At 63.1% G+C, this 115,343-nt stretch carries 97 protein-coding genes, 1 tRNA gene and 2 pseudogenes (2 of these 100 cut by a window edge); 49 read left to right on the plus strand and 51 right to left on the minus strand.

Going from position 1 to position 115,343, the window contains the following annotated elements; all coding sequences use genetic code 11:
- The 3 genes from DFR67_RS16390 to DFR67_RS16400 all read right to left on the minus strand — a co-directional run.
- A protein-coding gene (locus tag DFR67_RS16390; RefSeq protein ID WP_110470568.1) for a globin domain-containing protein crosses the window boundary here: on the minus strand, window positions 1–424 show its 5' portion. Its footprint begins 38 nt before the window's first position; the window shows 424 of its 462 coding nt (coding positions 1–424); the start codon lies at window positions 422–424; the stop codon falls past the left edge of the window.
- A 6-nt stretch (window positions 425–430) separates the two neighbouring features.
- Window positions 431–1,657, minus strand: a complete 1,227-nt coding sequence (locus DFR67_RS16395) for an oxygenase MpaB family protein (protein ID WP_110470569.1) — start codon at window positions 1,655–1,657, stop codon at window positions 431–433.
- Window positions 1,658–2,368: 711 nt separating this feature from the next.
- Window positions 2,369–3,319 carry a cutinase family protein gene (locus tag DFR67_RS16400; RefSeq protein WP_245938002.1) on the minus strand — a complete coding sequence of 317 codons (951 nt, stop codon included), beginning with the start codon at window positions 3,317–3,319 and terminating at the stop codon, window positions 2,369–2,371.
- Window positions 3,320–4,234: 915 nt separating this feature from the next.
- Here DFR67_RS16400 and DFR67_RS16405 point away from each other — a divergent pair.
- Window positions 4,235–4,930, plus strand: coding sequence for a GAF and ANTAR domain-containing protein (locus DFR67_RS16405; protein ID WP_146240462.1), 696 nt, complete (start codon window positions 4,235–4,237; stop codon window positions 4,928–4,930).
- A gap of 220 nt (window positions 4,931–5,150) precedes the next feature.
- On the opposite strand, the gene DFR67_RS16410 is transcribed toward DFR67_RS16405, so the two are convergent.
- Window positions 5,151–5,858, minus strand: a complete 708-nt coding sequence (locus DFR67_RS16410; RefSeq protein ID WP_110470687.1) for a GAF and ANTAR domain-containing protein — start codon at window positions 5,856–5,858, stop codon at window positions 5,151–5,153.
- A 188-nt stretch (window positions 5,859–6,046) separates the two neighbouring features.
- A complete protein-coding gene (locus DFR67_RS16415; protein WP_110470572.1) occupies window positions 6,047–6,439 on the minus strand; it encodes a VOC family protein in 393 nt (130 codons plus the stop codon).
- A gap of 61 nt (window positions 6,440–6,500) precedes the next feature.
- Here DFR67_RS16415 and DFR67_RS16420 point away from each other — a divergent pair, with 61 nt between their 5' ends.
- From DFR67_RS16420 to DFR67_RS16435, 4 genes are all read left to right on the plus strand, one after another.
- Window positions 6,501–7,142, plus strand: a complete 642-nt coding sequence (locus DFR67_RS16420) for a TetR/AcrR family transcriptional regulator (protein WP_158539976.1) — start codon at window positions 6,501–6,503, stop codon at window positions 7,140–7,142.
- 334 nt (window positions 7,143–7,476) lie between these two features.
- Window positions 7,477–8,640 carry a phosphotransferase gene (locus DFR67_RS16425; RefSeq protein ID WP_342766737.1) on the plus strand — a complete coding sequence of 388 codons (1,164 nt, stop codon included), beginning with the start codon at window positions 7,477–7,479 and terminating at the stop codon, window positions 8,638–8,640.
- Between the two features lie 103 nt (window positions 8,641–8,743).
- Window positions 8,744–9,409, plus strand: coding sequence for a TetR/AcrR family transcriptional regulator (locus DFR67_RS16430; RefSeq protein ID WP_245937991.1), 666 nt, complete (start codon window positions 8,744–8,746; stop codon window positions 9,407–9,409).
- Window positions 9,410–9,696: 287 nt separating this feature from the next.
- The gene (locus DFR67_RS16435; RefSeq protein ID WP_110470575.1) at window positions 9,697–11,418 is read left to right on the plus strand and encodes an FAD-dependent oxidoreductase; all 1,722 of its coding nucleotides are present in this window, start codon (window positions 9,697–9,699) and stop codon (window positions 11,416–11,418) included.
- Between the two features lie 59 nt (window positions 11,419–11,477).
- On the opposite strand, the gene DFR67_RS16440 is transcribed toward DFR67_RS16435, so the two are convergent.
- The 3 genes from DFR67_RS16440 to DFR67_RS16450 are packed head-to-tail and all read right to left on the minus strand — an operon-like array spanning window position 11,478 to window position 15,212.
- Complete coding sequence (locus DFR67_RS16440; protein ID WP_110470576.1) at window positions 11,478–12,398, minus strand: SDR family NAD(P)-dependent oxidoreductase; 921 nt, start codon at window positions 12,396–12,398, stop codon at window positions 11,478–11,480.
- A 34-nt stretch (window positions 12,399–12,432) separates the two neighbouring features.
- On the minus strand, window positions 12,433–13,851 hold the full coding sequence (locus DFR67_RS16445) for an acyl-CoA reductase (RefSeq protein ID WP_110470577.1): 1,419 nt from the start codon (window positions 13,849–13,851) through the stop codon (window positions 12,433–12,435).
- Window positions 13,848–15,212 (minus strand): long-chain-fatty-acid--protein ligase, encoded by a 1,365-nt coding sequence (locus DFR67_RS16450; protein ID WP_170135232.1) that lies wholly within the window; start codon window positions 15,210–15,212, stop codon window positions 13,848–13,850. The genes DFR67_RS16445 and DFR67_RS16450 overlap by 4 nt, the downstream gene beginning before the upstream one ends.
- Window positions 15,213–15,422: 210 nt before the next feature.
- Between DFR67_RS16450 and DFR67_RS16455 the strand changes: the two genes are divergently transcribed.
- The 8 genes from DFR67_RS16455 to DFR67_RS16490 all read left to right on the plus strand — a co-directional run bounded on the left by DFR67_RS16455 (window position 15,423) and on the right by DFR67_RS16490 (window position 23,969).
- Window positions 15,423–16,193 (plus strand): carboxymuconolactone decarboxylase family protein, encoded by a 771-nt coding sequence (locus DFR67_RS16455; protein ID WP_245937992.1) that lies wholly within the window; start codon window positions 15,423–15,425, stop codon window positions 16,191–16,193.
- A gap of 98 nt (window positions 16,194–16,291) precedes the next feature.
- A complete protein-coding gene (locus tag DFR67_RS16460; RefSeq protein WP_110470690.1) occupies window positions 16,292–17,122 on the plus strand; it encodes a mycofactocin-coupled SDR family oxidoreductase in 831 nt (276 codons plus the stop codon).
- Between the two features lie 36 nt (window positions 17,123–17,158).
- On the plus strand, window positions 17,159–18,634 hold the full coding sequence (locus DFR67_RS16465) for an aldehyde dehydrogenase family protein (RefSeq protein ID WP_110470579.1): 1,476 nt from the start codon (window positions 17,159–17,161) through the stop codon (window positions 18,632–18,634).
- A gap of 178 nt (window positions 18,635–18,812) precedes the next feature.
- Window positions 18,813–21,146, plus strand: a complete 2,334-nt coding sequence (locus DFR67_RS16470) for a xanthine dehydrogenase family protein molybdopterin-binding subunit (RefSeq protein WP_110470580.1) — start codon at window positions 18,813–18,815, stop codon at window positions 21,144–21,146.
- Window positions 21,143–22,018: an FAD binding domain-containing protein gene (locus DFR67_RS16475; RefSeq protein WP_110470581.1), complete on the plus strand. Its 876-nt coding sequence runs from the start codon at window positions 21,143–21,145 to the stop codon at window positions 22,016–22,018. The genes DFR67_RS16470 and DFR67_RS16475 overlap by 4 nt, the downstream gene beginning before the upstream one ends.
- Window positions 22,011–22,493, plus strand: a complete 483-nt coding sequence (locus DFR67_RS16480) for a (2Fe-2S)-binding protein (protein ID WP_110470582.1) — start codon at window positions 22,011–22,013, stop codon at window positions 22,491–22,493. Before DFR67_RS16475 ends, DFR67_RS16480 begins: the two co-directional genes overlap by 8 nt.
- Before the next feature lie 15 nt (window positions 22,494–22,508).
- Window positions 22,509–23,204: an SRPBCC family protein gene (locus DFR67_RS16485; RefSeq protein ID WP_110470583.1), complete on the plus strand. Its 696-nt coding sequence runs from the start codon at window positions 22,509–22,511 to the stop codon at window positions 23,202–23,204.
- An 18-nt stretch (window positions 23,205–23,222) separates the two neighbouring features.
- Complete coding sequence (locus DFR67_RS16490; protein ID WP_110470584.1) at window positions 23,223–23,969, plus strand: SDR family NAD(P)-dependent oxidoreductase; 747 nt, start codon at window positions 23,223–23,225, stop codon at window positions 23,967–23,969.
- 116 nt (window positions 23,970–24,085) lie between these two features.
- Here DFR67_RS16490 and DFR67_RS16495 read toward each other — a convergent pair whose 3' ends face one another.
- The 3 genes from DFR67_RS16495 to DFR67_RS16505 form a co-directional block, all read right to left on the minus strand.
- Entirely contained in the window at window positions 24,086–24,925 is an 840-nt protein-coding gene (locus DFR67_RS16495; RefSeq protein WP_110470585.1) for a mycofactocin-coupled SDR family oxidoreductase, read from the minus strand.
- 116 nt (window positions 24,926–25,041) lie between these two features.
- Entirely contained in the window at window positions 25,042–26,316 is a 1,275-nt protein-coding gene (locus DFR67_RS16500; protein WP_110470586.1) for a cytochrome P450, read from the minus strand.
- Window positions 26,317–26,416: 100 nt separating this feature from the next.
- Complete coding sequence (locus DFR67_RS16505; RefSeq protein ID WP_110470691.1) at window positions 26,417–26,629, minus strand: ferredoxin; 213 nt, start codon at window positions 26,627–26,629, stop codon at window positions 26,417–26,419.
- Window positions 26,630–26,975: 346 nt separating this feature from the next.
- Between DFR67_RS16505 and DFR67_RS16510 the strand changes: the two genes are divergently transcribed.
- The 3 genes from DFR67_RS16510 (at window position 26,976) to DFR67_RS31500 (ending at window position 29,400) form a co-directional block, all read left to right on the plus strand.
- Window positions 26,976–27,578 carry a TetR/AcrR family transcriptional regulator gene (locus DFR67_RS16510; RefSeq protein WP_110470692.1) on the plus strand — a complete coding sequence of 201 codons (603 nt, stop codon included), beginning with the start codon at window positions 26,976–26,978 and terminating at the stop codon, window positions 27,576–27,578.
- Between the two features lie 515 nt (window positions 27,579–28,093).
- Entirely contained in the window at window positions 28,094–28,960 is an 867-nt protein-coding gene (locus DFR67_RS31495; protein WP_342766738.1) for an ABC transporter substrate-binding protein, read from the plus strand.
- 107 nt (window positions 28,961–29,067) lie between these two features.
- The gene (locus DFR67_RS31500) at window positions 29,068–29,400 is read left to right on the plus strand and encodes a hypothetical protein (protein ID WP_342766739.1); all 333 of its coding nucleotides are present in this window, start codon (window positions 29,068–29,070) and stop codon (window positions 29,398–29,400) included.
- Window positions 29,401–29,519: 119 nt separating this feature from the next.
- Here DFR67_RS31500 and DFR67_RS16520 read toward each other — a convergent pair whose 3' ends face one another.
- Window positions 29,520–29,825, minus strand: coding sequence for a DUF4286 family protein (locus DFR67_RS16520; protein ID WP_110470693.1), 306 nt, complete (start codon window positions 29,823–29,825; stop codon window positions 29,520–29,522).
- A 353-nt stretch (window positions 29,826–30,178) separates the two neighbouring features.
- On the opposite strand from DFR67_RS16520, the gene DFR67_RS16525 reads away from it, so the two are divergent.
- Window positions 30,179–30,841 (plus strand): TetR/AcrR family transcriptional regulator, encoded by a 663-nt coding sequence (locus DFR67_RS16525; RefSeq protein WP_110470587.1) that lies wholly within the window; start codon window positions 30,179–30,181, stop codon window positions 30,839–30,841.
- 41 nt (window positions 30,842–30,882) lie between these two features.
- On the opposite strand, the pseudogene DFR67_RS16530 reads toward DFR67_RS16525, so the two are convergent.
- The 4 genes and pseudogenes from DFR67_RS16530 to DFR67_RS16545 all read right to left on the minus strand — a co-directional run bounded on the left by DFR67_RS16530 (window position 30,883) and on the right by DFR67_RS16545 (window position 34,935).
- Window positions 30,883–32,004, minus strand: a pseudogene (locus DFR67_RS16530) (XdhC family protein).
- A 10-nt stretch (window positions 32,005–32,014) separates the two neighbouring features.
- On the minus strand, window positions 32,015–32,905 hold the full coding sequence (locus DFR67_RS16535; protein WP_110470588.1) for a cyclase family protein: 891 nt from the start codon (window positions 32,903–32,905) through the stop codon (window positions 32,015–32,017).
- A 141-nt stretch (window positions 32,906–33,046) separates the two neighbouring features.
- Complete coding sequence (locus tag DFR67_RS16540) at window positions 33,047–34,129, minus strand: NAD(P)H-dependent amine dehydrogenase family protein (RefSeq protein WP_110470589.1); 1,083 nt, start codon at window positions 34,127–34,129, stop codon at window positions 33,047–33,049.
- A gap of 113 nt (window positions 34,130–34,242) precedes the next feature.
- Window positions 34,243–34,935 (minus strand): TetR/AcrR family transcriptional regulator C-terminal domain-containing protein, encoded by a 693-nt coding sequence (locus DFR67_RS16545; protein WP_110470590.1) that lies wholly within the window; start codon window positions 34,933–34,935, stop codon window positions 34,243–34,245.
- 105 nt (window positions 34,936–35,040) lie between these two features.
- Here DFR67_RS16545 and DFR67_RS31150 point away from each other — a divergent pair, with 105 nt between their 5' ends.
- Together DFR67_RS31150 and zapE are read left to right on the plus strand one after the other, a co-directional pair.
- The gene (locus tag DFR67_RS31150) at window positions 35,041–35,478 is read left to right on the plus strand and encodes an ABC transporter permease (RefSeq protein WP_245937993.1); all 438 of its coding nucleotides are present in this window, start codon (window positions 35,041–35,043) and stop codon (window positions 35,476–35,478) included.
- A gap of 83 nt (window positions 35,479–35,561) precedes the next feature.
- Window positions 35,562–36,566, plus strand: coding sequence for a cell division protein ZapE (gene zapE, locus DFR67_RS16550; RefSeq protein ID WP_245937994.1), 1,005 nt, complete (start codon window positions 35,562–35,564; stop codon window positions 36,564–36,566).
- A 216-nt stretch (window positions 36,567–36,782) separates the two neighbouring features.
- Here the strand turns inward: zapE and DFR67_RS16555 are convergent, their stop codons facing one another.
- The 5 genes from DFR67_RS16555 to DFR67_RS16575 form a co-directional block, all read right to left on the minus strand.
- Window positions 36,783–37,355 (minus strand): hypothetical protein, encoded by a 573-nt coding sequence (locus DFR67_RS16555; RefSeq protein WP_146240464.1) that lies wholly within the window; start codon window positions 37,353–37,355, stop codon window positions 36,783–36,785.
- Between the two features lie 363 nt (window positions 37,356–37,718).
- A complete protein-coding gene (locus DFR67_RS16560) occupies window positions 37,719–39,809 on the minus strand; it encodes a heavy metal translocating P-type ATPase (RefSeq protein WP_110470593.1) in 2,091 nt (696 codons plus the stop codon).
- 70 nt (window positions 39,810–39,879) lie between these two features.
- Entirely contained in the window at window positions 39,880–40,119 is a 240-nt protein-coding gene (locus DFR67_RS16565; RefSeq protein WP_110470594.1) for a MoaD/ThiS family protein, read from the minus strand.
- A gap of 21 nt (window positions 40,120–40,140) precedes the next feature.
- Window positions 40,141–41,172 (minus strand): GTP 3',8-cyclase MoaA, encoded by a 1,032-nt coding sequence (gene moaA, locus DFR67_RS16570; RefSeq protein WP_110470694.1) that lies wholly within the window; start codon window positions 41,170–41,172, stop codon window positions 40,141–40,143.
- Complete coding sequence (locus DFR67_RS16575; RefSeq protein WP_110470595.1) at window positions 41,169–41,693, minus strand: molybdenum cofactor biosynthesis protein MoaE; 525 nt, start codon at window positions 41,691–41,693, stop codon at window positions 41,169–41,171. Before DFR67_RS16575 ends, moaA begins: the two co-directional genes overlap by 4 nt.
- A gap of 286 nt (window positions 41,694–41,979) precedes the next feature.
- Here DFR67_RS16575 and DFR67_RS16580 point away from each other — a divergent pair, with 286 nt between their 5' ends.
- Window positions 41,980–42,930: a helix-turn-helix domain-containing protein gene (locus DFR67_RS16580; protein WP_245937995.1), complete on the plus strand. Its 951-nt coding sequence runs from the start codon at window positions 41,980–41,982 to the stop codon at window positions 42,928–42,930.
- A gap of 2 nt (window positions 42,931–42,932) precedes the next feature.
- Here the strand turns inward: DFR67_RS16580 and DFR67_RS16585 are convergent, their stop codons facing one another.
- The 5 genes from DFR67_RS16585 to DFR67_RS16605 form a co-directional block, all read right to left on the minus strand.
- Window positions 42,933–43,922: an NAD(P)/FAD-dependent oxidoreductase gene (locus DFR67_RS16585; protein ID WP_110470597.1), complete on the minus strand. Its 990-nt coding sequence runs from the start codon at window positions 43,920–43,922 to the stop codon at window positions 42,933–42,935.
- The gene (gene fdxA, locus DFR67_RS16590) at window positions 43,912–44,232 is read right to left on the minus strand and encodes a ferredoxin (RefSeq protein WP_110470598.1); all 321 of its coding nucleotides are present in this window, start codon (window positions 44,230–44,232) and stop codon (window positions 43,912–43,914) included. Before fdxA ends, DFR67_RS16585 begins: the two co-directional genes overlap by 11 nt.
- Window positions 44,229–46,394, minus strand: coding sequence for a molybdopterin-containing oxidoreductase family protein (locus tag DFR67_RS16595; RefSeq protein WP_110470599.1), 2,166 nt, complete (start codon window positions 46,392–46,394; stop codon window positions 44,229–44,231). Before DFR67_RS16595 ends, fdxA begins: the two co-directional genes overlap by 4 nt.
- Before the next feature lie 192 nt (window positions 46,395–46,586).
- Entirely contained in the window at window positions 46,587–47,600 is a 1,014-nt protein-coding gene (locus tag DFR67_RS16600) for a magnesium and cobalt transport protein CorA (protein ID WP_110470600.1), read from the minus strand.
- 125 nt (window positions 47,601–47,725) lie between these two features.
- Entirely contained in the window at window positions 47,726–48,655 is a 930-nt protein-coding gene (locus DFR67_RS16605) for an NADP-dependent oxidoreductase (protein WP_110470601.1), read from the minus strand.
- Window positions 48,656–48,747: 92 nt separating this feature from the next.
- On the opposite strand from DFR67_RS16605, the gene DFR67_RS16610 reads away from it, so the two are divergent.
- Window positions 48,748–49,263, plus strand: coding sequence for a MarR family winged helix-turn-helix transcriptional regulator (locus DFR67_RS16610; RefSeq protein WP_110470602.1), 516 nt, complete (start codon window positions 48,748–48,750; stop codon window positions 49,261–49,263).
- Window positions 49,264–49,426: 163 nt separating this feature from the next.
- On the opposite strand, the pseudogene DFR67_RS31155 reads toward DFR67_RS16610, so the two are convergent.
- The 7 genes and pseudogenes from DFR67_RS31155 to DFR67_RS16645 form a co-directional block, all read right to left on the minus strand.
- Window positions 49,427–49,516 (minus strand): annotated as a pseudogene (locus tag DFR67_RS31155) (RidA family protein); the annotation flags it as partial.
- Between the two features lie 512 nt (window positions 49,517–50,028).
- Window positions 50,029–50,439 carry a nuclear transport factor 2 family protein gene (locus DFR67_RS16620; protein ID WP_110470603.1) on the minus strand — a complete coding sequence of 137 codons (411 nt, stop codon included), beginning with the start codon at window positions 50,437–50,439 and terminating at the stop codon, window positions 50,029–50,031.
- Window positions 50,440–50,964: 525 nt separating this feature from the next.
- Entirely contained in the window at window positions 50,965–51,636 is a 672-nt protein-coding gene (locus DFR67_RS16625; protein ID WP_158539977.1) for a TetR/AcrR family transcriptional regulator, read from the minus strand.
- Window positions 51,637–51,688: 52 nt separating this feature from the next.
- Window positions 51,689–53,281 carry a class I adenylate-forming enzyme family protein gene (locus DFR67_RS16630; protein ID WP_110470605.1) on the minus strand — a complete coding sequence of 531 codons (1,593 nt, stop codon included), beginning with the start codon at window positions 53,279–53,281 and terminating at the stop codon, window positions 51,689–51,691.
- Window positions 53,282–53,384: 103 nt separating this feature from the next.
- Window positions 53,385–53,669, minus strand: coding sequence for a YciI family protein (locus tag DFR67_RS16635; RefSeq protein ID WP_110470606.1), 285 nt, complete (start codon window positions 53,667–53,669; stop codon window positions 53,385–53,387).
- A 28-nt stretch (window positions 53,670–53,697) separates the two neighbouring features.
- Complete coding sequence (locus DFR67_RS16640) at window positions 53,698–55,344, minus strand: flavin-containing monooxygenase (RefSeq protein WP_110470607.1); 1,647 nt, start codon at window positions 55,342–55,344, stop codon at window positions 53,698–53,700.
- A gap of 58 nt (window positions 55,345–55,402) precedes the next feature.
- Window positions 55,403–56,314 (minus strand): alpha/beta hydrolase, encoded by a 912-nt coding sequence (locus DFR67_RS16645; protein WP_110470608.1) that lies wholly within the window; start codon window positions 56,312–56,314, stop codon window positions 55,403–55,405.
- A 427-nt stretch (window positions 56,315–56,741) separates the two neighbouring features.
- Here DFR67_RS16645 and DFR67_RS16650 point away from each other — a divergent pair, with 427 nt between their 5' ends.
- From DFR67_RS16650 to DFR67_RS16665, 4 genes are read left to right on the plus strand one after another with little or no spacing between them, the layout of a single operon-like run.
- Entirely contained in the window at window positions 56,742–58,340 is a 1,599-nt protein-coding gene (locus DFR67_RS16650) for an acyl-CoA carboxylase subunit beta (protein WP_110470609.1), read from the plus strand.
- Window position 58,341: 1 nt separating this feature from the next.
- Window positions 58,342–60,366: an acetyl/propionyl/methylcrotonyl-CoA carboxylase subunit alpha gene (locus tag DFR67_RS16655; RefSeq protein WP_110470610.1), complete on the plus strand. Its 2,025-nt coding sequence runs from the start codon at window positions 58,342–58,344 to the stop codon at window positions 60,364–60,366.
- Complete coding sequence (locus DFR67_RS16660; protein ID WP_110470611.1) at window positions 60,363–62,177, plus strand: acyclic terpene utilization AtuA family protein; 1,815 nt, start codon at window positions 60,363–60,365, stop codon at window positions 62,175–62,177. The genes DFR67_RS16655 and DFR67_RS16660 overlap by 4 nt, the downstream gene beginning before the upstream one ends.
- A complete protein-coding gene (locus tag DFR67_RS16665) occupies window positions 62,174–62,959 on the plus strand; it encodes an enoyl-CoA hydratase-related protein (RefSeq protein WP_110470612.1) in 786 nt (261 codons plus the stop codon). The genes DFR67_RS16660 and DFR67_RS16665 overlap by 4 nt, the downstream gene beginning before the upstream one ends.
- Window positions 62,960–63,926: 967 nt before the next feature.
- On the opposite strand, the gene DFR67_RS16670 is transcribed toward DFR67_RS16665, so the two are convergent.
- Entirely contained in the window at window positions 63,927–65,039 is a 1,113-nt protein-coding gene (locus DFR67_RS16670) for a hypothetical protein (RefSeq protein WP_146240465.1), read from the minus strand.
- A 96-nt stretch (window positions 65,040–65,135) separates the two neighbouring features.
- A tRNA-Leu gene (locus DFR67_RS16675) sits at window positions 65,136–65,212 on the minus strand.
- A gap of 145 nt (window positions 65,213–65,357) precedes the next feature.
- Between DFR67_RS16675 and DFR67_RS16680 the strand changes: the two genes are divergently transcribed.
- A complete protein-coding gene (locus DFR67_RS16680; RefSeq protein WP_110470614.1) occupies window positions 65,358–65,987 on the plus strand; it encodes an ANTAR domain-containing response regulator in 630 nt (209 codons plus the stop codon).
- 242 nt (window positions 65,988–66,229) lie between these two features.
- Window positions 66,230–67,549: an ABC transporter substrate-binding protein gene (locus DFR67_RS16685; protein WP_110470615.1), complete on the plus strand. Its 1,320-nt coding sequence runs from the start codon at window positions 66,230–66,232 to the stop codon at window positions 67,547–67,549.
- 153 nt (window positions 67,550–67,702) lie between these two features.
- Here the strand turns inward: DFR67_RS16685 and DFR67_RS16690 are convergent, their stop codons facing one another.
- From DFR67_RS16690 to DFR67_RS16705, 4 genes are read right to left on the minus strand one after another with little or no spacing between them, the layout of a single operon-like run.
- The gene (locus DFR67_RS16690) at window positions 67,703–68,539 is read right to left on the minus strand and encodes an ABC transporter ATP-binding protein (protein WP_110470616.1); all 837 of its coding nucleotides are present in this window, start codon (window positions 68,537–68,539) and stop codon (window positions 67,703–67,705) included.
- A complete protein-coding gene (locus DFR67_RS16695) occupies window positions 68,536–69,660 on the minus strand; it encodes an ABC transporter ATP-binding protein (protein WP_110470617.1) in 1,125 nt (374 codons plus the stop codon). The genes DFR67_RS16690 and DFR67_RS16695 overlap by 4 nt, the downstream gene beginning before the upstream one ends.
- Entirely contained in the window at window positions 69,653–70,642 is a 990-nt protein-coding gene (locus tag DFR67_RS16700) for a branched-chain amino acid ABC transporter permease (RefSeq protein WP_110470618.1), read from the minus strand. Before DFR67_RS16700 ends, DFR67_RS16695 begins: the two co-directional genes overlap by 8 nt.
- 3 nt (window positions 70,643–70,645) lie before the next feature.
- Entirely contained in the window at window positions 70,646–71,968 is a 1,323-nt protein-coding gene (locus tag DFR67_RS16705) for a branched-chain amino acid ABC transporter permease (RefSeq protein WP_211325085.1), read from the minus strand.
- A 224-nt stretch (window positions 71,969–72,192) separates the two neighbouring features.
- Between DFR67_RS16705 and polA the strand changes: the two genes are divergently transcribed.
- The 9 genes from polA to DFR67_RS16750 all read left to right on the plus strand — a co-directional run bounded on the left by polA (window position 72,193) and on the right by DFR67_RS16750 (window position 83,987).
- Window positions 72,193–74,937, plus strand: a complete 2,745-nt coding sequence (gene polA / locus DFR67_RS16710) for a DNA polymerase I (RefSeq protein WP_110470619.1) — start codon at window positions 72,193–72,195, stop codon at window positions 74,935–74,937.
- Window positions 74,938–75,050: 113 nt separating this feature from the next.
- Complete coding sequence (locus DFR67_RS16715) at window positions 75,051–75,476, plus strand: YciI family protein (protein WP_110470620.1); 426 nt, start codon at window positions 75,051–75,053, stop codon at window positions 75,474–75,476.
- 7 nt (window positions 75,477–75,483) lie between these two features.
- The gene (locus DFR67_RS16720) at window positions 75,484–76,755 is read left to right on the plus strand and encodes an RNA polymerase sigma factor (protein ID WP_110470696.1); all 1,272 of its coding nucleotides are present in this window, start codon (window positions 75,484–75,486) and stop codon (window positions 76,753–76,755) included.
- A 57-nt stretch (window positions 76,756–76,812) separates the two neighbouring features.
- Window positions 76,813–77,106: a hypothetical protein gene (locus DFR67_RS16725; protein WP_084835862.1), complete on the plus strand. Its 294-nt coding sequence runs from the start codon at window positions 76,813–76,815 to the stop codon at window positions 77,104–77,106.
- On the plus strand, window positions 77,103–77,927 hold the full coding sequence (locus tag DFR67_RS16730) for a hypothetical protein (protein WP_110470621.1): 825 nt from the start codon (window positions 77,103–77,105) through the stop codon (window positions 77,925–77,927). The genes DFR67_RS16725 and DFR67_RS16730 overlap by 4 nt, the downstream gene beginning before the upstream one ends.
- 67 nt (window positions 77,928–77,994) lie before the next feature.
- Window positions 77,995–79,923 (plus strand): fumarate reductase/succinate dehydrogenase flavoprotein subunit, encoded by a 1,929-nt coding sequence (locus DFR67_RS16735; RefSeq protein WP_110470622.1) that lies wholly within the window; start codon window positions 77,995–77,997, stop codon window positions 79,921–79,923.
- Window positions 79,923–80,669: a succinate dehydrogenase/fumarate reductase iron-sulfur subunit gene (locus tag DFR67_RS16740; RefSeq protein WP_110470623.1), complete on the plus strand. Its 747-nt coding sequence runs from the start codon at window positions 79,923–79,925 to the stop codon at window positions 80,667–80,669. Before DFR67_RS16735 ends, DFR67_RS16740 begins: the two co-directional genes overlap by 1 nt.
- Before the next feature lie 115 nt (window positions 80,670–80,784).
- A complete protein-coding gene (treS, locus tag DFR67_RS16745) occupies window positions 80,785–82,611 on the plus strand; it encodes a maltose alpha-D-glucosyltransferase (protein WP_110470697.1) in 1,827 nt (608 codons plus the stop codon).
- Window positions 82,608–83,987 carry a maltokinase N-terminal cap-like domain-containing protein gene (locus DFR67_RS16750; protein ID WP_110470624.1) on the plus strand — a complete coding sequence of 460 codons (1,380 nt, stop codon included), beginning with the start codon at window positions 82,608–82,610 and terminating at the stop codon, window positions 83,985–83,987. The genes treS and DFR67_RS16750 overlap by 4 nt, the downstream gene beginning before the upstream one ends.
- On the opposite strand, the gene DFR67_RS16755 is transcribed toward DFR67_RS16750, so the two are convergent.
- Window positions 83,979–84,503 (minus strand): 2'-5' RNA ligase family protein, encoded by a 525-nt coding sequence (locus DFR67_RS16755; protein ID WP_110470625.1) that lies wholly within the window; start codon window positions 84,501–84,503, stop codon window positions 83,979–83,981. The genes DFR67_RS16750 and DFR67_RS16755 overlap by 9 nt on opposite strands.
- Before the next feature lie 51 nt (window positions 84,504–84,554).
- On the minus strand, window positions 84,555–86,852 hold the full coding sequence (locus DFR67_RS16760; RefSeq protein WP_110470626.1) for a molybdopterin-dependent oxidoreductase: 2,298 nt from the start codon (window positions 86,850–86,852) through the stop codon (window positions 84,555–84,557).
- An 86-nt stretch (window positions 86,853–86,938) separates the two neighbouring features.
- Between DFR67_RS16760 and DFR67_RS16765 the strand changes: the two genes are divergently transcribed.
- Together DFR67_RS16765 and DFR67_RS16770 are read left to right on the plus strand one after the other, a co-directional pair.
- A complete protein-coding gene (locus tag DFR67_RS16765) occupies window positions 86,939–88,018 on the plus strand; it encodes an isocitrate/isopropylmalate dehydrogenase family protein (RefSeq protein WP_110470627.1) in 1,080 nt (359 codons plus the stop codon).
- A gap of 40 nt (window positions 88,019–88,058) precedes the next feature.
- On the plus strand, window positions 88,059–88,964 hold the full coding sequence (locus DFR67_RS16770; RefSeq protein WP_110470628.1) for an alpha/beta hydrolase: 906 nt from the start codon (window positions 88,059–88,061) through the stop codon (window positions 88,962–88,964).
- 81 nt (window positions 88,965–89,045) lie between these two features.
- Here the strand turns inward: DFR67_RS16770 and DFR67_RS16775 are convergent, their stop codons facing one another.
- Window positions 89,046–89,855, minus strand: a complete 810-nt coding sequence (locus DFR67_RS16775; protein WP_245938003.1) for a class I SAM-dependent methyltransferase — start codon at window positions 89,853–89,855, stop codon at window positions 89,046–89,048.
- A 153-nt stretch (window positions 89,856–90,008) separates the two neighbouring features.
- On the opposite strand from DFR67_RS16775, the gene rpsA reads away from it, so the two are divergent.
- From rpsA to coaE, 3 genes are all read left to right on the plus strand, one after another.
- Window positions 90,009–91,499 carry a 30S ribosomal protein S1 gene (rpsA, locus tag DFR67_RS16780; RefSeq protein WP_084835853.1) on the plus strand — a complete coding sequence of 497 codons (1,491 nt, stop codon included), beginning with the start codon at window positions 90,009–90,011 and terminating at the stop codon, window positions 91,497–91,499.
- A gap of 136 nt (window positions 91,500–91,635) precedes the next feature.
- The gene (gene aztD / locus DFR67_RS16785; RefSeq protein WP_110470629.1) at window positions 91,636–92,874 is read left to right on the plus strand and encodes a zinc metallochaperone AztD; all 1,239 of its coding nucleotides are present in this window, start codon (window positions 91,636–91,638) and stop codon (window positions 92,872–92,874) included.
- Between the two features lie 70 nt (window positions 92,875–92,944).
- Window positions 92,945–93,865, plus strand: a complete 921-nt coding sequence (coaE, locus tag DFR67_RS16790) for a dephospho-CoA kinase (RefSeq protein ID WP_110470630.1) — start codon at window positions 92,945–92,947, stop codon at window positions 93,863–93,865.
- 59 nt (window positions 93,866–93,924) lie between these two features.
- On the opposite strand, the gene DFR67_RS16795 is transcribed toward coaE, so the two are convergent.
- Window positions 93,925–94,443 (minus strand): ribonuclease FAU-1 family protein, encoded by a 519-nt coding sequence (locus DFR67_RS16795; RefSeq protein ID WP_110470631.1) that lies wholly within the window; start codon window positions 94,441–94,443, stop codon window positions 93,925–93,927.
- 76 nt (window positions 94,444–94,519) lie between these two features.
- Here DFR67_RS16795 and uvrB point away from each other — a divergent pair, with 76 nt between their 5' ends.
- Together uvrB and DFR67_RS16805 are read left to right on the plus strand one after the other, a co-directional pair.
- A complete protein-coding gene (uvrB, locus tag DFR67_RS16800) occupies window positions 94,520–96,679 on the plus strand; it encodes an excinuclease ABC subunit UvrB (protein WP_110470632.1) in 2,160 nt (719 codons plus the stop codon).
- 209 nt (window positions 96,680–96,888) lie between these two features.
- Window positions 96,889–97,335 carry a universal stress protein gene (locus DFR67_RS16805; protein WP_084835914.1) on the plus strand — a complete coding sequence of 149 codons (447 nt, stop codon included), beginning with the start codon at window positions 96,889–96,891 and terminating at the stop codon, window positions 97,333–97,335.
- Here the strand turns inward: DFR67_RS16805 and DFR67_RS16810 are convergent.
- The 5 genes from DFR67_RS16810 to DFR67_RS16830 form a co-directional block, all read right to left on the minus strand.
- Window positions 97,323–99,521, minus strand: coding sequence for a HelD family protein (locus DFR67_RS16810; RefSeq protein ID WP_110470699.1), 2,199 nt, complete (start codon window positions 99,519–99,521; stop codon window positions 97,323–97,325). The two genes, DFR67_RS16805 and DFR67_RS16810, sit on opposite strands and share 13 nt — an antisense overlap.
- Window positions 99,522–99,754: 233 nt before the next feature.
- Window positions 99,755–100,012 (minus strand): HPr family phosphocarrier protein, encoded by a 258-nt coding sequence (locus DFR67_RS16815; RefSeq protein ID WP_110470633.1) that lies wholly within the window; start codon window positions 100,010–100,012, stop codon window positions 99,755–99,757.
- A gap of 48 nt (window positions 100,013–100,060) precedes the next feature.
- Entirely contained in the window at window positions 100,061–102,109 is a 2,049-nt protein-coding gene (locus tag DFR67_RS16820; RefSeq protein ID WP_110470634.1) for a PTS fructose transporter subunit IIABC, read from the minus strand.
- Between the two features lie 79 nt (window positions 102,110–102,188).
- A complete protein-coding gene (locus DFR67_RS16825; RefSeq protein ID WP_110470635.1) occupies window positions 102,189–103,169 on the minus strand; it encodes a 1-phosphofructokinase family hexose kinase in 981 nt (326 codons plus the stop codon).
- Complete coding sequence (locus DFR67_RS16830; protein WP_110470636.1) at window positions 103,166–103,933, minus strand: DeoR/GlpR family DNA-binding transcription regulator; 768 nt, start codon at window positions 103,931–103,933, stop codon at window positions 103,166–103,168. The genes DFR67_RS16825 and DFR67_RS16830 overlap by 4 nt, the downstream gene beginning before the upstream one ends.
- A gap of 161 nt (window positions 103,934–104,094) precedes the next feature.
- On the opposite strand from DFR67_RS16830, the gene DFR67_RS16835 reads away from it, so the two are divergent.
- Entirely contained in the window at window positions 104,095–105,780 is a 1,686-nt protein-coding gene (locus DFR67_RS16835; RefSeq protein WP_110470637.1) for a phosphoenolpyruvate--protein phosphotransferase, read from the plus strand.
- A gap of 54 nt (window positions 105,781–105,834) precedes the next feature.
- Here the strand turns inward: DFR67_RS16835 and DFR67_RS16840 are convergent, their stop codons facing one another.
- Window positions 105,835–107,106: a DoxX family protein gene (locus DFR67_RS16840; protein WP_110470638.1), complete on the minus strand. Its 1,272-nt coding sequence runs from the start codon at window positions 107,104–107,106 to the stop codon at window positions 105,835–105,837.
- A gap of 135 nt (window positions 107,107–107,241) precedes the next feature.
- Here DFR67_RS16840 and DFR67_RS16845 point away from each other — a divergent pair, with 135 nt between their 5' ends.
- On the plus strand, window positions 107,242–107,778 hold the full coding sequence (locus tag DFR67_RS16845; protein WP_146240466.1) for a hypothetical protein: 537 nt from the start codon (window positions 107,242–107,244) through the stop codon (window positions 107,776–107,778).
- A 3-nt stretch (window positions 107,779–107,781) separates the two neighbouring features.
- Here the strand turns inward: DFR67_RS16845 and DFR67_RS16850 are convergent, their stop codons facing one another.
- Both DFR67_RS16850 and DFR67_RS16855 read right to left on the minus strand, forming a co-directional pair.
- Entirely contained in the window at window positions 107,782–108,456 is a 675-nt protein-coding gene (locus DFR67_RS16850) for an MBL fold metallo-hydrolase (RefSeq protein ID WP_110470640.1), read from the minus strand.
- A 37-nt stretch (window positions 108,457–108,493) separates the two neighbouring features.
- Window positions 108,494–109,459: a GlxA family transcriptional regulator gene (locus DFR67_RS16855; protein ID WP_110470641.1), complete on the minus strand. Its 966-nt coding sequence runs from the start codon at window positions 109,457–109,459 to the stop codon at window positions 108,494–108,496.
- Window positions 109,460–109,522: 63 nt separating this feature from the next.
- On the opposite strand from DFR67_RS16855, the gene DFR67_RS16860 reads away from it, so the two are divergent.
- From DFR67_RS16860 to ilvD, 4 genes are all read left to right on the plus strand, one after another.
- A complete protein-coding gene (locus DFR67_RS16860) occupies window positions 109,523–110,833 on the plus strand; it encodes an MFS transporter (protein WP_211325087.1) in 1,311 nt (436 codons plus the stop codon).
- Between the two features lie 54 nt (window positions 110,834–110,887).
- Window positions 110,888–111,523, plus strand: a complete 636-nt coding sequence (locus DFR67_RS16865; RefSeq protein ID WP_425451293.1) for a YoaK family protein — start codon at window positions 110,888–110,890, stop codon at window positions 111,521–111,523.
- Between the two features lie 168 nt (window positions 111,524–111,691).
- The gene (uvrA, locus tag DFR67_RS16870) at window positions 111,692–114,646 is read left to right on the plus strand and encodes an excinuclease ABC subunit UvrA (RefSeq protein ID WP_110470643.1); all 2,955 of its coding nucleotides are present in this window, start codon (window positions 111,692–111,694) and stop codon (window positions 114,644–114,646) included.
- A 41-nt stretch (window positions 114,647–114,687) separates the two neighbouring features.
- Window positions 114,688–115,343 carry the start of a dihydroxy-acid dehydratase gene (gene ilvD, locus DFR67_RS16875; protein ID WP_110470644.1) on the plus strand. The gene runs 1,033 nt beyond the window's last position, so the window shows 656 of its 1,689 coding nt (coding positions 1–656); its start codon is at window positions 114,688–114,690; its stop codon lies beyond the right edge, outside the window.

Below are 115,343 nucleotides of genomic sequence, written 5' to 3' on the forward strand. Positions count from 1 at the left end.
TGGTGACGTGAGTTCTTCCGGTCGGTTCGTCCGGATAGGCATCGAGCATCATCGTGGCGACGGCGGTCAGTGCTTCGTCCCACGCTTCGGACATGGAATGGGACCACCGGGGGCCGGCCGTGTCGGCCATGGTTGCCACCAATGTCGTTGCAACCCAGCCATACATTTGGGGGGTGACTCCGAGTGAAGCATGCATTCTGCCGAGTGACTGAAGCGATCCGGTCAGCCAGGCGGCGTCGTCGAGATGCTCCAGGACGGCGACGATGGCCTTTTGCAGCATCACGGCCTGCGACCTGATGTTGGTTCCGAAAAGGGCTCGGACCTCCGGGTGGGCTGTGAACAGTCGCTCGTAGAAACGGACGGTGAAGTCCGGGTCCTCGGCGGTGACCAAAGCCAGGCTGCGTCCCAGTAGCTCACTGTCCACGGGTGGTCAGCGGCCGAGGTTGGGGTTGTTGATCACCGGAATGCTGATGTTGATCGGCATACGGATCTCGGACATGTAGAAGAGAACGAACTGTCGCAAGAACTCGTCGAACAGCCAGTACGCCTCCTCGGGTACTCCGAGATCGAGTCCGCCCTCGCGAACGATGAGATATGGGCCCCATGCTGTTTCGAGAAGCGGGGTCCAGACGGGCTCGGTGGGGATGCGTAGCCAATCGGCGACTTCATTGCCAAGCATGAACCTGGTGAGGGCGCCGAGGATGGGCCGTGTCAGCAAGGTGAGGTCGAGGTTCATCCCGAGGCTGAGCAGGATGTCGGCCAGTTTGATGCCCTCCGGAGTGGGGGCGAGGATGGGGTCGAGCACCTGTTTGGCTTGCGAATCGGCCTCATTCCAGGACGCAGGTATGTACTGGTCCTCGACGCCGAGCAGGTGCGCCGCGAGTTGCCACGAATGCAGAAATCCTTCGGACTCGTCGGGCGCGATCCGGACGTTCCACTTTTTCAGATTGCGCATGACGGTCGTGGGCAGCGAATGCCAGGTGACCATGATGTCGGCCTGGCTGATCGGGATATCTTCGGGTGCCGAGTTCACCCAATGCGGTGACTGCGGAAGCAGATGACGGACAGCCGCGTGCGCGAGCCGGGTTTTGACGCAGGTCACAACCATTTCTCCGTCGGGCTGGTAGGCGTTGAGCGAACCGATGTCATATCCGAGTTTGGCAGTCTTGGTGATGCGGTCTTTCATATCCGCGCCACCTTTTGAGTAATAGACCGCGCGGGCTTCTTTCGGGATGACGGTGCTCATCATGCCGCTGGCAAAGCCGTACAACACCCCGAGATAGGTTCCGCGCTTCTGATTGAAGTTGACTGCGCTGGCAAGCTTGCCCTGGTCGGCCCAGGACGGTAGTTGCCGAGCATGCTCCATGAAGTCGCGCAGTTCGGCCGGCAGTCCTGCGGGTAGCGGCTGGCTGTTCTTGGTCCAGTGCTTGAGCAGTTCGTTGACCCTCGGAACCTCGCCTCGGTCCAGTAGGCCGGCAACAACCGGGTCGGCCTCGTAGTCCCACGCGCCTCGCGGGTCGGCCCCACTTCCTGTTCCCGGCACAGAGCCGGCCGGTGACCATGTCCACGGAGTCGATGGGGCGATCAGGGCGATCGCACCCGCTGCTCCCGCCACTCCGCCGGCTTTGAGCATGTTGCGCCTGTTGAAGTTGTCCATTGTTCTCCCCGTCCGCGAGCAATCTGATGCAGTGAAACAGTAGTTGATTCTCTGTTTCATTGCTACCATAAATGTGGTTCGGGTCACAAGGCTGCTTTCGGGCGACGGACCTGCGCCCGGAGTTCTTGACGCGGTGTACGAGTGCGCTCGCCAATGGGCTTGCGGCCAAAATGTTGGATGCGAACACGAGGCCAGTGCGCCGAGGCGTCTGCTGGGCGACCGGCTGCACGCCCGTGCGGATAACCGCAATGGGCGTGCAACCGACAAGTCGAGTTTCCCGTCGGGATCATTTGTAGCTCCGGCGAATGTTTCCGAAGACTTCGACGGACGAAACTATGCGTCACTACCTGTGATGATCGCCTCGGCGATATCCCACAGCGCGTTGTCGATGGATTCGATGAAGTAGAAAATTGCTGAGATCATAGTATTTCTTCCTGTCGCTGTGTGAGTTCCGATATTTCGTCGGAGTTCGTTTGGTGCAATGAAACTCAATATGTTGCGCAGTTTCATTTTTATCACAGCATGTGTTCTCACAATCGTGAAAACGCCAAATAACGCGGAGGGCGGAATGAAAGGGCCGTGCGCGCCGTCGAATCCCCGTTTCAAGCGTGCTGATTCCGGTGATAAGCAAGGCTGACTCGCCTTGTAGGGGCGCGATGCGGCTGCAGTGACCCCGGCATGCGTAGTGAGGTTCACTCGATGGTTGCGGCTCTAACGCCGAAGCCCGTCGCCACCGGTTAACGTCTCCAGTGCCGAGGCGACACCGACTGCGGCCTCCACCAACGCCGGCACCATGACGGGAAGGGACTGGCTGGACTCGTCCCGAGCTGGTTGGTCCGTGAACGGCCTTGAGATGTCGGCCAGCGCCATGGACAACGGGGAGTGGACGGCCTCGAGTACAGCGGTGACCGGTGCGAAGGTTGCCAACGCGCGATCGGTGGGCCCGGCGTTGTCGATCCACGGCTGTTGGTCGTACAGGTAGTCGCCGGCGAGGGTGGGTACGGGTTCGGTGTAACCGTGGTCGCCTTCGTGGTAGCCGACCAGGCCGTTGGCGAACTCGAGTGGGTTGTCGATCGGGCTCGGCGCATTGCAGATGATGTCGTTGGTGTTGCAGACGTTGGTGACGGGAATCGGCCCGCCGGAGCGATCGCCTGCAATCGGCAATTGGGGTACCAGCTGGGTGAGAAGTTGGGTGACGATTCCCGACGCCCCGTCTCGCTGCGGTCGGGTTGGATTGCCGACGGTGATACATCCGGTATTTCGGTTCATGACGCGGTCGTTTTGCCAGTCGTTGCAGACGTGGGAGACCACGATTGCGCCGAGACTGTAGCCCTGGGCGTTGATATGGGTGTACGGGCAGTTGGCGCGGTAGGCGCGGGCCCGCGCATCGAGCTGGTCTGAGCCGACAGCTATGGATTCGATGGCGGTCGCGCCGCCGCCGAATGGCGCCAGAGATGCGGGGTATTCGATGTTCTCTCGCGGCCCCGCAGGAACTACGGGTACGAACTGCGAGTGCGCATCCCCGGTGCCGCCGACAGCGAACGTCACCTGATCGGGGCACGAGCCGTCCTGAGCGGGTGCAGCGCTTGTCAAGGACGTTGCCCCCATACTGGCGGCGGCCGCCACGCACAGACATGCGGCAGCGATGGCAGATCTGTACATCACAGCGGGCCTCCCGGCGATATGGATCATTGTGGCGCTGGTGACAGGCCAGTTGGGACATCGCTTGTGGCTCAGCGAGTTCGCATCCAGGCTAGGGATCGCCGGTGTCGGTTCGGTGGTGGTGCGGTGGGACCTTGATGAACAGCGTCGTAACGCTGGCGACTGACAAACCCAGCCACTTCGGGAAGAACCAGGTGCCGCAGCACCTGGTTCTTCCCGAAGTGGCTGGGTTTGTTGTCTTCCCCAGATGTGACCCCTCGACAGACCATGCCCCGCCGCCTGTCGGCGTGCGGGGCATGGGGGCTGGGTCGGTGCTGGTTCAGCCCGAGACGAGAAGGCGGCCGCCGGTGTTGCCCGGTGGCCGGAGATCCAGAGCGGCTATCAGCCGGCCAGACCGCTCAAGGAGCCTGCGTTGTCGATCAGGAACTGGAAGATGTCGAGCAAGGCGAGTTCAAATGTCGAGGTCATGTGCGTGCCTTTCGTGTTTCTACGTTTCCCCCGCAGTCGGTTGACTGCAGACCGGGCCCTTCACCGCCTGTTCGGAGGTGCGCTCCCTACGACAGTGTGCCAGCCGCCAACGTGGTTCCATCGGTCGATTCTCACGCCGGTTCAAGGCAATGGGGGAGGGTGCCTTGAATGTAATAGATTGTGCTCCAATCGATTTCGATGCCAATGCCGGTGTTCGTTCACGTCACCGACCTCATGTCTGTAATCATATGTGTTGAGGCTCTTCATCTGTATGTCCCTGCATGTTCGCCATGTGTTCGGCGGGGGCGGATGCGAACGCAGTGTCTCCGCCGACATCACGTTTACGCTGCCGCCCACTGATTCGGGACCGACGACGCGTCGTGGTTGCCGGGCGCCGGGCCGGGGTATGTCTTGGCTATCTGAAGTGACTGAGGAAGGGCGGCTTGGGTGGTGGACGGTCAGGGTGGACGCGAGGATGTGCTGCTGCCGCGGACAAATCAGCTGATGGCTTCGAGTGTGCAGGTCACCGATACCGACGGGGCCGCGGTTGCGTTGTTGACCAGCCGAGCACGGGCGCGGGATCTGCTGTGTGCCAGCGACGCGGTCGCCGGCCGGATAGACGAGTTACAGTTCACCATCGGTCATGGCCCGTGCCTGGAGGCGTTCATCGAACAGGCCCCGGTGACCGTCCCTGATCTCGACGATTCCGTTGTGACAGACAGGTGGCCTGCGTTCGCTTCCGAGGTCGTCGGCGAACTGGGGGTATATGCGGTGTTCGCATTTCCTATTGTCGCCGGCGGTGCGCCTCTGGGGGTGCTGGAGCTGTACCGGTACGAGCGCGGTGCGTTGACTACAAACCACTTTCAGGCCGCACAGACACTGGCGGACGAATTGGGCACGGTAGTGGTCGACGAACTGCAGGCCTACGAGGGTTCACCGGAGGTTGACGAGTACCCGGTGCCGCGCGGGCCGCATGTGTGGGCTCGTGCCGACATCAACGCCGCGATCGGAATAATGGCTGTGCGACTGGGTGTCCCTGCCGCCGAGGCGGCGGACCTCCTGCGGGCCAATGCGTACGCTCAATCTCGACCCTTGTCTACGCTGGCCGGCGACATCGTCGAACGACGAACGTTTCCTGGCTAGCATCGGCCGCAGTGGCCTGCTCTGCAGTGGTGTAAGACCTGCGTCCCACTCCGGCTGCGTTGGCTATGGAGCAGTGCTCGCAGCTGGAGATCAACCGAGATTGTGGTCAACGAGATGCCGAGCGCGGTGTTCTCGGGATTGTGCGCCGGCCTCAACACCGCTGTCACCATCAGGCACTCCAATCCGGCCGGGCGTCAGCTGTCGGTGGTGGTGGTGCCGTTCAGGTCTGCTGAGGTCTACCGGCTGCGAGTTTGCGGGAGATCTCGGCAACCGAGACGTTGGAGTCCTGGGATAGCTTCACCAGCAGGTTGAACGCAGCGGTGGAGTCGATGGTGAAGCGCTCCATGATCATTCCCTTGGCCTGGCCGATGATGTCGCGCGAGGACAGGGCGCTTTGGAATTGATCGTGTTTGCGTGCGGAATCGAAGACCAGCGCCGCGTGGGCGGCAAGGGCGTAGCCCTTTTCCACCCCGGCGTCGGTGATGGCGTCGGGGTGATTGGCGTACACATTGAGCGCACCCATCCCTTCGGCGTGGGTGAACAGTTCGTAGGACACCGTGGAGCGGATCGGTGAGTGCTCCCGCACCGCATCGGTCAATTGAGGCCACCGGTGATCGGTGAGAAGGTCTCGGACACGGATGGTGCGATGTTTCCAGGCGGCATCGAGGCAGGGGCCTTGCTTGCATTGCTTTTGCAGCATGTCGAAGTTGCGGGCATCGTCATCGGTGGGGGCCATGGTGTCGATGACGGTGTGCCTTTTGGTGGTGACGGTGATCCCGGCCGAGACCGCGCCGTCGACCAGCTGCGCTGCTGACTCGGTGATGTCAGCCAGTACGGCGTCGGGCCCGAGGCGGGCTGTGGCATGCATGCTGCGCGCCAGATCGGCGAGGACAACATAGAGGTGGGTATCGCTGTGGTCTGTGGTCATCAGTGTCACCATCTCTCAGCCCGCCACGCAGCGGTCAGACCGGCCACAAGGAATTCTTCACCTTCGTGTGACGGGCGCACAGAGGTGGCAGTGGGGCTCGGCGCGGCGTCCCCTGTGCGACCTCAGCCCTGCGCCCGATCCTTCGCAGCAGTTCGCTGCGGGGTTCCGGCCTTCTCACTGTACGTCATTCACTGCGTCGCCCCGGCGCGCTGCGGTTGAATTGTCGCCCGTTGCACGAGGCAGAACTCATTGTCTTGTGGGTCGGCGAAAACTATGGTCCGGTACCCACCCTCATCATTGTGTTCTTTCAGTGCTCGGGCGCCCAGGTCGGCCATTCGCAGGGCCTCTGAGTCGAGATCATCGACGAAAAGATCCAAATGGACCCGATTTTTTCCAGCTTTCGGTTCGGTCACTTTCTGAAATGTGACGTGATGCAACCCTCCATGTGGGGACACAAGCGCATGGAATTGTGCATCGTCAGCGAACGGCACCGGTTCGTCGTAACCGAGAGCAGCTTTCCAGAAGTGTGCCGCAGCCTTCACGTCGACGCAGTCGATCGTCACTCCCACTGTCTGATGCATTGAAACCAACTCTCTTAACACTGATCGAATATCTTACGGCGTTAAGTGTATCGTAGATCGGGTGGCCAAGGAGAGCAGACGGGACCGGCAACGTCGGGACAATGGGCGGGACATCGTCGCGCAGGCGCGTCGACAACTCGAGGAGGGTGGGCCAAGTGCGGTCACCCTTCGTGGGATCGCACGAGAGATCGGTATGAGTGCTCCCGCGCTGTATACCTACTTTCCCAGCCTTGGCGATCTGTTCACCGAGTTGATCGTCCAGAGTTACAAGTCGCTCGAAGGCAAGGTCACCGACGCGTGCGCAGATGCGGAGGAGTCGGACCTCGAACAGCGCCTCGCGGCGGGTCCTGTGGCGTACCGCGCCTGGGCGGTCGGTCATCGGCGCCAATTCAATCTCATCTTCTTCGACCAGATCAGCGGGTACACGGCGCCGGCTGACGGGCCGACGGTATCCGCGCAAACCGGTGTCTTGCAACCGATTGCTGCCCAGTACGCCGAGGCTCGTGGGTGCTCCCTGCCTGAGCTGCTGGCCGACGCTGGTCTCCTCGATGACTTTCTCGGATGGTGGGGCGCCTTCCACGGAATTGTTGCCCTCGAGGTCAATCATCATCTCGACTGGCGCGAACCGGAGGCGATCTTCCGCCGTCATCTCGACACCAGCATTCGAGGTCTCCTTTCAACAGATACGGCGACCCGACATTGAGTGCGGCTTGGATGCGTGTCAGCGGTTCTGAATGATGCAGGCTCTTGCACAACGAGTTTGGTGCATTGGGTGCTTTGCCTCGGACATCGTCGGTTGCGGCGGCCCACATTCACCGCGCGGCGGATGCTGAGGGGCGATGCTCGAGGAGGCGGACGCCCTGGGGCTGTGTGTCTCGTCACTTGTAGAGTATAGTTCTGCCAACGACGAGAGCGTAGTTCTTGTCACTGATCAGCCGCACTTTCCTGGGTGACTTGGCGTCTGGAGCCATTGCCGCTGCGCTTCGTTCACGTCTGCCCGCGGTAGAAGGCAGCTCGGTGATCAGCCGACTCAATCAATGACGATCGCAATGCAGAACAGAGGTAACGATGAACGAGCGAGCTACCGGGACCGCCAAGCAGGCCGGGATGCTGTCATGAACGCGCCGGTGGCGGTGCCCGTACCCGAAACCCTCGAAGAGGCGCTGTCGCCGCAATGGCTGAGCGCAGCGCTGCAGGATCGGTACCCGGGGATCACGGTCAATCAGGTCGAGTCTGGTCCCGTCGTGTCACGGGTCTCGACGAATGCCCGGTTCACCATCAAATATTCGGGTATCAACGGTCAAGGACCGTCGTCGTCGCTCTGTGTGAAGGGTTACTTCAACGAGATCGGTCAGGCCGCGCGCTACATCGGCGAAGCCGAGACCTACTTCTACCGTGACCTCGTCGAGCCCGCAGGGATCCGGACCCTGGCCTGCATTTACGCAGATGTTGATCCCGCAACTCGGCATGGGGTGGTGATCACCGAGGACATCGTCGCTGCAGGCGGTGAGTTCATCGATGCAGCAACCGATTACACTCCTGAACAGGCTGCCTCGAGTTTGCGCGAGATGGCGAAACTGCACGCTCTGACCTGGGGCAACGCGCAGTACGCGGAGACTGCCTGGCTCAGACCGCGTATGGGCACCACGCTCACCCTGTGGGGAGAAGAAGCCGTCACTGCACGGATCGAGGCGAATGTACTCGGCCCCAACGGGCACCGGGTTCCGCAAAAATCACGGGCTCCGAAAAAGCTCTTCGACGCGTACACCACCCTCGTGGCGGAGACCAAGGAATTGATCGCCGACCCGGGTACGGCGTGGTGCGTGATCCACGGCGACGGGCATCCGGGCAACTTGATCATCGACGCGGACGGGAAGCCGTCGCTTGTCGATTGGCAGCTCGTGCAACGCGGCCTCTGGTATTTCGATGTCGGCTATCACATCGCGTCGACGCTGACGGTCGACGACAGGCGCCGAACCGAACGGGAACTGCTCGAGGGATACCTGGCTGCCCTCACCGAATTCGGGGTCGTCGACGCTCCGGCTTTCGGTGAGGCCTGGGACCTGCTCGGTCGCGGTGTGGTCCACGGCTATTACCTCTGGGGGATCACTGCAGAGGTCAATCCGAAACTGACCGAAATCCTTTGCCACCGGCTCGGTACCGCGGTAGCTGATCACGACGGTCTGTCCAAGCTGCTGTGACAAGCGTCCGGAAAGAACAGCTCAGGTAAGCGGACCGTGCGGGAGCTGTGACCGGGAAGGGCATGCGCCAGGATTCTAAGTCGCTGGACTTAGCCAGTGGTGGGTGGTTCCATATGATGTGCCCAGAACCGATCCGAACACCTTGGCCATGTCGGCCAAACAGCAGTTGGTGCTCACCGCGGAACGTCTATACGCACAGAATGGCCTCGAGGGGGTGCCCTTGCGCCAGATCGGAACGGCCGCGGGCATGGCCAACAAGTCTGCGGTGCAGTACCACTTCGGGGGTAGGGACGGGCTCATCCGTGCGATTCTCGCGTATCGCGTGGAAGACCTGACTCGTCGACGAGTCCTGCTGGGCGCGCGAGCGTCCGATTCTGACCTGAGGTCCGTCGTGGAGGCCCACCAGTTGCCCCTGATAGAGCTGGCGGAGGACGAGAACTGTTTTTACCTCGAATTCCTCGAGCAATTGGTGCGGGTGGTCCACCCTCTCGGCGATTTGCCCCAAAGTCACCAAGACGCCGAACGAGCATACTACGACAGAGTCGGCCTGCTGCTCCCTGACATTCCGCATCCGCTGCGGGCCATCAGAATTCACCAAGCTTCCGCCTTCTGCTTACACGCGAGCGCTGGTCGACACAGGCAATTGATGCTCGGTAGCCCGGTCGCGCCCTACGCCGTGCATGTGAGTCAATTGCTCGACACGTTGCTGGCTACGCTCGAGTCGTTGCCCTCGCCGGAAACGCTGTCTGCCCTGAGTCAACATCCCTGACGTGAGGCGGGTGCGCGGCGAGGTGGTCATGGCGACGACGCCAGAAGGCTCGCGCGCGTATGCACGCCTTACTTGCAGACTGCTGTGTCGTCCGGCACTATGGTGCCCAAAAGTAGTAGCGCGTTCTCGCACCTGAGAACGCAATTTCCGCGGTGGCGCCGAGCGTGCCGGATCCGGGAGATGCGAGGTCGGGAAGCACCAACCGTCGACATGACCCGAGTTCGGCGAGAGCCGCAGAAATAACCGCCCACCCGTAGCTGTACTCGTTCTAGCTGAGGTTGAAGACCATGGTGTACGTAATCACCCAACCGTGTTGCAACGACGCGAGCTGCGTCACCGTATGTCCGGTGAATTGCATCCATCCGACACCGGACGAACCCGAGTTCGCGACCGCGGAGATGTTGTACATCGACCCGGACGGGTGCATCGACTGTGCGGCATGCGTCGACGAATGCCCGGTGGACGCGATATTCCTCGATGAGGAGCTCAGCGGAAACCAAGAGCGTTACATCCAGATCAATGCTGACTACTTCACTGATCACGACGCGTCCGGCGGGCTGGTGGCACCTGCGAAGAAGCGCGCTCTTCCCGGAGACAAAGAGCTGCACGTGGCGATCGTGGGCGCAGGACCGGCCGCGTTCTATGCGGCAGAGGAGTTGTTGAAGCACAGTGTGATCCACGTCGACATGTTCGACCGGTTGCCTACCCCCTATGGGTTGGTCAGAGCAGGAGTCGCGCCGGATCACCCGGCGACCAAAGGAGTGGAGAAGACGTTCGCCAAGGTCGCGGCCAAGAAGTCCTTCGAGTACTTTCTCAATGTCGAGGTCGGCAAACATGTCGACCACGACCAGCTCAAGTCCAGGTACGGGGCGGTGATCTATGCCCACGGCGCCTCGACCGACAAGCACCTCGGTATCGACGGCGAAGATCTGCCAGGCAGTGTGCCCGCCACCGATTTTGTCGCCTGGTACAACGGCCACCCCGACCACGCAGACGATGACTTCGACCTTTCGGCGGATCGCGCAGTCGTCGTAGGCAACGGCAACGTGGCCCTCGACGTCGCACGAATCCTCCTCGACGCGCCGGATCGATTGGGCCGGACCGATATCGCGGACCATGCCCTTGAGAAGTTGCGTACCAGCAACATCGCGGAAGTGGTGTTGCTCGGCAGGCGTGGTGTGGCACAGGCCGCCTATACGAACGCCGAATTCTTGGCGATGGGGGACATACCGGGAGTGGACGTGATCGTCGATCCCGAGGAATTGACCCTGGATCAGGCGACTCGAGATGCATTGGAAGACGGGACGCTCGACTCGACGATCGCGGCGAAGATCCGGATCGCCCGCGAGTTCTCCCAGCGTGAGCCCACCGCAGGGAACAAGCGAGTGGTTTTTCGCTACCTCCTGTCGCCGGTGGCAATCGAGGGTTCGGCCGATGGCGGGGTCGAATCGGTGCGTTGCGTGCGTAACGACTTCGTCAACGCACCCGACGACTCGGCCGACCACGCGGGCAACTCGCCGCGCCCACCGTCGTCGCGGATCGCGATCACACCCACAACCGAGGAGTTCGGCGTACCGGCCGGCCTGGTGATGCGGGCGATCGGTTACACCGGGCAGCCACTGGACGGTCTCCCGTTCGACGGAGGCCAAGGTGTGGTTCCGAACAGTGTTGGGCGGGTGCTTGCTTCGACCGGTGGAGAGCCGCTGCCGGGGGTGTACGTGACGGGCTGGATCAAACGGGGCGCCACCGGCGGTATCGGGATGAACCGGTTGTGTGGACAAGAGACCGCGAAGTCGGTGATCACCGACTTCGCGGAGGGCAGACTGCCTGAGCCTGCCGAGTCCCGAGACGGGGTTGCAGACCTCGTCGCAGGGCGCGGTGCGGGCCGGATCAATGGAGCCGGCTGGAAGAACATCGATCGGGTCGAGCGATCGGCGGGTGTCGAAGTCGGTCGTCGTCGGGTCAAATTGGTGACCATCAAAGAACTGGAAGCAGCAGCGCTGGACTGACCGGCAGTCGCTGGACAAACGTGGCCGAAGTCTGAGACTGGCAGGGGTTCTGGGTCTGGTCAGACCGGATAGTGAACGCCGGTGAGTTTCTCGGAAACCGCCCATAGTCGCTGGGCGACCTCTTCGTTGTGAGACTTGGCGTTCGAGGTGACCAGCACCGGGTGTCCTCGCTGCTCCATGAACCCGTCGGGTCCGTAATACTGACTGCCGGTCACTGCGGGATCAGTCGCAGCACGCAGGGGAGGTAGTGCCCCCATTTCCGCGCTCTGGAACAGAAATCTGGCGGCCAGGGCCTGCAACCAGCGAAGTTTCGCGGGGGTGTGGCGGGTCAGATCGGTGTTGGCACCTCCGGGATGGGCGGCCACCGCGATCGTCGTTGCGTGGGCCCTGGCGGCGAGGCGCTGGTCGAGCTCGTAGGTGAAGAGCAGATTGGCGAGCTTCGATTGCGCGTAGGCCCCGCCCGCGGAGTACTTCTTCTCGGAATTGAGGTCATCGAAGTCGATGGCTCCGCGGGCCTTGTGGCCAAGGCTGCTCACGGTGATCACGCGTGACCCGGTGACCGGCAGCATGTTGCCGATCAGTAGTCCTGTCAGAGCGAAATGGCCGAGATGGTTGGTCGCGAACTGTAGCTCGAAACCGTCTACGGTGACCGTCCTGGGCGGGAACATCACACCCGCGTTGTTGATCAGGAGGTCGATGCGGGGATACCTCGAACTCAGCTCGGTACCGGCATCTTCAACCGATCGCTGCGAGGCCAGGTCCAAGATTTGCACCGAAACCTCGGCCTGCGGGTGAATCGCGAGTATCCGTTCGGCGGCCGCTTTGCCTTTCGTCACGTCGCGCACCGCGAGCACCGCATGTGCGCCCCGGCCGGCGAGAACGAGAGCAATCTGATAGCCGAGTCCGGTGCCGCCGCCGGTGATCACCGCAACCCGATCCTTCTGGTCGGGTACGTCAGCAGCGTTCCAAAGGTCTTTCATAGGACTTCCTTCGGGGGGTCAAAGTGGTGGACTCTCACACGTCTTCGTCAGACATCCAGTGCACGAAGCGTTGCAGGGAGTACATGGCATCGTGTGGGCCGCCGAGAACGTGTTTGGCCGCCGAACCCAAACGAACCACGCGCTGCGCTCCCGCGGAGGCGAGCCGATCCCGCAGCTCTGTCTTGCGTTCATAGGGATACATGCCGATTGTCTGGGTGGCGACATTGACGAACGGGACGGCGTCGTCGAGCGACTTCACATGTACGACGTTGACGGTTTTTCCGCTGGGGTGAAATGAGACCCGATCATCAGAAAGGATGACCATTCCGGCACCATCGAACTTGCCCCAGACCTTGTATTCGCCGCCCATCATCTGCAGCATCTCGATCTCTTCGCGCATCTCCGAGGGCACTGGTGGCGCAATGGCCGACGCGGTCTCGCGATCTGTGCTCAGGCGCTCAGCAAGCTTCGCGCAATACTGTTCGACACCTGCCCGATCACCTTCGGCATAGACGAATCGACTCGCCAGGCAGGCCTCCTGATTGAACAGGGTGGCGTCCTCCGCGGTCTGCTCAGCCACCGAATCGATGGTTGCGGTGTCGGCGAAAGACTCTTTGCCGAGCATCGATATCGATGTCTTGGGATCAAACGACACCAGCTGAAGGCCCGGGCCGAGATAACGGATGACGTTGTCTATCGCGGGACCGCCACCCCACGCCGCAATCTTGTCGATGTACTGCGGCCGGTAGAGGGTGCGTTCGATCGATTCGTCGCCTCCTCGCCAGTAGACCGCCGACATCGAACGAACAACCGGATGGTCCGGATCGATGTCGGCCATGGTCCGTAGTACTGCCACCGTCGTGAACGGGTCACTTGACGGCATCTTGAAGATGTTGACCCCCTTGACCAACGCGCCCTGGGCAATCGAAGAGACGCAGCCGGCAGGCGAGTTGCCGGCGAGCATGTGCACCATGCGAGGCGGAAACGCGCGAATCGCGCCTGTGTTGCCGTGGACGTCGGTTCGTGACACCCAGCCGTCGAGAGCCGCCGGGTTTGCGAAGTTCGACTCGATCATGGCGGTGAGCATGTTCTTCTGGAGGAGATAGGGCGCACCTCGATAAAGGTTTTCGACCACCCGCCGCGGCAGTGGATTGGTCTCCACGACGCGTTCGAGTGCTTCCTGCATGTACGGATTGCTGTCCAGGTCGAGGCGCTCACCGGTCTCGACGAGGAAATCGATGATCGTGTCGACCTTCACGTCGAGCAGCGGTGGCAACTCTCTGCGCGGTGAAATGAGCTGATCCAAATCCATTGCCGGCGTGATGAAGTCGACACCGAGATCGCGAGAGCGGTGCCGCACCGCCGCATCGGTGACAAGCGTTCCCCTGACGAAGAAATGCGCGGCCACGGCCGGATCCTGGGTAACAGGCTGGGTGGGAAGGTCGACACTCATGAGATCCCCCGAACATAGGCATCGGTTGTTCCCGAACAGCTGATCTTGTCGCCACCGGGTTGATCGGCGTAGCGCCCGATGTTGTCGCGGATGGACGGGCTGCGACTGCCGCAGGCGCAGGGATTGTAGTCGGCAACGATCTTGTCGCCGGAGATGACGCCGTTCCAGCGACCGTTGACAGAGAGGTCGAAAAACGCGGCACGGCCCTCGACCTCACCGTCGGAAGCCGGCAAGAGGTTCTCGCCGCTTTCGTCGAGCAACAGCAGCATCAGCCAGGCTGGGACGTGGTAACGCTGGGCCCGACAACGCGGCATCGCAGCATTCATCTCCTGCATCCCGTACATCTGGAAGGTGCGTTCGGGCGAGAGATTGAAGGTCTCTGCGATGTACTCCCGGTAATCGTCCGGAAGGGTCGCGCCCTTCAGGCCACCGCCGATGTAGATCGTGTTCTCGGGGTGGAAGTCCTTGCCGCTGAAACCGAGTTCGCGGACGAGCTGAGCGAGGGGGTAGAGGTTCGCGTACATACCCGAGAGCAGCAATTTCCGCTTGCGGGCCTTCAAGAGGGCTTCGGCGGAGATTGTTCGCGCGTCGTCCATCAGCTTCTGCCGCGTGGCGGATGTTGCCTCGAACTCGGCGATCTCGGCGGGGCGAGCTGTTCCGTCGGCGATCGCTTTGCGCAACACCACCATGCCGGTGATCTGGCCGATGGAGATGGGCGGCACCGGATACATGAAAGGCTCGGTGTCTGGGTCGGTGAAGCCTTCGATGAGTGCGTCCCGTATCGCATTGTTGCGGGCCACCGTGGTCCCTGGGCCGAGGCCGAACATCATGCGGTTGTCGCCGATGACCGAACCCGAACCCCAGGCAAACGAACTCATCGCTTCTTTGCGGTTCCATTCGAGATCCGCTTTGGTGGAGTTCATCATCGCCGACTTGCCGGTTGTGCCACTCGAACAACACAGGTAGTGCCCCGATTGCTCCAACGCGCCCAGCCAGCCGTCGATGTTCGTGACGCCGTCGAGATCGACATCTTTGACCTCGTGGGTGGAGATGGTCGCGAGCCATCGCCCGAGACGATCCCACTTCTTTTCAGCCAGCCAGCCCTCGGGATAGCTCTTGTACGCGGTGTGGGCGAACAGCAGCGGTAAGAGTTCTTCTCGAGATCTGACGGAGGTGATGCCGCCTTCTGCGGCACGGTTCTCGAGGAGCGGAATCTTCGCGAGCCGATCTCGGAAGAGGTCGTTGGCGGCCTCCAGCTGAGTGGCCAGCAGGTCGCCGGGTGGCACGTCGTACCGGTCCTTGTCGTCGATCATGGCGGTGAGCCGTGAGACGGCCGACCCGGTTCGAGTGGGTGTTGACATGCAGATCTCCTCAGCCGTTGTGTCGCTTGTCGACTCCAGTAGACCGTTAATGACACGGAAACGTTTCATTTTAGAGAAAATGATCGATGTGGCATCGCGGCACCAAGTGGGCGTGGGGTGCGCGAAACGGGTTGGCGCCCATACCCGAGGAGAGCACATGCTGGACAAATTAGGACGTTGGCCTTAATCTTCAGTCCTATATCCACGAAAGTGAGTAACAAGATGGAAAGCCTCGAGACTTCCGCTTACCGCGAGGTCATGATGTCGGATCCGCCGCCGGCTACGACGCCGTTTCTCGACGCGCAGCGGGACTTCGTTTTCGACCAGATCTGGTCGCGCCCGGGGTTGAGTCGGCGGAACCGCCGGTGGGTGACTTTGACGTGTGTTGGCGCGGCTGATTCACTTCAGCCGATCGACGACCATGTTTGGGCCGCATTGAGTAGCGGAGACATCACCGTCGACGAAATGCTCGAGTTCGTACTGCATTTCGCCGTCTACAACGGATGGCCCAAGGCCTCCCATCTCGAAGGTGTTGTCCGGCGCGCATGGGCAAAGATGGAAATTGCGGCGGGGCGAAAAGGAACCATCACACCTCCGGCCAACTCGACTCTCGGCCTCGACGACTGGGACGAGCGGATTGCGCGGGGGACTCAGGAGTTCGTGGACGTGAACCTCATCAACGCACCTGAGCCCGAGACTCCCTATATTCACGCGGGCATTCTGAACTTCGTGTTCGGCCACGTCTGGCAACGTCCGGGACTGTCGCGCCGCGACCGTAGGTTCATAACGGTTGCCTCTGTGGCCGTCTGCGATTCCGAGACTCCTCTGAACGCACACACCGGATCTGCGCTCGAATCCGGCGACATCACGAAAGCGGAGATGGATGAGGTCGTCCTACAGTTGGCGGCGTACTCCGGCTTCGCCAAGGCGCAGGCGCTTCACGCCGTCGCGGAAGCCGCTTGGTCCCGGATCAACAACTGAGCTGCCCGCTTCATCCGACCTACTCATCGTCGTCGACAAATCCAAGCTTCATCGAGAGCTGAATCACCGGCCGAGTGCCAGAACAGGAAGTCGCAATCATGTCAGGACTTGAAGGTCACGTCGCATTCATCACCGGTGCCGCTCGCGGACAGGGTCGCGCACACGCGGTGCGACTCGCACGTGAGGGAGTCGACATCATCGCAGTCGACATCTGCGAAGACATCGCGTCGATGACCTATCCGAACGCGAGCGAGGATGACCTGGCCGAGACTGTTCGCCTGGTGGAGAAGGAAGACCGCCGGATCATCGCAAGGAAAGCCGACGTCAGGGACTTCGCAGCACTTTCCGCCGCATTCGAGGAGGGCTTTGCTGAGTTCGGTCGCGTCGACATCGTTCTCGCGAATGCCGGTATCATCCGGATGGGTTCCGAGTCCGAGGACTTCCTCAATGACTGGAATGACGTCATCGACACCAACCTGACCGGTGTTTTCCACACCGTCCGGGCCGCACTTCCGGCACTGCGCGAAGGCGGCCGCGGTGGCTCGATCGTCATCACCAGTTCCACCGCCGGCCTGAAGGCGTCCGCCTCGCTGCACGCCAGCGGTATGGCCTACGCATCGGCCAAGCGCGGTTTGGTCGCGTTGATGCAGGGGCTCGCGAGCTACCTTGCTCCCGAATGGATTCGAGTGAACACGATCCATCCGACAGGCGTTGCCAGCGGCATGACGATGAACGAAGCCATGGCAAAGCTGTTCGAAGAGGCTTCCGCCGGTGGTGCGAACTCGATCTCGGGGATGCAGAACGCGCTGCCCATCGAGATGCTTCAACCCGAAGACGTGGCCAATGCCGTCGCCTTTCTGGTATCCGAAGAGGCAAAGTTCATCACCGGCACCGAGTGGGCGCTGGACGCCGGGTTCATGGTTCGCTGACGCCCGCATACGACGATCTCTGATAGCGAGGATGTCATGACCCATAGTGCAAAATCCGAAGCGCTCGCCGACACGTTGCCGACCGCGTTGCTCATCGGCGGTGACCAGGTCACCGGTTCGTCCGGCGGCAGATACGAGCACATCTACCCGGTCACGGGGCAGCCCAATGCGACCATCGAACTCGCAGGCGACGTCGAGGTCGACCGGGCTGTCAAGGCGGCCAAAGAGGCTCAGCGCGAGTGGATTGCGATGACCCCGGCCCGTCGGCGCGACCTCATGATCGACCTTGCCGACGCCGTGAAGGCGGACGTCGACCGGCTGGCGCGGTACAACGTTCACGACTTCGCTGTGACATACATGACGAGTCCCGGACACGTTATGCTCGCCGAGTCGTTCATCCGCTACTACGCCGGGTGGGTGGACAAGTCGACCGGCTCCAGCACCCCGGTGTCCGACAAGTTCGATGTCAATCTGATCGAGCGCGAGCCGTACGGCGTGGTGGGAATCATCGCTCCGTGGAACGGTTCGATGGTGGTGATCGGTCTGAATGTGGCTCCGGCGCTGGCTGCCGGCAACGCAGTGATCCTCAAACCTTCAGAGTTGTCGCCTTTTTCGCCGTTGCGGTTCGGCGAAATCTGCCTCGAAGTCGGCTTGCCCGCGGGTCTGGTCAACGTTCTGCCCTCAGGGCCGGAGGGTGGCGAGGCACTTGTCCGTCACCCCGGCATCGATAAGATCCACTTCACCGGTGGAGGTGACACCGCCCGGAAGATCATCGCGACGGCGTCGCCGAACCTCACGCCGGTGGCAACGGAGTTGGGCGGCAAGTCCGCCAATCTGGTTTTCGATGACGCCGATCTCGACCAGGCCGCCATTCTCGCTGCGTGGCAAGGACCTCTCGGCCAATCCGGGCAGAGTTGTGCATGCGGCAGCCGAATCCTTGTCCAGAACAGTGTCTATGACGCCTTCATGGAGCGCTTCTTGGGCGTGTTGGGTGCCGCGACGATCGGCGATCCGTTTGATCCGTCGACCATGATGGGTCCAGTCGTCAGTCAGGCCGCGACTGATCGGATCCTGTCGATCGTCGACCGCGCGGTCGACGAGAAGATGGGCACCCTCATCACCGGCGGACGCCGTATGGGAGGTGACCTCAGCGAGGGCTTCTTCATCGAGCCCACCGTGTTCGCTGATGTCGACAACCGTTCATCGCTGGCGACCGTGGAGACCTTTGGCCCGGTCGTGTCGGTCATGCGGTTCACCGAGGAGTCCGAGGCGGTGGCTCTGGCCAATGACACCACCTTTGGCCTCAATGCGTTCCTTCAGACGACTGATCTTCGTCGTGCACACCGAGTCGCTCGAGCGCTCCAGTCGGGCTCGGTGTGGGTGAACCAGAACAGTGATATCCAGCCACAGAGTCCATACGGTGGCTACAAGCAGAGTGGCTCGGGTCGTGCGGGGGGCCTCGAGGGGCTCCACGAGTTCCAGCAGGTGAAGAACATCCGAATAGGTATGTGAGTTGTCGTTTGTGCAACAGCATCAACGACCTCGAGTCGGTGCCGGTGGGTATGGCGGCCGTGACGACATGAACGCTGAACGTCTGTGGATGGAGAGCTGAAATGATGAGCGAGCATCTGGGGATTCGTGCCAGGCACGGAACATTGCCGATCGGATCACGGACCGGGCGGTCACTTCGATGACCAGTACCGCCGTCCGGCCGTATGTCGGCACACGTGTGTCGAGGGTCGAAGACCCGCGGCTGCTGACCGGCGCAGGAACCTATGTCGACGACGTCACGCGGCCCGGAATGATGCACGTGTGTTTCGTTCGGAGTCCGATCGCCCGTGGGCGGATCGTCGACATCGACCTGACCGACGCCCTGGCGCTCGACGGGGTGACCGCCATCTTCACCGGCCATGACCTCAGCCCCCTCGTGCACGAGGTGCGTTATTCGCTCGACGGGATATTCGCCGCGACACATCAGTGGCCGCCGCTCGCCCTGGACGAGGTGCGATTCGTCGGAGACCCTGTGGCCTTGGTCGTGGCACGAGACCGGTACGTGGCGGAAGATGCCGCGGAACTGGTTGTGGTGGAGTACGACCCCCTTACTCCTGTGGTCGACTACACCACTGCGCCGACGTCGGAGCACCTGGTTCATGCCCAGCATCCAGGAAACAACGCAGGGGAGCTCGCGGGACGACCCGCCGCAGATCTCGCGCCGATCTTCGATGGCGCCGCACACGTCGTCAGCCAGACGATCTATCAACAGGCGTACATGCCGATGCCGATGGAAACCCGCGGTCTGATCGCCGAGTGGTCGGCATCCTCCGGCGAGATGCAGATCTGGACATCAACACAATCGCCGCACGAAACCAGGCTTGCCTGCGCGCGGCTACTGGGTATCGACGAGCACCGTGTACGTGTGGTGGTTCGCGACACCGGCGGCGGGTTCGGCCAGAAAGTGGCACCTCAGCGCGAGGACATGGCCGTGATGCTGGCCGCGACAAAGCTCACCGCTTCGGTGAAATGGATCGAGGACAGACAAGAACATCTCATGTCTGCAGGTATGGCGCGCCAAGAGCACGGCGAAGCGCGGATGGCATTCGATGAAGACGGACGCATACTCGCGGCCGAACTGATGCACGTTCAGAACGTCGGTGCGTACCCCATCACCTCGCCGATGACGGCCGCTTCTGTCGTGGGGATGCTGTTCCCCGGACCGTACAACGTCGCCGCCGCCACGTTCGGCCTGAAGTTGTACTACTCGAATACCGTCGGGCGGGTGGCGTACCGCGGTCCCTGGCAGTTCGAGTCGATGGCCCGCGAAGTGCTCCTTGACACCGCTGCCCGTCAGCTCGGCATAGATCCGGTGGAACTGCGTCGCCGAAATATACTGAGCGGCAGTGACATGCCGGTGACAAGCCCCAACGGGATGCCCTATAGCGATGCCACGCCGGCCGAGACCTTCGAGCAGGCGCTATCGATACTCGACTATGCGGCTTTTCGCAGCGAACAGGAAGCGGCTCGGGCCGAGGGCCGGTACATCGGCGTCGGAACGTGCACCTACCTCGAGCCCACCGCGGGTGCAGCTCCGTTCCATGTGACCGAGGGTGCCACGATCCGGATCGAGCCCACCGGGAAAGTCAACGTCTACGTTGCAGGTGGTTCTGCGGGTAACAGCTTGGAGACCACCGTCGTCCAGTTGACCGCGGACGCTCTGGGGGTCGACATCGACGATGTGCACACGATTCAGGGAGACACAGCGGTCACCCCGTTCGGCGGCGGTACCGGCGGCAGTCGGTCGGGATCCATGACGGCGGGCGCAATCAATGAGACGGCAGTCGTTCTGCGCGAGCGGATTCTGGCAATCGCAGCGCATCGCCTCGGTGCGCCTGTCGACGACATCGAGTTCATCCGGAGCCGGGCGACAGTGCGCGGCATCCCGGAGGTGGAACTGTCCCTGGCGGAGATCGCCGACATCGCGTACTTCAAGGTCGATGGTCTTCCTGCAGGAGTGCCTGCAGGTCTGGAGGCAAGTGGCCGCTATCGATCACCACTTCCGATGATCTGGGCCAACGCGACTCACCTGTGTACCTGTGAGGTCGACACCGGTACCGGTGCAGTCAAGTTGCTGCGCTACATCGTCAGCGACGACTGTGGCCCGATGATCAATCCGAGTGTGGTCGAGGGCCAGATATGGGGCGGCACAGTCCAGGGAATCGGCGGTGCGTTGTACGAGGAGTCGGCCTACGACGAGAGCGGGAACCCGGTGACGACAACATTCATGGACTATCTGCTACCGACAGCAACCGAGGTGCCGGTCATCGAACTGGGGCATGTGGAGACCCCGAGCAAGGGCCCGGGTGGTCACAAGGGAGTCGGTGAGGGCGGCGCGATCGGATCGTCTCCAGCGGTCGTGAATGCCGTCGCTGACGCATTGGCGCCATTGGGAGTGAAGGTCAGCCGGCTGCCACTGTCGCCGTCAAGGATCATCGATCTCATCGAAGCTGCGGGCGGAGGGGACAAGTGAAGCCCGCGGCCTTCGACTATCACTCCCCGGCAACCGTCGACGAGGCCGTGAAGCTCCTGGTCGAGCTGGGTGACGATGCCAAGATCATTGCCGGCGGGCAGAGCCTGATGCCGATGCTCAATTTGCGACTTGCTGCATTCGACCATCTGGTGGATCTGCGACGTATCGACGCCCTTCGGGGCATCGAGGTCCGGGAAGACACGGTATGGATCGGCGCGGGCACCACACACAGCGAGATCGGCCGATCAACTGACATCCGGACGCACGTTCGTTTGCTCAACGAAGCCACTCCGCTGATCGGTCACTTCCCGATCCGCAACCGCGGCACGATCGGGGGATCCATCGCACACGCCGACGCCGCGGCTGAATACCCAGCAGTGACGCTGGCCCTGGACGCCGAGTTCGAGACGGTGTCGCCTCGCGGCGTGCGAAGAATCAAGGCCGCTGATTTTTTCAAGGGGTTGTGGAGTACTGAACTCGCCGAAGATGAACTGCTGACCGGGATCATCGTTCCGATCACGCGTGGTCGTTGCGGATATGCGATCGAGGAGTTCGCGCGACGTAGTGGGGACTTCGCGATCGCCGGAGCGGTCGTCTTTGTCCGTCTCGATGCCGACTCGAAGATCGAGCACTGTGGAATGGCCCTGTTCGGACTTGGGTCGTCGGTGATACGTGTTGCCTCGGTGGAACAATCAGTCATCGGGATGATCGTCGACGAGGTGAATCCTGAGACGATCGGCACAGACGCGTTGTCGTCGCTCAGTTCCGTACCCGCCGATCTCCACGGATCAGCTGACTATCGCAAGCGTGTGGGTTCGTTGATGGTGGCGCGAGCCTGGTGTCGCGCCGTAGAGGAGGCCCGCAATGACTGAAATCAATATCGAGGTTCGCGTGAACGGTGTGCCGCAGCGGCACTCGGTTGCGCCGCGATTGACCCTCGCGGATTATCTGCGGGTCGACTGCGGTTTGACCGGCACACATCTGGGTTGCGAACACGGCGTGTGTGGGGCGTGCACGGTGATGCTCGATGGTGAAGCTGTCCGCGCCTGCCTGGTGTTCGCTGTTCAGGCGGACGGTGCGGAGGTGACCACGATCGAGGGTATTGCCTCGGAAGACGGCACATTGTCGACTGTTCAAGCTGCGTTCCGCGATAATCACGGATTGCAATGTGGTTTCTGCACGCCGGGGTTCGTCATGACGGCGACTGCGTTGCTGAAGGAAACTCCCCGGCCGTCGGATTCTGAGATTCGAGAAGGCATCTCAGGGAACATCTGCCGATGTACGGGCTACCAGGGAATCATCGCAGCCGTGCGTGCCGCCGCAGAGGCCAACGACCAACCGCACTGAAGGACAGAGGGGTATATGAAGCTCGAGAACAACTTCAACATTCCGGTACCGACCGCCGACGCATGGAAGGTGCTGCTCGATCTCGAGCGGATCGCACCATGCGTCCCCGGTGCCGAGATCACCTCGCGCGACGGTGACGAGTTCAACGGGAAGATGAAGGTCAAGCTCGGCCCGATCGGCCTCACGTACAAGGGCGTCATCAAGATCGTGTCCCGGGATGAGGCGGAACACGTGGCGGTCTTGGAGGGCGGGGCAAGGGAAGCCCGCGGAAACGGTACAGCGAAAGCCTCGATCACCTGCCGACTTGTCGAATCGGGCACCACCACCGATGTATTCGTCGAAACGGATCTGGATATCACAGGCAAGCCAGCGCAGTTCGGACGCGGCACCCTCAACGAGGTCGCCGAGATGCTCATCGGGCAGTTCGCCGACAACCTGGCCTCGGAGCTGGCCGCGGGAAGCCCGGCAGCCGGGCCCGGCGTCCGCGAGCACGATGATGCGGGGACCGCCGCGCCGATTTCGTCGCCGAGTGGACAGGACACCGCTGCCGCCACCACGGTTGGGCAGCTGACCGCCGCCAGGGTGTCGCAGCCCCTGGACTTGTTGCAGGCAACCGGTGTCGATGCCGGCTTCAAGAAAGCGCTGCCCGCGGTTGTTCTGGGGCTGGTCGGCCTTGTCGCCGGGTTTGCGTTGGGCCGCAAGGTCCGTTAGTTCGACACCGTTGGTCGGATGGCGCTGCGATGTGAGGATGGGGATCTGTTGTACGTGCTGGTCACCGGAGGGTCCACCGGAATCGGTAAGGCCATTGCCAGGGAGTTCGCTGACATCAGCGGCGCCCGAGTCTTCATCACGGGTCGAACCGAGAGCGCTCTGAGAGCGACAGCCGAGGAACTCGGCGTCGAATACCTGGTATGCGACCACTCGAGCCCCGCACAGGTCGCCGCGATTGCTCGGAGGCTGCCTGCAGGTCTCGACGTCATCGTCAACAACGCCGGTGGCAATACGGGCTTCGGCAAGCCGACCCCGGACGGACTCGACGCCATCAAACACGCCTGGATCGACAACTACACCGCGAACGTTCTGACCGCGGTGTTGACGGTCAGCGCTTTGGCGGCGCGCATCAACGACAACGGACGCGTGATCAACATCGGCTCCATTGCCGCGGAGAACGGTTCTGGTTCCTACGGCTGCGCCAAGGCCGCCGTCAGTTCCTGGACTGTCGGGCTCGCGAAGGAACTCGGACATCGGGGTATCACCGCCAATGCCATCTCGCCGGGATTCATCGCCGACACAGAGTTCTTCAGAGGTCATCTGAGTGCGGAGAGGGAGCTCGCTGTCGTATCCCTCTCGCACAACAACCGGCGCGGAACGCCCGAAGACATTGCTGCACTGGCAGTTTTCCTGGCATCGTCAGGTGCCGCCCACATCACGGGCCAGACACTCAATGTGAACGGTGGCTCGTTCACCACGCGATGAAATCTTGGTGGGCGCACATGCCTGTCACAGTCAACGAGAAATGGGACGACACGTTGTCTACGAGTCGTCCCACTCCAGGTCTGAAGTCCACATCTGTAGCGTTCTGTCCAGTGTTGCTACTTGAGCATGCTTCCCGCGTCGACGGTGAGCGGAAGTCCGGTCACATAACGGGATTCGTCCGAGGCGAGGAAGAGTACCGCGTTGCTGATGTCAATGGTCTCCACCCAACCGACCGGCAGCACGTGCATGAACTGCGCGGCAACGGCCATGTCCTCTTTGGTGGGGTTTTCGAGATCAGGCCGGAACATCTTGATCGTGGCGTCGTGCATGAACATCGGCGAGTTGACGTTAGTCGGGTGCACCGAATTGGCGCGAATGGAGTACTGACCCAGTTCGATCGCGAAAGAACGCGCGAGCCCGACAACGCCGTGTTTGGCCGCTACGTAGGGCCCGATGTTCGGGTGTGCCTTCAAGCCGCCCACCGAGCTCGTCAAGATGATCGATCCACCGTTGCCACCTGCCATGAGATGGGGAACACCCGCCTTGACCGACTTCCAGACGCCGGTCAAGTTGATGTCGATCATCTCCTGCCATTCGCTCTCGTCGACTTCATCGAGGCGCTTGCCACCAGTACCGATTCCGGCGTTGGCGACGATGATGTCCAGGCGACCCAGCTGCTCGACTCCGTTCTTCACCGCGGTCTTGACCGCATCGAAGTCACGAACGTCGACTTGTGCGGTGACAATTCTGCGGTCCAGTGCCTCGACCAACCGCGCTGTCTCGGCCAGATCTTCTGGCGTGGAGGGGGCGATGGACGAATCCGGCTGGATCGGACCACAGATGTCGATTGCGATGATGTCGGCGCCTTCTTCGGCCAGCCGCACAGCATGACTACGTCCCTGACCTCTGGCCGCGCCCGTGATGAACGCGACCTTGCCCTCGACTCTACCTGGCATTGAGCACCTCTCTTGTTGTCCATCGCGTCTTCTGCGCGACGCCCTGTCTCTGAAAACCTGGTCCTGGAGTGGAACCGGGGGTTTGGTCTGGTGGAGAACCTGTCGATGATCCGAGATCAGTCGGCGGGCGTGAACTCGACGTGCAGTTCTTTGAGTCCGCGCAAGAGGAACGTCGGCTCGTACTCATACCGTCGGTTCTCGACGGGCCCGTGTGCTGCTTCGCTGATCTTGAGATCTTGCATCCTGTCCAGGATGCGGTTGAGGGTCACCCGGCCTTCGACACGGGCCAGAGGTGCGCCGGCGCACGTGTGCAATCCGCGCCCGAATGCGACGTGATCGTGAAGGTATTCTCGATCCAATCGGAACTCATTGGGGTTCTCGAACTTTCGGGGATCCCGATTGGCGCCTGCAAGCGACAACATCACGATGGTGCCTGCCTTGATCTCGACGCCACCGATGGTTGTGGTCTTGCTCGCCAGGCGGTGATCGACCTTGGTCGGACTGTCGAAGCGCAGCGACTCTTCCATGAACGGTCGGATGAGGCTTCGGTCGTCACGAAGCATCTTTTCGTACTCCGGCCGATCGCCGAGCATGCGGAGAGCCGAGCTGAGCAACTTGGTGACCGTCTCTTGCCCGGCGCCGAACAGGAAGGTTGCGGGCCGAACGACCTCGATCAGGTCGGGTGTCGATCCATCAGGGTAAGTGGCTGTGGCCAAACCGCTCAGGATGTCGTTGCGGGGGTCGCGGCGGCGTTCACCGAGATAGGCCATGAACTTGTCTTCGAGGTACTCGAGTGGGTTGACCCCGACCGGCGTCTTGTCGAGGGCCCCGACGGTGTGTGTGCCCTCTGCAGCCAGGATTGCGCGGAACTCCGCGCGCTCGGTTTCGGGCACGCCGAGCAAGTCGGTGATCGCGAGTGTGGCAAAAGGCTTCGCGTACTCACTCAGGAACTCGCAGCTACCGTTCGCGATGAACTCGTCGATCTGGGTGTCGGCGAGCTTCCAGATGTAATCCTCGTTCTCCTTCAACCTCTTCGGAGTCAAGAGGCGACCCAGAAGGGACCTTGCGAGGGTGTGATCCGGCGGATCCATGACCACCATGTGCTCCGCGATCGGGAACAGGTGGCGATGCGCTTTGATCTGATCGGTGATGTCATCACCCTCGGGCTCAAAAGGCATCGGTGGGAACGGCCCGCCGATGGCGTTGACAGCAGAGAGCGAGTCGGAATTCCTGAACGCCTCGATCACTTCTTCGTGCCCGGTGACCACCACAACGCCATAGTGCGGCTCGCGAAACACGGGGTTCTGTTCCCTGAGACTGTCGAAGTAGGCAAATGGGTCCTGCGCCACCGTCTGATCGGTGTAATAGTCGGCTGTAACCAGGTCGGTCATGAGGTTTGTGTCCCTTCGTAGGGTGGGGGTCGTCTGGAGGTGGTCGGAAATCGGAATGGCCCGAATCGGTAGTGACTCGGCGGTAGACAGGTCCTGGCGCTCAGGGGATGTCGGCCAGGCTGATCGCCTGCCGGGGGCAACCGCTGATCGCCGCTTTGACCTGCGGCATCAAGTCCTCGCGAGGATTCTCGTCGCAGGTGGCGACGTCGTCGTCATCGGGCAGGTCGAAGACCTCGGGTGCGATCTCTACGCACAGTGCATGCGCTTCACACATGTCGCGAGCAACTCGCAGTCGCCTCTGCGATGACGTCATCGGGTGTCCTTTCGGGCGGATGGTGATCAGGTACTCGTCAACTGCCGTGTTGAGTCGGCGGCCGAAAGCGGTCGTCCCGCAATGGAGTCCACAGGGTCGGGCGGCGGGCTGAGCCACCTGCGGGCGTCGAGGACCGCCCATCCCAGGTCCGGAGCCTTCTTTCCATGAAGCTGCGGAAGCCTATGGAGTATTGCCGCTTTGAGTATTACATTCTCAGTATGAGAATACAACGTTCTACCGCACGCTCGGAGAATGATGTTCAGAACTCGGCATGACTCACAGGGTGCATGCCCATGCGACGGGTGGGGGTTGCGGAATGTCCCGCGCTGACGACAGGTCCCCGGCGATCCAGCGATCGCGTAATCGTGCGACCGAACAGGTTGATTCCATCCTGGCGGCGGCTCAACGCCTGATCGAGACCAGAGGGGATGAGTTCACGACTCAGGAGCTGATCAAAGAAGCAGGAGTTGCGCTGCAGACCTTCTACCGATGCTTCTCGAGCAAAGACGAGCTGCTACTTGCAGTCCTGGGGGATCAGATGACCACTGCGTGCGAACTGTGGGCCACTGAGGCATCGAACATGAACGACCCGTTACAAAGACTGCATTTCTATGTGGGCAACATCCTCGGCACCCTGGGTCGAGACCCCCGGCGCGATGCGCTCGCGCGTTTCGTGATCATCACCCACGCACGCCTGCACCGGTTGTTTCCTGCGGAGCTGGCACGCGCGGACAAGCCGTTCGTTGACCTGTTGCACAAGGAGATCAAGTCTGCGGTCGACGCTGGGCTGCTCAAAACGAAAGATCCCCAGGGCGATGCCTGGTTCATTGCCGAGCTCGTCCGGTCCGTCTACCACTACTGGGCCTACGCCCCGGGTGACCACGAAGGCGTACAAGAAAGATTGTGGCAGTTCTGCATTCGCGCGCTAGGTGCAGGAGAGAATTCGTAGATAGTGTGGCACAACGAAATCTGAGACATTCTGATGAAAACTTGAGGTTGTGCTTGTCATTGGCGTCCGTTCTGGCTTATGGTGGCCTGGATCACTTCTGGACCTACATGGTCTTGAAAAACCCTGTGTATCTGAATGTTCGAATTCTGCGCGCGTTCTGGGCCGCTTCTCTGGCCAAGCCGAGGCAAGTCACGGCTTCGTAGGTCGCCGGCCACATCGTCGAAAGGTTGCCCATGCTCTACCGAAGACGCTCTCCGAGAGTGACAGTTGCCGTATTGTCCGCAGCAGTAGTGATGTTCGTAGCAGCCTGTGGGGGATCGGGCGGCGGCGACGTGTCAACAACCGGCGGTGCCCCTGCTGAACAAGGTGACCCGGTTCCAGGGGGTACCGCTCAGATCATCCAGCACGCCGAACCCCAGTCACTGGATCCTGCCGCGCTATCCAATACCTGGGCCCACATGGCCACGCTCGGTAACGCGCTGTACGGGACGCTCATCATCAACGATCAGGCGACGTTGGACACCCAATACAAGATGGCGACAGGCTTCGCCACGGCTGACGGAGGCAAGACCTTCGAATTGACCCTGAGGCCAGGACTGATGTTCACCGACGGCACTCCTCTTGACTCATCGGCGGTGAAGTTCAATTGGGACAGGCTGAAAGATCGCGCACTCGGTTCGAACAACACCCGGTATGCAGTGCTGGTGGAGAATACCGAAGTCGTCTCACCCACTGTGATGAGGGCGACCTTGGTCTCGCCGAATCCTCAATTCGCCGAAACACTTGTCGCCTCGAGCATGAACTGGATTGCATCGCCGACCGCGTTGCAGAAGGGCGCGGAGTCCTATGGTGACAACCCGGTGGGAGCCGGGCCGTTCAAGCTGACCAAGTGGACACGGCAAGCCGAGATCGAACTCGAGAAGAACCCGGGCTACTGGGACGCGCCTAAGCCCTACCTCGATGGTTTGACGATTCGTACCGTGCATGATGCCGCGCAGCGTTTGAACGCAATCTCGACCGGTGGAGCCGACCTCGCCTCAGAATCAAGTATGGGCACGATCACCGAGGCCAACAGTCGGGGTCTGCACTATGAGATCGTTCCGACGGGCGGCGGCCAGATCGTCGCGATGAACCACAAACGTCCTCCATTTGATGACGTGCGGGCTCGGCGCGCGGTCCAGATGGCACTCGATACTGAGGAGTTGAACACCATCGTATTCGGGGAAAGAACGAGGTGCCGCAGACCCTCTTCAACAAGGAGTCGGCGTATTACCTGGACATACCGCTGCAGAACGAGAACCGTGAGGAAGCTCAGCGCCTGTTCAATGAGCTTGCAGCCGAGGGCAAACCGATTTCTGCCACCTTCATGTCGTACCCCGTGAGCGATTCACGGACGCTCGCGGAGGCGGTTCAGGCTCAGCTGAGCACCTTCGATAACGTTGAGGTGAAGGTAGACGTCCGAGACATCGGCGGTGCCACAAGGGCAACCTTGACAGGCGATTTTGATCTGACAATCTCGGCTGCAATCGTTCAAGGTCCCGACTTCGCGCTCTGGACCGCATTCCATTCGACGTCGACCGGTAACCAGATGGGCGTCAGTGACCCGGAGCTGGACGCAGCCTTGGACAAGGGTCGGGTCGCGACGACCGATGCTGAACGGATGGAGGCGTACACCGAGGTTCAGAACCGCATCAAAGAGGTGGTTCCGGGCGTGTGGTACACGCGGGCCGTCCCGGCCGTGATCTACGGGAACAACGTGCGTGGCGTCACGATGTACACACTGGGATCGCCACTGCCGGAGGAGCTGTGGTTGACCAGCTGACTTACTGAACTGTCACAAGGACTCGGCCCCGATGGGAACATCGGGGCCGAGTGCTTGGGTGGCAAATCGCAACGGTCGGTAAGCGAAAGCCGCGCGGACGTCGGGAGTCACAGGCCTTCCTATCCGCCAAGGATTCGGAAGTAGCGCTGAACTGGCGGCGGATCCTGCTGTACAACAGTGGGTCTGGCGATGGAGCCGGCGAAGAAGGCAGCCCTCAGCCTGGCTCTGGCGGTCGCGATGTCTGTGTCGATTTCGTAGATGGCAACGAATGTGGAGCCGTCCTCGGATTCGAGACGGCGCGCCGAAACGAATCCGTCGACAGCGAGAATTGCCGGGATGTGGACCTCGTCGTACCACTGGTGAAACTCGGCTGTGTTTTCGGGCGTCAGCGGCTTACTTTCGACAAACATGATTCCGGTGGCCATGGGCATCCTTTGATAGTTGGACGACACTTATCTCGTCCGAAGAAGTCGGGGGTGCAGGTTCGTTGCGGACCCCAGGTCATGCAGGGTTTCTCGGGCCGCGATCGTCAGCGGCATCAATGTCCGCCGGGCTGAACCCACGCGGCAGGAACATGTCTATTGAATCACTGCCGACCTGCACCAGGCAACGGCGATCGCGCGGCGATAGAAGAGTTCGGATGTTGCTCGGCCCACCGATAGGTAGTCCCGGCTCGACGTTTGAACTATCGTTGTGCCGATTGGAGCCCGACAATTTGCTGAACGATATCTTGGAGATCTGATGTTGATCATGCCGACCGCGCGGCCGAGATGACCCAATGCTGAGTGGGCCGGCTCAGGCCAAGGGTCCTGGCAGACCTACCAAGGCGGAAGCCGAGGCGAGGCACGAGCTCTTGCTGGAGCAGGCCTTTGAGATTTTCCTCGAAAAGGGCTACGACCAGGCGACCATCGATGGAATCGCGGCGTCTGTACACATGACCAAGCGCACCGTGTATGCCCGCTACGGGGACAAAGCGGCGCTGTTCCGTGCCGCGGTCCAGCGCTCGATCGATCGATGGATAGTTCCGGTCGAGACCATGCGGGCAGTCGAAACCGATGACCTCGAAGAGACGTTGACGGCGATCGCTCGTATCCGTGTGGCATCGGCACTGAGTCCGGCCGGCATTCAGATGCAGCGCATCCTTGACGCCGAAGCCTACCGGTTTCCTGACATCTACCGGCTGTTTTACGATCGAGGTACGCTGCCTGCCATTTCCTACATCGCCGAAGTGCTCGAGCGGCACGCCGAGTCGGGGGCGATCATCCTCGCGGAGCCGCGACGACTCGGTAACGCGTTCTTGAGTTTGGTCGTGAGTGGTTTTGTGCGCGGCGCGATCTGGGGCGCGATTCTCGACGACGAGACCATCGAGGAGGGGATCGCGTTCAACGTGAGACTCTTCCTCGATGGAGTGCGGACGCGGGACACACCAGCCGCTTCCTGATGCCGACGAGTGTTCGCCAATCGCCGACATCAGGCGCGATGTCAGTCGTCGTGGTGGATACGGCCGCTGGTTTCGGTCAATGGTCGCCCGCCGCCGCCCCAGCGACGGGCGATGATCTCGGCGGCGATGGACACCGCAGTCTCCTCTGGAGTCCGAGCCCCCAGGTCGAGTCCGATCGGGCTCGCGAGGCGTGCGAAATGCGTATCGGTGAGTCCGACGTCGCGGAGGCGGTGGAGCCGGTCCTCGTGTGTTCGTCGTGACCCCATGGCTCCGACGTAGATGATGTCAGGCACTCGTAGCGCAACTTCGAGCAGTGGTATGTCGAATTTCGGGTCGTGGGTGAGCACGCAGATGACGCTTCTGGAGTCGAGCGCACCTGCCTCGACTTGCCTTGTCAGATAGCGGTGGGGCCACTCGACGACGACGTCGTCGGCTGTCGGGAACCGCGCAGAGGTGGCGAAGGTGGGGCGAGCATCGCACACCGTGACCCGATAGCCCAGAAACTAACCCTGTTCGGCGACAGCCGCGGCGAAGTCAATGGCTCCGAACACCAGCATTCGCGGACGCGGCGCGTGACTGGCCACGAACACCGCCATTCCTTCTCCACGGCGTTGGCCGTTCGGTCCATACGACAACACCTCGCTGCGTCCCGATGCAAGTAGCCCGCGGGCGTCATCGACGACCGCACCGTCCATCCGCGACGAACCCAGAGTTCCTGAGACATCGTCGGGCGTTATCACCAGACGCCTGCCTACTTCATCGGCGACGGTATGGGCGATGACGGTTGCCACGGCGACCGGCCGATGGTCAGCTATGGCTTCTGCGACGAGGCCGAGGTCGGAAAATGTCTTCTCCGAAATCGCCTCTGTGAAGATGTCTATGGTGCCACCGCACGTCAATCCGACGGCGAAGGCGTCGTCATCGGAGACGCCGTACCTCGTAAGTGTGGGTTTCCCGGTCTGAATGGTCTCGGTGGCGAGTTCGTATACTGCACTCTCGACGCAGCCTCCCGACACCGAGCCGCTGACCGAACCGTCGGGAGCAACCACCATGTAGGCGCCCGGTGATCTCGGTGCAGAACTGAACGTGCGTACCACTGTTCCGACCCCGGCGGTGCCGCCCGACCGCCAAATCTTCACGAGGTCTGCGAGAACGTCCTGCATCTGGCAATCACTATCCGATGGCGATGGGCGTGACAGGGCTGCCGGTGGCGCCGGTGACCTTCAAAGCCCCGACCGTCAGCAGGAACTCGTGGCAATTGTCTTGTGCCAATTCGTCCAACGCCATGTTCTCGATGAGATGAATGCCGTTGTCCACCAAAAGCATGATGTGGCAACCCAGGTAGACCCCACTCTCGAAGGGGAGCGCCTCCACTGCGGAATTGTCGGCTCCGACAATTGCGACGTCCTGTTCGACGAGGTAAGCGGCAGCGTCGAGGCCGATGCCGGGCTGAGGGTGTATGGCCACTCGTTCATCCATGAACGCCCCGACCCAGCCAGTCCGTATGAGCACCAGGTCTCCGGGCTCAAGCGCGGTGCCCTGGTGTCGCAACGTATCGGTCAACTCCGTTCGGGAGATTATGTGACCCGGTTCGAGGACGTCGACGCCCAGTGCGGAGGCGACGTCAATGAGTACTCCGCGGCCGGCGATTGCTCCGACCTTGTCGATGCCGCATCGCTGGGCCCCGGAATACGGTGCTACCTGGTCGTGCGGAAAACCGTTGTACAGCTTGTTATCTGCGTACACATGGCATAGAGCATCCATGTGTGTGGAAGTGTGCGAAGCCATCACGAGCATGTCTTCGCTGGAGCCGACTCCTGGCACCCCACCGTTTGAGATCGACATCTGTTCGTCGTCGTGGTTCGTCAAGGTCAGCCGCTGCGGAACACCCCGGAACGGGAGATTGGGAACCCCCGTTCGTTGAATCGGGATGCTGAGCGCGTATGCCTTCCCTGTGGTCGGCACTCCCAACGCCGCGGTGACCACTTCGGGCGTCAATAGATTGAGTGCGCCTCGTTCATCGTCGGTACCCCATCGACCCCAGCTGGTCTTCTTCTCACTCACGGATCCTCCGTTGGCCTGGCGCCTGTTCTGATGAGAATGACGTTACCTCAATGGAGAATGCAGCCAACGCGTATTGCTGTGGTCGGTTGCTCGAATCGCTGCCCGGCAAAGTGATTCACCTTGGCGCCGGCTACTAGCCGTCTACGAGGTGGTGCCGGCGCGCGGGACGACACCGCGTGCTGCTGTCAAGGGCAAGTCGTTGTAGGTGGCGATGCCGGGAGCCGCGGTGACCACCGCGGAGATCGCATGGACAGGAGGCATCGCGGTCATGATGGTTCCGAGTTTCATGAAATCGGCCATCGTTTTCCCCTCGAAATACGGTGGCGGAAGAAACCCGACTGTCATGTTCACTGTCGGACGTCCGTCAATGGTGATCTGCCAACCCTCAGCGTCGATCTGCCAGTCCGGTTCCAGGGTTTGACCTTTGCGCCACCGCACGTTGATGTCGATCAGCGTGGTACCTGCCACTCGCCCTTGCCAACTCGCGTACACCCCGGCAACGCACCCTGCAGCTATCGTCCACGAACCGAGGTCAACATCGGCTGTGGTCTGCGCATACTCTGCCTCGCAGACGATTTCATCGAGTTCGACGCCGAGGGAATCAGCTACCAGTTGGACTGCTTCGGCGAAGATCGCTGTCCCGTCTGCCGCCATCGATGCCAGGTCGGGATCGTCGGCGGGCGTTCCGAAACCGACCGGGATTTCGGTTGAAGGGGAGTCGTAGAACGTGGTGTCTGAGGTTTCGGCGATCGTGACCTTGTCGACCCGGTCGCATGCGGTGGTTGCCACTATCGCCAGTAGCTCTGCAAAGCCGGGGCTGACTCCCGACCCGAATATCGTCGATTCTCCCTTCTCGCAGGCCTCGAGGATTCGATCACGTCCCTCACCGAGATTGTGTCCGGTGATGAACGAGGCAGAGGTCACCACATTGGCGCCGGAGGACAGGATCATCACCAATTCATCGACATCGATCCACATGGGGTTGTAGACCACAACGTCCGGCCGAAGGGCAAGCAGTGCGTCGACATCGTTTGTTGCGTGCACACCGACCGGCGCGATGCCGCAGATGTCGCCGACGTCGCGACCCACCTTGTCTGCTGACCATGCGAAGCAGCCGACGAGTTCCAACATAGGGTTTGTCACCACTGACTTGGCGGCTTCTACGCCCACATTGCCTGTGGTCCACTGAACCACACGGTGGGGAGTAGTTGTCTTCTCTGGCATTGGTACCTCGATTCGGGTCCGTACGTGTCCTCTATGACTACACCTCCGCGTGACGGTTGTGGGCGGCTTCCGCGGAATTTTCTCCGGCCGGTAAAAAAGTGCCCCGAGAGACGTCAGCGACCGGAGTCGTCAGGCAGTCGACGCTCGAGGCCTGTGAGAATCACGGTGAGATCGAATTCGAGTTGGCCATCAGCGGACCGTTCGTTCTGACGCGCTTCCACCAGTCGTCGCAGCATCGGGAAGTCGGACGGTGAGGCGGCGGCCAATGTGCGGGCCACGTCGGGCACGTCTGGGTGGACACTGCTCGAGTGGTTGGCACGCAATGTGTCTCGCCCGGTCGAGTACGCCACTTCGGTCAACAACGTGAGAATGCGTCCGGCCTCGTTTACGTCGAATCCGGCGTCCACCATGCTGCGCAGCAAAACCTCGACAGTCACGAGGTTGCGTGTGCCTTCGGCACTGGGAAGGCGGATGTAGGTGGCGAGTGGGCCTACCTTGACGACGGCGTCACGCGTTGCCCGGGCGTATTGACGGGCCACTTCACGCCAATCGCCCCCCGCCGGGAATTCAACCCGACTCAGTTCTGTCTCGAAGATGTCGAGGGCCACCAACTCACGCAACCCCGTCACGTCACTTACGTGGTAGCTGAGCGCTTTACGGTCCACGTGCAGGACATCGGCCACCGCCTGCATCGTCATGGTCTCCAGCGGCAGGGTCCGCGCGGCCTGGAGAATGCTGTCGCGGCTTATTTTGGAGGGCCTCCCGCGACGAGAGGTGCCGGCGCGTTCATTGACCGGATCAGACATGCCGCACCTCCTTGAGCTCACCTTAGTTCAGCGATCACGAGGACCCTGGACGAGTGCAAGCGACGCGTGCGGTTTCGGCGCGACGGGCGTCGTAGTCTTCTGAGTGTGTCGGCACTGAGAGTGGTCTGGTTGGGTTTGGCCGTGGTAGCGGTGCTGTTCACGGTCTGGACCGCCCTGTCGCCTGCAGGAGGAGTGTCACTGTCGTGTTCGAAATCCGGGCAGTTGGGTCTCGAAGGTAGCCGAGCCGCGCTTAATTGTGATGATTCGATCGTGCGCGTCTTCGGTGTGTGGCCGCTCGTTCAGCTCGGGCAGCTGCTTGCGATTCCACCTGCAGTGGCGGCGCTGGTCATGAAGCGATGGGTGTCGTGGCTGGTTGTTCTCACATTCCTTGTGCTCGCCTTCGTAGCTGTCGCGAACTGGACGTCGTTCTGGGTTTCGCTGAGCTTCGCGGTTCCGATGGCCGCGGTCGGTTTGGTGGCCGCCTCCGTTCAGCACATTGTACCGCCCGCGGGACCGAGAGTGGTTACGGCCCCGAGGAACTGACACAGTCGAGGTCGAACAGCCTTCGCGAGCGATGTCGGTCACATGCGCCGGATCTGGTCGGACCGACGTGGCACTATCGCGTGGTGTCCTCTCAGCGACAAAGCATCATCTCCGCGATCGACGCGTCTGCGGCGGCGGAGGGGATCGTGCTGGATGCGCAGCAGCGGCAGCTCGCTGCACGGCTCGCTGACCTGGGCCCCCCGCCCCGAAGCTTGCGTGGATCGTCCCGTGGCTTGTACATCTACGGGCCAGCAGGACGCGGCAAATCGTGGCTGGCTGATGCTTTCTTCGACGCGGTACCCACCAGGCGTAAGGCGCGGGTGCATTTCCACAGCTTCTTCGATGACCTGCACCGTCACATCCACGACCACCGTGATGATCATCGGGCCCTACGGCGCGCCATGGACGACGTCACGGGCCACAGTAGTTTGCTCCTCTTCGACGAGCTCCATGTACATGATTCCGGCGACGCCAGGCTCTTGACCCGACTACTCGAGCACGTCTTCGACCGAAAGATCGCCGTGGTGGCCACCTCCAACTATGCTCCCGATTCGTTGCTGCCCAACCCCATCTGGCACCACATCTTCGAACCCGGTATCACGCTGATCAAAATGCACCTGGATACTTTCAATCTTACTGGGGCTACTGACTATCGGGCGGTCGCCCAGACGAACGCCACGGGATTTGCTGCCGGGGAATGGACGACAGGGACCAGTCATCCGCACGGAAGTTACGAGCCAACCTTCCTTGCCGTCCGAGGCCGCCATTTCCCGGTGCTCTCGGTACGTCCTGGGCGACTGTCGGCCACCTTTGCTCAGCTCTGCGCAGCGCCGGTGTCAGCGATCGAATACCTGGAATGGGCGCGGACCTACGAACGCTGGGTCATCTCTGAGATCCCGCGGTTCGACGACATGGACCCAGAGGCACAGCAGCGCTTCATCAACCTCGTTGACATCCTCGTCGAGATCGACGTCAGAGTCTCTTTCGTCTCCCCTCACAGCTTGCCCGAATTCCTCACCGCAGCGACCGACCACCGGCCCGACGCCTTTCGCATGAGTAGCCGTATGCAGCTTGTACGACACTGTTAGGAGTGTCCGCGAGCCACCTCTCCACCACATTCGTCCCGCTGCAGTACCGCCGAGGGCATCGTTCCCTCGGCGACCCCAGAAGGGGCCGAATGTGGTGGTCAAAGCGTCAACACAACTTTCCTGTGGCACTGACGCAGTCCCGCAAGTCATGGGCGTCCGCTTGCGCGAAGGTTGCCACCGGTGTTGCCTCCACGGAGTCATACGTGGACACGGTCTTCACTGCTGCTTCGAATCGGTCCTGTCAGGGAGGCGATGTCGCGCGCAGATCGCCGATGGCGAGGTGCCAGATCGGTCCACGCAGTTCGCGCCGCAGGCAATGATGCCTGCCCACGCGCCGTCGAGCGAACGGACCACGGCCGCTGGAGTATCAGACGCCACCAGCGGTGCACAGTAAGACACCGTCAGCAGAATATGGTCCTGCTCGGCGAGTGCGGAGACCCATGCGGCGGGATGCTCGTCGGCGAAGAACTCCTGTGCCAGCGGTGTTTCGGCGTCGTCGCTGTGCTCCCGGTAGGTGATGGACAGCGCATGCGGGTTGGTGATGTCCACCGCCAATCGGCTCACCACCGGCAGTGGCCGCGCGGGGGTACGCCACCGGTCCAGGCGAGTCAGTCCAAGTCCTGCCAGGCTGAAGGGGCTCAGCACCGAGGGGTCGACGACTAGTCCTGCTGAGGGCAGTAGCCCGAACTCGCGGACCCACAGGTTCTGTGCACCTGTGTTGACGGGCGCTCTCGGCACCACAGCGCGACCCGGCCACGCGGTGCGAGTGCCGCAATCGATATTCGTCATTGATTTGTTCTCTCTGAGAACCGTTTTCGTTATGCGCCGACGTGTGCCGGTGACAACACAACTATGGGCCCGTACGCCTCAACGCCGCGTCCACCATGAGGTTGATCTGCCGGAGGACACCGGGTGTCCACCGATTGCAGGACACCCACGCTCCCCGGAAACGCTGCCGGATGGTGCCGTGAGCGCAATCCCGACTGTCTACTCAGCGCGGTTGAGATGGCGAAGATGGTGGCGGTTTCTCTTCACCTGGGGAAGGTGAAGGTGGGGGAGTCCGGTGCCGGAGCCGATGGTCTCTGCCGTTGAGTGCCTCGATCAGCTTCGCCGAAGTCTCCTCGAAACCGCGTTTGGACGGTCAGTGCGGTCCTATCTCCTGAGTGTGGCGGTCGCGCTCACTTCTGGTCGTAAGTCCAGCCGCCGCAGCATCTGTGCGTTGAGTGCGACAACGACAGTCGACACCGACATCAGGATTGCACCGACCGACATGGGCAGGATGAATCCGATACCCGCGAGGACTCCGGCAGCCAAGGGCACGGAGATCAGGTTGTAGCCGGCGGCCCACCACAAGTTCTGCTTCATCTTGCGGTAGCTGGCCTTGGACAGCTCGATCACCGACAGCACCGACCGGGGATCGTCGCTGGCGAGGATGACGCCGGCCGAGGCGATCGCGACGTCGGTGCCGGCGCCGATGGCGATTCCGACGTCGGCTTGGGCTAGCGCGGGGGCGTCGTTGACACCGTCGCCGATCATGGCCGTCTTCTTGCCCTCGCGTTGAAGCTCCTGAACTTTGGACGCTTTGTCCTCGGGGCGGACGCCGGCGAACACGCGATCGATGCCGAGTTCAGTGGCGACAGACCGGGCCACTGCTTCTGCGTCGCCGGTGATCATGACGACCTGGATACCGAGCTTGTGTAGCGCGGTGACGGCCTGACGCGATTCGCTACGTACCTCATCGGCCAGTTTGAGGGCGCCGATCACATGGCGGTCGGCCAGCACGTGCAGGATGATTGCGCCGTCGGACCGCCAGCTGTCGGCGATGGCGAGCTCGCCGCGCTGGTATTCGTCGAGCAATCGGGGCCCGCCGACCTGGATATGGCGGCCGTCGACGGTGGCCGAGACACCTACCGCGGGGGATGAGGTGAAGCCGACGGCGGTTGTGTGGGTGAGGTTGCGGGTCATTGCCGCATGCACGATGGCTTTGCCCAGGGGGTGTTCGCTGTCGGCTTCGGCCGCTGCGGCCCACGCCAGCACTTCGTCGTCGGTGTGGCCGGCGACAGCGTGAACGGCGGTGACGGTGGGTTCGCCTTTGGTCAGGGTGCCGGTCTTGTCAAAGAGCACCGTGTCCACGGTGCGCATGCTTTCCAGCGCGAGCCGATCTTTGATCAACACACCTCCGCGCGCAGCGCGTTCGGTGGCGATGGCCACCACGAGCGGGATGGCCAAGCCCAGGGCGTGCGGGCAGGCGATGACCAGGACAGTGATGGTGCGCACCACCGCGTCGTCGGGGTAACCGAGCACGGTCCAGGCGATGGCGGTCAGTACCGCAGATCCCAGAGCGAACCAGAACAGCCACGCGGCGGCGGTGTCGGCGAGCCGCTGGGCCCGGGACGTCGAGTTCTGGGCGTCGGCGACGAGTCGTTGAATACCGGCCAACGCAGTGTTGTCGCCGGTGGCGGTGACCTGCACACGCACGCCTGAGTCAGTGGCCACCGTGCCGGCGACCACGGGATCGCTCACCGTGCGGCGCACTGTCCTCGATTCCCCGGTCACCATGGATTCGTCCATCTCGGCAGCACCGTCGACAATTGTCCCGTCAGCCGGCACTCCACCCCCGGGGCGCACGATGACCACGTCACCGACCTGAAGCTGCGATGGTGACACAGTGACTGTGGTGTCGCCGTCGACGAGCTCGGCCTCATCGGGCAACAGCGCGGCCAAAGAGTCCAGCGCGGAGGTGGTTTGGGCCAGGGATCGCATCTCGATCCAGTGCCCCAGCAACATGATCACGATCAACAGGGCCAGTTCCCACCAGAAATCGAGCTGGTGGTCGAGTAACTCCAAGGTCGAACCCCATGATGCGACGAACGCCACCGTGATCGCCAGGGCGATGAGCAGCATCATCCCGGGCGCCCGCGATCGCACTTCACCGACTGCACCGGCCAGAAATGGCCGGCCGCCCCACGCGAACATCACTGTGCCCAGGATCGGCGAAATCCATGACAACGCTTCGATGTCGGGCAATTCATAGCCGACGAGCGTGGCGAACATGCTCGAGAATCCGACCACCGGAATGGCCAGCACAAGCATGATCCAGAACAGGCGCCGGAACTGTCCGACATGGTCGCCGTGGCCCGCGTGGCCGGCGTGACCCTGGGGGTCGCCGTGGTCGCCGTGGTGGCCGGTGTGTGCCGCCGGTGCGGCGGTGTCGTGCGGGTTGCCGTGGGATGAAGCGCTCATAGCGACGAGGGTATACCCCCTAGGGGTACCTGTCGAGGAGGTCAGCGCACGCGAATCGATTCCGGCGCGCTCAACCGCCCGCGACCGGCGGAAGGATCGCCAGCTCGTCGCCGGGGGCGCAGGTGGCATTCATGTCGTCCACGGCCTCGCCGTTCAGCCACACGCGTGAATGATCGAGAATCGACGAGAACTGCGGACCGTACTGCTCCCGCGCCACGAGGAGAACGTCTCCGACGCTATTCCCCGCGAACTCGCCAGTGCTTGCGCCGGCGGCGACCCGCGCCGTCGCGAACATCACTACCGTGACCATCTTTCGTATTCCTTCCAGGCGTCAGCCGCCGATATATGACATCTCGATTTTGTTCGTCGTCACCGAATCGGTGGCTGCCGAACGTAATTCGGAGTATCTATCCTTGCGTCCGAGCCAGAGGCGTCGAAGTATTGCTTCCAGTTCGAGGTCGCTGGCCCCGGATCGTAAGTGCGACCGGAGATCGAACCCGCCGGAGGAGAACAGGCACGTGTGCACCTGTCCATCGGCCGACAGGCGCGCTCGAGTGCAACTGCGGCAGAAAGGATTGGTGACCGAACTGATCACACCGATCTCGCCCATTCCGTCGCGGTAGCGGTAGCGGGCGGCGACCTCTCCCGGGTACCGCGGGGGCACAAGAGCGAGCGGGAAGACCGCGGAAATCGTGTCTACTATGATTCGAGCCGGCACGACTTCACCGAGATTCCAGCCGTTCGTGGTCCCGACGTCCATGTACTCGATGAACCGGACTGTCGTATCGGTGCCGCGGAAGTGGTCGGCCAGGGCGAGTAGATGATCGTGACCGCCGTTGATCTCGCGGCGGACGACGGCATTCAGTTTCACCGGTCCGAGGCCGGCTTCGGCCGCCGCAGCAATGCCGGCCAAGACTCGGGACAGTGGGATGCGGGTGTCGCTCATCTGCTCGAACACAACCGGATTGATCGAATCGAGACTGACCGTCACACGATCGAGTCCCGCAGCCTTCAGCGACACGGCGTGGGCGCCCAGCAGAGCACCGTTGGTCGTCATCGCGATGTCGAGGTCGGGATTGATGCGCAGCTCGGCGATGAGATCGGCGATTCCAGCCCGAAGCAGCGGTTCCCCGCCGGTGAGCCGGATCTTTCGGATACCTAGCCGGCCACCTACCCGGGCGACTCTCGCTATCTCGTCGAACGTCAGCAGGTCGCTGCGGGGGAGATAGGAATGGTCAGCACCGAACTTTTCCCGCGGCATGCAGTAGACACACCGGAAATTGCAGCGGTCGGTGACAGAGATTCGAAGATCGTGGAGTGGGCGCTCGAGTGTGTCTCGGACCACGCCGCTCGGGGCGCTCACGAGTACGGCTCCCACTCATGGGCGGCGACGGCGACATCGGTGATCAGATTGCCCGTTTCGACCCAGGACGTCCCCTGTCCCTGGCGATGTTCCAGTTTCCAGACCGGTACGGCCGCTTTGAGGACGTCGATACAGAACTGTGCTGCGAGAAAGGCCTGCGTCCGATGTCCGGCTGACACGGCGACGAGTACGGCGGCTTCGCCGGTGGCCACCAGGCCGGCTCTGTGGACGAGGGCGATGCGCCGGGTCTGCGGCCAGCGATCGAGCGCTGCTTCGGCGACCTCTTGCATGCGGGAGACCGCACTGGTGGCGAACGTCTCGTACTCGATAGCGGTGACGTTGCCGGCGCTCGGGCCGCCGAGTGGGACCGAGTACTCGCGGACGGTGCCGGTGAACGTGACCACCGCGCCACACTCGGGGACAGTGGCCCAGTCGATCATCTCGGCGACCGGCAACGGACTGTCCGTGACGTCGATGTGCAGGGCCGTGCGAGGGCTGGTGCGCAGTGGTACGGGGGTCATGGGACTCAGTGTGATGCTCGATGAGCCCGTGTAATCGTCGTAGCGCGCCAAGAAGTTGACGCTCAGTGACGTCGCCGGCGACTTCCTCTGACCAGCGTAGAAGCCGTCTACACACTGTTACCGAACCCCAACACGCACGTAACAACGCGGCTTACAGTTGAAGGTGAACTGCCGAGGGCCTGCGGTCAGCCCCGCTCGGGCGCTCGGTGAGGAATCGAGGACGACTATGCAAACTTCCGGGTTTTCGCTGCCGCAACGCACGAGCAGCACTGCGGACTGGGCGGATATGCTTCATCAGCACTTTGTCGCGCTCGATGTCAGGGACACCGAGTCGGAACAGTTCACGGGTGCGGTCCGTAGTCATTCGCTGGCGCATCTTCAGGTGTCGAGCGTGCAATCACGTACCCAGAGAATCGAACGCAGTGGGTCATTGATCCGGGGCGACACCAGGGCCTACCTTCAGCTCGGCATGATGCGCAGAGGAAATGCGGTGGTCCGGCAAGACGGGCGGGAAGCGCTCGTCGGACGGGGCGACTACGTCTTGTACGAGACCAGCCGGCCCTTCGATTGGATGGTCAACGGCGACGCCGCCGACGATCAATGGGTACTGGAGGTCTTCACGTGGCCGCGTTCGATGATTTCGCTGGGTGTCGACGAGTCGCGGGGGCTGACCGCGCGGACCTTTGACGGCGCCAGCGGGATGACGGGCGTCCTCGGACGGTTCCTGCACGATATCGTCACCGCCCGACCCGAGGTCGATCTGTCGATGGGCGGGTCAGTGGCCGACGAGGTCGCAGACCTGGTCAGCGTGATTGCGCACACCATCGTCACCGGCGATGACCTGCGCCAGAACGTGGGGCTCAGCCGCAAGATCGATCAATACATCGACCAGCACCTGGGTGACCCGGATCTGTCGCCGACGGTGATCGCGCAGGCAACCTCGATCTCCAACCGGCAGCTCCACCGCATCTTCGCCGACAGGGACCTCACCGTGTCGCGGACCATCCGGATGAAGCGCCTGGAGAGTTGCCGGCGAGAGATCATCGCGTCGATCGCGAAGGACCGGTCGCTGACAGAGATCAGCCGGAAATGGGGTTTCACCGATCTGGCGGTCTTCGGTCGAGCGTTCAAGGATGTGTACGGGGTCAGTCCGCGGCAGTATCGCGCTGCGGCGTCTGCGGCTTCGAACGATCCCCGCGCGGTGACTCGGCCGCGCCGAACACACGACATCGAGTAGGTCTACCCCACGGCGTCGCTCGAGTGGCCCGGCATGACGGGTGCGGACGCGTCCAGGAGCGCTGCGATGTGATTGACCGCTATGGCGGCCTCGGCGAATCCGACCGAGATCAGCTTGACCTTGTCATCGTGCCCTGCGACGTCGCCGGCTGCGAAGACTCTGGGGCGACTGGTCCGCATCGCCCGATCGACCGCGATGTCGCGGCCCGCCTTGTCCAATCCCCATGAATTGATCGGGCCCAGTGCGGCTTTGAAGCCGAGTGCGGCGACCACTGCCGACACGGCGAACTGGTGGCGGGCATCGGTGGTGCAGTGCGCGAGTGTCACGCCGTCGATGATCCCGGCGCCGCTGATGCTGTCGACCTCGAACGGCGTCATCACCTGAACCGTGGACGCCGCCAGGAGACCGACGCTGTGCTCATGCGCCCTGAACTGTTCGCGTCGGTGAACGAGCACAACGGATTTGGCGATCGACTCCAGGCTGAGGGCCCAATCGACTGCAGAATCACCCCCGCCGACCACGACGACGTCTTCGCCGGTCAGCTCATCGAGCCGGGGCACGAAATAGCGCAGCCCACGACCTGCATAGTCGTTGCCGACCGGCAGGGGGCGAGGAGTGAACTTCCCGATCCCTGCGGTCACGAGAACGGCTCCGCCGGTCACGGTCTCACCGAGGTCGGTGGTGACGGCAATCCCGTCTGGGATATCCACCAGTTCCGTTGCCACATGGCCGAAGAGATAGCGCGGTTTGGATTGATCGGCCTGCTCGGTGAGAGCGTCGACGAGGCTCTGCGCGCGGATCGCCGGGTATCCGGCCACGTCGAAGATCTTCTTCTCCGGGTACAGGGTGGTCATCTGGCCGCCGGCTTGCGGGAGCGAGTCGATCACGGTCACCCGCATCCCGCGGAACCCGGCGTAGTAGGCGCCGTAAAGGCCTGCCGGGCCGGCGCCGACGATGATCAGATCGCAGTCGAGACTGTGGTCACTGTTCACGAGTCGCGAATCCTTCCACGATGGGGTGATCGTGCCCGATCGGTCCGAAATCCTCTGCGCCGCCCTCGGCTTCGGTTTCCTCGATGAACTCGGCCGCAGCTTCCCGGAACGGTTCCTTGTCCTCCGGCAGTTTGTGCTCGGAGAAGATCGCGTCGTTGGGACAGACCGGCATGCACTTGCCGCAGTCGACGCACTCGTCCGGGTTGATGTACATCATCCTGGCGCCCTCGTAGATGCAATCCACGGGGCATTCCTCCATGCACGCCTTGTCGAGGATGTCGAGGCAGGGATCGGTGATCACGTAGGTCATGACGCCAGCTCCACCTGGACGAGGGTGTCGGAGAAGGTGGGCGCGTTTCCGAGGTCGGCGAACCTGGTGGGGTTCAACGATGCGGGGGTCGACAGCGACTTTGCGTTCTTGCGCCAGTAGCCCATGTTGCAGACGGTCACACCGGTCAGGACGCTCTTGTCGAGTTTGGCGAGCACAGAGAACTCACCGCGGTCATTGAAGATCCTCACGGTGTCGCCATTGCCGATACCACGCGCTTCTGCGTCGGCGGGGTTGATGAGAAGCATGGGCTCTTTCTGTACTTTGCGATGGAAGTCGAGGTTGCCGAAGCTGGAGTTGAGGTAGGCATGGGACTTGGGAGTGATCAGGTTGAGTGGGTATCGGGCGGCGAGTTCCGGATTGGTCCGCAGGGACTCGTTCGGCGCGATGTAGTGGGGAAGTGGGTCGATGGGCTGGCCGGGCTGATGGTCGTTGGAGCCTTGCCGGAAGAGTGGAAGGACGAAGTTGCCGCCGGCAGCCATCGACGACAGGAACTCTGTTTTGCCGGATGGGGTGCGGAAGTTACCTTCGGCATGGGGTGCGTACTCGTCGGGGGACGGCAGATTCAATCGCTGCCAACCCTTTTGCTTGAGTGACTCGATGGTGATGCCCTCCATTGCGGGTGCGTCCCAGTCGAACGATTCTGCGATGAGCTCCTCATCTGACCGCAGGAACGCCGCGTCGGTGAAGCCCATAGCCGCGGCCAGGCGCCGGAACATTTCACTGTTCGGGACCGCTTCGCCCCGGGGTTGGATGGAGCGGTTGTTGTAGGTGACGAACAGGTGGCCCCAGGAGAAGTTGATGTCGTCCTGTTCGAGCTGGGTGGTGGCGGGCAAGATGATGTCGGCGTAATCGGCCGTATCGGTGATGAAGTGCTCACTGACCACCGTGAACAGATCCTCGCGGCTCAGACCGGCGATCATTCGTTCCTGGTCTGGGCACACCACCACCGGGTTGGAGTTGTAGACCATGAGTGCCTTGAGCGGCGTGTCGAGGTTCAGGCCCCCGGTGAGCGCCTCGCCGAGCTGATAGAGATTGATGACTCGTGTACCCGGGGTTTGTAATTCGGGGTGTAGGAAGGCAGGCCAGTTCACGGGGAATGCCCACAGCGGCAGTTGCAGCAGGCCGCCGCCGGGCTTGCGCCAGGCACCGATCAGCGCGGGCAGGCAGGAGATTGCGCGCACGGTCTGGCCGCCGCCGGCGGAGCGCTCGATGGCGACACCGATCCGGATGACGGCAGGTGCGTTCTGAGCGTATTCGCGGGCCAGGGTGTAGATGTCGTCGACCGGGATCCCGGTCTCTTCGGACGCCCACTCGGGGGTGTACTGCGCCACCCGCTCGGTCAGTTCGTCGTAGCCGACCGTGTACTTGTCGATGTAGTCGGCGTCGGTCAGTCCCTCGGCGATGATGACGTTCATCATCGCGAGCGCCAATGCGCCGTCGGTCCCGGGCCGGATGGGGATGTACCAGCTCGCGGCTTTCGCCGTCCGCGTCTTGACTGGGTCGATCACGACCACCTTGGCGCCGCGTTTCTTCGCTTCTGCGATGTACGGCCATAGGTGCAGGTTGGTGCTCATGACGTTCGCGGCCCAGATGACGATGTATTTCGAGTGCACAAAACTCTCGGGGTCGACACCTGCGCTGTCACCGATGGTCATCGCATAGGCGGTACACGAGCCCGCGTCGCAGTAGGTCCGTTCGGCCACCGTCGCGCCGAGCTTGTTGAAAAATGCGTCGCCGACGTTCAGTCCCTGGGTGATGCCCTGGGTGCCGAGATAGTTGCACGGCATGATCGCTTCGGGGCCGAACTCTTCGCTGATCGACCTGAACTTCGAGGCGATCGTGGCGATGGCCTCATCCCATGAAATACGCTCGAACTCGCCCGCCCCTTTCGGCCCGACGCGTTTGAGCGGATAGAGGACTCGATCCGGGCTGTAGACCTTGTCGAGGTAGTTGTCGACCTTGACGCAGAGCCCGCCGTTGGTGAACGGCATCGCCTTGCTGCCACGGATGTCGGTGGCGACGCCGTCCTCGACGGTGACGACCATCGAGCACGAATCGGGGCAGTCCTGCGCACAGGCACCGAGAATGGTGATTGGGTCGGTGGGGGCTGACGTCTGCAACGGAATGTCTTGAACTGACATGCGGATCTCCTCTGGGCCGGCGGCGAGATGGGAATCAGCCTGCCAATTCCGTGGCCCTAAAAGTTGATTCAGCGTGCCAACCTGTATGCGGTCAGCGCCCGATGAGAGTTCCGCAGTCGAACGGACGGGGGCTTTGCGGCCACTTCCTGGCTGGCTTACCCGATCAGACCTTGGGAACCGCGTATGCGCTTGTCACAGCCATTGCTGGCGGCGGAACACGATGTAGAGGGCGATGGAGGAGGTCACCATCGCCAGCACGGCCATCGGGTATCCGCCCAACCATCGTAATTCGGGCATGTGCTCGAAGTTCATTCCGTAGATGCCGGCGATCAGGGTTGGGGCGAACAGTATTGCGCCCCAAGCAGATATCTTCTTGACTTGTTCGTTTTGCTCGATACTGACCTGGGTCATCGCCCGGATCTCTTCGTTCTGTTGCTGGGTCACCAGCGTGGCGTGGACGGTCAGTGCGTTCTGCAGGGTCATCCGGAAGGCATCCGCGCGTTCGGTGACGCGCAGGATGTGATCGAGGACGTCGCGGAAGCTGCGGCGCAACTCGAGGTTACCGTCGTTCTTGGCGTCTTCGCGCATCGCTTCGACCATGACGACCAGGGGTGCGGTGGCCCGCTGAAACTCCATCACTTCCCGGGACAAGTCGTAGATGCGGCGTGCGACTTCCGGTTGGCCGGTAAACAGCTGGTCTTCGATTTCATCGATATCGGTCTGCAGTCCTTCGATGACCGGCTCGTATTCGTCGACGACCTGATCGATGATGGCGTAGAGCACCGCGTCGGTACCAAGTCCCAGTAAGTCGGGGGTGTCTTCGAGGCGATGGCGCACCCGCCCGAGGTCGGGGGCCTCTGCATGGCGAATGGTGACCACAAAGTCTGGGCCCACGAAGATGTGGACTTCGCCGAACTCGACCTTCTCGGTGTCTTCGATATACCGGGCCGGTCGCAGCACAACAAACAGTTGATCGCCGTACCCTTCGAGCTTGGGTCGCTGATGCGCCGCGATCGCATCCTCGACCGCAAGATGATGCAGATTGAATTCGGAGGCGACGGAATCGATCTCGGTCCGTCCGGGACGGTACAGCCCGATCCACGCCATGCCGCCACGTTCGCGCATCACTTCGTACGTCAGGTCGAGGCTTTCAGGGTTTTTTGTTCGTTTACCGTCGACATACACGGCGTTGTCGATGATCGCCACCGCTCACCCCCAATCGCTGCCTCTGATGACATCTGCTCGCTCGTATCGTAAACCCAGGTCCGGGACAGGCCTCCGCTTTGCGGTCAGGTCGGACCTACCGCGGTCGGCCCCGGCTCGGGCTGCGTTCAAGGCAGCACGATCACCTTGCCTGCGATTGGCCCGGCAGCTGCCTGCATGTGGAGGTCGGGCAGTTCGGCGAGTGGTATCCGTTGTGTTACCTCAACGGTCAGCGCGCCGGCGTCGACCAGGGACACGATCTCGGCAAGACGTGTGCGGTTCGGCTGAACGAACACGGTGGCAGCCCGCACATTCCGGGTCTTGTCGTCGGGGGTCGCCATGAACGCGGTGGTGCTGACCACGACGCCGCCGTCGCGAACGGCTGTGACATACGTGGCGAATTGTTCGGGTTCGATGGGAGCGAGGTTGAGCAGTACGTCGACCTGCCCGTCGAGGACATCGAGTAACGCGGTGTTGGTGTGGTCGATGACGTGGTCGGCGCCAGCGGCGCGGACAGCGTCAATGCTGCGTGGGCTTCCTGTCGCAATGACCTGGACGCCTGCGCGCTTGGCCAGTTGAATCGCGTATTTGCCGACAACACCGCCCGCGCCGACGATCAGCACGCTCTGGCCGGCGATCAGTTGTCCGTCGTCGAACAGCGCCTGCCAGGCCGTGAGGGCCACAGAGGGTAGTGCCGCGGCGTCGGCCAACTGAATGCTGTTGGGGGCGTGCACCAGCGCCTCGGCCGGGGCGATCACGTACTCGGCTGCGCCGCCGTCAAGTTCCATCGGCAGGAACCCGATGACGGCGTCCCCGAGCGCAAGGCCTCTCACCCCTTCGCCGAGCGCATCAACCGTGCCCGAGACGTCATATCCGGGGATGTGTGGCAAGACGATCGGGATCGGCAGAAATCCGGCTCGCATTCCGTTGTCGGCAGCGTTGAACGCTGACGCTGCCACACGCACGCGAACCTGCCCGGCGGCCGGTGTCGGTAGCTCCACATCTCCGTACTGGAGGACCTCGGGACCGCCGACTTCGTGGAACTGAACTGCTTTCATGGTGAACTCCTCCGACAAAGTGCTTCGAATGTGAAGCAACTTTGACCAAGGTAACAGTGCTTTGGAATCGAAGCAACCGGTAGGCTGCTGTCATGAGTGGAATCAGTGGGGAACAGGGGCTGACCCCTGTGGAGCTGGGCGCGTACCTAGCGTTGATAGAGGTGAGCAGCTTGGTGCGTCACGCAGTGGAACAGCAGCTACAGGAGGCGGGGAATCTCAGTTACGTGCAGTTCCAGTTGCTCGCCACACTCGGCGACGCACCGACCGGCAACCGGCGAATGACCGAACTGGCCGACGGCGTGGTCTACAGCAGAAGCGGACTCACGTACCAGGTGGGTCTCCTTGAACGAGCGGGATTGGTGACGCGCAGCCCGTCCGAAGAAGACGAACGCGGAATCACCGTCACAGTGACCGAAGCTGGACGCCGAGTGCTCGCGGCCGTGTTCCCCGGGCACATCGCCATAGTCCGGCAGCTACTCTTCGACGCATTGGACCAAAACGATGTCGACGACCTTGCCCGCGTACTCGCCAAAGCCCGAGACCACATGCGGACGATCCCGCCACGCTCGGCCAAACCCCGCCGAGGCGCCGGTCGACGGTCGGAGTGACAAGCTGGACTCCTGGGGCTCGCGCTTCGTCGCTGGAGCAAACGACGACACATTCAAGTTTCGTGCTGGTCGTCGTCACCGTGTGTTGCTGCTGATGTATCACGTAGTGGCGCAGATCTTTAGGTGGATACGAAGCGTTTGCACGCCGCCCGAATTCCTGCTGTTAGTCGAGGATGGCGGTCGCTTCGACTTCGACGAGGACGTCGGGTTCGAAGAGGTAGTCGACTCCGATCAAGGATGCGGGTGACATAGGATGTCAGCCGCAGGACGTGACAAACAACCCGAACTCACACATCGATCCAGATCGCCGGATCCCTAGGTGCAGCGAAGGCCCGCCCACATACCGCTCTTGGCGCCTGAACAACACCGCAGAATGAGCCGCCAGACCTATCCGCCCAAGATAAACCCGCGTACGCGTATGCACACCAAATGCAAGCGACCTACCTGCCACTGGTTCTTAGCTGGCGAGTACACAGAGCCAGTGGGCAACTTTAGCTCGACGCTCTGTGCGGGCTTCAAGTGCACGCCGCACGGCCACATGATCGCCGGGGCAGGCCCATTTGACGAGTCAGAGCGGTCAGCGTTTCAGTGAGTTGCCGTGCCTACAAATGATTCTCAGGTCTTTGCCACTATGAATGGGTCGGGCTTCGTCTGCCCGTGTGGCCTAGACGACTGCTGGTGGGGAATAGCCCCGACGAGCCGCACTTTGCAAACCGACTCGACTCGTCGCCCCATCTCGCTTACCGGATCGGGTAGTCGGCGGGCTCAAGCGGTCGGGAGTTGTTCGACGTAGGCGAGTACCTGGAATGGGTCGAGCGATTCGGTCACTTTGATCAGTTTGCCGTCTCGTAGGCGGAACATGATCAGGTAGTTGTTGTTGTACTTGGCCTCGCCCGGACCGATTCCTTCCGTCGTGGCTTCCACGACGACGCGGTCCTCTTCGCCGGTCACGCTGTGTACATCGAATCGGAACTGGTCGAAGGGTCCTAGGAACCCCTCTAGGAGGGCCTTGGTGCCGGCCTTGTCGTTGGGGCCACCGTATTCGAAGCGATCTTTGCGATTTGGGAGTGTCCATGTTCCTTCGTCGTCGATGAGGTCGAACAATGCTGGGAAGTTGCGGTCGCTGATGTACTGGCAGGCGTTGAGGACAATTTCTTTGTTCTTCTCGACGGACATTGAGAGCCTCCTGGGGTAGCGGATTGAGCCGATGAACGCGGGGCCGCAGGCGGTGTGGGGCCTTGTATCGCTAGAACACGGAACCTATTTCAGTGTTGTCGCGCGTGACGCGCCTCGCTGGTGCTTTCGTGGTGGCGGAGAACGTCACCCTTGAAACACAGTGTGATTGTAAGCAGAGTTGACTAACGAGTCAATCGTGATGGTGGGTTAATTGCGTGAGTTTCTACGAAATTGCCAGCTCGAGCCAAAGGGCGTGGGGATGAAATCTGACTGCAAAGTCAACTTTCGGCACGCTGAGAATGCTCGGTCCTCGACAAGGCAGACGGGGCCCCGTCAACTGACGAGTGACACCTACGGGGGACTGCCCGTGTATGAGCGCGAAATATCCTGCCACCAAGTGGATTAAACCTCTTCGATGCGGCGCGACTCAGATAGTGGTGTGTACTTCCCCTGAAGCTGAGCGTTTGGCATGACTTGCCAGAGGGGATCGCGGGTGCCGCGCCAGCTATGTACCGGGCGGCTGGTTTACTTCAGGCCGAGAGCTTGAGACCACAACCGGGTCAGGGTGGTGATGGCAGCTTCCTCATCAAACCTGACCCCGTGGATGAACCACATCTGAGTGAAGGATTCGATCATCCCGCCGAGCGCGGCGGCGGCGATGGTGGGGTCGAGGCTAGGGTCTACGTCGCCAGTTCGTTGCAGGTGGCGGATACCGGCTTCGTTGCGCCGGAGAAATAGATCTCTGATCTGCAGTTTTAGTGTCCGGAACTGGTCGTCGCGGATCGCCATCTCGTCTATGACGGCGATGAGCCTGGCGTTTCGTGCTGCGGCGTTGAAGTACTGGCGGTTCGCCGCCTCGATCTTGGTGATGGCGTCGTCGCCGACGGTGCCGGTGGTCTGCGATGCGGTGAACATCTCGCCTGCGACCACACTGAACAGTTCGTGTAAGACGTCGTCTTTTGTTTCGAAGTAGTGGTAGAAAGTGCCATACGACGTACCGGAGCGCTCAGCTATATCCGAGATTCGTGTATCTCGAAATCCCTTTTCTTCGAACAATTCCCGCGCTGCAGCGACCAGTGCGCCGCGGGTACGCCACCCACGTTGGGTAGTGGGCTTTTCTTGCTGGGAGGGCCGCGTTGGTGCCACCGGGGCAGTGGCAATTCCGGTATTGGACCGGCTGCCGTCTTGTAGTGTCACGTCGTCCTTCCGGGAGATCGGCCGCAGATCAAATGTAGTTTACGGTACCGAGTCAGGTCGCCGCCGCCTCGCGCAGAGCCACCTTCTTGATTTTTCCAGAGGGGGTGAGTGGGAGTGAGTCGACAACGTGGATGTGGGCAGGAACTTTGTACTTTGCCAGCTGCTGGCGACATCTGTTGAGAAGCGCCTCGACATCGACGGTGGCTCCTGGTGTCGGCACGACGTAGGCGTGACCGACTTCGCCGTAGAGGGCGTCGGGTACTCCGATGACCGCGCTCATAGCCACAGCCTCGTCGCTGGCCAGGACGTTCTCTATTTCCACGGGATAGACGTTGTATCCGCTACGGACGTACATCTCTTTCCTGCGCCCGCACAGCGCTATTCGTCCATCTGAGCGCTGGGTGGCCATGTCGCCGGTGTCGAGCCACCCATCGGAGTGAAACGTTCGTTGGGTATCGGCCGGGTTGTCCCAGTAGCCGCCGGCGACGCAGCCACCGCGGATGTGCAGTTCGCCCTCAGTGTCGGGGGGCAAGGGTTGTCCGGTGTCGTCGGCGATGCGCGCTTGGAAGTCTCCGATTGCCACACCTAAGGTCGCAACCAAGGTTTCGAGGTCGTCGCCGAGCGCTGAGATGATGCATCCGCCCGAGGTCTCGGACAAGCCGTAGAGGTTGGCCATCCGGGCGCCGGGGAACGTGTCGAGGATGCGGCGACCCATGGCGGGTTCGACGTTCGAACCTCCGATGATGCAGGTCCGGACCGAAGAAGTGTCCGTGCCCGCGAACTCCTCGAGGTCCATCATCATGGTGTACATGGTCGGTACACCGATGTAGATGGTGACTTTGTGGCGCTCGATCGTCGTTAGTGCCAGCTGGGGGTTGTAGCGAGGCAGTAGTGCCACGGTGCTTCCGGCGACCATGGAAGCGGTGACGGTGCAGGTCATCCCGCCCACGTGATTGAGCGGCATATGGCCGATGGCGACGTCGTTGGCAGTTTGGTGCAGATGGCCCGCCTGGGCAGTGGCCGACGACAGGATGCTGGCGTGCGTCAGAGTGGCGCCCTTTGGCCGGCCGGTGGTGCCCGAGGTGTACAGGATCACCGCCGGATCGTCCGGTTGCACTTGTGCCTGAAGAGCGGTGAGGGTCTGCGAATCAGGCGCAGTGACAAGGTCCTCCCAGCGGTGACTACCGGCAAAGCCTTCGCCGCTGAGGAAAACGAAGTGGCGCACCGCCTGAATGCGGGGGCGCAGACCTTGAAGGAATTCGACGAAGTCGAAGTTGTTGTCGCTGGTGCAGCACACGAGCATGACGGCGCCGGATTGGTTCAGCATGTAGTCGAACTCGCGGTCCCGGTAGGCAACGTTCAGTGTGACCAGCACGGCGCCGATCTTCGCTGCGGCAAACCAGGTAATCAGCCACTGGGCGGAGTTGGGTGCGGCGATGGCGATGCGGTCGTGGCGCGTAATTCCCAATGAGAGCAGACCCGCGGCGAACTGGTCGACCTGCTCAGCGAACTGGCCGTAGCTCAAGCTCTGGTCTGGACACAGTAGGAACGGCGTGGATGCGTGAAGCGATGTTTCGTCCAGCAGGGCCGGCAGGGTCGCGGCGCTGTGGGTGAGCGTGTGATCGTGCTCGGCATCGATGGTCATGGGTAGGTCCTTTTACTAGCGTCAGGCGAGGGTCGGACTTGTAGTGGATCGGCGACGTGCCAGGTCGGTATGTCGAGACTGGCACGTCGCCTGGTGGTGCGTCCTACGATTCGACGAGGTCGGGATGCACTGCCCTCGATGGGTGAAAGTGCAGGTAGTCGTAGTGAGCGACTCCCGCGCGCACCATGGGATCGTTACCCATGAGAGCGCGAACTTCGTTCTCGTCGTCGCCCCTCGCGATGATCAGACCGCCGGTGAACGGGCGGCGGGGTCCTGAGGCGATGAATCGTCCAGCGTCATAACATTGGTCGAGGAACGCCAAGTGTTGGGTAACGACTGATTCACCCCGTTCCAGGGGACGGGTGTAGGTGCTGGAGATGACGAACATGCGCGCCTGCTTTCGTTTGTACGGTCGGTCAGTTGTGGGCTTTGACGGGAACGTTCGAGAACTCGAAGCCGGCGAAATCGTTGCCTGCGCTCTTCTCGAGTTCCTGGAAGTATCCGGCGGCCCCGCCGAAGTAGAACAGCACGCGGCGCGGTTTGCCGGGGGTGTTGGCGCCCAGGTACCAACTGTTCGCCGATTCCCCGCTGGGGAGCAGAGTCATGTTGAATACGTCCGATACGTGCGCAGTCCACTGCTCGGCGGCCTCCTCGGTGGGCTGCATTCGGTCATAACCGTTGTCTTTCATGAAGTTCAGGGCGCGGCTGAGCCAGTTGACGACCCCTTCGATGATGACCGGAATGTTGGCGTACGCGCTCTGCGGTCCGCAAATCATGAGCATGTTGGGAAATCCTGGTGTCCCAATACCCAAGAATGTTTCGGGGCCGCCAGCCCAGTACTGGGACAACTTCACCCGGTCCTCGCCGCGGATATCGATGTTGTTCAAAGCGCCGGTGACCGCGTCGAACCCGGTAGCGAGGATGATGACGTCGAACTTGTAGTCACGGTCGCTGGTGCGCAGACCGTTGGCGGTGATCGCCTCGATCGGGTTGCTCTGAATGTCGACGAGGGTGACGTTGTCACGGTTGAAGGTTTCGTAGTAGTTGGTGCCTGAGGGTGGCCGCTTGGACACGTATGGGTACCCACGTGGGGTGAGTAGTTCGGCGACCGCTGGATCTTTGACGGTCTCTGCGATCTTCTTGCGGATGAAATCGGCAGCAGCATCGTTGGATCGCTGATCGAGAATCAGATCGTCGAAGGTCTCGAAGACGAAGTGGAAACCGCCGTTCTGCCAGCCTTCTTCGAAGATGCGCTCGCGTTCGGCCTCCACAACGACATCGTCATACATTCGCCCCGCCGGGTCCATGGGGAACCCGAAGACGTGGCCTCGGGCTTTGTCCCACACCGCGGCATAATCCGCTTTGATCTTTTGGCGAAACTCATCGTCGAGATCGTGGTTCTGGGCGGGCATGACGTAGTTGGGGGTCCGCTGGAACACGGTCAGATGCTCGGCGGCTTCGGCCACGTGTGGGATGGTCTGGATGCCGGAGGCACCGGTGCCGATTACGGCCACTCGCTTGCCGGTCAGGTCGACGTGCTCCTTGGGCCACTGCGAGGTGCGGTAGATGTTTCCGGTGAAACTGTTGATGCCCTCGAACTGAGGTTCCTGCGGCACCGACAGATGCCCCAGCGCGGGCAGGAAGTACGTGCAGGTGAACTGCTGCCCGTTCTCTGTGGTGATGGTCCACAAGTTGCTCGGCTTGTCGTACGTCGCGGCCAGGACGCGGTGGCTGAAACGGATGTTGCGACGTACGTCGAATCGGTCGGCGACGAACGCGATGTACTTCTGCACTTCCACCTGACCGGGGTAACGCTCGGACCAGTTCCATTCCTGTTCGATTTCCGGGAAAGGGAAGCAGTACGACCAACTTTCGCTGTCAGTACGAGCTCCTGGGTAGCGGTTCCAATACCACGTTCCTCCGACGTCTGTTCCCGCTTCGAGTGCTACCGCAGAGAGCCCGAGTTTCTGCAGTTCGATGAGCATGCGTATGCCGCCGAATCCAGCACCGATGACCACGGCATCGGTGTGTACGGGCGTTGCGGTTGATCCCTGGTCGGACATTCGGTCACTCCTTGATTGGTTCGATGAAAGGTGCAGCGAGCGCGCGGTTACCCACCCGTCAGTTCACTGCCAGGTGGGGGCGCAGCCAGGCCGCCGCCGCTGCAATGGCCGCGTCTGCTTCTGGTGCGCGCCCGGCCATGAAGGTGAACACGTGCTGCTGATCGGGCACTGTACGAAGTTCGACGTCCACGCCGGCCTGCCCGGCCCGCTCGGCGAGACGCTCGGAGTCGCTGAGCAACGCTTCAGCTTCGCTGACGGTGATGTGCAGCGGTGGGATGCCGGAGAAATCGGCGTGCAACGGGTTGGCGAGGCCGTCTGTCGCGGAACCGTCTGATCCCAAATACATTTGCGACATCATGGTCACCACTCCGAGGCTGATCAACGCGTCGTTGTCGGCGTTGCTCTCGAGGGTTTTGCCCACCAGTTCCATATCCAACCAGGGGGACACGGTGACGATGGCGGCCGGGAGTTCCTCACCGAGGTCGCGTAGTTTCAAGACCGAACTGATAGCAAGGTTCCCGCCGGCCGAGTCGCCGGCAACCGCTAGGTCCGCACCCGAGAATCCCTGCGCATGTAACCACTGGTGCGCGGCGACCGCATCATCGATCTGAGCCGGGAACGGGTGCTCGGGGGCGAGTCGGTAGTCGAGCACAAACGCCCGCACGCCAGCGGCTTTGGCCAGATGGCCGGCGACTTTACGGTGACTATGGACAGTGTTTCCTACGAAACCACCACCATGCGTATACAGGATCGCCTTATCCGCAGGTGCGCCAGCGGGCACGCACCACAGCCCGCGGACTTCCTCGGTGTCGACCTCGGCGTAGGTGACGTCTTCGGGTTCGGCGGCCTGAACCGCGAGCTCTTCGAAAATCGACCGCATCGCAGCCAGGCCCATCTCCGGGTTCGCTGCCAAACGGTCAGTAATCGATCGGTAGTGCGCCTTCAAAGCTGCGGACTCGGTACTGGGCATGATGCCTCCTCGGCGTAACGGTTGTGCCAGTTGAAACGGGGCGCGTCGTGGGCGTCGCAGGCTGTCCGCCGCACGGCCACATCTGGATCGATTCGTGTGCGCGGTCACCACTAACAGGCCTTGGCTGTGATCGTAGACACAGTTGATCGAGCAGTCAACTAAAAGGTAAACATGACTCGGGGTCTGTCGGAATACTCGTAGTGTTGCGGCCCTCAAGCTGCGAAGACTTATCGAAATCGCCGACTTGACTGACAAGTCAACTAAGAGTTATATGAGACAGGCAAGGCTTGGCGGGTAGTCGACCCAGACCCAGCGATGCTGCAGCGTCGGACAGCGCGACCAGGTATTGGCGATCTCAACAAACGAGGTTGATATTCGTGCTCTCGCGACTTGTTCACTTGACTTCACTTATCGATCGAGGTGTTTTATGACTGTCATTTCCACACAGTTCGATACTGAGTCCGAGCAGTTTCATCTCGACAGTCAGGCGATGCTCGACGCGCTCGAACCGTTGCAGACCCTGTCCGCTCAGGTGCTCGCGGCAGGTGGGGACAAGTCTGTCGAGCGGCATCGGGCGCGAGGCAAACTCCTCGCTCGCGAGCGGGTGGATCTGCTCCTCGACGAGGATGCGCCATTTCTTGAATTGTCCTGCTACGCAGGTGCACACGACTCCTCCGAGCAACCTGGTGGCCGGCTCATCACCGGGATCGGGCCGATCCAAGGTGTGGAGTGCATGGTCATCGCCAATCAGTCGACGGTCAAAGGCGGATCGCTCAATCCTGATGCCGTCGCCAAACAGCTCCGCGCTCTGGATATAGCCGAACGCAATCGGCTTCCGGTGGTGACCATCATCGAATCTGGAGGCGCAGACCTGCCGCAACAGGCCGACATTTTCGTCCCCGGCGGGCGTACCTTTCGCGAGTTGACCAGGCTCACTGCTGCCGGGATTCCCACCATCTCGTTGGTGTTCGGGAGTTCGACCGCGGGCGGGGCCTATATGCCGGGTATGAGCCAATACACAGTGCTGGTCAAGCAGGCCGCGTCGGTGTACTTGGGCGGCCCACCGTTGGTGAAGATGGCCATCAACGAGGACATCGATGACGAGTCCCTCGGCGGCGCCGAAATGCACGCCCGCGTCTCCGGGCTAGCTGACTACCTCGCCGAGGACGAACGTGACGCGCTGCGCCTCGGCCGACAAATAGTGGCCGATCTGCAGTGGACCAAGGCTGGGCCCGGGCCCACGTTGCCCGCCGATCCACCGGCCTATGACCCCGAGGAGCTGCTTGCGTGCGCGGCAGCCGACGCCAAACGATCGGTCGAGGTCCGCGAGATTCTGGCCCGGGTCCTCGACGGATCACGGTTCAACGAGTTCAAACCGTTGTACGGCACCCAGTTGGTCACGGGGTGGGGATCGATCGCCGGGTTTCCGGTCGGCATCCTCGCCAACAACGGCATCCTGTTCTCCGACGAGGCCAACAAGGGCGCACACTTCATTCAGCTGGCCAATGCACGCAACATTCCGTTGGTGTTCGTCCAGAACATCACCGGGTTCATGGTCGGATCGGCCGCAGAACGCGGCGGCATCATCAAAGACGGCGCCAAGCTGATCAACGCGGTATCCAATTCGGCTGTCCCGCACCTGACTTTGATGATCGGCGCATCCTATGGCGCGGGCAACTATGCGATGTCCGGACGTGCATACGACCCCCGCTTTGTCTTCAGCTGGCCCAACCACCGAATCGCGGTCATGGGCGGGCCCCAGCTCGGAGGCGTTATGTCGATCATCCGCAGGTCTGCTGCCGACCGCGCGGGAGTGCCCTACAGCGACACCGAAGACGCCCGGGTTCGCCGCGAGACCGAAGAAATGATCGACAGCCAGTCCGGCGCGATCTACGCCACCGGAAGGATCTGGGACGACGGCGTGATCGACCCCCGCGACACCCGGGCCGTCCTGGGTCTGGCGCTGTCGGCCACCCACTCGGCTCCGGTCCGCGGCACCGACCACTTCGCCACCTTCCGATTGTGAGATGACTGTGAACACCACCCCCATCAGGACACTGCTCATTGCCAACCGCGGCGAGATCGCCCGGCGCGTCATCCGTACCGCCCGCGCCTTGGGTATACGGACGGTTGCGGTCTACTCGACCCCCGACGTCCGATCCCCCCACGTCACCGACGCCGACTTCGCGGTGCCCATCGGTGGTGCCAGCAGTGCCGAGTCCTACCTGATGTGGGACAAAATACTCGACGCCGCCACGCGCACAGGCGCAGACGCCATCCATCCCGGATATGGCTTCCTCTCAGAAAATGCAGAGTTCGCCGAGGCCTGTGAGGCGGCAGGCATCGTCTTCGTCGGCCCTGACCCGGACTCCATCCGAGAGATGGGTCTGAAAGACAGGGCCAAAGAGTGGGCCCGCAAGGCCGAGGTACCGGTCCTGCTCGACGCGGTCATCACCGGCGAGGACACCGATGCGTGGACAGCCGCCGCCGCCGAGGTCGGCTTCCCATTGCTGGTCAAAGCCGTCGCGGGAGGCGGCGGTAAGGGGATGCGCTTGGTCGAACGTCCTGTCGATGTTGTCGAGGCCATCGCCGCCGCGCGGCGCGAGGGATTGAATCTGTTCGGCAACGCCACCGTGTTTCTCGAGCGCTACCTGAGTGCATCCCGGCACATCGAGATCCAGGTCTTCGGAGACAAGCATGGCAATGCCGTACACCTCGGGGAACGGGAATGTTCCATCCAGCGGCGACATCAAAAGGTGCTCGAAGAAGCGCCCTCGCCGGTCATCACCGCCGATGTTCGGCAACGCATGGGCGCCACCGCCGTGTCGCTGGTCCGCGAACTCGGTTACATCGGCGCCGGCACCGTGGAGTATCTGTTCGACGACACCACCGGTGGCTTCTACTTCCTGGAGATGAACACCAGGCTGCAGGTCGAACACCCGGTCACCGAAGAGGTCACCGGGCTAGATCTGGTCGCGCTTCAACTAAGAGTGGCACGCGGCGAGCAGCTCGGCTTCGAACAATCCGATGTCCAGATCAATGGTCATGCCATCGAAGTCCGGCTCTACGCTGAAGACCCTGCCGCCGACTACGCGCCCACGCCGGGCACCCTGCATCGCTACGAACATCCGGATCGAGCTGGGCTGCGGTACGAGGACGGAATCGCCGCGCCGTCACAAATCTCCTCGTTCTACGACCCCATGATCGCCAAGATCATCGCCCATGGCGCGACCCGTTCCGAAGCTGCGTTCACTTTGGCCGCAGCCCTCGACGGCACCCAGGTGCACGGCGTCACCACCAACAGAGCCTTCCTGGCGGCACTGCTACGCGATCCGGACTACCTCGCAGGGGCAACCCGGACCGACTTCCTCGAGCACCACCCCCAGTTGCTCGACCCGCCGATGTCGACCCCATGGCCCGTGCACCTGGCCGCCGCCGTCGCCACTGGCACCGCCCGCCGCAAGGCCTCGGACCCAACTCACGGTCTCGCCCGGCCGGGATTTCGGCCCCTGGCCACCCGGCTGCTGACTCACGCAACGTGGCATCGCGCCGGGGACTCGACGCCGTTGGAGGCGAACTATCACCTCGGTGGGTGGTCCGGCCAGACCGACCTGACCATCGTCGTCGACGACGAGTCACACGGATTCACCCTCAGCGACCTCACCACCGACAGCGTGCGCATCAACTACGACGGTGTGGACTACCCGTGCACGGTCTGGACCTATCCCGATGGGTCCGTATGGGTCAATGACGCCGGCAGCCAGTCCGGTTGGCACCCAGCGCCCCGACTGCCCGACCCCGACGATCTCGCCGCCACCGCTCTAGGACCGGTCAACGAAATCCCCGGAACCGTGGTCCACATCGGCGTCAAGGTGGGAGACAGCGTCACTGCCGGCCAGAAACTGGTGGTGGTCGAGGCGATGAAGATGGAACACCCAGCCACCGCGGCGACTGATGGCGTTGTCGAGAAGATCAACGTCTCCGTCGGCCAGTACGTCGACGCGCACACCGTCCTGGTCACCCTCACCGCACCGCAAGAGGAGCAGTCATGACTCTGGGCCCACTTCGCATCGCAAACTGCTCGGGATTCTTCGGGGACCGGCTGTCGGCGGCGTACGACATGGTCCACGGCGAAGCGATCGACGTCCTCACCGGCGACTGGCTCGCAGAGCTCACCATGGGGGTGCTGGTCAAACAACGAAAGCGGAACGCAGACAAAGGTTTTGCAGGGACATTTGTCAGCCAGCTTGATCAGGTCCTCGAGACCTGTCTCGACCAAGGCATCAAGGTGGTCTCGAACGCCGGCGGACTCAACCCGCACGGGTGTGCCGCCCAGATCGCCGACATCGCCCACCGCATCAACCGGCCGGTAACAATCGCCGTAGTCGACGGCGACGACGCCACTGATGCATTCGAGGAAGCCCGTCGAAGTGGCTGGCTCGCAGAGCACCTAGATACCGGCGAGCCATTCTCCATAGCGGGCCAAGATCCCGACGTTGTCAGTGCCTACCTCGGCGGGTGGGCGATCAAAGAAGCTCTCGATGCCGGCGCCGACGTCGTCGTAACTGGTCGTGTCACCGACGCCGCCATCATCCTGGGGCCGGCGGCCTGGCACTTCAGCTGGTCCAGAACGGACTGGGATGCTCTGGCGGGCGCAGTGGTTGCCGGGCACATCATCGAGTGCGGCGCCCAAGCCACAGGGGGAAACTTCTCGTTCTTCACCGAATTGGCCGGCATGGAAAGGACGGGGTTTCCCATCGCCGAGATCAGCGAAGACGGATCCTCAGTGATCACCAAACAGCCAGGCACCGGGGGCGCGGTCACTGTCGAAACCGTCACCGCCCAACTGCTGTATGAGATCGACGGCCCTCGATACGCCAACCCCGACGTCATCGCTCGACTCGACACCGTGCGGCTCGCGCACATCGGAGAGGACAGAGTTCAGGTCTCGGGCGTCAAGGGTGAACCCGCACCCACGCACGTCAAGGTTGGGGCTTTGGTCTCCGGCGGATGGCGGAATGAGATCACCTTCGTCCTCACCGGTTCGGATATCGAAGCGAAAGCCGAACTCGCGCAAAGTGCTCTATGGGCAGCATTGCCCGAGGGCAAAGACTCGTTCCAGAACGTGACCGTCCGCCTGCTGCGCGCTGATCAACCCGATCCGGTCACCATGTCTGAGGCGGTTGCTCTGCTGACCATCACCGTGAACGACCCGTCACGGGAGAAGGCAACAGCCTTTCCGCGGGTGGCCATCGAAACAGGCTTGGCAAGCTACCCCGGGCTCTACTTCACGGCCCCGCCCTCACCGGCGAGTGAGATCAGTGTGTTCTGGCCGACTCTGATGCCGGCGGCCATCTTCCCGCAACGGTTCACGGTGGGGGAGAGGCACGTCGTCGTACCACCGCCATCGATGGACAGCACAGCGTCACCGATGGCTGCCCCCACCTCGGAGCCACGGTCTGAATTACCCACCGGCCCCACGGTGCGTCAGCCCCTGGGCTCACTGTTCGGGAGCCGCTCCGGTGACAAAGCAGGCAACGCGACACTAGGGGTCTGGGCGCGCACCGACGCCGCGCACGATTGGCTCCGGTCGTGGTGGACGCCTGATGCAATTCGTGAGCTGATCCCGGAAGCTGGGGAGTGCAGCCTGCGGGTGTGGGAGCTGCCGCACCTTCGAGCCTGCGGTGTGACCGTGGTGGGGCTGCTTGGTCGCGGCGTCGCGGCCAACCTCGACCTCGATTCGCAGGGTAAAGGTCTCGGGGAATACGTACGCGCGAAAGCAATCGACATCCCTACTGTCCTCGCCAACGAAAATCGCTATGTGGCGGGTCAATTCAGGACAACCGAAAGGATCGCGAGATGACCACATCGGATTCGGGTGCCGTGGTGCATCTTACGGTGGCACACGGCGTTGCGACCATCACCCTCGATTCCCCCGCGAACCGCAATGCTCTGTCCAATCAACTACGCGCAGAGCTCGCCGAGAGCATCGAGAACGCCCTACGCGACGACTCCGTGCGGCTGTTGGTCCTAACCCACGCCGGGCCGGTCTTCTGCGCAGGAGCCGACCTCAAAGAGGCCCGCGACGCCGCCGCGTCACCTGCAGGTTTCGAGTTGGCTGGATTGCTTACCGCCGTGATGACAGCAGACAAACCGGTGATTGCACGCGTTGCCGGGCCGGCACGAGCCGGCGGTATCGGTCTGGTCGCCGCATGTGATCTCGTGGTCGCCACCGAAGCAGCAACCTTCGCTTTTTCGGAGGTCCGCATCGGCGTGGTCCCAGCGATCATCTCGGTTCCCCTGCGAGGCCGGGTCGCACCTCAAGCACTCCGAGAGCTCTTTTTGACCGGCAACTACTTCGATGCGAAGCACGCGGCACAGATCGGTCTGGTCGACACCGTGACCAGCGAGGCTGACCTGGATGACGCCATCGACACACTGGCCGCCACCCTGAAGTTGGCATCGCCGAACGCACTCAACGGTGCTAAGAAGCTACTGGGGCCGAACCGGCGTGACTTGGCCGAGGAAATGGCCCAGATGCAACAGCTCACCGCCCACTACTTCTCCTCCGAAGACGGCCAAGAGGGCATCCGTGCATTCGGTGAAAAACGTCTGCCATCCTGGGCCTCGTCTCTCCAGACCTGACTTCGCGTCGACGTGAGCTCCCGAGACAGGCACGTGGGCCGAACATCGTCCGCAGAACGGTGGAACCTATTCATTCGGTATGCAACGAGCGAAAGGCAACGCACGGTGGCGTCTCACCCACCCACCGACTCGACTAGCCACCCATCAGCGAGGCCGCCGCGTTGCGCTCGCTGAGGCCGTCACGAGTGCAGTGCGTGATGTGGGTCTTCGGGTCGCAGTCACCGCGCGTTGTCCGTGTTGTTGCTCGACAGCAATCAGGCCGCGATGGTGGCGGCGGCTTGAGGCCGGGCTGAAGCCGAAAACCTTGTCGGTTAATACTGTTAGCTTGCCGCAGTTATGCTGCGCCGTTCGGAAGACGAACGGCTGGCTGATATTGACTTCGCCTCGGATAAAATGTGAGGGCTCGAGTCGCCGACACGGGGGCTTTTCCCATCATGAGTTATACGGGCGCACCAGACACTCTCGGCTGCTGAAGTTCCCGTGAGAAGTGGGTTGTTGTTGAAAAAACCGGCCGACGACGACGGCCGTCCCCGGGAAAATGAGACCGAGTATGTTTACCGCGACTCCGTTTAGCCATGGCAACCGGCAGATGTGTGCGTGCGCTTCGAATCACTGGTGTGGTGCTCGCACATTCTGTGCGACAGTGTAGGCGTCTGCGTTCGTTCCGGCGGGCCTGCCGGCTAAGAAAGCCTGCGACAGCGGATGAACCCGCCGTCCGCCGGGGTCCGCCTGCACCACTTCGTGCGGTATGCCTTGCGAAGATCCAACTTTCGGCGGGGGTGCACTTCATGCAGGTTTCCAAATGGCTGGGCCACGGGTCGTACACGCTGACCCTGGATACCTATGGGGATTGGATCCCCGAAGATGACGTCGGGGCGGCTAACCACCTCCCCGAACCGATCTCGCCGCGCGTTGGGTCAGTGTAGGCGCAACCGACGAACGTAATCCGGCTGTTCGGCCGGTAACTCTATTGGTGAAACGGGGCTTCTATGATAATCGAATTGCTGGACATCAAATGCAAATTCTGATGCTGCGGGAGCATGCCTAGCCGTGGTTTTCGCGTGAGCGTCTTGGTTGCAAAACCTGGTTGAGATGACTGCAGGGGGAACGCTGCCTCGACTACCTGCGCGGCCGCTCTTATCGCAGCCCGAGCTGTGGCTCCCGACAGGGTTGCGCCTTGATGGGCCGCTCTATTGCGCGGCGCCCCCACCTCTTCAACTAGCTTCTTGGGCAGCCTTGCAGGCACCTTCGTTTTCTTGTGAAGAAGTACGAGATTACTGATTCCGTGGTGTGCCTTGAACTTCTTCTTTCGTTCTGATGGGGCCAACTTGTCGGCATCAAATTGCTTGTCGATCAGGGCCGTCAGAGCCAACTCGGTTGCAGTGCAAGCGTCTATCACCGCGCGTCTATGGTCTCCCGCCCTGAGATACATTTTCGCGTCACGGATGAACAGCCATTCTGTCTCGGGGCTCCTGCCGGTGGCCGCGAGATCCATTGCGGCCTGAGTTTGGTCGCGGTCTAGGACCTCCACTTGGTGAATGCCACCGGGGAACACCTGGTACGTGACGCCAGCTTTTCTGACGCCTTCGTCGTCGCCGCTCCACATGTGGACCGCGTGGTGCAGGATGCTGCGCTGAGCTGCGCCGAGCTTGGCAAATTCTTGCAGTGAAACTAGGTCTAGCCAATCGCACAGCTTGTTCCACCAAGCGGCCAGCTCCTTCGCTACTGTCTTTGCGACAGCTGCAAACTCGTCCGCGTCTGCCGCACTGACCTGAGCGCGGAACCCGCAGTGCAGAATGTGGGCATAGACGGGCGATTCTCTCGTGCCCCCGGCAATCGATCCCCATTCGGTTCTGCCATCCGACTCAGAATCGTCAGCAACAGCTGGTGGGACAAACCGCCTAAGCGGGCGGGTTAGGTCCGAGCCACCAGAAGCGTCGTCGACTTGCGGAAGGAGGATGGAAACGTCGTATGACGCGGTTTTCGATACGAAGGTCTCACCCAGGCAGTCGGGCGTTACAAGGAAACCGCTACCACACGCGAACTGACCCTCGAGAGACCACTGGGTCTGCCCAGCCAATTGAGACTCCTTTGGTATGTCTCTATCGCGCCAGACGGCCACGGCAACCAGCGCCGGGGTGGCGCTGTCACGAGATGGGCCTGAAACCCTGCTACCTGGTGCCCCCGGTCAGACTCGAACTGACACTGGACGGGTTTTGAATCCGTTGCCTCTGCCAATTGGGCTACGGGGGCGTCTTCCTGCAGAGGTCACTTTAGATGACGCGCCCGGTGAGAATCCAACCGGTACTGTTGCGTCCTATCGTGGTGCGTGTGGCGGGGGTGAAAGTCCTGGCCGAGCTGCGCCAGTGTGCAGGCAATTCAACGTGGAGGTGGACCGATGGCGACGACGGACGCAAGTGCAGCTGGGGCCAAGGAATCGACACCCACGACGCGACGGGTTCTGGTCGCAGAGGATGACTCCCTCATCCGGATGGACCTCATCGAGATGCTTCGAGAAGAGGGCTACGACGTCGTGGGGGAGGCCCCGAACGGGCAGGTGGCCGTCGACCTCACCGAGGAGCTCCGCCCCGACCTGGTGATCATGGACGTCAAGATGCCGGTGCGTGACGGCATCGACGCTGCCGCCGAGATCGCGAGCAAGCGGTTGTCGGCGGTGGTGATGTTGACCGCGTTCAGTCAGCGCGAGTTCGTGGAGAAGGCGCGCGATGCCGGCGCGATGGCGTACCTCGTCAAGCCGTTCACCAAAGCGGACCTGGTGCCGGCGATCGAGGTGGCTGTCAGTCGCTACACGGAGCTGCATCTTCTCGAGGCCGATGTTGCCGATCTCACGGAGCGTCTGGAGATCCGCAAATTGGTCGAACGTGCGAAGGGCATTTTGATGCAGACGCATGCGTTTACCGAACCCGAGGCCTTCAAGTGGATCCAGCGGGCCGCGATGGATCGGCGAACGACCATGAAGGCGGTCGCTGAAGTGGTCATCGAGACCCTGGGGGCCAAGGCCAAATAGCCTGCCGGGCAATCAAATATCTGGTCCCTACCTGGGGCTGGGGCGGGCGCCGGGGGCGTTGTTGCGACAGCCGCAACAAGCTATGGTCTCGATCTGGTCACAGCCTGGGCTGACGTCAGCGGAGTTTCACGAACGTTACTCGTGGGCAACACGATCGCGCTAGCTTTACCCGAGCGAGTGGCGGTCGTATGCGTCGTAAAAGTCGCGCCGCGCTCGAGTGATTTACCGCGAGGAGAATATTGATGGCCCACAGATATCTCTTGAGGGGAACAGTCGCAGCGGCTGTTGCCGCACTGGCGTTGGCTGGTTGTAGCAGTTCAGATGACTCCGAAGACTCGTCATCGAGCGAGACCACGACAGCCACCGCAGATTGCGGCGACAACGTCGACCAGGCCACCCCCGGCCCGGTCAGCACCAATCCCTTGAAGATCGGCACCCTGCTTCCTGCCACAGGCAGCCTCGCGTTCCTCGGCCCGCCCGAGTTCGCCGGCGTCACCCTTGCAGTCAACGACATCAACGCCGCAGGTGGCGTGCTGGACAAGCCCGTTGAAGAAGTCAACGGCGACTCCGGCGACACCACCACCGACACCGCCAGCGCCACCGTCGACCGCGAACTCGCGGCCGGTACCCAGGTCATCATCGGTGCCGCATCGTCCTCGGTGTCCCTGAAGGTCATCGACAAGATCGCCAGCGCCGGAGCAGTCATGTTCTCGCCGGCCAACACCTCCGACGAGTTCACCTGCTACAAGGACAAGGGCATGTACTTCCGTACCGCCCCTGCCGACAAGCTGCAGGCACAGGCGCTCGCTCAGGTGATCGCTGAGGGCGGCGTCCAGCGCGTCTCCATCCTGGCGATGAACGACCCGTACGGAACCGGTCTGGCCGACAACACCGTTGCCGACCTCGAGGCCGCGGGCATCCCGTCCGACCAGATCCAGAAGATCATCTACGACCCCAACGCGCAGTCGTTCAACGCTGAGGTCGACCAGGTCAAGAACTTCAACCCGGACGGCATCGCTGTCATCGGGTTCGAAGAAAGCGCCAAGATCATCACCCGCATGAACGAGGTCCAGATCGGACCGAAGGACAAGCTCGTCTTCGGCGTCGACGGCAACATGGGCAACGCGCTGGGCGAGTCGGTCGGACCCGGCATCCTCGAGGGCATGAAGGGCACCACGCCGCTGACTGCACTGGGACCGGACTTCGAAGCCCGGCTCAAGCAGGTCGACCCGGCCCTGATCGACTTCAACTACGCGCAAGAGAGCTATGACGCCACCGTCATCTCCGCTCTGGCTGCAGAGATCGCGAAGTCGACGAACGGTATGGCAATCGCCTCGGAGATCAATGGCGTCACCAAGGACGGCACCAAGTGCACCACCTACGAGCAGTGCCTGGCACTGGTCAAGGCGGGCACCGACATCGACTACGACGGTGTCACCGGTGAACTGGCCTTCGTGACCGCAGGCGAGCCGTCAGTCGGTTCGTACGGTGTGCTCGAGTTCGACGCCAACAACAAGACGATCACCCCGGTCGCCGATTACAAGGTGGTTTCAGACAATTGATGTCCTGACATCAACCAACTGAACACACGAGAGGGCCCGGACCGAGAGGTTCGGGCCCTCTTGCAGTTGGATCGGGCTCAGGCGGCGCGATGACCAAAACACCCGCTCCCGATGATCGGGGAGCGGGTGTCGTGACCTCGAAAGGTGCTGGCGCTACTTCTTCTCAGAGCTTCCGGCGAGTGTGCCCAGGTACAGCTCAATGATCTTCGGGTCGTTCGCGAGGTTGAGACCGGTGTCGGTGTAGGCGTTGCGGCCCTGATCGAGCACGTAACCACGATCGCAGATCTGCAGGCAGCGACGGGCATTCTGCTCCACCAAGATCACCGAGACGCCGGTGGCATTGATCTTCTTGATCCGGATGAAGACCTCGTCCTGGAACATCGGCGACAAGCCCGCTGACGGCTCATCGAGCAGCAGCACCGACGGCTCCATCATCAGCGCGCGACCCATGGCCACCATCTGACGTTCGCCACCCGACAGCGCGCCGGCCTTGACCTTGCGACGCTCGGCCAGCAGCGGGAACAACTCGGAGACGAACTCGAAGCGCTCGTTGAACTTCTTGGGGCGCAAATAGATCCCCATCTCGAGGTTCTCTTCGATCGTCAACGCAGGGAAGACGTTCAGTGTCTGTGGCACGTAGCCGACGCCCTTGGTCACCAGCACATGTGCCTTGGCGGAAGTGATGTTCTCCCCGCGCAAGCTGACCGCTCCCACGCGCACGGGGATCAACCCGAACAGCGTTTTGAGCAACGTCGACTTCCCGGCCCCGTTGGGGCCGATGATGCCGACGATCTCACCGTCGTCGAGGTAGAAGTTGCACTCTTCGAGGATGTTGATGCCCGGAAGGTAGCCGGCGGTGATGTCGTCTGCACGCAGCAGGGCGTTGACGGCCTGCTCGCGATGCACCTCGGGGGTCGCGGCCAGTTCGGCGTGCGTCAGCTGTTTATTGCGTTGTGCCGGCGTCGATTTGGACATGTCGGGACCGCTCATGCCTTGTCCTTTCTGTCCGTGGTGTCTAGACCGTCAGTGCTGCCCAGAGGTTTGTCGTGCGTGGGAACGATGGGTTCGGACAGGTCGCCGCCTGCTTTCAACGTCTGTTCCATGGCCGCCTCGACCTCTTCGGCCAGCACTGCTGTCTGGCCGACGGGGTTACCGTCGGCGTCGAACTCCAGTGCTTGATCGTGGTGGCCACCCAGGTAGGCATCGACGACGGCCTCGTTGTCGCCGAGTCGTTCGGGCAGCGATTCGGCGATCACCTTGCCCTGTGCCATCACCACCACCCAGTCACTGATGTCGCGGATCACGTCCATGTCATGTTCGACGAACACCACGCTCATGCCCTCGTCGCGCAACGACTTGATGTGTTCGAGCAGGCTCTGGGTCAGGGCAGGGTTCACGCCGGCCATCGGCTCGTCGAGCATGACGACCTCGGGGTTGGTCATCAATGCGCGCGCCATCTCCAGCAGCTTGCGCTGACCACCCGACAACGAACCGGCGTAGTCGTCGGCCTTCGTGTCGAGCTTGAATCGCTTGAGCAATTCGTAAGCACGTTCGGTGGTTTCGGCCTCCTGCTTGCGCCACACCCAGGGCGCGAGCGCCGCGAACATGTGCTCGCCCTTCTGGTGGCGCGCGCCGAGTCGGACGTTGTCGAGCACCGACAGTTTCGACAGTGCTTTGGTCAGCTGAAACGTCCGGACCATCCCGTTGCGCGCAACCTTGTGCGGCACAACCCGTCCCATCGGGTTGCCATTCAGTTCCCACGTGCCGGTGTCGGGTTTGTCGAAACCGGTGATGAGGTTGAAGAACGTGGTCTTGCCGGCCCCGTTGGGTCCGATCAGACCCGTGATGCAGCCACGCTGGATTTCCAGGTGGTGCACATCGACGGCCTTGAGACCACCGAACGTTCGCGTGATCCCGTCGACGGTGATGATCGGATCGGGCTTGCGCGACCCGGCTTCGGGGCTCACCCCGGCGAAGATCGCAGCGCGTTCTTCGGCGCCGAGCACTTTGAGCTCGGCCAGCGTGGCCGGTGCCGCTTCTTTCGTCAGTGTCGCTGCGTCGACACTGAGGTCGGGCTCGCCGGAGTCTTTTCCGTGGCGTCCGTCAGGCATCGAGCTGCACCTCCCGCTTGTTGCCCAGAATTCCTTGCGGTCTGAAGACCATCATCAGGGCTATCGCCAATCCCAACAAGACGTAGCGGATGGCGCCGACCTGCTGCTGGCTCAGATCGAACCAGGCATCAGGCCCAGAGGTGACCTGCCGCAGGAGCGCATCGGGGATCGCCAGCAGGAACCAGAACAGCATGGCTCCGACCACTGGTCCGAAGACGGTTGCCGCCCCACCGAGGATCAGTGCGCCGTAGGCGAAGAACGTCTGGGCCGTCGAATAGAAGTCGGGGTTGATCGACTGCGTCTGTAGTGCGTTGTAGACACCGGCGATACCGCCGATACAGCCACCGAGGATCAGGGCCTGCATCTTGTAGAAGTAGGCATTCTTGCCGAGCGAGCGGGCGGCATCCTCGTCCTCGCGGACGGCCTTGAGTACGCGGCCCCACGGGCTGCGGACCAGGAGCCAGACCAGTAGGCAGAGCAACAGCACGATCGCCCAGCCGACCACCATGGCCCAGAGATCGGTGCCCTGGAACTTCACGCCGAAGAAGTCGTACTGCTTGCCGTTGTCGAACGGGCTGTACTCGAAGAAACCAGAGGCGTACCCGAAGATGCCGTTGGTGGAGTGGGTGAGATCGTCGGCGGCCGTCGACCGGAACACCAACCGAAGGATCTCCGAGGCGGCGATCGTCACGATCGCCAAATAGTCTGCCCGGAGTCTGAGGGTGGGGAAGCCGAGCACCAGGGCCAAGACCCCGGCCGCAACGATGCCGACGATGGCGCCGACCCACAAAGGCTGGTCGTAGTTCTCGGCCATGATGCCCACGCCATATGCACCGAGCAGGGCGAAACCGATCTGACCGAAGTTGAGCAACCCGGCATAGCCGAAGTGCAGGTTGAGGCCGATGGCGAGCAGCGCGTAGAAGATCGCTGACGGGCCGACCAGCTGGGCGATCGAGATCTGAAGTGCGGAGATGATGTCCATGTGTCAGCCGATCCTCGCTTTGGACCCGAGAATGCCCTGCGGTCTGATGGTCAAAATGATGATCAGGACCAGCAGGCCACCGATGTACTTGAGATCGGGATCGATCCAGTACGTCGACAGCTGCACCAGCAGACCGACGATCACGCAACCGAGGAGCGCACCGTAGGCGGTACCGAGCCCGCCGAGGGTGATACCGGCGAACATCAGCAGCAACAGCTTGAAGCCCATCTCCCATTGGACGCGTCCGCCGAGTTCGGACATGGCGAACAGCACGCCACCGAGTGTCGCCAGCCCACCGGCCATCGCCCAGACGAACAGGATGACGCGGTCGACGTTGATGCCCGACGACGCCGCCAGGTCGCGGTTGTCGGCGACGGCGCGCATGGCCTTGCCGATCCGCGTCTTCTGCAGCATGACGGCCACCGCGACCAACACGACGAGGCTGATGATGATGCACCAGAGGTTGACCGGGGTGATCGCAAAAGCGCCCGACCCGATCTGCTTCTGCACCTGGTAGTCGTCGAACGGTTCGGCGCGATCGGAGAAGAAGATCAGGATCAGATAGCGCATGACCAGCGCGAGTCCGATCGAGACGACGAGCATCGCGATGAGCCCGGATCGGCGTCGTCGCAGGGGACGCCAGATCCCGAGTTCGTTGAGTATGCCGATCCCGATACCGACCACGATCGCCAGGATCGTCGCGGGTATCAGCTGGATACCCATCTTGACGTTGAAGAACCAGGCGACAACGGCGCCGAGGGTCACGAGTTCGCCGTGGGCGAAGTTGGTGAGGCCGGTGGTACCGAAGATCAGGCTCAGGCCTACACCGCAGATGGCGATGATGAGACCGAACCGCAGGCCGTCGATCGCCAGCCTGGTCAGTTCTTCGGCCGGGGAGACCTCGTTTGCGCTTCGTTCGGCACCGAACAAGAAGATGACCGGGCGGGGCGATCCTTGGACGACGGCAACCGCGACGGTGTCCTTCTGGACCTCGACGCCGTCCGGGACGGTCGTCTTGTCGATGACCACCGAGTAGTTGCCCGGTGGGACGTTCACCTCCCAGGTACCGGTGTTCGACGAGGTGGCCGATTCGACGATCGCGCCGGCCCCGTCCTTCGCGTCGACCTTGACGCCGGCGACGGGTTCGGAACCATTACGCAAGGTTCCGAAGACGCGCACGGTGTCGTCGGTGGTGGGGGCCGGTGCCGCAGCTGCGATACCTGAGCCCATGAGTCCGGCGAACATGAGTGACGCAAGCAGGGTGAGCAGAGCGCCCGCCCCCAGCCTGGCTCCCAATACCCGTGCTCGTTGAGCAGGACGGGGCATCACGCTTGAATCCTCCCGAAGGTGGTCGTGGTCCGGCCGTGTGCCGGACATCAAAAGTCGTCTGGCCGGACTCTATAACCCGTAACCGCGCTCGGCAGGCTTTCTAAGTTTCCGCCCAGTTACTGTTGAGTTAAGGGCCCTGTGACCTCGAAAAACGGTGTGCGATTTCATCTTTTTGGGCCGTACCGACGGGCCTGTCACCCCTGCTCCATACACTTGGGACCGTGAGTCCTGCACAGACAAGTCAGCCCGGCCGTTCTACGGCGAAGTCCTCGACGAAGGCGGCCGAGCCGCCGACGCTGATGTTGCTCGACGGACACTCCCTCGCGTTCCGGGCCTTCTTCGCGTTGCCCGCCGAGAACTTCAAGACGGCGTCGGGGCAGACCACCAACGCGGTGTACGGGTTCACCTCGATGCTGATCAACCTGCTCCGCGACGAGAACCCCTCGCACATCGCCGCCGCATTCGATGTGTCGCGCCAGACGTTTCGCGCCGAAGTGTTCCCGGAGTACAAGGCGCAGCGCAGCTCGGCCCCGGATGAGTTCCGTGGTCAGGTCGACCTGACCAAAGATGTGTTGGGCGCAATGGGGATTCCGGTGCTCTTCCGCGAGGGCTACGAGGCCGATGACATCATCGCCACGCTGACCACGCGGGCGGAGGAGGAGGGCTACCGGGTGCTGGTGGTCACCGGAGACCGGGATTCGCTGCAGCTCGTGAGCGACAACGTCACCGTCCTCTACCCGAAGAAGGGGGTCTCCGAGCTCACCCGGTTCACCCCGGAGGCCGTCGAGACGAAGTACGGATTGACCCCGGCGCAGTATCCCGATTTCGCCGCGCTTCGCGGAGACCCCTCCGACAACCTTCCGGGAATCCCGGGGGTGGGGGAGAAGACGGCGACGAAGTGGATTCGCGAATACGGGTCGCTGTCGGGGCTGGTCGACAATGCCGACCAGGTCAAAGGCAAAGTGGGAGAAGCATTTCGCGCCCACATCGCCAGTGTCCAGATGAATCGGCAGCTCACCGAACTCGTGCGGGATATGGATCTGCCCCTGCAGCCGGACGAGCTCGCCCTGGCACCCTGGGACCGCGACAAGATCCATCAGCTGTTCGACGATCTCGAGTTCCGGGTGCTGCGGGACCGTTTGTTCACCACACTGACCTCAGCAGCGCCCGAAGCCGAATCAGGATTCGATCTCCGGGGCAGCATGCTCGGCGCCGGCGAGGTGGCCGCCTGGCTGGCCGCGCATGCCGCACCGGGAACCGGTCGCAGCGGACTGACGATTCTGGGGCCGCGGCAGGTCTACGGATCGGACGTCACCGGCATCGCGATCGCGGCGGCCGACGGGGAGTCGGGCTATCTCGATCCCGCAGAGATCGGCCCGGAAGACGAGACGGCCCTCGCGGACTGGCTGGCCGATGCCGATGTACCGAAGGCGATCCACGAGGCCAAGTGGGCATTCCACGCATTGCGTGGTCGGGGATGGCAGCTCGGTGGCGTCACCAGCGACACCACCCTGGCGGCCTACCTCATCCTTCCCGGTCAACGGTCGTTCAACCTCGACGATCTCGCGCTGCGGTACCTGCGCCGGGAACTGCGCGCCGATGCCGTCGCCGACGACGGACAGATGTCGCTGCTCGACGAGGATTCCGGCATGCAGGCGGCGGCCGATCAGGCCATGCTGCAGGCGCAGGCCGTCGCCGAACTGGCGGATCGGTTCGACGAAGAACTGGCCAAGATCGATTCGGGCTCGCTCCTGACCGACATGGAACTGCCGCTGCTGTTCGTCCTGGCAGAACTCGAGGCGGCCGGAATAGGCATCGACGTCCCGCATCTGGAAGACCTCGAGTCCGGGTTTGCTGCGCGTGTCCGGGAATCGGCTGAACTCGCCTACGAGGTGATCGGCAAGCAGATCAACCTCGGTTCGCCGAAGCAACTGCAGGTGGTGCTCTTCGACGAGCTCGAGATGCCGAAGACGAAGAAGACCAAGACCGGCTACACCACCGACGCCGACGCCTTGGCCGGGCTGTTCGAGAAGACCGGACATCCGTTCCTCGAGCACATGCTGGCTCACCGCGACGCCACGCGGCTCAAGGTCACCGTCGCGGGTTTGCTCAAAACGGTCGCCGACGACGCCCGGATCCACACGACGTTCAACCAGACCGTCGCCGCGACCGGACGACTCTCGTCGACCGAACCGAATCTGCAGAACATCCCGGTCCGCACCGACGCCGGACGTCAGATCCGGCAGGGGTTCGTGGTCGCCGACGGATACGACTCCCTGATGACTGCCGACTACAGCCAGATCGAGATGCGGATCATGGCGCATCTTTCCAAGGACGAAGGGCTGATCGAGGCGTTCAACACCGGCGAAGATCTGCACAGCTTTGTCGGATCACGGGCATTCGGCGTACCGATCGAAGAGGTCACCCCGGACATGCGTCGCCGCGTGAAGGCCATGAGCTACGGCCTCGCGTATGGGCTGAGCGCGTTCGGCCTCTCGGCTCAGCTCAAGATCAGTACCGGCGAGGCAAAAGAACAGATGGAGGCGTACTTCACCCGGTTCGGCGGGGTACGCGACTACCTGCGTGAGACCGTCGAGGAGGCCCGGCGCAACGAGTACACGTCGACGCTGTTCGGGCGCCGGCGCTACCTCCCCGATCTGAACAGCGACAATCGGCAACGTCGCGACGTCGCCGAGCGGGCGGCCCTCAACGCGCCCATCCAGGGCACCGCTGCTGACATCATCAAGGTGGCGATGATCGACGTCCAGCGGTCGCTGGCCGAGGAGAAGTTGTCCTCGCGGATGCTGCTGCAGGTTCACGACGAACTCGTCTTCGAGGTCGCCACCGGTGAGCAGGAGCAGCTCGAGGCGCTGGTGCGGGCAAAGATGGGTGGTGCGATCGAGCTGTCGGTGCCCCTCGATGTGTCCATCGGCTACGGCAGATCCTGGGACGACGCCGCGCACTGACGACGCACGAAAAGTTTTTCGCCACACGTGTCGATCTGGTCGATGCTCGTTCGACGAATGGGTGAGGACCACCGACGGAACCTCGAAAACACCTATCGAATGAGGAGAACATCATGCGTTACATGCTGATCATGCGGGACTCGCAGGAAGCCATCGACGCCAGTAAGGAGATCCCGTTCGACGAGATCATCGCGGCGATGGGTGCGTACAACGAGTCCCTGATGAAGGCAGGTGTGTTGCTGTCCGGTGAGGGGCTGGCCGACGCGTCCGAGGGCTTCGTCGTCGACTTCGACGCCGACCCACCAGTGGTGACAGACGGTCCTTACGCGGAAGCGAAAGAACTGTTCAGCGGTTTCTGGATGCTAGAGGTGTCGAGCAAGGAAGAGGCCGCGCAGTGGGCGTCACGATGCCCTTTGGGTCCGGGCAGCAAGCTCGAGGTGCGCCGGGTCGCCGGTCCCGAGGACTTTCCTGCGGACAACGAGTGGATTCAGAAGGAAGAGCAGTGGCGCGAGGAGCAGGCCGACCGCGCGTCCCGGTGAGGTGGCGGTGAGCGGTCCGGCAGCCATCAGCCGCACCATCGATGCGGTGTGGCGGATCGAGGCCGCCAAGATCATCGCCACGCTGACGCGGTTGGTCGGTGACGTCGGCCTGGCCGAAGACCTCGCGCAGGAGGCGCTGGTCGAGGCGATGTCGAAATGGCCGGAGTCGGGTGTCCCGCGAAATGCGGGCGCCTGGCTCACCACCGTTGCCAAGCGCCGCGCAGTGGACGGCTGGCGGCGCCAGGAACGGCTCGACAAGAAGTACGTCGCCATCGCTCGTGATCTCGAAACCCGGCCGGACGCCGAGCTGGGGTGGGATCCCGACCACATCGATGACGATGTGCTGCGGTTGGTGTTCGTTGCAGCGCACCCCGTGGTGGCCCGCGAAGGGCAGATCGCTCTCACGTTGCGGGTCGTCGGTGGCCTGACCACCGACGAGATCGCGCGAGCATTTCTGACTTCGACGGCCACGATCCAGCAGCGGATCGTCCGCGCGAAGAAGACGCTGAAAGCGGCTGACGTCCCCTTCGAGGTCCCGTCTCGTGAGGAGTATCCCCAGCGCCTGTCGTCGGTGCTCAGCGTTCTCTATCTCGTTTTCAACGAGGGGTACTCGGCGTCGTCGGGGGATCGATGGATCCGGTCCGAACTGTGTACCGAGGCACTGCGGCTCGGCAGGATCCTCGCGGGGCTCGTGCCGGACGAACCCGAGGTGCATTCGTTGGTTGCGCTGATGGAGTTCCAGGCGTCGCGGTTCGGTGCGCGGACCACCAAGGACGGGACCCCGATCTTGCTCTCGGATCAGGATCGCGGGCGGTGGGATCACGCGCAGATCCGCCGCGGTGTGCAGGCGCTGGCCCGCGCCGACGAGTGTGGGCGTGGCCGCGGGCCCTATGGACTGCAGGCCGCACTGGCGCAGTGCCACGCCACCGCGCCGACTACCCACGACACCGACTGGCAGCGCATCGTGATCCTTTATGAGGCGTTGGGGCGTATTGCCCCGTCACCCGTCGTCGACCTCAACCGCGCTGTCGCGGTGTCGATGGCGTCAGGGCCGGGGCCGGCGTTGGAGATAGTGGATGGCCTGGTCGCCGCGGGGTCGTTGTCGCGTTCCCATCTGCTGCCTGCGGTCCGGGGCGAACTGCTCGCGCGCCTCCATCGTCACGAGGAGGCACGTGCGGACTTGCTGACCGCAGCGGAGATGGCCGGAAACCGAAGGGAGAGCGAGGTTCTGCGTGAGAAAGCGGCAGCGCTGGGCGACACGTTCAGCGAAAACCGTTGACTCGGGAGACCCGAGCAGTAATGTGGTGTGAGTCACATAGCCCTCGGAGGTAACGCCATGGCATCTGCCGGAATGAACGAACTCCATCGCAGCATCGGAGCTCTGCGGCACCATATCGTCGCATTGAAGCTGCAATATGGAGACGTCGACTCCGTGCGACGCATGACAAACGATCTCGATCGACTCGAGATCGATCTGCACGACTTCGAGAAGTCGCCGCCGCCGCTCATGCGTCCACCGGTGAACAAGAACGATGTGGTCTACGTCCCCGACAGCAAGTCCGACGAGTCCGCGTGGCTCGGCGCGCAGGATGAGGGGTTGGGGTTCCATTCGCGTGAGCGGACGAAGTGAGCGCGCCCGCGACTGAGCGGGAGAAAACCGGGGTCTTCTCACCCGGCCGAGCGCGAATACTCGTACGCACGTTTCGCAGAGACCGGTGGTGGCTGTCCCCGCTGTTGACGGCGGTGGGCCTGTCAGCGTTCGTGATCTACGCGACGATTCGGTCCTTTGTCCGCACCGCCTACTGGGTTGAGGACTATCACTATCTGACGCCGTTCTACTCGCCTTGTCTGAGCGAGTCCTGCGTCCCCGGATCCAGTCATTTCGGAACTCCCTTCCCGGAGCTGCCGATGATCATCCCGCTCGGGTTCGTGGTCCTCCCGTTCTTGCTGGGGTTTCGCCTCACCTGTTATTACTACCGCAAGGCCTACTACCGCTCGTTCTGGTTCTCCCCGCCGGCCTGTGCCGTTGCCGAGCCGCACGCCAAGTATTCCGGCGAGACCAAACTGCCGCTGATCATCCAGAATGCGCATCGCTACTTCTTCTACGCCGCGGTCATCGTGTCGCTGATCAACACCTACGATGCGCTGACGGCGTTTCACGCCAAAGGAGGCGGGTTCGGTTTCGGGCTCGGGAACGTGATCCTGATCGGCAACGTGGTCCTGTTGTGGGTCTACACCATCTCCTGCCACTCGTGCCGTCATGTGACCGGCGGCCGGCTCAAGCACTTTTCGGCGCACCCGGTTCGGTATCGGATCTGGACCCAGGTGTCGAAGCTCAATGCCCGGCACATGCAGTTCGCCTGGATCACCCTGGGCACGCTGGTACTCACCGATTTCTACATCATGCTGGTGTCCAGTGGCACGATCTCCGACCTGCGGTTCATCGGTTGACGACTGCCCGCGAAGGTCCTGCTGCGCTGTTGAACTCATTGCTGACCCCCGAGGAGTCGATCAACATATGACCGAAGTCGAACGCCACCGGTACGACGTCGTCGTGATCGGTGCCGGCGGAGCCGGCCTACGTGCAGTGATCGAAGCCAGGGAACGCGGTCACTCGGTGGCGGTGGTGTGTAAGTCGCTGTTCGGCAAGGCGCACACCGTGATGGCAGAGGGCGGATGCGCGGCATCCATGGGTAACGCCAATTCCAAGGACAACTGGCAGACCCATTTCAAAGACACCATGCGCGGAGGAAAGTTCCTCAACAACTGGCGGATGGCCGAACTCCACGCCAAAGAGGCCCCCGACCGCGTCTGGGAACTGGAAACCTACGGTGCCCTGTTCGACCGGACCGAAGACGGCCGGATTGCGCAACGCAACTTCGGCGGCCACACCTACGCGAGGCTGGCCCACGTCGGTGACCGCACCGGGCTCGAACTGATCCGCACGATGCAACAGAAGATCGTGTCACTGCAACAGGAGGATTTCGCCGCGACCGGTGATTACGAGGCCCGGATCAAGGTGTTCGCAGAATGCACCATCACCGAACTGCTCAAAGACGGCGACGCGATCTCCGGAGCATTCGGGTATTGGCGCGAGTCCGGCCGCTTCGTCCTCTTCGAGGCACCGGCGGTGGTTCTGGCCACCGGCGGCATCGGAAAATCATTCAAGGTGACGTCGAACTCGTGGGAGTACACCGGGGACGGCCACGCATTGGCACTACGCGCCGGCGCGACGTTGATCAACATGGAGTTCATCCAATTCCACCCGACAGGGATGGTCTGGCCGCCCAGCGTCAAAGGCATCCTCGTCACCGAGGGTGTCCGGGGCGATGGGGGCGTGCTGAAGAACACCGACGGCAAACGCTTCATGTTCGACTACATCCCGCCGGTCTTCAAAGGCCAGTACGCAGAGACCGAAGAAGAAGCCGACAAGTGGCTGGCGGACAACGACAGCGCGCGTCGGACCCCGGACCTGCTACCGAGGGATGAGGTCGCGCGGGCGATCAACGAAGAGGTCAAAGCCGGCCGCGGCACCGATCACGGCGGTGTCTACCTCGACATCGCGTCGCGTATGCCTGCCGACGAGATCATCCGGCGGCTGCCGTCGATGCACCACCAGTTCAAAGAACTCGCCGACGTCGACATCACCGCCGAACCGATGGAGGTCGGACCCACCTGTCACTACGTGATGGGTGGCATCGAGGTCGACCCGGACACCGCCGCCGCGCGGGTACCCGGTCTCTTCGCTGCCGGTGAGTGCTCGGGTGGCATGCACGGATCAAACCGTCTGGGCGGCAATTCGCTGTCCGACCTGTTGGTGTTCGGCCGCCGCGCCGGCCTGGGCGCTGCTGCCTACGTCGAGGGTCTCGAGAAGCGGCCCGAGGTCGCGGCCGAGGACATCGACCGAGCCGCGACATTCGCACTCTCGCCGTTCGATCCGCCCGCCGAGGGGCGGCCGGAGAACCCGTATACGTTGCACACCGATCTGCAGCAGTCGATGAACGATCTCGTGGGCATCATCCGCAAAGCCGACGAGGTCGAGGAGGCCATCGAGGTGCTCTCGGACATCCGCAGTCGTCTGGCAGGCATGCAGGTCGAGGGGCACCGGCAGTTCAATCCCGGTTGGCATCTCGCCGTGGACCTACGCAACATGTTGCTGGTCTGCGAGTGCGTCGCGAAGGCCGCGCTCCTGCGGACCGAGAGCCGGGGCGGTCACACTCGAGATGATCACCCCGGAATGGACTCGGACTGGCGTAACACCTTGCTGGTCTGCACCACGAACGGCAGTGACGACTCGCCGGTGCCCGAGGTGACGGTGGTCAAGGAGGAGCAGACCCCGATGCGCCCGGAGTTGCTGGAACTCTTCGATTTCTCCGAGATCGAAAAGTATTACACGGCAGGGGAAATTGCAGGACACCCCGACGCCGGTGGAGTGAAGGAGGACTGATGGGATACGACGCGAAGTTCAGGGTGTGGCGCGGAGACACCGACGGCGGAGATCTGCAGGACTTCACCGTGCAGGCCAACGACGGCGAGGTGGTCCTCGACATCATCCACCGACTGCAGGCCACCCAGACACCCGATCTCGCCGTCCGGTGGAACTGCAAAGCAGGCAAATGCGGTTCGTGCTCGGCAGAGGTGAACGGCCGACCGAAGCTGCTGTGCATGACCCGGATGTCCACGTTCACCGAGGACGAGGTCATCACGGTCACCCCGATGCGCACCTTCCCGGTGATCCGGGACCTGGTCACCGACGTCTCCTTCAATTATCACAAGGCGCGCGAGATCCAGTCGTTCACACCGCCGGAGGGACTGAAGGCGGGGGAGTACCGCATGAAGCAGGTCGATGTGCAGCGATCTCAGGAGTTCCGCAAGTGCATCGAGTGCTTCTTGTGCCAGGACACCTGCCACGTCGTGCGAGATCACGAAGAGAACAAAGAAGCATTTGCCGGTCCTCGCTACCTGATGCGGGTGGCCGAACTGGACATGCATCCGCTCGACGTCGCCGAACGTAGGAATTCGGCACAGGAAGAGCACGGTCTGGGGATGTGCAACATCACCAAGTGCTGCACGGACGTGTGCCCCGAGCACATCAAGATCACCGACAACGCGCTCATCCCGATGAAGGAACGCGTGGCCGACCGTAAGTACGATCCGCTGGTCTGGTTGGGTAACAAGCTCTTTCGACGGTGACAGCGCCCTGCGTTAGTTTCGGCCCGAAGTGGGTACACGCGCTCGAAGGACCAACTACGTCCCAGACACGTAGGGTTTGACCGAGTACACCGCTAAGCCGACAGTCGAGGTGCGCATGCCGTTGGAGAATCCGCTGGAAGACGCCGAACACACCGCCGACGGCCATCTGGTCGAGGCGCAATCGGAGGACTTCGACCACGCCAAACCGCTGCGGGTCGACAACGACTGGTTCAAGAAGGCCGTCTTCTACGAGGTGCTCGTCCGGGCGTTCAACGACTCGAACAACGACGGCGTCGGTGACCTGCGGGGGTTGACCGACAAGCTCGACTACCTGTCGTGGTTGGGGGTCGATTGTCTGTGGCTGCCGCCGTTCTACGATTCTCCGCTGCGCGATGGCGGATACGACATCAGGGACTTCCGGACCGTCTTGCCCGAGTTCGGCACGGTTGACGACTTCGTCGAGTTGATCGAGCAAGCTCACCGGCGGGGCATCCGTATCATCACCGACCTGGTCATGAACCACACCTCCGACAGCCACCAGTGGTTCCAGGAATCGCGGTCCGATCCCGACGGACCCTACGGCGACTACTACGTCTGGGCCGATGACGACACGGGGTATCCCGAAGCGCGCATCATCTTCGTGGACACGGAGATCTCCAACTGGACCTGGGATCCCGTTCGGGGCCAATATTATTGGCACCGCTTCTTCTCGCATCAGCCCGATTTGAACTACGACAATCCCGAAGTCGCCGACGCGATGATCGACGTCCTGAGGTTTTGGCTCGATCTCGGCATCGACGGCTTCCGGCTCGACGCGGTGCCCTATCTGTTCGAGCGTGACGAGACCAACTGCGAGAATCTCGGCGAGACCCACGTCTTCCTCAAACGATGCCGCAAGGTGGTCGACGAAGAGTATCCCGGCCGCGTCCTGTTGGCAGAGGCCAATCAGTGGCCCGCCGACGTCGTCGCATACTTCGGCGAACCGGACGTCGGCGACGAGTGCCACATGGCATTCCACTTTCCCTTGATGCCCCGCATCTTCATGGCGGTGCGCAGGCAGAATCGGTTTCCGATCTCGGAGATCCTGGAGCAGACACCGCCCATCCCGAAATCGGCGCAGTGGGCCATCTTCCTGCGAAACCACGACGAGCTCACGCTGGAGATGGTGACCGACGAAGAACGTGACTACATGTACGCCGAATACGCGAAGGATCCGCGGATGAAGGCGAACATCGGGATCCGGCGACGACTCGCGCCCCTGCTCGACAACGATCGCAATCAGCTCGAACTGTTCACCGCGTTGCTGCTGAGCCTCCCGGGGTCCCCCATGCTCTATTACGGCGATGAGATCGGCATGGGCGACAACATCTGGCTCGGCGACCGCGATTCGGTGCGCACCCCGATGCAGTGGACACCGGACCGCAACGCGGGCTTCTCCCGCACCGATCCCGGCCGGATGTATCTGCCGGTGATCATGGACCCGACCTACGGATTCCAGTCGGTCAACGTCGAGGCGCAGATGAACGCGACCAACACCTTGCTGCACTGGACCCGGCGCATGATCGAGGTCCGCAAGCAGCACCCCGCGTTCGGTCTGGGTACGTTCACCGAACTCGGCAACAGCAACCCGTCGGTGCTGACGTACCTGCGGGAGTTGGCACCGTCGAGCGAGGAGCGTCGGACGAGCGACGTCATCCTCTGCGTGAACAACCTGTCGCGCTTCCCGCAGGGCGTGATCCTGGACCTGTCGGCATTCGAGGGGCGGATTCCCGTCGAACTGACCGGGTCGATCCCGTTCCCGAAGATCGGCTCCGAGGGCTACATGATCACACTGCCCGGGCATGGTTTCTACTGGTTCGCCTTGCAACCCGATCCCTCGGATTACAATGTGGCCCAAGGTTATCCACTCAGCAGTGAAGCCGAGGCGGCGGTGCAACCATGAGTATCGAACTACCCACTGATCAGCAACTCGCGGAAGGCCTACGGCAGTGGCTCCCGCAGCAACGATGGTTCTCGGCGAAAGACCGCGGCATCACGCAGGTCTCGATCGCAACCCGGGTGCCGCTGTTGTCGGATGAAGGATTCGCCGGGGAGCACCTGCTGGTGAACGTCGAGTTCGACAGCGGTCCCGCAGTCCGCTACCAGATCCCGTTGGGCTTTCGCTCGCATCTGTCCGAGCCGCTGCTGTCGTGGGCACTGCCGGAGTCGACGACAGGCGCTGTCGCCGCCTACGACGGGCTGCACGATCCGGATCTGATCGCTCGCTATCTGACCGCACTGGACTCGCACGAGCAGATCGAGGGCCTGCGCTTCCAGACCACCCCGGGCGTGACGATCGACGTCGAAGAGGTCGGACACGTACTCGGTGCCGAGCAGTCGAACACCTCGCTGGTGTTCGGGGAATCGTTGTTGTTCAAGGTGTTCCGTCAAGTCGAGACCGGGATCAACCCCGACGTCGAGCTGCACCGAGCGCTCGGTGAGGTCGGGTGTGAGTACGTCGCCGATCTGCGCGGTTGGGTGGAGACGGACATCGACGGGGAACCGACGACGCTGGCGATGGCACAGGACTTCATCGAGAATGCCGCCGATGGCTGGAGCATGGCGTTGATCAGCGTGCGCGACCTGTTCACCGAAGCGGACCTGCACGCCGCGGAGCTCGGCAGCGACTTCGCGGGTGACGCCGAGCGACTCGGCGCCGCCGTCGCGCACGTGCATGCCGACCTCGCGAGAAGCCTGGGCACCGAGCAGCGCGCGCCAGGGGAGAACGCGATCGACGGCATGCGGTCGAGACTCGACGTCGCGGCGCAGGCGATTCGCGAACTCGCCGAACATCGCGCAGCGATCGCGGCTGTCTACGACGAGGCGGCGCAATCCGGTCCCGACACCGTGCAACGAATCCACGGAGACCTACATCTCGGACAGGTGCTGCGGACTCCGTCGAACTGGCTGCTCATCGACTTCGAAGGTGAACCCATCAAACCGGTCGCCGAGCGCCGCAAACCCGACAGCCCGCTTCGTGACGTTGCGGGCATGCTGCGTTCCTTCGACTACGCGGGTCAGCATCTCCTGGGCCAGGGTGCCCCGAATGTCACTGCGCAGCGCGCATTCCGCGCCGTGGAATGGGTAGACCGCAACGCATCTGCCTTCTGTGAGGGCTACGCGTCGGTCACCGGCGCCGACCCTCGCGACCAGTCGGCACTTCTGCGGGCATACGAACTCGACAAGGCCGTCTACGAAGCGGGGTACGAGGCCCGGCACCGGCCGAGTTGGCTACCGTTGCCGTTGGGCGCGATTGCCCGGCTCACCGGGTCACAGTAGGTAGAACTCCTCGCGGGTGTCGCTGTTCCATCGCCGCAGTCCGGTCACGGTGGCGGTGAAGATCTCTGGCGCGAACCCCAGCGTCGTCAGCGCGTAGCCGATCTGGTCGTCCGCCAGTCGGCGGGCAAGCGTGACGTGTGGTGTCCAGGCTCCGGGTTGAATGTGCGGCAGAGGCTCGCCGCTGATGTGGCCGCGGGACAACTCGAAAACATGGGCGTGCAGATCGCAGAGCTCGCTGGATGGGACGACCAGCCGTGCCGCCGTTGCGCGACGGCCGCGAAACAGGAGCATGGCACCGATGTTGACTTCCATACCAGGCAGGTCGGTGAGCGTCGCCAGATCGCGGTCGACGGAACCGTCGATGGAGTCGGCGGCAATGAGAGTGACGTGCGGCCGATTCGACTCCGAGCGCGTCCGGCCCTGGCTCGGCAATCCCGCAGCGGTCAGAGCGTCCCACTGCGATGTGATGGTCGCGTCCGTCTCGGCATCGAAGATGAGTTCTATCGAGTGTGCCACGTGTTCACCCTTTGCCGAATGCGGTGGTTGTTTCGGTCTGGCCGACGGACGTCATGCTGGGTGCATCCACAGGCGCTGATCATGCACGACGACGTCCGGTGCCTCACCGCGGTAGACCTCGACCTCGACCCGCACCAACTGGCCGGTCGATCCCTGCGTCAATTTCGACGACCCGGCGTCTCGCGTCAGCACGTTGGGGTTGCCGTGGATACAGGCGGCAACCTCCGGTGAGCTGTGGTCGAACCAGGCGCCCGTGGAGATCTGCACGACGTTGGCGCGGACGCGGTCGTCGAGGATGGCGCCCGCCAGCATGCGCCCGGTGTCGCTGCGGACCAGGACGAGGTCGCCTGCCTTGATCTCACGGGCTGTCGCGTCCGCCGGGTTGAGCCGGATCGGTTCGCGGCCAAGCACTTTCGACTCGACACTGACCGCGCCGTTGTCGAGTTGGCTGTGCAGGCGTGATGCGGGGTTGTTGGCAACGAGGCACAGCGGGTACGGGCCGGTTCCGACAGCAACGGTTTCGGCAGGTGCGAGCCACGTCGGATGCGGGGGACAGTCGTCGTATCCGAACCGGGCGATCGTGGGCGATGAGATCTCGATCCGGCCGCTCGGTGTCGCAAGGCGGAACTTCTCTGGATCGCTTCGAAAGTCTTCGTACAAAACATGTTTCGAATCCGCACCGGGTAGGTCGAGGTGGCGCGCTGCCCAGAACTGGGCAAAGTTCTCGTTCGGGGTGAACTGGTCGGGGATGCTCTCACGCCAGCGCTCGTAGATGTGCTCGAGCCAACCCCATTCGTCGCGACCCTCGGTGAACTGCTCCTCGACGGCGAGCCGCTTGCTCAACTTGGTGAGAATTGCATAGTCGCTCAAGGATTCGCCCACGGGCGAGGCGACCTGCTGCATCGCGGTCATGATGTCGTCGTACCGCCCGCAGCCGATGTCGTTGCGTTCCAACGTCGTCGTCGCCGGCAGGACGATGTCGGCGTGCCGCGCCGTCGCGGTCCAGAACGGTTCATGCACGACCACCGTGTCCGGCTGCTGAAAGCCGGCGCGCAGACGCACGAGGTCCTGATGATGATGGAACGGATTACCGCCCGCCCAGTAGATCAGCTTGGTGTCGGGATAGACCCTGGACTGGCCGTTGAAATCGTAGGTGGAGCCGGGATGGAGCAACATGTCCGAGATGCGTGCGACGGGGATGAAGTCGTTCACAGGATTGACACCCTGATGGAAGGTGGGCAGCGGGTAGGGCAGTCTGCCCGCGCCCATGCCGCCGGTCGACCCGTATCCGTGACCGAATCCGCCCCCGGGGAGACCGATCTGACCGAGGAACGCCGCCAGCGCGATCGAAGCCCACACCGGTTGCTCACCGAACCGGGCCCGCTGCAACGACCACGAAGTCGTCACCATCGTCCTACAACCTGCCATCCGGCGGGCGAGGTCGGCGATGGTCGAGGCGTCGACTCCGCAGATGGTCGCCGCCCAGCCAGGGGTTTTCGCGATTCCATCGGATTGCCCGCGTAGATAGCGGGCGAACTCCTCGAAACCGACTGTGTACTTGTCGACGAACTCGAGGTCACAGAGCCCCTCGGACAGCAGCACCCAGCACAGGGCCAGGATCAGCGCGGTGTCGGTGGCCGGGTTGATCGAGATCCACTGGGCATCGATCACCGTCGCCAGATCGTCGGCAAGGGGACTGATGGTCACGAACTCGGCGCCCCGGGCGCGGGCGTCCTCCAATGATTCCCGCACCGTGTGACGACTGATACCGCCTGCGTTGATCTGGAAGTTCTTGGCCGGTACGCCCCCGAAACAGACGAACAGATCGGTGTGCTCGCTCAGCACGTTCCAGGTGGTGGGCCGATACAGTGGCGCCTCATCGCCGACGATGTGCGGCAGCAGCACACTCGACGCTCCGTGGCTGTAGCTGTGCACCGACCGGGTGTAGCCGCCGATGGTGTTCAAGAATCGGTGTATCTGACTCTGTGCGTGATGAAACCGTCCTGCACTCGCCCAGCCGTACGACCCACCGAAGATGGCCGGGTTCCCATACGTGCTGCGGACTCGCTCGAGTTCAGCAGCGAGCAGGTCGAGGGCGCGATCCCAACTCACCTCGACGTAGTCGTCCGATCCGCGGCGGGTCGACGGACCCGGACCGTCGTCGAGCCAACCCCGTCGCACAGATGGGTGAAGTACCCGGACGCCCTTGTCGAACGATGCCGGGATGTTGCGGAGAAGCTCCGACGGATCCGGATCTGCCGGGTCTGGCTTCACCGACAGTCCCTGCTCGTCGAGCGACGCCGTGAACGCCCCCCAGTGCGAACTGTTGACCAGTTCTTCTGCAGCCATGCGTCGATTCTTTCACCGGCCGTGGCCGGTGGTTCCGTCAGCACACGTATGCGGCGGATCGCTGACGCTCTGGAACGATCACGATCATGGCGAACAGATATCGGATCGGACTCATCGACGGCGACGGGATCGGCCCGGAGATCGTCCCGGCGGCCGCGCGGGTCGCCGACCAGGCCTTGGCCGCTGTCGGGCGCGAGGTCGACTGGGTGCCCCTGGAACTCGGACGAACGACCATCGACAAGTACGGCACCGCGATGCCCGAGGCCACTCTCGCCGCACTCGACGACCTCGACCTCTGGATTCTCGGACCCCACGATTCGGCGAGCTATCCACCGGAGCACCGGACTGGACTGACGCCGGGCGGGGTCGTCCGCAAACGCTACGACCTGTACGCGAACATCCGTCCTGCGCTCGCACACGACGGTGTCCATGCGACGAACCCGGACCTCGACCTCGTCATCGTGCGAGAGAACAGCGAGGGGCTCTACGCCGACCGGAACATGGCTCGCGGCACGGGAGAGTTCATGCCGACCCCCGACGTTGCGCTGTCGGTCGGCGTGATCACCCGAGCGGCCACCCGACGAATCGCGGTGTCCGCGTTCGAGTTGGCGCGCTCCCGGCGCAAACACGTCACGATCGTCCACAAGGCGAATGTGCTCTCGATGACCACAGGGTTGTTCCGCGACGTGTGCCGTGAGGTCGCGGAAGGTTATCCGGACGTGCGGGTAGACGATGAACACGTGGACGCGATGGCTGCCCATCTGGTGCGACGAGGTGGGCGGTTCGATGTCATCGTCACCGAGAACCTGTTCGGCGACATCCTCTCGGACCTGGCTGCCGAACTGGCCGGGTCGCTGGGCATCGCGGCGTCGATCAACACTTCGGCCACCAAAGCGATGGCGCAGGCAGCACACGGCGCCGCGCCTGACATCGCGGGCCGCGGAGTCGCGAATCCCGTCGGCATCATCGGCTCGACAGCGATGCTGCTCGAATGGCAGGCGCTGCGGAGCGATGACATGGCGCTGCGGACCGCCGCGGAGAACATGCGCGGTGCGATCGGTGAGACGCTGTCGGCGGGTGTGGCGACCGCCGACCTCGGAGGCACAGCGTCGACCGCGTCGTTCGTCGAAGCGGTGCTCGGTGCGCTGGAGGGCCCGGGGCGCTAACCTGCCAACGAGCATTGACATCGACGAGGGGGCGGTACCGGTGACCGAACGAGAAGATGTGGTTTTCGCGTCGGGGCAGGGGAGTGCGCGGGCACACTGCGCCGCGTGGCTGTACCGGCCGGCGGGCGGCCATTCCGGGCGCACGCCGCTCATCGTCCTGGCGCATGGTCTCGGGGCCGTGCGCACCATGCGTCTCGACGCGTATGCCGAGCGATTCGTGGCAGCCGGGTATGCGGCGCTCGTCTTCGACTACCGGCACTTCGGCGACAGTGAGGGTGCCCCGCGTCAGCTGCTGAGTATCGGGAGGCAACGCGAGGACTGGCACGCGGCGATCGCCTACGCGCGCACGCTCGACGGCATCGACCCGGACAAGATCTGCATCTTCGGGACATCGTTCGGCGGTGGACACGTACTCGCCGTCGCCGCCGATGACGCCCGGTTGGCCGCTGTCATCTCGCAGTGCCCGTTCACCGAAGGCCCAGCCTCAGCGCTCACCCTCGGGCCTCGCGCGACCCTCGGGGTCACCCTTGCTGCCATCCGGGACCTGGCGGCGGCGGCGCGCGGCCGGGAACCGGTGCTGGTGCCTCTGGCCGGCGCTCCGGGTGAGACGGCGTTGATGAATGCGCCGGACGTCGTAGCCGGTTACCTGGGACTGGTGCCCGAGACCGAGACCATCGTGAACGGCGTCGCCGCACGGGTCGGCCTTGCCATCCCGTTGGCGCGGCCGGGACGTGCGGTGAAGAAGATTTCGGCGCCGGTGCTGTTCTGTGTGTGTGACACCGACACCGTCGCACCCCCCGGTCCGACATTGAAATACGCCGCCACGGCTCCGAAGGGCACCGTACGGCGGTATCCGTTCGGCCACTTCGACATCTACGTCGGGGACGCCTTCGAACGAGCGATCGCTGATCAGATCGAGTTCCTGCACCGCGAGGTCTCTGTCTGACCCTTCCGCCCCCCGATAATGGGTTGTTGTGGCGGAGCCGACCTGGCCTTTTGTTCGCCAGAACGACCCATTTTCGGAGGGCTAGGTGGGCTTGCGCGTGCAGAAGATCGCCGTGCCGGGGAAGTAGTGGCCGCGCAAGGGGCTCCACTGACCCCACTCACGGTCGAAGCCTTCGGGCCATTCGGGTTCGATGAGGTCGTCGAGGATCAGGCCGGCGGCCCTGATCTCCCGGACCCGATCGCCGAGGGTCCGGTGGTGTTCGACGTAACTGACCGTTCCGTCGTCCTCGGTCTCCACGTACGGGGTGCGGTCGAAGTACGGCAGGGTGACCGTCAATCCGGTGGGGCCGGGATCGTCCGGGAAAGCCCATCGCATCGGGTGATTGACCGAGAAGACCCAGCGGCCGCCCGGACGCAGCACCCGGGCCACCTCGCTCATGACCCGCGCCGAGTCGGCGACAAAGGGCACCGCACCGAATGCCGAGCAGGCGAGATCGAAGACCTCGTCGCCGAACGGCAGGGCTTCGGCTCCTGCCTGTACCAAGCCTGGTTGCGGACCGCCCCGCGCCATCGCGTGCTGCCCACGGCGCAGCATCTCCCGGGACAGGTCCAATCCGACCGCATGCGCGCCGTGGCCGGTGAGCCACCGACTGCACGGTGCCGATCCGCATCCGATCTCCAGAACAGTCTTGCCGGCGACGTCGCCGAGCAGTTCGACGTCGTCTTCGCGCAGCCCTTCGGGGCACCACACGAAGTCGCCGTCGTCGCTGTCCGCGCCGAGGAAGTCGCCGTGCGTACCGTGGTAGGAGTCCGCATCGGCGTCCCACCAGCGCCGATTCGCCGAAACGCTGGTTTTCGAGTCGACGCCGCTACGCAGATACGGGTACGACACGGAGGTATTTGCCCAGTCCAGCGGGGCTGGCGTATCCTCAGACACGCGCGTGCCTGAGCTCGCGTGGTTCTTCATGCCGGTCACTCATCCGTGGCCACTGTTGATCCCGCATTACTGTCCCTACAACCCAACCTGTCCGGAGCCATCTAACATATGCCGTCCACGACCATTACCTCACCACAAGTAGCCGTTAACGATATCGGCTCGGCTGAGGATTTTCTTGCCGCCATCGATGCCACTATCAAGTACTTCAATGATGGCGACATCGTCGAGGGCACCATCGTCAAGGTTGACCGCGACGAAGTGCTGCTCGACATCGGTTACAAAACCGAGGGAGTGATCCCGTCCCGCGAACTGTCCATCAAGCACGACGTCGACCCCAGCGAGGTTGTCAGCGTCGGCGATGAGGTGGAAGCACTCGTCCTCACCAAGGAGGACAAAGAGGGTCGGTTGATCCTGTCCAAGAAGCGCGCTCAGTACGAGCGTGCGTGGGGCACCATCGAAGAGCTCAAGGAAAAGGACGAGGCCGTCAAGGGCACCGTCATCGAGGTCGTCAAGGGCGGCCTGATCCTGGACATCGGTCTGCGCGGATTCCTCCCCGCATCGCTGGTGGAGATGCGTCGCGTGCGCGATCTGCAGCCGTACATCGGCAAAGAGATCGAAGCCAAGATCATCGAGCTCGACAAGAACCGCAACAACGTCGTGCTCTCGCGTCGTGCGTGGCTCGAGCAGACCCAGTCCGAGGTGCGCAGCGAGTTCCTGCACCAGCTCCAGAAGGGGCAGGTCCGCAAGGGCGTCGTGTCCTCGATCGTCAACTTCGGCGCATTCGTCGATCTCGGCGGCGTCGACGGTCTGGTGCACGTTTCCGAGCTGTCTTGGAAGCACATCGATCATCCCTCCGAGGTCGTCGCCGTGGGCGACGAGGTCACCGTCGAGGTCCTCGACGTCGATCTGGATCGCGAGCGGGTGTCGTTGTCGCTCAAGGCCACTCAGGAAGATCCGTGGCGTCAGTTCGCGCGTACCCACGCCATCGGCCAGATCGTGCCCGGCAAGGTCACGAAGCTGGTTCCGTTCGGTGCATTCGTGCGGGTCGAAGAGGGCATCGAAGGCCTCGTCCACATCTCGGAGCTGGCCGAGCGCCACGTCGAGGTGCCGGATCAGGTTGTCGCCGTTGGTGACGACGCGATGGTCAAGGTCATCGACATCGACCTCGAGCGTCGCCGGATCTCGCTGAGCCTCAAGCAGGCCAACGAGGACTACACCGAAGAGTTCGATCCGTCGAAGTACGGCATGGCCGACAGCTACGACGAGCAGGGCAACTACATCTTCCCCGAGGGCTTCGACTCCGAGACCAACGAATGGCTCGAAGGATTCGAGAAGCAGCGGGAAGCGTGGGAGTCCCGCTACGCCGAGGCCGAGCGTCGCCACAAGATGCACACCGCCCAGATGGAGAAGTTCGCCGCTGCCGCCGAGGCCGCTGCCAACGCTCCGACCGATTACTCGTCGGATTCCGCTGACAAGGGTGGTGACGACGCCGCCACCGCGACGTCCTCGTCGTCTTCGTCGGCGCCGAAGAGTGGTGGATCGCTCGCCAGCGACGAGCAGCTTGCTGCTCTGCGCGAGAAGCTCTCCGGCAACGCCTGATAGACATCTAGACAAGCAAGCGCCCCTCACCGCAAGGTGGGGGGCGTTTTGTCGTCTGTGGGTAGGCGCCGCTCGAGACAGCCATGCATACATAGCTTTTTGACAATGATTATCGTTGGCAAAGACACTCTCTACTATGAACATCAATCGAGGGCTGCAGGCCCTTTCTCTCGTCGCGATCGGCACGGTACTCGTGGCCGGTTGCAGCTCCGGAAGCGATGACAGTGAAACCTCCGCCGGCCCGAGTTCCTCCGCGTCGAAACCCGCAGGCGTTGAGCAAGAGTCAGCTCAGCCGCGACTGGCCGTCAGCTACGACGGCGGCATCGCTGTCCTGGATGCGACGACACTCGACGAGATCAAGACCCTGCCGGCTGAAGGCTTCATCCGGCTCAACCCCGCCGGAGACGGCCGGCACGTCTTCGTCTCGGAATCAGAGGGCTTCCGGGCACTCGATCTCGGAACCTGGAGTCGCGCGCACGGGGACCACGATCACTACTACACCGCAGAACCGGCGCTGACCGACATCCGTTTCGGTGGTGAGGAACCGGGACACGTTGTGGTCCACGATGATCGAACCACCTTGTTCTCCGACGGCACCGGTGAGATCGATATCGTCGAGCCTGCGGAACTGCTGCGGGGCAAAGGTGTGGCGACCAGCCACAAAGTCGAGCCGCACCACGGAGTGGCCGTGGCCCGAGAGGACGGAACCACTGTGGTCTCTGTCGGCAATGAGGACGAGCGCACCGGGGTGCAGATTCTCGGAGCCGACTTCCAGCAGATCGCAGCCAACGACCAGTGTCCGAACCTGCACGGCGAAGCTGCCGTGGCCAATGGCGTGCTCGCGTTCGGCTGCACCGATGGCATCCTGATCGTCCGTGGCAACGAGATCACCAAGGTGCAGAGCCCAGATGTGTACGGCCGCATCGGCAATCAGGCCGGTTCAGAAGCCTCGCCTGTGGTGCTCGGCGACTACAAGGTCGACAAGGACGCCGAGTTGGAACGTCCCACCCGCGTGAGCCTGACCAACACCGACACCGGCGAGCTGAAGTTGGTCGAACTCGGGACCAGTTACACGTTCCGCTCGCTTCAGCGCGGCCCCCAGGGTGAAGCTCTGGTCCTCGGTACGGACGGTGCCATCCACGTGATCGATCCGATCACCGGGATGGTCACCAACAAGATCGCCGTCATCGGACAGTGGTCGGAGCCGGAGGAGTGGCAGGAAGCGCGCCCGGCTCTGTTCGTCGAGGATTCGACCGCCTACGTGAGCGACCCCGCGAACAAGAAGCTGTTCGCCGTCGATCTCGCGGCCGGAACCGTGTCTGCGGAGACCGCCGTCGACTTCACGCCGAATGAACTGACCGGCGTCACCGGCTGACGAAGGTCGATGGCTCTCTCGCGCGCACCCTGCGGGGTGCGCGCGAGAGGTCGTCTGTGACACTCATCTCGTGATCCGAGTAGGCCTGACCGGTGGTATCGGCGCCGGAAAATCAACAGTCGCACGTACGCTCACCGAGCGCGGTGCCTACCTCATCGATGCGGACGTGATCGCCCGCGAGGTGGTCGCGCCGGGGACCGACGGGTTGGCGCAGCTCGTCGCGGCCTTCGGTGACGACATCCTGCAGTCCGACGGCGCGCTGGACAGGGCGGCGCTGGCCGCGAAGGCGTTTGTCGACGACGAACAACGCAAGAAGCTCAACGGCATCACCCACCCGCTGGTCGGCGCCCGTGCTTTCGAGTTGCTGGAAGCGGCGCCGGCGGACGCGATCGTGCTGCAGGACATTCCGCTGCTCGTCGAGAACGGCAGTGCACCGTTCTTTCATCTCGTGGTGATCGTGCACGCCGACGAGGACGTACGGCTCGCGCGCCTGACCGGCCAGCGTGGCATGCCGGAGGACGATGCGCGCGCCCGCATCAAGTCGCAGGCGAGTGTCGAAGATCGGCGGGCCGTGGCCGACGTCTGGCTCGACAACAGCGGAACCCCGGACGATCTCGCCGCACTCGCTGCTGCGCTGTGGGACGAACGACTAGTGCCGTATGAGAGCAATGTCCGCAACCGCGTCTGCGCACCGCAGCCGTCCGCTGAGGTCGATGTGCGTCCTGAGTGGTCAGTGCAGGCGACCAGGTTGACGAACCGGTTGAGAGTGATCGGCGGGGACAAGATCGCCGACGTCGCCCATAGCGGGCCCACCGCCGCCGCGGAAGGCGGTTCTGCGCCGGACGTGCTGCATTTCGATGTCCGCCTGGCCGACCGCACGACGCCCGCAGAGGTGACCGAGATACTGGCCGACGGTGGCTTCCCCGAGCGCAGCGCCGGCGTCCACGCCAACGCCGATCCGGGCCGGGCGGTCACCATCACCCTGAAGTAGCCCGAAAATGGGGCCTTGTGGCGGTACTCACCTGCGGTTTTGTTCGCCACAAGGGCCCACTATCGGAGGTCCCAGGTGAGTGCTGCGCCTTCGGAGGCGAGCCAGGCCTGGACGTCGTTGCCATGGGCGGCTGCGCCGACCATCGTGCGGGTGGCGATGTGCACGGCGGCTTCGGCCGGTTCGCGGGGCAGCAGCCCGGCGGCGTGAGCGTCGAACAGTTCGTCGACGTCCTCGAGTTCCAAGCCCCGGCCCGGTCGGTCGATCAGGTCGAGATACCAGTCCTCCGAATGCCAGCGTCCGTCCGTATCGGGGCCGGTGAACTCGCCGATGTCGAGGTAGAGGCGCTGGTCCCGCTCGTGTCCGGGACGGTAGTGGAAGATGCTGACCCGCAGTCCGAAGGCGGGCAGCAGCCACGATTGCAGACGGTCGAACTCGCGATGGTCGGCGAATCGGTCCATGTAGAGCCCGAAATCGGTGGTCCGATAGGTCTCCACCTGGCGCACGAACCCCTTCGGATCGGTGTTGGTCTTCGCTGTCGGGTCGAAGGTCTCATGTTTGGGTGGGTGCAGTGCCGCCATTTCGACAACGTAACCCGGGACGGGCGTTCGCTGTCGGCGCACGCGCGATGTCAGAGGTCGCGTTTACTCTGGCTGTATGGCTTTTGCAGCAGAACATCCGATTGTCGCGCATTCGGAATTCCGGCCGGTGGGGGACATCGAGCGGACCGGTGCCGACTTCCAGGTGATCAGTGATCACAAACCCGCGGGCGACCAGCCGACTGCGATCGCGGACCTCGAACGTCGCCTGCGTGAAGGCGAGAAGGATGTGGTCCTGCTCGGCGCCACCGGCACCGGTAAGTCCGCCACCACCGCCTGGTTGATCGAGAAGGTGCAGCGGCCCACGTTGGTGATGGCGCCGAACAAGACGCTGGCCGCCCAGCTCGCGAACGAATTGCGAGACATGTTGCCCAACAACGCCGTCGAGTACTTCGTCTCGTACTACGACTACTACCAGCCCGAGGCGTACATCGCTCAGACCGACACCTATATCGAGAAGGACTCGTCGATCAATGACGACGTCGAGCGCCTGCGGCACTCTGCGACCTCGAGCTTGCTCTCCCGCCGTGATGTCGTGGTGGTCGCGTCGGTGTCGTGCATCTACGGCCTCGGCACCCCGCAGTCGTACCTCGACCGGTCCGTGAACCTCGAGGTCGGCCAGGAGGTCGACCGCGACGCACTGCTGCGATTGCTGGTCGATGTCCAGTACTCCCGCAACGACGTCAGTTTCACTCGCGGGAGCTTCCGGGTACGCGGCGACACCGTCGAGATCATCCCGTCCTATGAGGAACTGGCCGTCAGGATCGAGTTCTTCGGCGACGAGATCGAGGCTCTCTACTACCTGCATCCGCTCACCGGCGACGTCGTGCGCGAGGTGAAGACGCTGCGCATCTTCCCGGCCACCCACTACGTCGCAGGCCCGGAGCGTATGGAGAGGGCGATCGAGTCGATCGAGGCAGAGCTCGAGGCCCGCCTGGCCGATCTCGAAGGCAAGGGCAAATTGCTCGAGGCCCAGCGCCTGCGCATGCGGACGACCTATGACCTCGAGATGATGCGCCAGGTCGGATTCTGCTCGGGCATCGAGAACTATTCGCGGCACATCGATGGTCGCGGGCCAGGCACGGCGCCGGCGACGCTGATCGATTACTTCCCCGACGACTTCCTCATGGTGATCGACGAATCCCACGTGACGGTTCCGCAGATCGGTGCCATGTACGAGGGCGACATGTCCCGCAAACGCAACCTGGTCGACTTCGGATTCCGGCTACCCTCCGCCGTCGACAACCGGCCGCTGACGTGGAGCGAATTCGTAGACCGGATCGGGCAGACCGTCTACCTGTCGGCGACACCCGGAAAATACGAGCTGGGTCAGTCGAACGGAGAGTTCGTCGAGCAGGTAATCCGGCCGACAGGTCTCGTCGATCCGCAGGTCATCGTCAAACCCACGAAGGGACAGATCGACGACCTCATCCACGAGATCCGGGAGCGAACTGCCAAGGACGAACGGGTTCTGGTCACCACGCTCACCAAGAAGATGTCCGAGGACCTCACCGACTACCTGCTCGAGCTGGGCATCAGAGTTCGATATCTCCATTCGGAGGTCGATACGCTGCGGCGCGTCGAGCTGCTGCGACAACTGCGTACGGGTGAGTACGACGTCCTGGTCGGAATCAACTTGCTGCGAGAGGGTTTGGACCTTCCGGAGGTTTCGCTGGTTGCCATCCTGGACGCCGACAAGGAAGGCTTCCTGCGCAGCACCACCAGCTTGATCCAGACCATCGGCCGAGCGGCTCGTAACGTGTCCGGCGAGGTCCACATGTACGCAGACAAGATCACCGACTCGATGCGCAACGCGATCGACGAGACCGACAGACGCCGTGAGAAGCAGGTCGCATACAACAAGAAAATGGGCGTCGATCCGCAACCGCTGCGTAAGAAGATCGCAGACATCCTCGACCAGGTCTACGAGGAGGCCGAGGACAATGCGGTGGCTGTGGGAGGCTCGGGGCGCAACTCCAGTCGCGGTCGTCGCGCGCAGGGTGAACCCGGCCGGGCATCGGGATCGGCCGGGGTACTCGACGGCAGGGACGTGTCAGCGATGCCGCGTGCGGATCTCGCCGACCTCATCAAGTCGCTGACCGATCAGATGATGAATGCGGCCCGAGACCTGCAGTTCGAACTCGCCGGGCGTCTACGAGACGAGATCGCCGACCTCAAAAAGGAGCTACGGGGTATGGACGCGGCTGGTATCCGGTAGGCGAAAGTATGTGTGACCGGCGTGACCATCAACCCAACGCTGCAGGTCAGCGCTGTCGCTCATAGGCGCGTCGCCGGATATCGAGTAATCGAACGCGCGTTACGGGATACCCTCTCGGAGGAAGGCGACGCCCGGAGGGCGGAGCTCTATCGCAAGTGCTCGCACACAGGTGAGAGCCAGTTTGTACAGACACACTTATGGAGGAATGGATGAGCGCATACCAGACCGTCGTTGTGGGAACCGATGGTTCTGAATCGTCGATGAAGGCCGTGGAGAAGGCGGGGGCCATCAGCGGTGATTCGGCGAAGTTGATCATTGCCTGCGCCTACTTTCCGACCGATGACCGCGACGTTTCCGCGGTCTCGGATGTACTGAAGGAAGAGGCGTACCAGGTTCACGGGTCCGCGCCCACCGAAGAGATCCTGCGCACCGCCAAAGAGCGCGCAGTGGCTGCCGGTGGCGGGAACATCGAGACCCGCCCCGTGGTCGGGTCACCGGTGGATGCGCTGCTGAACCTCGTCGCCGACAGCAAGGCGGGTCTGCTCGTCGTCGGCAACAAAGGCTTGAACTCGATTGCCGGTCGGCTGCTGGGTTCGGTCCCGGCCGACGTCGCCCGGAAGTCGAAATGCGACGTCTTGATCGTTCACACGGTCTGAGCGCGAACTCTCAAAGGCGCGGGCAGCTCAGCGCTGTGCACGATTGCCAGTTGCTGGGTTGCCCGGGTGAGCGCCACGTAGAGATCGCCCCAACCGCGCTGAGATTGCGCGACGATCTGGGCCGGCTCTATGACGACGGTCCGGTCGAACTCCAGACCCTTGCATTGAGCGACCGTCAGAATTGACAGTTCCGGAGTCTCGTCTGCGCCCGCGCCGAGTTCTCGGATCTGCTCCACCAGAGCGTCAGGGGCGATGATCGCGGTGATCCCGTCCAAGTCCTCGTCGGCCAGACGCAATGCCGCAGCCGCGAGACCATCGTTCGATGTCTGCTCGAATGACGGCGGCCTGCCGCTCGAGCGAATCGATGTCGGTGCGGACATCGTCGGATCGATCTGTTCGAGGATCGGTGCCGCGACCTCCATGATCTCCCGCGGTGTGCGGTAGTTGACGGTCAACTCGAACTTGCGCCATCGTTTCGCCACGTACGGCGTCAGAACTGCATCCCAGGACGTGGTACCCGCCGGATCGCCTGTCTGGGCCGTGTCGCCGATCACCGTCATCCACCGATTCGGTATGCGACGCATGATCATTCGCCACGCCATGGCGGACAGTTCCTGAGCCTCGTCGACGATGACGTGGCCGAACGTCCAGGTGCGGTCGCTGTACGCGCGTTCTGCAGTGGTCAGTGCGACCCGGTTCGTCTGGCGGGCGGCGAGTTGTTCAGCGTCGATGAGGTCGTACGCCATCAGGATCTCCGGATCCAGCTCGTCCTCGAGATCCTGTGGGGCAGAACCTGTCAGGATGTCGAGTGCGTCCTGGGCATCCGATAGTTTCTGCCGCCACTGCGCACGTTCGCGCTCCTCGTCTCCGGCGTCGTCCACGCCGATGATCTCCGCGAGTTCATCGAGCAACGGTGCGTCGGCGGCGCTGAACTGGTTGCGCTCTGCGCGCAAGACGGCTGCCCGGTCGGCCTCGGACCAGTTCGGCGTCGCCGAAGCGATCCGATCAGGGGACGTCAGTAGGTCGGACAACACAACCTGTGGAGAGAGCTGCGGCCAGAAGTGGGCCAGCGCGGCCACGATCTCCGGATCGGCCTTCATCTCGTCGCGGATATCGGCGATGTCCTTGTTGCTCAACAACTGCGAGCCGTCGAGCAGACTGGACCCGATGCGATCGGCGTGCTGCTGCGCGAGAGAATCGAATGCCGAGCGTAGGAAGATCGACCTGGCGTGATTGTGCGGACGACGGGATGACCGGGCTCGGCCACGGGCACGTTGGATCAGTTTGCTGCTGATGGTCAGCTGATATCCGTCGAACTTGAGGTGGATGGGGGACTGCGGCAACTCTTGGCGGTCCCGCACTGCACGCCCCAGCACCTCGACGATGTCGAGACTGCCTTTGAGGGTGGCAGCAGCCGAACTGTCGGTCAGCTGCGCGCGAACGCCGGGGTACATGTCCCCGACGGTGGACAGCAGCACCCCGCTCTCGCCCAGCGATGGAAGTACCTGCCCGATGTAGTTCAGGAATGTTGCATTGGGACCCACGATGAGAACGCCGCTACGAGCGAGGGTTTCGCGGTAGGTGTAGAGCAGGTAGGCGGCCCGGTGCAGCGCCACCGCAGTTTTGCCGGTACCGGGGCCACCCTGCACCACCAGCACTCCACGGTGGGTGGACCGGATGATCTCGTCCTGCTCGCGCTGGATCGTCTCGACGATGTCCGTCATCTGCCCGGTTCGGGCGGCGTTGAGTGCGGTGATGAGCGCGGATTCGTTGACCACGTCACCGTGTCCGGTGCTGTCGGCCTCGGTCAGCTCGGCGACATCAAGCCGCTCTTCGTTGACTGCCGTGATCTTCCGATTGCGGGTGCGAACGTGACTTCGGGTGCGTACGTCTTCCGGCGAGGCGGGGGTCGCGAGATAGAAGGGCCGGCTCATGGGAGCGCGCCAGTCGAGCAGCAGGGTGCTGTCCTGCTCGTCGTCGTCGAGGATGCCGATGCGACCGATGCGACGAACCTCGTCGTCCTCGAGATCGAGCCGACCGAAGTACAGATTGTGTTCGGCCGAATCGAATTTGGTCAGGTCGTCTGTGTACAGCCGCTCGTAGGACTCCCGCTCCGAGCGGGCCTGGGGCGTCCCACCGGTGTTCCGCAACGCGGACGACAGCCGCGACTGGGTGTTCCGGCGCATCCGATCAAGCCGGCCGTACACCCGGTCAAGATGGTCTTGTTCGGCCTCGAACACGGTCCTCCTCGATAGCTGCCGCGCGGCGCAGGTGTCACTCCGCCCTCGGCTCTGGGTCGTCCACTGATCCTCTCAGCGACGACATGGGCAAAAAATAGTGCCAAAGGGTAACGCGGTGGGCGGGGAAAACGTTCCCCGCCCACCGCGTTGGTCAGACGATTCTAGCCGTGCCGCGATATTCAGGCGTCGAGGTCGGAGGCAACGAGCTTGGCCACGGTGTCGAGGGCACCTTGATCTTCGCTCTCCACGGTGACCTCGGTGCCGACCGTGGCGCCGAGAGTCATGATCAGCAGCGCTGAACCGGCGTCCACCGGTTCGCCGCCGGCGACGGCCAGCGTCACGGGGACGCCGGCTTCGGCGACGGCCTCGGCGATCACTGCTGCGGGGCGGGCGTGCAGTCCGACGGATGATCCGACGACGACATTGGTGCTTGGCATTTCATTTCTCCTGGGTTGTCAGAGCTGAGTACGGGACGTGATGGGTGTTCAGGCTGCGGTGAGGACTTTGTCCTCGGTGGCCACCTTGGACTTGGGCTTGATCAGTTGTTTGGCGGCGACCACACAGAGTGCCGCCACCGCGGTGCCTGCTGCAAGTGCGAGGAAGAACCAGACGATTCCACCGATGGCGAACGAGACGAAGATGCCGCCGTGGGGTGCGCTCAGGGTGACGTCGAACGCCATGATCAGTCCGCCGGTCACCGCGCCGCCGGCCATCATCGACGGGATGACCCGCAGCGGATCGGCTGCCGCGAACGGGATGGCGCCTTCGGAGATGAAGGATGCACCCAGAAGCCAGGCGGCCTTGCCGTTTTCTCGTTCGGCCGGGGTGAAGAGCTTCGGCCGGATGGTCGACGCCAGCGCCATGGCCAGCGGCGGAACCATACCGGCGGCCATCACCGCCGCCATGATGCGCAGGGATGCCTCGTCGGTCACCGAGAGCCCGGCGACGGCGAATGCGTAGGCAGCCTTGTTGACCGGTCCGCCGAGGTCGAAGCACATCATGAGGCCGAGGATGACGCCGAGCAGGATCACCGAGGAGCCGGTGAGTCCGTTGAGCCAGTCGGTGAGTCCGTCGGTGATCGCAGCCAGCGGCTTGCCGAGCACGATGAACATGAGCAGGCCGACCACCAGAGACGCGAACAGCGGGATGACCACCACCGGCATCAGGCCGCGAGCCCATTGCGGTACGCCGATCCGGCCGATCCACAGTGCGGCGAAGCCGGCGATCAAACCACCGACGAGGCCGCCGAGGAAGCCGGCGCCGACGAACACGGCCACCGCACCTGCGGTGAAACCGGGTGCCAGGCCTGGTCTGTCAGCGATGGCGAAGGCGATGTAACCGGCCAACGCAGGTACCAGGAACCCGAATGCGAGGGAACCCAGCTGGAACAGCACCGCGCCGAGGTAGGTCTTCAGGCCGCCGTCGGGGAGGGCGAAGATCGAGTTGTCGAGGGTGATCGCCTCGGCTTTGTCGGAGATCTCGTACCCGGCCAGCAGGAAGCCGAGTGCGATGAGCAGGCCGCCCGCTGCGACGAACGGGATCATGTAGCTCACACCGGTCAGCAGGATCTGCCGGAGCCGGGTGCCCCAGCCGACGTCACCACCGGAGGAGGAGCTCTCGGAGTCCGACGCCGCATCGCCGGCCACCCTCGCGGCGCCGGGGTCGAGTCCGGCGCGCAGTGCTTCGGTGATCATCGCGTCGGGTTCGTTGATGGCGCGCTTGACGCCGGAGGCGACGACAGGCTTGCCCGCGAAGCGTTCTTTGCCCTTCACCCCGACGTCGGTGGCGAAGATGACCGCACCGGCGGCAGCGATCGTCGCAGCCGGCAGGGGCGTGCTTCCCGAGGAGCCCTGTGTCTCGACGTGGACGGTCACGCCGGCGCGTTCACCCGCAGCGACCAGGGAGTCCGCAGCCATGTAGGTGTGCGCGATACCGGTCGGGCACGCCGTGACGGCGACGATCGTCTTGTTGGGAGCCGAGTGCGAGTCGTCCTGGACCGGGGTGGCAGGCGGGGCCTCGGTGGGCGCGGCGGGGGTCTTCTTGAGCGGAGCCGCGGGCTTCAGCACGTCCTCGACCAACGCGACGACATCGTTCGGGGTCGCGGCGGCGCGCAGCGATGCCACGAACTCGGGCTTGACCAAGGCGCGGGCCAGGCTCGAGAGCAGCTTCATGTGCTCTGCGCCTGCGCCGTCGGGTGCGGCGATGAGGAAGACCAGGTCTGCCGGGCCGTCTGGAGCTCCGAAGTCGACCTTGGGTCGCAACCGCGCGAATCCGAGCGATGCGGTGGCGATGGAGGCGTCGCGGCAGTGCGGGATGGCGATCCCGCCTGGCAGGCCGGTGGCCGACTGGGCTTCGCGGGCCAGTGCTGCGGCCTTGAGAGCCGAGGCGTCGCTCGAGCGGCCGTCGTCGGCCAGTCGGGTGGCGAGAGCCTCGATCACCGCTTCTTTGCTGTCGCCCAGATCGGCGTCGAGCGCGATCAATTGTGGGCTGATGATCGCCGGCGCGGGGCCGGTGCTGATCGTCGGATTGGACATTGCGTTTTCCTTCTTTGTTCGAGGATCTGGAGCTGTGGGTTGCTGATCTGGGCTGTCGAGTGTGGGGTGGGGCCGCTGGTCAGTGGTTACCGATGAGCGGGGTCAGGGCTGTGACGGTCACGGCCTCGGGTTTGGTGTGGTGCGGACTGGGCAGTGCTGTTCCGGGCAGAGCAGCAGCGGCACTTCCGTAGGCGACCGCCCGTGCGAGGCGATCAGCCGGTCCGGCGTTCTCCAGATCGGCGAGCAGATATCCGGCCAGCGACGAATCGCCGGCGCCGACCGTGCTGCGAGGCGCGATCGGAGGTGTGGTGGCGTACCAGGCGCCTTCGTCGGTGACGAGTACAGCGCCCGCCGCGCCGAGGGTCGCGAGGATTGCTCGTGGTCCGCCTCCGTCGATCAGCGATCGTGCGGCGCGGGCCGTCGGCAGGGGGTCACCCTGCTCGGCAGCCGCCTCGAGCGCACGCCCGTCGACTCCGGTGAGCTGACCCAGTTCTTCGGCGTTGGGCTTGATGAGATCGGGCGCGGCGACCGAGAACTCGGCAGCGAGGGCAAGGAGAGGAGCATCAGAGGTGTCGACTGCAATCCGAGCGCGTCCCGAGCGCAGGGTCGCGACGAGTTCTGCGTACCAGCGGGCGGGTACGCCTGGGGGCAGTGAGCCGGACAGGACGACCCAGGCCGCGGTGGTCGCCAGATCCTGTAGGCAGGTCGTCAGTGCGCTGATCGACTCCGGAGGCAGCGTGGCGCCGGGTTCGTTGATCTTGGTGGTCGTCCCATCCGGTTCGGTCACGGTGAGGTTCACGCGTGCTGCGCCGGGGTGGGCGATCCCGCGATGATCGATGCCCGCTTCGGAGAGCGCAAGCAGGATCGGTTCGCCGGGATTGCCGGGGAGCACGGCGGCGGAGCGCTGTCCGGCCGATGTGATGACCCGCGAGACGTTGACGCCCTTGCCGCCCGGATGGGTCGTGGCTGCGGTGGCGCGGTGCACTGCGCCGCGCTGCAGGGGTTCGGTGAGGCTGACGGTCCGGTCGATGCTCGGGTTGGCAGTGAGGGTGATGATCATGCGGTCACGACCTCGATGTCGTTGTCGGTCAGTGCTGTGCAGTCGCGGTCGGAGATGGCGGTGTCGGTGACGAGTACGTCGATGCGATCGACGGGGGCGAAGCTGATCAGGTCCTCTCGGCCCACTTTTGACGAATCGGCAACCACGACAACCCGATGCGCGCTTTCGACCATGGCTCGCTTGATGGCGGCTTCGTCGCTGTCCGGAGTGGACAGGCCGTGCCGGAGGCTGATGCCGTTGGTTCCGATGAATGCGACATCGAGACGCATCGAGCGCAGGGCCCGGATGGCGTCGTCGCCGACGACCGCCTGTGTGATCCCGCGGACGCGGCCGCCGAGGAGGTGTAGTCGTGTACCGCCGAGCCCGGCGACGCGTGCAGCGACAGGGATCGAGTTGGTGACGACCACGAGGTCGCTGTCGGTGGGCAGGTGCGCGGCCAGTCGCGCGGTGGTGGTGCCGGCGTCGACGAAGACGCTGCCACCGACCGACGGCAGCTGATCGATCGCTGCCTTGCCGATGCGCTCCTTCTCGCCGGTGAAGGTGTGCTCGCGCTCGTCGGTGCCGAGCTCGACCGTCGTGAACGCCGACGCCGGGACTGCCCCGCCGTGCACCCGGCGGATGACGCCTGCACGGTCCAATGACGCGAGATCGCGTCGCACGGTCTCGGTGGTGACCCCGTACAACTCGGACAGGTCCGCGACCGACATGCGGCCCTTCTGCGCAATCAGTGCGGCCATTTCTTGCTGCCGCTCCTCTGCGTACATACTGTCCTCCAATGTGGGGCTGTGTTGATTCGCGTTGTTGCTTTATGTTGTTTTATGCCCGTTCGTATTGCTTTGTCAAGGATTTTGGGTAATCTGTGTCACAGAGATGCAAATGAGTGGTCGTACGCACATCACTCTCAGGGATCGTTCAAGGAGGTCGTATGACTACATCAACACTGGTGGAGAGCCCACGCAGGGTGCTGCAGGGGACGCCTGTGGTTCCCGGAGTGGTGGCTGGGCCCGCAATCGTGCCCGCGCCCCGGGTCCAACCGCAGATAAACACAGATGTGGTGCCCGAAGCCGAGCGCGACGGCGAACTGCAGGCCTTCCGGGCCGCGAGCGCAGCTGTCGCCAAGCGGCTGCAGGACCGCGCGGCCGTGTCGAGTGGATCGGCCTCGGAGGTACTCGCCGCGAATGCTGCGATGGCAGCTGACCGCGGCTGGCTCGGTGCCGCCGAAAAACTCATCGCCGCGGGCGGGTCGGCGACGTCGGCAGCGCTGGCCGCGACCGAACAGTTCGCCGCCCTCTTCACCAAGCTCGGTGGGTTGATGGCCGAGCGGGTCACCGATCTCCACGATGTTCGCGATCGCGTGCTGGCTGAACTCGTCGGCGCCCCCGAGCCCGGTATTCCGGTGCCGCAGGTGCCGTCGATCCTGCTCGCCGACGACCTGGCTCCTGCTGACACCGCGGGCCTGGACCCCACCAAGATCGTCGGACTGGCCACGTCGCTCGGCGGACCGACCAGTCACACCGCAATCATCGCCCGGCAGTTGGGGATTCCCTGTGTCGTCGCGGTCGCGGGTCTGGAAGCCGTCGAGACAGGCACATCGGTGATGCTCGATGGTGAGGCCGGAGAACTGACGGTGTCGCCCGATCCGCACACTGCGGCGGACGCCGTCGCCCGGTACCGCCTGATCGCTGAGCGCACGGCCGCCTGGACTGGCCCTGGCACCACGTCCGACGGTCATCGGGTGGACGTACTCGCCAACGTGCAGGACGGCGCAGGCGCGCGCGTCGCTGCCGGTACCTCAGCCGGTGGTGTCGGACTGTTCCGCACCGAGCTGTGCTTCCTCGACCGCGAAACCGAGCCAACCGTTCCGGAACAGGCGGCCATCTATCGTCAGGTGCTGGACGCGTTCCCCGGAAAGAAGATGGTCATCAGGACCCTGGACGCGGGCTCGGACAAACCGCTCCGATTCGCCGAACACCCGGATGAGGCGAACCCTGCTCTCGGAGTCCGTGGAATCCGCATCGCCGCCAAAGACAGCGGAATCCTGGATCGGCAGCTCGACGCGATCGTCGACGCCGCTGCGGGTCTCGAGAGTGCGCCGTGGGTGATGGCGCCGATGATCGCGACGGCGACCGAGGCGAAATCGTTCGCCGAGAAGGTGCGCGAACGCGGACTGGTCCCGGGCGTGATGATCGAGGTCCCCGCCGCGGCACTCTTGGCCGAGCGCATCCTCGAACACGTCGACTTCTTGTCGGTGGGTACCAACGACTTGGCGCAGTACACGATGGCGGCGGACCGGATGTCCGCCGAATTGGCGGAACTCACCGACCCATGGCAACCTGCGGTTCTCTCGCTGGTCGCACGCACCGCTGCGGCGGGTGCCGCAGTCGACAAGCCTGTCGGCGTCTGCGGTGAGGCGGCGGCCGATCCGCTGCTGGCCTGCGTCCTGGTGGGCTTCGGCATCACCTCGCTGTCGGCGGCGGCGTCGGCGGTCGCAGGAGTTGGCGCGAAACTGGAGTCGGTCTCCCTCGATGACTGCAAACGTGCGGCGGCAGCGGTCTTGGAGACCTCTGATCCGACGAGTGCGCGAGCGGCCGCCCGGATCGAACTGGGCTGACCGCTCGCGCACTGGCCGAGAAACTATCGATCGAACAGAACTACCAAGTGGAGATCACTGAAGCTTCGCGGCGGCCTTCTGCGCCTTCTTGGCCTGCCGCTTGGCACGTGCGGAGAGCTTGACGCCCTCGTCCGCTGCTCGCTCGGCCAGCTGCGCGCTGTACACGCGGGCCGAGTCGGCCAACTCGGGCGCGCGGCCGCGGGCCACCGCCAGGTACTGCTCGGCGTAGCCGTTGGTCGACTGCCACGCCTTGGCTGCCGAATCCGCGAGGTCGGCACTGCGGAGTGCCGCGATGTCCTTGGCGTTCGCGCTGCTCTTGAGAGCTTTCTTTGTCACCTCGGTCTGCTTCTTGGCAGCGACCTTGCTCAGCTCTGTCTGCTTCTTGCCGGCTTGTTTGGCGAGCTTGGCCTGCTTCTTACCGGCCTGCTTGGCCAACTTCGCCTGCCGTTTCGACGCGGCTTTGCTCAGTGCGGCCGTCTGGCCTGCGGCGACATCGGCGAACTTGCTTCCCTTCTTCGATGCCACATCGGCCAACTCCGACGCGCGCTCGGTGGCCACACCGGCGAGGACCGCGCCGCGCTTGGAGGCGACGTCGGCGAACTCCGAACCACGCTTGGCGGCAACATCGGCGAGTTCGGCGCCACGCTCAGAAGCCACGTCGGCTAAGACGGCAGCCTTCTCCGAGGCGATCTTGGCCAATTCGGACGCGCGATCGGAAGCGATGTCAGCGAACTTGCCGCCCCGGTCAGCAGCGACCTCGGCCAGTTCACTCGTACGGTCCGACACGACCTCGGCAATGTGCGAGGCCTTGTCTGCCAGGGCATCGGTGGATCCGGAGGACCCCGACGGCAGTACGGAGACAACCTTGTCGCCGGCCACTGCAGCCGCCTTGCGTCCGCGCCAGGCGAGCGACGGCTTGCCCTCGGTGTCCACGGTGGCGATGAGCAGCCCACCGAGAAGGCCGAGATTCTTGATGAAGTGGGCTTGCTGCTCCGCGCGCTCGTGGGGGTCTGTCTCGTTCCAGAAGTCGTTGCCTGCCAACGTGGTGGGGATGACGACTCCGGCAAGGGTCAGGGAGGCCAGGCGTGGGAACTTCCCGGTGGCGAGAGCGAGTCCACCGATGATGTGCACAGCTCCGTTCACCCGCACGACGACCTGAGCGTCTGCCGGGATGAGATCGCCGACCTGGGGCGGGAGTTGAGTCTTTGCCTTGTCGACGAACGGCTGCGCGGTTTCGGCAAGCTGTTCTGGGCGTCGGATCGCATCTATCCCAGTGGCGATGAACGCGCTCGCGAGCAAGGGACGGGCAATTCGGCGGATCAGCATTTAAAGGGCCTCCTCAAGACTTTGGTCTGTATCGAACCTGCTTAACGGACGGACTCCGTCGAGCCTATAGACCTGGCGGGGCCGGGGTACCCAATAGTGCGCCGGGCTAGTCCTCAAACGATGGAAGGAGACGTGTTGCCGATCACTCGCGCAGATATCGGATGCTGGGTCATCAAGTGCAATCCGGTCACCGGTACCGACTACTTCGGAGTTCTGGACGCCGCGTCGTCGATGGGCGTGTCGTCGACCGCGCTGCACGCGGACAGTTGGTGCCTGAGCGCCCGATCGGGGCGCCGGACCCTGGTCCGAGACGGCGACCTCGTCGCGCTGTGGGTCACGGGTCCCAAGGACCCCGGCATCTATGAGTTCGGGTGGGTCACGCACGTCGGCGCCGCCGAACCGCCTGACGATCGCGGCATCGGCGACCTCGACGCGGGGGATTTGCCCGAAAAGCTCCATTACCAGGCAATTCGGCTAGGACGGCGCGGGCATATCGCCCGCTCGTTGATGCAGGCGACGCCTGATCTGGCCGGGTGCGAGCAACTCCGGGCGCCGATGATGTCGAACCCCAGCTACCTGACGGTCGCCGAAGCGCACGCGCTGGCCGACGTGATCTCGGTGCGGCAATCCGCAGAGCTTCTTCGTGCGTCGCGGTGGGACACCCTGCTCTAGCGGCTACCAGCGACGCTCGCGCCACTCCTCGAGATGGGGACGTTCGGCCCCGATCGTCGTATCGAGTCCGTGCCCGGGATAGACGACCGTGCTGTCGTCGAACCGGTCGTACAGCTTCGTCTTGACGTCGTCGATGAGCGAGTCGAAGTCGTCGGGTGTCTGGGTTTTACCCACTCCGCCCGGAAAGAGCGAGTCACCGGTGAACAGATGCGTCACGTCGTCGTCGAAGAACAGCGCGATCGAGCCGTCGGTGTGGCCTTTGAGGTGGATGGCCTCGAGTCGGAGGTCGCCGATCTCGATGACGTCGCCTTCATCGATCAGCCGGTCGGTCCGCACCTGGATCGGTTCGGCATCGATCCGGCCGGCGGCGGTGGGCAGCCCCGTCGCCTTCACCACTTCTTCCAAGGCAATCCAGTGGTCGGGGTGCCAGTGCGTGGTGAAGATCAGCTCGATGTTGCCGTGAGCTCTGATCAACTCGATGAGAGTGTCGGCATCGTTTGCGGCGTCGATCAGCAACGCCTTGCCGGTGCTCTTGTCGGTGATCACGTAGACGTTGTTGTCCATCGGCCCGACGGACAATTTGACGATTGTCGCCCTTGGGGTCGACTTGCGTTGTGGCACTTCGGAATCGCTGAAGTCGCCGGTGTAGGTGTCGGAGATGGGGGCCGCTGCGCTCATGGTGACAACACTATCGGGTGCGCTCGATCCGGGGGTCTCACTCGCCGCCGAAAGTCCTTCGGTACCGCGTCGGCGACATCCCGAGGTGCTTGCGCAGTTGGTGACGCAGATTTGCGCCCGTGACCAGTCCGGACCGTCGTGCCACCTCGTCAATCGGCAGATCGTGGGACTCGAGTAGTTCGCGTGCCCGGTGCAGTCGCTGTTTGCGCACCCAGAGTGCTGGGGTGTCGCCTGTTTCCTCGCGAAACCGGCGATTGAAGGTCCGGACGCTCATGTTCGCGTGCTCGGCGAGCTGAGCGACGGTGAGTGGTTCGGTGAGATTGCCGGCCGCCCAGTTCCGGGCGGCAGACGTGGACGTGTCGGTGCTGTCCGGCACCGCGGAGTCGATGAATTGTGCTTGCCCACCATCGCGCCAGGGAGGCACCACGCAATACTTGGCGACCTGATTGGCGACCTTCGTGCCGTGGTCACCGCGAATGATGTGCAGGCACAGGTCGATGCCTGCCGCCAGCCCGGCCGACGTCAGCACGTCGCCGTCGTCGACGAACAGCACGTCTTCGTCGAGAAGCACCGAGGGGTAGAGGCGACGAAGGTCCGCGGCCTTGTTCCAGTGGGTCGTGGCGGGCCTGCCGTCGAGCAGTCCGGCGGCTGCCAATGCAAAAGCACCAGTGCAGATCGACACCATTCGGGTGCCTGGCCGGATCAGGTCGAACGCCGCCCGTAGCTCTGCGGGAAACGTCCCGTCGTAGCGCACCTGCGCCATCCGGGTGCCCGGAATGATCACGGTGTCGGCATCGGCGAGAGCCTCGCGTCCGCGGGCAGGCACGATCTCGTACCCGGACAGCGTGCTCACCGGGCGCCGGTCCAATGCGATCATCTCGACCGCGTAGAGCGGGTTGTCGGCATCGTCGGTCGCCTGCCCGAACACCATCGACGGAATGGTCGCGTCGAAGCCGACGACGGGGGCGAGCATGAGGACCGCAATCCGGTGCGGGGACGACATGGCAGCAATTCTACAGATGTTGTCATTTATGCCAATGGTTTCCCGGGTCGCCACCGGTCAAAGTTGAGCGGTGACATCCTTCGTCGTACTACGAGCCCTGATCGTCCGTGCCTGCACTGGGCGTGGATCGTCGCTGCGGTGAGCTTCGTCGCGCTGCTGGCAGCGGCAGGCTTCCGGTCGGTGCCGAGCGTGATGATGGATCCGCTGCACATGGAGTTCGGCTGGTCTCACGGGACCGTTGGCCTCGCGATGTCGATCAACATGACGTTGTTCGGGCTCACGGCGCCATTTGCCGCCGCGCTCATGGACCGGTTCGGGGTCCGGCCAATCCTCGCCGGAGCGCTCAGCCTGATTGCCGTCGGCACCGCGCTCAGTGTCTTCATGACCGAGAGTTGGCAACTGCTGCTCTTGTGGGGCGTCTGCGTCGGCATCGGCACGGGTTCGATCTCCATGGGGTTCGTCGCCACGGTGGCCACCCGGTGGTTCGTCGAGCGTCGCGGTCTCGTGACCGGTGTCCTGACCGCGGCCAGCGCGACCGGCCAACTGATCTTCCTGCCGCTGGTCGCCCAGATCACGACCCACCACGGGTGGCGTCCGGCGGCCGTTGTCGTCGCTGCCGCGGCGCTTGCGGTGGTCCCGCTGATCCTCTTCTTCATGCGCGACCATCCTGCGGACAAGGGGATCGGCCCCTACGGTGCACCGCTGCAGGCCGCTGCGCCGAAAGCGGCAGGCGGCAGCTTCCGGGCGGCATTCGATGGGCTCGTCATGGGTGCCCGCACCCGGGTGTTCTGGCTGCTCGCGGCGAGCTTCGCGATCTGCGGCGCCACCACCAACGGGCTCATCGGCACCCACTTCATACCGGCCGCCCATGATCACGGGATGCCGACCACGGTCGCCGCGGGTCTGCTCGCCACCATCGGGATCTTCGACGTCGTCGGGACGATCTTCTCCGGCTGGCTCACCGATCGCGTCGATCCGAGAGTGCTGTTGGGCGTCTATTACGTGGGCAGGGGAGTGTCCCTGCTGTGTCTGCCTGTGTTGCTGTCGCCGCATGCCGAACCGAGCACCTGGGTGTTCATCATCTTCTACGGGCTGGACTGGGTGGCCACCGTGCCTCCGACGATCGCACTGTGCCGCAACCACTTCGGGGCGAATACGCCGGTGGTCTTCGGTTGGGTCTTCGCATCGCATCAGCTCGGAGCCGCGTTCGCGGCGTTCGGTGCCGGCTATCTTCGCGACGAGCACGGCGGCTACGACCCGGCGTTCTACGCGGCGTCAGGACTGTGCCTGGTCGCGGCGCTGCTGTGTGTCGGCATCCGTCGTCGGCCTGCTGATGCGCCGGACGTGAAAGACCGGACACCGGCGCATACTTGAGCCCCGAACAGACAGGGCCTAAGGAGTGGCGTGCGCACCATCAACCGCAGGGAACTGGCACTGGCGGCGGCGCTGTCCGCCGTCGCGGGGTACGTCGATGCGGTCGCGTTCGTGCACCTCGGCGGTTACTTCGTCTCCTTCATGAGCGGTAACACCACGCAGATGTCGGCCTCGCTCGTGGACACCCTGACGGGTCCGGCGCTCAAGTGCTTGTCGATCATCCTGCTCTTCGTTGCGGGAGTGATGGCCGGAACAGTGATGCGACGGCTGACCCCTGCGGCGCATGGCCGGTCGTCGGTGATGATGTCGGTGTCGGTCACCCTCGGGGTGGCCGCGTTCTCCGGTTCGCTCTGGTCGGGTTACACGGCGTTGATGGTGGCAGCGGTCGCGATGGGCATGCTCAATTCGGTGTTCGAGAAGTCCGGCGAGGTCTCGGTCGGGCTGACCTACATGACCGGCACCCTGGTCAAGGCCGCTCAACGGCTGGTGGACGCGGCCTTCGGGGGAGAGCGTTGGGTGTGGGCACGGCACCTGCTGTTGTGGCTGGCGATGGCGGTGGGTGCGCTGATCGGTGCAGCCGTCTACCGGGGAATGGACCTGGGGTCGTTGTGGTTGCCGTTTGTGACGGTCACCTCGCTCACAGCCCTGGTCGTGTTCGTTCCCGCTGGTCAGATGAAGGCTCAGCGTTAGCAGCCCACCGTGAGCGGTTCGACCGGTCCTCCGCCGCCGGTACCTTGTCAGAGGGTGCCTCTAGCATTGCCGGGTACGCCTGCGGCGAACACCAAAGGCCGACGAAGTCGCAGCACAGACCCTGCATCGACAGTCGGCAACACCTGATTGACACGGAAAAGGACCACAGTGGCTGATCGCCTCATCGTGCGCGGAGCCCGCGAGCACAACCTGCGTGGCATCGACGTTGACCTGCCCCGCGAAAGCCTGATCGTTTTCACGGGGCTTTCCGGGTCCGGAAAATCGAGCCTGGCCTTCGACACCATCTTTGCCGAGGGCCAGCGTCGCTATGTCGAGTCGCTCTCGGCGTACGCGCGCCAGTTCCTCGGTCAGATGGACAAGCCCGACGTCGACTTCATCGAGGGACTCTCGCCCGCGGTGTCCATCGACCAGAAGTCGACCAACCGCAACCCGCGGTCCACGGTCGGCACCATCACGGAGGTCTACGACTACCTTCGTCTGCTCTACGCCCGCGCGGGCAAGGCCCACTGCCCCGAGTGTGGTTCAGCGATCGAGAAGCAGACCCCTCAGCAGATCGTCGACCAGGTGCTCGCGATGGAACAGGGCATCAAGTTCCAGGTGCTCGCGCCGGTGGTCCGCACCCGCAAGGGTGAGTTCGTCGACTTGTTCGGCACGCTCCAGACGCAAGGCTTTTCGCGGGCGAGGATCGACGGTGTCGTCTACCCGTTGACCGACCCCCCGAAGCTGAAGAAGCAGGAAAAGCACGACATCGAGGTCGTCGTCGACCGGCTCTCGGTGAAGGCCACCGCCAAGCAGCGTCTCACCGATTCGGTCGAGACCGCACTCGGGCTTGCCGATGGCGTCGTCGTGCTGGACTTCGTCGATCTGGAGGAGGACGACCCGGATCGGGAGCGTCGTTTCTCCGAGCGGATGGCCTGCCCGAACGGCCATCCGATCGCGATCGACGATCTCGAGCCACGGTCCTTCTCGTTCAACTCGCCCTACGGTGCGTGCCCGGATTGTGACGGTCTCGGGATCCGTAAGGAGGTCGACGAGGAACTCGTCGTCCCCGATGCCGATCTGTCGCTCGCAGACGGTGCCATCGCGCCGTGGTCGGGCGGTCACAACGCCGACTACTTCCTGCGTCTGCTCTCCGGTCTCGGCGACGAGATGGGCTTCGACACCAAGACCCCGTGGAAGAAGCTGCCGCTTAAGGCGCGGAAGGCGATTCTGAACGGTAGCGAGCATCAGGTGCACGTGCGGTTCCGCAACCGTTATGGCCGCACGCGTTCGTATTACACCGAGTTCGAGGGTGTGATGTCGTTCCTGCACCGGCGTATGGAGCAGACAGAGTCCGAGCAGATGAAAGACCGGTACGAGGGTTACATGCGCGACATCCCGTGCCCGGCGTGCGCCGGCGCGCGGTTGCGTCCGGAGATCCTGGCCGTCACGCTCGACCACCCCCGGTTCGGTGAGAAGTCGATCGCGGAGGTCTGTGCGCTGTCGGTGTCCGAGTGCGCCGACTACCTGTCCGACCTCAAGCTCGGCACCCGTGAGCAGGCCATCGCCGGTCGCGTGCTCAAAGAGGTGCAGTCGCGGATCACATTCCTACTCGACGTCGGTCTGGAGTACCTGTCGCTCTCGCGCGCCGCGGGGTCGCTCTCGGGCGGTGAGGCACAACGGATCCGCCTTGCCACCCAGATCGGTTCCGGCCTGGCCGGGGTGCTCTACGTCCTCGACGAGCCGTCGATCGGTCTGCACCAGCGCGACAACCGCCGGCTCATCGACACCCTCACGCGGTTGCGCAACCTGGGCAACACGCTGATCGTCGTCGAACACGACGAAGACACCATCCGGTCGGCGGACTGGATCGTCGACATCGGTCCGTACGCAGGTGAACACGGCGGTCGGGTCGTGCACAGCGGTAGCTATGAGGATCTGCTCAAGAACGAGGAATCGCTCACCGGCGCGTACCTGTCCGGACGAGAGTTCCTCGAGGTCCCCGCCATCCGCAGACCCATCGACCGCAAACGGCAACTGACCGTGGTCGGCGCGCGGGAGCACAACCTTCAGGGCATCGACGTGGTGTTCCCGCTCGGTGTGCTCACCGCGGTCACCGGGGTGTCGGGCTCGGGTAAATCGACGCTCGTGAACGACATCCTGGCCACGGTGATGGCGAACAAGCTCAACGGCGCCCGTCAGGTGCCCGGCCGGCACACCCGCATCAACGGTATGGACAACCTCGACAAGCTCGTGCGGGTCGACCAATCGCCGATCGGTCGCACCCCGCGGTCCAACCCGGCGACCTACACCGGTGTGTTCGACAAGATCCGCACCCTGTTCGCCGCGACCACCGAGGCGAAGGTGCGTGGCTACCAGCCGGGCCGGTTCTCGTTCAACGTCAAGGGCGGCCGCTGTGAGGCATGTACCGGCGAGGGCACCATCAAGATCGAGATGAACTTCCTGCCCGACGTGTACGTCCCGTGCGAGGTCTGCCACGGCGCGCGCTACAACCGCGAGACGCTGGAAGTGCACTACAAGGGCAAGACCATCTCCGAGGTCCTGGACATGCCGATCGAGGAGGCCGTCGACTTCTTCGAGGCGATCACCTCGATCCACCGGTACCTCAAAACGCTCAACGACGTCGGCCTCGGCTACGTCCGACTCGGGCAGCCTGCTCCGACCCTGTCCGGTGGCGAGGCGCAGCGCGTGAAACTGGCCGCCGAACTCCAGAAGCGGTCGACAGGACGCACCGCGTACGTGCTCGACGAGCCGACGACCGGTCTGCACTTCGAGGACATCCGCAAGCTGCTCAAGGTGATCAACGGTCTGGTCGACAAGGGCAACTCCGTGATCGTCATCGAGCACAACCTCGACGTCATCAAGACCGCCGACTGGGTCATCGACATGGGACCAGAGGGTGGATCCGGCGGCGGCACTGTTGTCGCCGAAGGCACACCCGAGGACGTTGCAGCGGTGCCGGCCAGCCACACCGGCCGCTTCTTGGCGGACATACTCACGCCCGCCGAAGCCGCGACACCCGTGAAGGCGAAACGCAAAGCTCCCGCACGAAAGGCGGTTGCGAAGCAAACTGGACGTAAGCGAGCAGTCGCCGCGAGCTGAGCCAGCCACCCGGATCGCGCACCAACTCTAGGAGCCAGTACATGGTCGACATGAAACCCCGTAGCCGCACCGTCACCGACGGCATCACCGCTGCTCCCAGTCGCGGCATGCTCCGCGCGGTCGGCATGGGCGACGAGGACTGGGACAAACCCCAGATCGGCATCGGTAGCTCGTGGAACGAGATCACCCCGTGCAACCTGTCCCTCGACCGACTCGCGCAGGCCGCCAAAGAGGGTGTGCACGCCGGTCTCGGGTACCCGCTGCAGTTCGGCACCATCTCGGTGTCCGACGGCATCTCGATGGGGCACGAGGGGATGCACTTCTCGCTGGTGTCGCGCGAGGTGATCGCCGACTCGGTCGAGACTGTGATGCAAGCCGAGCGTCTCGACGGATCGGTCCTGCTGGCCGGTTGCGACAAGTCGCTTCCGGGGATGTTGATGGCCGCCGCCCGGCTCGACCTGGCGTCGGTGTTCCTCTACGCGGGCACCATCGCGCCGGGTTGGGTCAAGCTCAGCGACGGCTCCGAACGCGACGTCACGCTGATCGACGCCTTCGAGGCAGTCGGCGCCTGCCGGGCCGGCAAGATGTCCGAGGACGACCTCGGTCGCATCGAACGTGCCATCTGTCCCGGTGAGGGTGCTTGCGGCGGGATGTACACCGCCAACACGATGGCCTCGATCGCAGAAGCGCTGGGGAT

The organism is Williamsia limnetica (assembly GCF_003217475.1).
GTDB lineage: Bacteria > Actinomycetota > Actinomycetes > Mycobacteriales > Mycobacteriaceae > Williamsia > Williamsia limnetica.

Excerpts from the sequence above, each read along its gene's own strand:
- DFR67_RS16395 (WP_110470569.1), bottom strand. The coding sequence starts at position 1,657 with ATGGACAACTTCAACAGGCGCAACATGCTCAAAGCCGGCGGAGTGGCG.
- DFR67_RS16400 (WP_245938002.1), bottom strand. The coding sequence starts at position 3,319 with ATGTACAGATCTGCCATCGCTGCCGCATGTCTGTGCGTGGCGGCCGCC.
- DFR67_RS16410 (WP_110470687.1), bottom strand. The coding sequence starts at position 5,858 with ATGACCACAGACCACAGCGATACCCACCTCTATGTTGTCCTCGCCGAT.
- DFR67_RS16415 (WP_110470572.1), bottom strand. The coding sequence starts at position 6,439 with ATGCATCAGACAGTGGGAGTGACGATCGACTGCGTCGACGTGAAGGCT.
- DFR67_RS16425 (WP_342766737.1), top strand. The coding sequence starts at position 7,477 with ATGACGATCGCAATGCAGAACAGAGGTAACGATGAACGAGCGAGCTAC.
- DFR67_RS16435 (WP_110470575.1), top strand. The coding sequence starts at position 9,697 with ATGGTGTACGTAATCACCCAACCGTGTTGCAACGACGCGAGCTGCGTC.
- DFR67_RS16440 (WP_110470576.1), bottom strand. The coding sequence starts at position 12,398 with ATGAAAGACCTTTGGAACGCTGCTGACGTACCCGACCAGAAGGATCGG.
- DFR67_RS16445 (WP_110470577.1), bottom strand. The coding sequence starts at position 13,851 with ATGAGTGTCGACCTTCCCACCCAGCCTGTTACCCAGGATCCGGCCGTG.
- DFR67_RS16450 (WP_170135232.1), bottom strand. The coding sequence starts at position 15,212 with ATGTCAACACCCACTCGAACCGGGTCGGCCGTCTCACGGCTCACCGCC.
- DFR67_RS16460 (WP_110470690.1), top strand. The coding sequence starts at position 16,292 with ATGTCAGGACTTGAAGGTCACGTCGCATTCATCACCGGTGCCGCTCGC.
- DFR67_RS16465 (WP_110470579.1), top strand. The coding sequence starts at position 17,159 with ATGACCCATAGTGCAAAATCCGAAGCGCTCGCCGACACGTTGCCGACC.
- DFR67_RS16470 (WP_110470580.1), top strand. The coding sequence starts at position 18,813 with ATGACCAGTACCGCCGTCCGGCCGTATGTCGGCACACGTGTGTCGAGG.
- DFR67_RS16480 (WP_110470582.1), top strand. The coding sequence starts at position 22,011 with ATGACTGAAATCAATATCGAGGTTCGCGTGAACGGTGTGCCGCAGCGG.
- DFR67_RS16485 (WP_110470583.1), top strand. The coding sequence starts at position 22,509 with ATGAAGCTCGAGAACAACTTCAACATTCCGGTACCGACCGCCGACGCA.
- DFR67_RS16490 (WP_110470584.1), top strand. The coding sequence starts at position 23,223 with ATGGCGCTGCGATGTGAGGATGGGGATCTGTTGTACGTGCTGGTCACC.
- DFR67_RS16495 (WP_110470585.1), bottom strand. The coding sequence starts at position 24,925 with ATGCCAGGTAGAGTCGAGGGCAAGGTCGCGTTCATCACGGGCGCGGCC.
- DFR67_RS16500 (WP_110470586.1), bottom strand. The coding sequence starts at position 26,316 with ATGACCGACCTGGTTACAGCCGACTATTACACCGATCAGACGGTGGCG.
- DFR67_RS16505 (WP_110470691.1), bottom strand. The coding sequence starts at position 26,629 with ATGACGTCATCGCAGAGGCGACTGCGAGTTGCTCGCGACATGTGTGAA.
- DFR67_RS16520 (WP_110470693.1), bottom strand. The coding sequence starts at position 29,825 with ATGGCCACCGGAATCATGTTTGTCGAAAGTAAGCCGCTGACGCCCGAA.
- DFR67_RS16525 (WP_110470587.1), top strand. The coding sequence starts at position 30,179 with ATGCTGAGTGGGCCGGCTCAGGCCAAGGGTCCTGGCAGACCTACCAAG.
- DFR67_RS16540 (WP_110470589.1), bottom strand. The coding sequence starts at position 34,129 with ATGCCAGAGAAGACAACTACTCCCCACCGTGTGGTTCAGTGGACCACA.
- DFR67_RS16545 (WP_110470590.1), bottom strand. The coding sequence starts at position 34,935 with ATGTCTGATCCGGTCAATGAACGCGCCGGCACCTCTCGTCGCGGGAGG.
- DFR67_RS16555 (WP_146240464.1), bottom strand. The coding sequence starts at position 37,355 with ATGACGAATATCGATTGCGGCACTCGCACCGCGTGGCCGGGTCGCGCT.
- DFR67_RS16560 (WP_110470593.1), bottom strand. The coding sequence starts at position 39,809 with ATGAGCGCTTCATCCCACGGCAACCCGCACGACACCGCCGCACCGGCG.
- DFR67_RS16565 (WP_110470594.1), bottom strand. The coding sequence starts at position 40,119 with ATGGTCACGGTAGTGATGTTCGCGACGGCGCGGGTCGCCGCCGGCGCA.
- DFR67_RS16575 (WP_110470595.1), bottom strand. The coding sequence starts at position 41,693 with ATGACCCCCGTACCACTGCGCACCAGCCCTCGCACGGCCCTGCACATC.
- DFR67_RS16580 (WP_245937995.1), top strand. The coding sequence starts at position 41,980 with ATGCTTCATCAGCACTTTGTCGCGCTCGATGTCAGGGACACCGAGTCG.
- fdxA (WP_110470598.1), bottom strand. The coding sequence starts at position 44,232 with ATGACCTACGTGATCACCGATCCCTGCCTCGACATCCTCGACAAGGCG.
- DFR67_RS16595 (WP_110470599.1), bottom strand. The coding sequence starts at position 46,394 with ATGTCAGTTCAAGACATTCCGTTGCAGACGTCAGCCCCCACCGACCCA.
- DFR67_RS16605 (WP_110470601.1), bottom strand. The coding sequence starts at position 48,655 with ATGAAAGCAGTTCAGTTCCACGAAGTCGGCGGTCCCGAGGTCCTCCAG.
- DFR67_RS16610 (WP_110470602.1), top strand. The coding sequence starts at position 48,748 with ATGAGTGGAATCAGTGGGGAACAGGGGCTGACCCCTGTGGAGCTGGGC.
- DFR67_RS16620 (WP_110470603.1), bottom strand. The coding sequence starts at position 50,439 with ATGTCCGTCGAGAAGAACAAAGAAATTGTCCTCAACGCCTGCCAGTAC.
- DFR67_RS16630 (WP_110470605.1), bottom strand. The coding sequence starts at position 53,281 with ATGACCATCGATGCCGAGCACGATCACACGCTCACCCACAGCGCCGCG.
- DFR67_RS16635 (WP_110470606.1), bottom strand. The coding sequence starts at position 53,669 with ATGTTCGTCATCTCCAGCACCTACACCCGTCCCCTGGAACGGGGTGAA.
- DFR67_RS16640 (WP_110470607.1), bottom strand. The coding sequence starts at position 55,344 with ATGTCCGACCAGGGATCAACCGCAACGCCCGTACACACCGATGCCGTG.
- DFR67_RS16645 (WP_110470608.1), bottom strand. The coding sequence starts at position 56,314 with ATGCCCAGTACCGAGTCCGCAGCTTTGAAGGCGCACTACCGATCGATT.
- DFR67_RS16650 (WP_110470609.1), top strand. The coding sequence starts at position 56,742 with ATGACTGTCATTTCCACACAGTTCGATACTGAGTCCGAGCAGTTTCAT.
- DFR67_RS16655 (WP_110470610.1), top strand. The coding sequence starts at position 58,342 with ATGACTGTGAACACCACCCCCATCAGGACACTGCTCATTGCCAACCGC.
- DFR67_RS16660 (WP_110470611.1), top strand. The coding sequence starts at position 60,363 with ATGACTCTGGGCCCACTTCGCATCGCAAACTGCTCGGGATTCTTCGGG.
- DFR67_RS16665 (WP_110470612.1), top strand. The coding sequence starts at position 62,174 with ATGACCACATCGGATTCGGGTGCCGTGGTGCATCTTACGGTGGCACAC.
- DFR67_RS16680 (WP_110470614.1), top strand. The coding sequence starts at position 65,358 with ATGGCGACGACGGACGCAAGTGCAGCTGGGGCCAAGGAATCGACACCC.
- DFR67_RS16685 (WP_110470615.1), top strand. The coding sequence starts at position 66,230 with ATGGCCCACAGATATCTCTTGAGGGGAACAGTCGCAGCGGCTGTTGCC.
- DFR67_RS16690 (WP_110470616.1), bottom strand. The coding sequence starts at position 68,539 with ATGAGCGGTCCCGACATGTCCAAATCGACGCCGGCACAACGCAATAAA.
- DFR67_RS16695 (WP_110470617.1), bottom strand. The coding sequence starts at position 69,660 with ATGCCTGACGGACGCCACGGAAAAGACTCCGGCGAGCCCGACCTCAGT.
- DFR67_RS16700 (WP_110470618.1), bottom strand. The coding sequence starts at position 70,642 with ATGGACATCATCTCCGCACTTCAGATCTCGATCGCCCAGCTGGTCGGC.
- DFR67_RS16705 (WP_211325085.1), bottom strand. The coding sequence starts at position 71,968 with ATGCCCCGTCCTGCTCAACGAGCACGGGTATTGGGAGCCAGGCTGGGG.
- DFR67_RS16715 (WP_110470620.1), top strand. The coding sequence starts at position 75,051 with ATGCGTTACATGCTGATCATGCGGGACTCGCAGGAAGCCATCGACGCC.
- DFR67_RS16725 (WP_084835862.1), top strand. The coding sequence starts at position 76,813 with ATGGCATCTGCCGGAATGAACGAACTCCATCGCAGCATCGGAGCTCTG.
- DFR67_RS16735 (WP_110470622.1), top strand. The coding sequence starts at position 77,995 with ATGACCGAAGTCGAACGCCACCGGTACGACGTCGTCGTGATCGGTGCC.
- DFR67_RS16740 (WP_110470623.1), top strand. The coding sequence starts at position 79,923 with ATGGGATACGACGCGAAGTTCAGGGTGTGGCGCGGAGACACCGACGGC.
- treS (WP_110470697.1), top strand. The coding sequence starts at position 80,785 with ATGCCGTTGGAGAATCCGCTGGAAGACGCCGAACACACCGCCGACGGC.
- DFR67_RS16750 (WP_110470624.1), top strand. The coding sequence starts at position 82,608 with ATGAGTATCGAACTACCCACTGATCAGCAACTCGCGGAAGGCCTACGG.
- DFR67_RS16760 (WP_110470626.1), bottom strand. The coding sequence starts at position 86,852 with ATGGCTGCAGAAGAACTGGTCAACAGTTCGCACTGGGGGGCGTTCACG.
- DFR67_RS16765 (WP_110470627.1), top strand. The coding sequence starts at position 86,939 with ATGGCGAACAGATATCGGATCGGACTCATCGACGGCGACGGGATCGGC.
- rpsA (WP_084835853.1), top strand. The coding sequence starts at position 90,009 with ATGCCGTCCACGACCATTACCTCACCACAAGTAGCCGTTAACGATATC.
- aztD (WP_110470629.1), top strand. The coding sequence starts at position 91,636 with ATGAACATCAATCGAGGGCTGCAGGCCCTTTCTCTCGTCGCGATCGGC.
- DFR67_RS16795 (WP_110470631.1), bottom strand. The coding sequence starts at position 94,443 with ATGGCGGCACTGCACCCACCCAAACATGAGACCTTCGACCCGACAGCG.
- uvrB (WP_110470632.1), top strand. The coding sequence starts at position 94,520 with ATGGCTTTTGCAGCAGAACATCCGATTGTCGCGCATTCGGAATTCCGG.
- DFR67_RS16805 (WP_084835914.1), top strand. The coding sequence starts at position 96,889 with ATGAGCGCATACCAGACCGTCGTTGTGGGAACCGATGGTTCTGAATCG.
- DFR67_RS16810 (WP_110470699.1), bottom strand. The coding sequence starts at position 99,521 with ATGCGCCGGAACACCCAGTCGCGGCTGTCGTCCGCGTTGCGGAACACC.
- DFR67_RS16815 (WP_110470633.1), bottom strand. The coding sequence starts at position 100,012 with ATGCCAAGCACCAATGTCGTCGTCGGATCATCCGTCGGACTGCACGCC.
- DFR67_RS16820 (WP_110470634.1), bottom strand. The coding sequence starts at position 102,109 with ATGTCCAATCCGACGATCAGCACCGGCCCCGCGCCGGCGATCATCAGC.
- DFR67_RS16825 (WP_110470635.1), bottom strand. The coding sequence starts at position 103,169 with ATGATCATCACCCTCACTGCCAACCCGAGCATCGACCGGACCGTCAGC.
- DFR67_RS16830 (WP_110470636.1), bottom strand. The coding sequence starts at position 103,933 with ATGTACGCAGAGGAGCGGCAGCAAGAAATGGCCGCACTGATTGCGCAG.
- DFR67_RS16835 (WP_110470637.1), top strand. The coding sequence starts at position 104,095 with ATGACTACATCAACACTGGTGGAGAGCCCACGCAGGGTGCTGCAGGGG.
- DFR67_RS16840 (WP_110470638.1), bottom strand. The coding sequence starts at position 107,106 with ATGCTGATCCGCCGAATTGCCCGTCCCTTGCTCGCGAGCGCGTTCATC.
- DFR67_RS16850 (WP_110470640.1), bottom strand. The coding sequence starts at position 108,456 with ATGAGCGCAGCGGCCCCCATCTCCGACACCTACACCGGCGACTTCAGC.
- DFR67_RS16855 (WP_110470641.1), bottom strand. The coding sequence starts at position 109,459 with ATGTCGTCCCCGCACCGGATTGCGGTCCTCATGCTCGCCCCCGTCGTC.